General features: G+C 65.2%; 93 protein-coding genes, 1 tRNA gene, 1 other RNA gene, 1 pseudogene and 1 riboswitch (2 of these 97 running past the window's edge). Of the genes and pseudogenes, 35 read left to right on the top strand and 61 right to left on the bottom strand.

Annotated elements, in window-relative coordinates:
* From HG718_RS03680 to HG718_RS03655, 6 genes are all read left to right on the top strand, one after another.
* A protein-coding gene (locus HG718_RS03680; protein ID WP_160588592.1) for an alpha/beta fold hydrolase crosses the window boundary here: on the top strand, positions 1-649 show its 3' portion. It extends 347 nt beyond the left edge of the window; only the last 649 of its 996 coding nucleotides appear in the window; the start codon falls outside the window, past its left edge; it ends in the stop codon at positions 647-649.
* 42 nt (positions 650-691) lie between these two features.
* The gene (locus HG718_RS03675; RefSeq protein WP_027841308.1) at positions 692-1,120 is read left to right on the top strand and encodes a YybH family protein; all 429 of its coding nucleotides are present in this window, start codon (positions 692-694) and stop codon (positions 1,118-1,120) included.
* A gap of 91 nt (positions 1,121-1,211) precedes the next feature.
* Entirely contained in the window at positions 1,212-1,583 is a 372-nt protein-coding gene (locus tag HG718_RS03670) for a hypothetical protein (protein ID WP_027841307.1), read from the top strand.
* Positions 1,584-1,877: 294 nt separating this feature from the next.
* A complete protein-coding gene (locus HG718_RS15630; protein ID WP_244617780.1) occupies positions 1,878-3,215 on the top strand; it encodes a glycosyltransferase family 4 protein in 1,338 nt (445 codons plus the stop codon).
* Positions 3,187-3,903: a class I SAM-dependent methyltransferase gene (locus tag HG718_RS03660; RefSeq protein ID WP_027841306.1), complete on the top strand. Its 717-nt coding sequence runs from the start codon at positions 3,187-3,189 to the stop codon at positions 3,901-3,903. The genes HG718_RS15630 and HG718_RS03660 overlap by 29 nt, the downstream gene beginning before the upstream one ends.
* A gap of 17 nt (positions 3,904-3,920) precedes the next feature.
* Positions 3,921-5,054 (top strand): prenyltransferase/squalene oxidase repeat-containing protein, encoded by a 1,134-nt coding sequence (locus tag HG718_RS03655; protein WP_188658391.1) that lies wholly within the window; start codon positions 3,921-3,923, stop codon positions 5,052-5,054.
* Here HG718_RS03655 and HG718_RS03650 read toward each other — a convergent pair.
* Complete coding sequence (locus HG718_RS03650) at positions 5,007-5,624, bottom strand: class I SAM-dependent methyltransferase (RefSeq protein WP_160588593.1); 618 nt, start codon at positions 5,622-5,624, stop codon at positions 5,007-5,009. The two genes, HG718_RS03655 and HG718_RS03650, sit on opposite strands and share 48 nt — an antisense overlap.
* Before the next feature lie 74 nt (positions 5,625-5,698).
* On the opposite strand from HG718_RS03650, the gene HG718_RS03645 reads away from it, so the two are divergent.
* Positions 5,699-6,214, top strand: a complete 516-nt coding sequence (locus HG718_RS03645; RefSeq protein ID WP_160588594.1) for a protein phosphatase CheZ — start codon at positions 5,699-5,701, stop codon at positions 6,212-6,214.
* Here the strand turns inward: HG718_RS03645 and HG718_RS03640 are convergent.
* Positions 6,211-7,197 (bottom strand): threonine ammonia-lyase, encoded by a 987-nt coding sequence (locus tag HG718_RS03640; protein WP_244624777.1) that lies wholly within the window; start codon positions 7,195-7,197, stop codon positions 6,211-6,213. The two genes, HG718_RS03645 and HG718_RS03640, sit on opposite strands and share 4 nt — an antisense overlap.
* Before the next feature lie 85 nt (positions 7,198-7,282).
* On the opposite strand from HG718_RS03640, the gene thpD reads away from it, so the two are divergent.
* Positions 7,283-8,224, top strand: coding sequence for an ectoine hydroxylase (thpD, locus tag HG718_RS03635; RefSeq protein WP_192928138.1), 942 nt, complete (start codon positions 7,283-7,285; stop codon positions 8,222-8,224).
* A gap of 68 nt (positions 8,225-8,292) precedes the next feature.
* Here the strand turns inward: thpD and metH are convergent.
* The 6 genes and pseudogenes from metH to HG718_RS03600 form a co-directional block, all read right to left on the bottom strand.
* A pseudogene (gene metH / locus HG718_RS03630) lies at positions 8,293-12,041 on the bottom strand (methionine synthase).
* Between the two features lie 136 nt (positions 12,042-12,177).
* Entirely contained in the window at positions 12,178-12,741 is a 564-nt protein-coding gene (locus tag HG718_RS03620) for a cob(I)yrinic acid a,c-diamide adenosyltransferase (RefSeq protein WP_160588598.1), read from the bottom strand.
* Positions 12,742-12,753: 12 nt separating this feature from the next.
* The gene (locus HG718_RS03615) at positions 12,754-13,554 is read right to left on the bottom strand and encodes an ABC transporter ATP-binding protein (protein WP_160588599.1); all 801 of its coding nucleotides are present in this window, start codon (positions 13,552-13,554) and stop codon (positions 12,754-12,756) included.
* Positions 13,551-14,537 (bottom strand): FecCD family ABC transporter permease, encoded by a 987-nt coding sequence (locus tag HG718_RS03610; RefSeq protein WP_160588600.1) that lies wholly within the window; start codon positions 14,535-14,537, stop codon positions 13,551-13,553. Before HG718_RS03610 ends, HG718_RS03615 begins: the two co-directional genes overlap by 4 nt.
* On the bottom strand, positions 14,534-15,346 hold the full coding sequence (locus HG718_RS03605; RefSeq protein WP_160588601.1) for an ABC transporter substrate-binding protein: 813 nt from the start codon (positions 15,344-15,346) through the stop codon (positions 14,534-14,536). The genes HG718_RS03610 and HG718_RS03605 overlap by 4 nt, the downstream gene beginning before the upstream one ends.
* Positions 15,347-15,371: 25 nt before the next feature.
* The gene (locus HG718_RS03600; RefSeq protein WP_160588602.1) at positions 15,372-17,423 is read right to left on the bottom strand and encodes a TonB-dependent receptor; all 2,052 of its coding nucleotides are present in this window, start codon (positions 17,421-17,423) and stop codon (positions 15,372-15,374) included.
* 171 nt (positions 17,424-17,594) lie between these two features.
* Positions 17,595-17,819: riboswitch (cobalamin riboswitch) on the bottom strand.
* Between the two features lie 240 nt (positions 17,820-18,059).
* Here HG718_RS03600 and HG718_RS03595 point away from each other — a divergent pair.
* Both HG718_RS03595 and HG718_RS03590 read left to right on the top strand, forming a co-directional pair.
* Complete coding sequence (locus tag HG718_RS03595) at positions 18,060-19,355, top strand: cytochrome P450 (RefSeq protein WP_160588603.1); 1,296 nt, start codon at positions 18,060-18,062, stop codon at positions 19,353-19,355.
* A gap of 86 nt (positions 19,356-19,441) precedes the next feature.
* The gene (locus tag HG718_RS03590; RefSeq protein ID WP_160588604.1) at positions 19,442-21,511 is read left to right on the top strand and encodes an NADPH-dependent 2,4-dienoyl-CoA reductase; all 2,070 of its coding nucleotides are present in this window, start codon (positions 19,442-19,444) and stop codon (positions 21,509-21,511) included.
* Between the two features lie 7 nt (positions 21,512-21,518).
* Here HG718_RS03590 and HG718_RS03585 read toward each other — a convergent pair whose 3' ends face one another.
* Entirely contained in the window at positions 21,519-22,589 is a 1,071-nt protein-coding gene (locus HG718_RS03585; protein ID WP_160588605.1) for a universal stress protein, read from the bottom strand.
* Positions 22,586-24,361: a cation:proton antiporter gene (locus tag HG718_RS03580; protein ID WP_160588606.1), complete on the bottom strand. Its 1,776-nt coding sequence runs from the start codon at positions 24,359-24,361 to the stop codon at positions 22,586-22,588. The genes HG718_RS03585 and HG718_RS03580 overlap by 4 nt, the downstream gene beginning before the upstream one ends.
* Before the next feature lie 409 nt (positions 24,362-24,770).
* Between HG718_RS03580 and HG718_RS03575 the strand changes: the two genes are divergently transcribed.
* Together HG718_RS03575 and HG718_RS03570 are read left to right on the top strand one after the other, a co-directional pair.
* Positions 24,771-26,144, top strand: a complete 1,374-nt coding sequence (locus tag HG718_RS03575; RefSeq protein WP_160588607.1) for a vWA domain-containing protein — start codon at positions 24,771-24,773, stop codon at positions 26,142-26,144.
* A gap of 96 nt (positions 26,145-26,240) precedes the next feature.
* A complete protein-coding gene (locus HG718_RS03570) occupies positions 26,241-29,762 on the top strand; it encodes a hypothetical protein (protein ID WP_160588608.1) in 3,522 nt (1,173 codons plus the stop codon).
* A 9-nt stretch (positions 29,763-29,771) separates the two neighbouring features.
* Here the strand turns inward: HG718_RS03570 and HG718_RS03565 are convergent, their stop codons facing one another.
* Entirely contained in the window at positions 29,772-31,232 is a 1,461-nt protein-coding gene (locus tag HG718_RS03565) for an eS6 family ribosomal protein (protein WP_160588609.1), read from the bottom strand.
* Between the two features lie 249 nt (positions 31,233-31,481).
* Between HG718_RS03565 and HG718_RS03560 the strand changes: the two genes are divergently transcribed.
* The 3 genes from HG718_RS03560 (at position 31,482) to HG718_RS03550 (ending at position 33,988) form a co-directional block, all read left to right on the top strand.
* Entirely contained in the window at positions 31,482-32,042 is a 561-nt protein-coding gene (locus tag HG718_RS03560) for a TMEM165/GDT1 family protein (RefSeq protein ID WP_027841292.1), read from the top strand.
* Between the two features lie 358 nt (positions 32,043-32,400).
* Positions 32,401-32,961, top strand: coding sequence for a methanogen output domain 1-containing protein (locus HG718_RS03555; protein WP_188658389.1), 561 nt, complete (start codon positions 32,401-32,403; stop codon positions 32,959-32,961).
* Positions 32,962-32,968: 7 nt separating this feature from the next.
* Positions 32,969-33,988: a GGDEF domain-containing protein gene (locus HG718_RS03550; RefSeq protein WP_160588610.1), complete on the top strand. Its 1,020-nt coding sequence runs from the start codon at positions 32,969-32,971 to the stop codon at positions 33,986-33,988.
* A gap of 227 nt (positions 33,989-34,215) precedes the next feature.
* Here HG718_RS03550 and HG718_RS03545 read toward each other — a convergent pair.
* A tRNA-Lys gene (locus HG718_RS03545) sits at positions 34,216-34,291 on the bottom strand.
* Between the two features lie 360 nt (positions 34,292-34,651).
* On the opposite strand from HG718_RS03545, the gene HG718_RS03540 reads away from it, so the two are divergent.
* On the top strand, positions 34,652-34,930 hold the full coding sequence (locus HG718_RS03540; RefSeq protein WP_160588611.1) for a DUF7218 family protein: 279 nt from the start codon (positions 34,652-34,654) through the stop codon (positions 34,928-34,930).
* A 33-nt stretch (positions 34,931-34,963) separates the two neighbouring features.
* Positions 34,964-35,365: a DUF2177 family protein gene (locus tag HG718_RS03535; protein ID WP_160588612.1), complete on the top strand. Its 402-nt coding sequence runs from the start codon at positions 34,964-34,966 to the stop codon at positions 35,363-35,365.
* A gap of 5 nt (positions 35,366-35,370) precedes the next feature.
* Here the strand turns inward: HG718_RS03535 and rodA are convergent, their stop codons facing one another.
* The 11 genes from rodA to HG718_RS03480 all read right to left on the bottom strand — a co-directional run bounded on the left by rodA (position 35,371) and on the right by HG718_RS03480 (position 48,039).
* A complete protein-coding gene (gene rodA, locus HG718_RS03530; protein ID WP_036264736.1) occupies positions 35,371-36,519 on the bottom strand; it encodes a rod shape-determining protein RodA in 1,149 nt (382 codons plus the stop codon).
* Positions 36,519-38,441: a penicillin-binding protein 2 gene (gene mrdA / locus HG718_RS03525; RefSeq protein WP_160588613.1), complete on the bottom strand. Its 1,923-nt coding sequence runs from the start codon at positions 38,439-38,441 to the stop codon at positions 36,519-36,521. Before mrdA ends, rodA begins: the two co-directional genes overlap by 1 nt.
* 15 nt (positions 38,442-38,456) lie before the next feature.
* Positions 38,457-38,966, bottom strand: a complete 510-nt coding sequence (gene mreD, locus HG718_RS03520; protein ID WP_160588614.1) for a rod shape-determining protein MreD — start codon at positions 38,964-38,966, stop codon at positions 38,457-38,459.
* Between the two features lie 3 nt (positions 38,967-38,969).
* Positions 38,970-39,986, bottom strand: a complete 1,017-nt coding sequence (gene mreC, locus HG718_RS03515; RefSeq protein ID WP_160588615.1) for a rod shape-determining protein MreC — start codon at positions 39,984-39,986, stop codon at positions 38,970-38,972.
* 250 nt (positions 39,987-40,236) lie between these two features.
* Complete coding sequence (locus tag HG718_RS03510; protein ID WP_425300180.1) at positions 40,237-41,256, bottom strand: rod shape-determining protein; 1,020 nt, start codon at positions 41,254-41,256, stop codon at positions 40,237-40,239.
* Positions 41,257-41,384: 128 nt separating this feature from the next.
* Positions 41,385-42,971 (bottom strand): 2-isopropylmalate synthase, encoded by a 1,587-nt coding sequence (locus tag HG718_RS03505; protein WP_027841284.1) that lies wholly within the window; start codon positions 42,969-42,971, stop codon positions 41,385-41,387.
* Between the two features lie 538 nt (positions 42,972-43,509).
* Positions 43,510-44,508 (bottom strand): LysR family transcriptional regulator, encoded by a 999-nt coding sequence (locus HG718_RS03500; protein ID WP_160588616.1) that lies wholly within the window; start codon positions 44,506-44,508, stop codon positions 43,510-43,512.
* A 122-nt stretch (positions 44,509-44,630) separates the two neighbouring features.
* Positions 44,631-45,131 (bottom strand): GNAT family N-acetyltransferase, encoded by a 501-nt coding sequence (locus HG718_RS03495; RefSeq protein WP_160588617.1) that lies wholly within the window; start codon positions 45,129-45,131, stop codon positions 44,631-44,633.
* Between the two features lie 11 nt (positions 45,132-45,142).
* On the bottom strand, positions 45,143-45,802 hold the full coding sequence (locus tag HG718_RS03490; RefSeq protein WP_205345706.1) for an O-methyltransferase: 660 nt from the start codon (positions 45,800-45,802) through the stop codon (positions 45,143-45,145).
* A gap of 42 nt (positions 45,803-45,844) precedes the next feature.
* A complete protein-coding gene (purT, locus tag HG718_RS03485) occupies positions 45,845-47,041 on the bottom strand; it encodes a formate-dependent phosphoribosylglycinamide formyltransferase (protein ID WP_160588618.1) in 1,197 nt (398 codons plus the stop codon).
* Positions 47,042-47,064: 23 nt separating this feature from the next.
* Positions 47,065-48,039, bottom strand: a complete 975-nt coding sequence (locus HG718_RS03480; protein ID WP_160588619.1) for an oxidoreductase — start codon at positions 48,037-48,039, stop codon at positions 47,065-47,067.
* 102 nt (positions 48,040-48,141) lie between these two features.
* On the opposite strand from HG718_RS03480, the gene HG718_RS03475 reads away from it, so the two are divergent.
* Together HG718_RS03475 and HG718_RS03470 are read left to right on the top strand one after the other, a co-directional pair.
* Positions 48,142-48,924, top strand: coding sequence for an esterase/lipase family protein (locus tag HG718_RS03475; protein ID WP_244617782.1), 783 nt, complete (start codon positions 48,142-48,144; stop codon positions 48,922-48,924).
* A gap of 4 nt (positions 48,925-48,928) precedes the next feature.
* Entirely contained in the window at positions 48,929-50,209 is a 1,281-nt protein-coding gene (locus HG718_RS03470; RefSeq protein ID WP_160588620.1) for a TCR/Tet family MFS transporter, read from the top strand.
* A 379-nt stretch (positions 50,210-50,588) separates the two neighbouring features.
* On the opposite strand, the gene HG718_RS03465 is transcribed toward HG718_RS03470, so the two are convergent.
* Positions 50,589-51,188, bottom strand: coding sequence for a cation efflux transmembrane domain-containing protein (locus tag HG718_RS03465; RefSeq protein WP_373868280.1), 600 nt, complete (start codon positions 51,186-51,188; stop codon positions 50,589-50,591).
* Positions 51,189-51,349: 161 nt separating this feature from the next.
* Between HG718_RS03465 and HG718_RS03460 the strand changes: the two genes are divergently transcribed.
* Positions 51,350-51,802, top strand: coding sequence for a MerR family transcriptional regulator (locus HG718_RS03460; protein ID WP_160588622.1), 453 nt, complete (start codon positions 51,350-51,352; stop codon positions 51,800-51,802).
* Here HG718_RS03460 and HG718_RS03455 read toward each other — a convergent pair.
* From HG718_RS03455 to miaA, 5 genes are all read right to left on the bottom strand, one after another.
* The gene (locus tag HG718_RS03455) at positions 51,786-52,499 is read right to left on the bottom strand and encodes an aspartate/glutamate racemase family protein (protein ID WP_160588623.1); all 714 of its coding nucleotides are present in this window, start codon (positions 52,497-52,499) and stop codon (positions 51,786-51,788) included. The two genes, HG718_RS03460 and HG718_RS03455, sit on opposite strands and share 17 nt — an antisense overlap.
* A gap of 51 nt (positions 52,500-52,550) precedes the next feature.
* Positions 52,551-53,585, bottom strand: a complete 1,035-nt coding sequence (gene ilvC, locus HG718_RS03450; RefSeq protein ID WP_373868327.1) for a ketol-acid reductoisomerase — start codon at positions 53,583-53,585, stop codon at positions 52,551-52,553.
* A 60-nt stretch (positions 53,586-53,645) separates the two neighbouring features.
* The gene (gene ilvN / locus HG718_RS03445; RefSeq protein ID WP_160588625.1) at positions 53,646-54,158 is read right to left on the bottom strand and encodes an acetolactate synthase small subunit; all 513 of its coding nucleotides are present in this window, start codon (positions 54,156-54,158) and stop codon (positions 53,646-53,648) included.
* A 98-nt stretch (positions 54,159-54,256) separates the two neighbouring features.
* Positions 54,257-56,020 carry an acetolactate synthase 3 large subunit gene (locus HG718_RS03440; protein ID WP_160588626.1) on the bottom strand — a complete coding sequence of 588 codons (1,764 nt, stop codon included), beginning with the start codon at positions 56,018-56,020 and terminating at the stop codon, positions 54,257-54,259.
* Positions 56,021-56,169: 149 nt separating this feature from the next.
* On the bottom strand, positions 56,170-57,105 hold the full coding sequence (gene miaA / locus HG718_RS03435) for a tRNA (adenosine(37)-N6)-dimethylallyltransferase MiaA (RefSeq protein WP_160588627.1): 936 nt from the start codon (positions 57,103-57,105) through the stop codon (positions 56,170-56,172).
* 24 nt (positions 57,106-57,129) lie between these two features.
* On the opposite strand from miaA, the gene serB reads away from it, so the two are divergent.
* The gene (gene serB / locus HG718_RS03430; protein ID WP_160588628.1) at positions 57,130-58,026 is read left to right on the top strand and encodes a phosphoserine phosphatase SerB; all 897 of its coding nucleotides are present in this window, start codon (positions 57,130-57,132) and stop codon (positions 58,024-58,026) included.
* A gap of 78 nt (positions 58,027-58,104) precedes the next feature.
* Here serB and HG718_RS03425 read toward each other — a convergent pair whose 3' ends face one another.
* From HG718_RS03425 to hflK, 4 genes are all read right to left on the bottom strand, one after another.
* Positions 58,105-59,547, bottom strand: a complete 1,443-nt coding sequence (locus HG718_RS03425) for a DegQ family serine endoprotease (RefSeq protein ID WP_036264910.1) — start codon at positions 59,545-59,547, stop codon at positions 58,105-58,107.
* A 359-nt stretch (positions 59,548-59,906) separates the two neighbouring features.
* Positions 59,907-60,092: a DUF2065 domain-containing protein gene (locus HG718_RS03420; RefSeq protein ID WP_160588629.1), complete on the bottom strand. Its 186-nt coding sequence runs from the start codon at positions 60,090-60,092 to the stop codon at positions 59,907-59,909.
* Between the two features lie 35 nt (positions 60,093-60,127).
* On the bottom strand, positions 60,128-61,216 hold the full coding sequence (hflC, locus tag HG718_RS03415; RefSeq protein WP_160588630.1) for a protease modulator HflC: 1,089 nt from the start codon (positions 61,214-61,216) through the stop codon (positions 60,128-60,130).
* Complete coding sequence (hflK, locus tag HG718_RS03410) at positions 61,216-62,367, bottom strand: FtsH protease activity modulator HflK (protein WP_027841949.1); 1,152 nt, start codon at positions 62,365-62,367, stop codon at positions 61,216-61,218. Before hflK ends, hflC begins: the two co-directional genes overlap by 1 nt.
* 275 nt (positions 62,368-62,642) lie before the next feature.
* Here hflK and HG718_RS03405 point away from each other — a divergent pair, with 275 nt between their 5' ends.
* Positions 62,643-63,803, top strand: a complete 1,161-nt coding sequence (locus HG718_RS03405) for an Mrp/NBP35 family ATP-binding protein (protein WP_160588631.1) — start codon at positions 62,643-62,645, stop codon at positions 63,801-63,803.
* A gap of 95 nt (positions 63,804-63,898) precedes the next feature.
* Here the strand turns inward: HG718_RS03405 and HG718_RS03400 are convergent, their stop codons facing one another.
* The 6 genes from HG718_RS03400 to HG718_RS03375 all read right to left on the bottom strand — a co-directional run bounded on the left by HG718_RS03400 (position 63,899) and on the right by HG718_RS03375 (position 69,509).
* Positions 63,899-64,126: a hypothetical protein gene (locus HG718_RS03400; RefSeq protein ID WP_160588632.1), complete on the bottom strand. Its 228-nt coding sequence runs from the start codon at positions 64,124-64,126 to the stop codon at positions 63,899-63,901.
* Positions 64,127-64,373: 247 nt separating this feature from the next.
* A complete protein-coding gene (locus HG718_RS03395; RefSeq protein WP_027841946.1) occupies positions 64,374-64,724 on the bottom strand; it encodes a hypothetical protein in 351 nt (116 codons plus the stop codon).
* Between the two features lie 179 nt (positions 64,725-64,903).
* A complete protein-coding gene (locus HG718_RS03390; RefSeq protein WP_027841945.1) occupies positions 64,904-65,821 on the bottom strand; it encodes an SMP-30/gluconolactonase/LRE family protein in 918 nt (305 codons plus the stop codon).
* A gap of 33 nt (positions 65,822-65,854) precedes the next feature.
* Positions 65,855-66,367 carry a dihydrofolate reductase gene (locus HG718_RS03385; protein ID WP_160588633.1) on the bottom strand — a complete coding sequence of 171 codons (513 nt, stop codon included), beginning with the start codon at positions 66,365-66,367 and terminating at the stop codon, positions 65,855-65,857.
* 12 nt (positions 66,368-66,379) lie between these two features.
* Positions 66,380-67,174, bottom strand: a complete 795-nt coding sequence (locus HG718_RS03380) for a thymidylate synthase (protein ID WP_160588634.1) — start codon at positions 67,172-67,174, stop codon at positions 66,380-66,382.
* Between the two features lie 76 nt (positions 67,175-67,250).
* Positions 67,251-69,509 carry a right-handed parallel beta-helix repeat-containing protein gene (locus HG718_RS03375; protein ID WP_160588635.1) on the bottom strand — a complete coding sequence of 753 codons (2,259 nt, stop codon included), beginning with the start codon at positions 69,507-69,509 and terminating at the stop codon, positions 67,251-67,253.
* 212 nt (positions 69,510-69,721) lie between these two features.
* Between HG718_RS03375 and HG718_RS03370 the strand changes: the two genes are divergently transcribed.
* The 5 genes from HG718_RS03370 (at position 69,722) to HG718_RS03350 (ending at position 73,889) form a co-directional block, all read left to right on the top strand.
* The gene (locus tag HG718_RS03370; RefSeq protein ID WP_027841940.1) at positions 69,722-70,891 is read left to right on the top strand and encodes a dipeptidase; all 1,170 of its coding nucleotides are present in this window, start codon (positions 69,722-69,724) and stop codon (positions 70,889-70,891) included.
* 63 nt (positions 70,892-70,954) lie between these two features.
* Positions 70,955-71,342, top strand: a transfer-messenger RNA (tmRNA) gene (gene ssrA, locus HG718_RS03365).
* 159 nt (positions 71,343-71,501) lie between these two features.
* Positions 71,502-72,026 carry an SspB family protein gene (locus tag HG718_RS03360; RefSeq protein WP_160588636.1) on the top strand — a complete coding sequence of 175 codons (525 nt, stop codon included), beginning with the start codon at positions 71,502-71,504 and terminating at the stop codon, positions 72,024-72,026.
* A gap of 170 nt (positions 72,027-72,196) precedes the next feature.
* Entirely contained in the window at positions 72,197-73,588 is a 1,392-nt protein-coding gene (fumC, locus tag HG718_RS03355) for a class II fumarate hydratase (RefSeq protein WP_027841938.1), read from the top strand.
* 43 nt (positions 73,589-73,631) lie between these two features.
* A complete protein-coding gene (locus tag HG718_RS03350; protein WP_160588637.1) occupies positions 73,632-73,889 on the top strand; it encodes a ribbon-helix-helix domain-containing protein in 258 nt (85 codons plus the stop codon).
* 15 nt (positions 73,890-73,904) lie between these two features.
* On the opposite strand, the gene HG718_RS03345 is transcribed toward HG718_RS03350, so the two are convergent.
* Positions 73,905-77,441, bottom strand: coding sequence for an AsmA family protein (locus HG718_RS03345; RefSeq protein ID WP_160588638.1), 3,537 nt, complete (start codon positions 77,439-77,441; stop codon positions 73,905-73,907).
* Between the two features lie 174 nt (positions 77,442-77,615).
* On the opposite strand from HG718_RS03345, the gene HG718_RS03340 reads away from it, so the two are divergent.
* On the top strand, positions 77,616-77,888 hold the full coding sequence (locus tag HG718_RS03340) for a DUF4169 family protein (protein WP_160588639.1): 273 nt from the start codon (positions 77,616-77,618) through the stop codon (positions 77,886-77,888).
* A 19-nt stretch (positions 77,889-77,907) separates the two neighbouring features.
* On the opposite strand, the gene HG718_RS03335 is transcribed toward HG718_RS03340, so the two are convergent.
* Positions 77,908-79,317: an FAD-binding oxidoreductase gene (locus tag HG718_RS03335; RefSeq protein WP_160588640.1), complete on the bottom strand. Its 1,410-nt coding sequence runs from the start codon at positions 79,315-79,317 to the stop codon at positions 77,908-77,910.
* 123 nt (positions 79,318-79,440) lie between these two features.
* Here HG718_RS03335 and HG718_RS03330 point away from each other — a divergent pair, with 123 nt between their 5' ends.
* On the top strand, positions 79,441-79,944 hold the full coding sequence (locus HG718_RS03330; protein WP_160588641.1) for a thioesterase family protein: 504 nt from the start codon (positions 79,441-79,443) through the stop codon (positions 79,942-79,944).
* Positions 79,941-80,477, top strand: a complete 537-nt coding sequence (locus HG718_RS03325) for a pentapeptide repeat-containing protein (RefSeq protein WP_160588642.1) — start codon at positions 79,941-79,943, stop codon at positions 80,475-80,477. Before HG718_RS03330 ends, HG718_RS03325 begins: the two co-directional genes overlap by 4 nt.
* 30 nt (positions 80,478-80,507) lie before the next feature.
* On the opposite strand, the gene HG718_RS03320 is transcribed toward HG718_RS03325, so the two are convergent.
* Positions 80,508-80,879 (bottom strand): hypothetical protein, encoded by a 372-nt coding sequence (locus HG718_RS03320; RefSeq protein ID WP_160588643.1) that lies wholly within the window; start codon positions 80,877-80,879, stop codon positions 80,508-80,510.
* 164 nt (positions 80,880-81,043) lie between these two features.
* Here HG718_RS03320 and HG718_RS03315 point away from each other — a divergent pair, with 164 nt between their 5' ends.
* The 4 genes from HG718_RS03315 (at position 81,044) to HG718_RS03300 (ending at position 88,419) form a co-directional block, all read left to right on the top strand.
* Positions 81,044-82,669, top strand: coding sequence for a chloride channel protein (locus HG718_RS03315; protein WP_160588644.1), 1,626 nt, complete (start codon positions 81,044-81,046; stop codon positions 82,667-82,669).
* A 647-nt stretch (positions 82,670-83,316) separates the two neighbouring features.
* Positions 83,317-85,650: an ATP-dependent helicase gene (locus HG718_RS03310; RefSeq protein ID WP_188658387.1), complete on the top strand. Its 2,334-nt coding sequence runs from the start codon at positions 83,317-83,319 to the stop codon at positions 85,648-85,650.
* Positions 85,647-86,531 carry a 50S ribosomal protein L11 methyltransferase gene (locus HG718_RS03305; RefSeq protein WP_160588662.1) on the top strand — a complete coding sequence of 295 codons (885 nt, stop codon included), beginning with the start codon at positions 85,647-85,649 and terminating at the stop codon, positions 86,529-86,531. The genes HG718_RS03310 and HG718_RS03305 overlap by 4 nt, the downstream gene beginning before the upstream one ends.
* 40 nt (positions 86,532-86,571) lie before the next feature.
* Entirely contained in the window at positions 86,572-88,419 is a 1,848-nt protein-coding gene (locus HG718_RS03300) for an aminopeptidase P family protein (protein ID WP_160588663.1), read from the top strand.
* A gap of 481 nt (positions 88,420-88,900) precedes the next feature.
* Here HG718_RS03300 and ligA read toward each other — a convergent pair whose 3' ends face one another.
* From ligA to lpxC, 4 genes are all read right to left on the bottom strand, one after another.
* The gene (ligA, locus tag HG718_RS03295; protein WP_160588664.1) at positions 88,901-91,030 is read right to left on the bottom strand and encodes an NAD-dependent DNA ligase LigA; all 2,130 of its coding nucleotides are present in this window, start codon (positions 91,028-91,030) and stop codon (positions 88,901-88,903) included.
* Entirely contained in the window at positions 91,027-92,706 is a 1,680-nt protein-coding gene (gene recN, locus HG718_RS03290; RefSeq protein ID WP_160588665.1) for a DNA repair protein RecN, read from the bottom strand. The genes ligA and recN overlap by 4 nt, the downstream gene beginning before the upstream one ends.
* Positions 92,707-92,718: 12 nt before the next feature.
* Entirely contained in the window at positions 92,719-93,549 is an 831-nt protein-coding gene (locus tag HG718_RS03285; protein WP_160588666.1) for an outer membrane protein assembly factor BamD, read from the bottom strand.
* A gap of 164 nt (positions 93,550-93,713) precedes the next feature.
* Positions 93,714-94,691, bottom strand: coding sequence for a UDP-3-O-acyl-N-acetylglucosamine deacetylase (gene lpxC / locus HG718_RS03280; RefSeq protein WP_027842749.1), 978 nt, complete (start codon positions 94,689-94,691; stop codon positions 93,714-93,716).
* Positions 94,692-95,207: 516 nt separating this feature from the next.
* On the opposite strand from lpxC, the gene HG718_RS03275 reads away from it, so the two are divergent.
* Positions 95,208-96,992 carry a methyl-accepting chemotaxis protein gene (locus tag HG718_RS03275; RefSeq protein WP_160588667.1) on the top strand — a complete coding sequence of 595 codons (1,785 nt, stop codon included), beginning with the start codon at positions 95,208-95,210 and terminating at the stop codon, positions 96,990-96,992.
* 201 nt (positions 96,993-97,193) lie between these two features.
* On the opposite strand, the gene ftsZ is transcribed toward HG718_RS03275, so the two are convergent.
* The 15 genes from ftsZ to rsmH form a co-directional block, all read right to left on the bottom strand.
* Complete coding sequence (ftsZ, locus tag HG718_RS03270; RefSeq protein ID WP_160588668.1) at positions 97,194-98,852, bottom strand: cell division protein FtsZ; 1,659 nt, start codon at positions 98,850-98,852, stop codon at positions 97,194-97,196.
* 180 nt (positions 98,853-99,032) lie between these two features.
* Positions 99,033-100,400 carry a cell division protein FtsA gene (gene ftsA / locus HG718_RS03265; RefSeq protein WP_160588669.1) on the bottom strand — a complete coding sequence of 456 codons (1,368 nt, stop codon included), beginning with the start codon at positions 100,398-100,400 and terminating at the stop codon, positions 99,033-99,035.
* Positions 100,397-101,383, bottom strand: coding sequence for a cell division protein FtsQ/DivIB (locus tag HG718_RS03260; RefSeq protein ID WP_160588670.1), 987 nt, complete (start codon positions 101,381-101,383; stop codon positions 100,397-100,399). Before HG718_RS03260 ends, ftsA begins: the two co-directional genes overlap by 4 nt.
* Positions 101,371-102,291, bottom strand: coding sequence for a D-alanine--D-alanine ligase (locus tag HG718_RS03255; protein WP_160588671.1), 921 nt, complete (start codon positions 102,289-102,291; stop codon positions 101,371-101,373). The genes HG718_RS03260 and HG718_RS03255 overlap by 13 nt, the downstream gene beginning before the upstream one ends.
* A complete protein-coding gene (gene murB / locus HG718_RS03250) occupies positions 102,288-103,235 on the bottom strand; it encodes a UDP-N-acetylmuramate dehydrogenase (RefSeq protein ID WP_160588672.1) in 948 nt (315 codons plus the stop codon). The genes HG718_RS03255 and murB overlap by 4 nt, the downstream gene beginning before the upstream one ends.
* Positions 103,235-104,590: a UDP-N-acetylmuramate--L-alanine ligase gene (gene murC, locus HG718_RS03245; protein ID WP_244617787.1), complete on the bottom strand. Its 1,356-nt coding sequence runs from the start codon at positions 104,588-104,590 to the stop codon at positions 103,235-103,237. Before murC ends, murB begins: the two co-directional genes overlap by 1 nt.
* Positions 104,591-104,651: 61 nt before the next feature.
* On the bottom strand, positions 104,652-105,761 hold the full coding sequence (gene murG / locus HG718_RS03240) for an undecaprenyldiphospho-muramoylpentapeptide beta-N-acetylglucosaminyltransferase (RefSeq protein ID WP_160588674.1): 1,110 nt from the start codon (positions 105,759-105,761) through the stop codon (positions 104,652-104,654).
* Positions 105,758-106,939, bottom strand: coding sequence for a putative lipid II flippase FtsW (gene ftsW, locus HG718_RS03235; RefSeq protein ID WP_160588675.1), 1,182 nt, complete (start codon positions 106,937-106,939; stop codon positions 105,758-105,760). Before ftsW ends, murG begins: the two co-directional genes overlap by 4 nt.
* Positions 106,936-108,396: a UDP-N-acetylmuramoyl-L-alanine--D-glutamate ligase gene (murD, locus tag HG718_RS03230; protein WP_160588676.1), complete on the bottom strand. Its 1,461-nt coding sequence runs from the start codon at positions 108,394-108,396 to the stop codon at positions 106,936-106,938. Before murD ends, ftsW begins: the two co-directional genes overlap by 4 nt.
* Positions 108,397-108,412: 16 nt before the next feature.
* Positions 108,413-109,501: a phospho-N-acetylmuramoyl-pentapeptide-transferase gene (gene mraY, locus HG718_RS03225; RefSeq protein WP_160588677.1), complete on the bottom strand. Its 1,089-nt coding sequence runs from the start codon at positions 109,499-109,501 to the stop codon at positions 108,413-108,415.
* Complete coding sequence (locus HG718_RS03220; protein ID WP_160588678.1) at positions 109,501-110,952, bottom strand: UDP-N-acetylmuramoylalanyl-D-glutamyl-2,6-diaminopimelate--D-alanyl-D-alanine ligase; 1,452 nt, start codon at positions 110,950-110,952, stop codon at positions 109,501-109,503. Before HG718_RS03220 ends, mraY begins: the two co-directional genes overlap by 1 nt.
* A 4-nt stretch (positions 110,953-110,956) precedes the next feature.
* Entirely contained in the window at positions 110,957-112,423 is a 1,467-nt protein-coding gene (locus HG718_RS03215; RefSeq protein ID WP_160588679.1) for a UDP-N-acetylmuramoyl-L-alanyl-D-glutamate--2,6-diaminopimelate ligase, read from the bottom strand.
* Positions 112,424-112,427: 4 nt separating this feature from the next.
* Positions 112,428-114,293: a peptidoglycan D,D-transpeptidase FtsI family protein gene (locus HG718_RS03210; protein ID WP_160588680.1), complete on the bottom strand. Its 1,866-nt coding sequence runs from the start codon at positions 114,291-114,293 to the stop codon at positions 112,428-112,430.
* Between the two features lie 9 nt (positions 114,294-114,302).
* The gene (gene ftsL, locus HG718_RS03205) at positions 114,303-114,668 is read right to left on the bottom strand and encodes a cell division protein FtsL (protein WP_160588681.1); all 366 of its coding nucleotides are present in this window, start codon (positions 114,666-114,668) and stop codon (positions 114,303-114,305) included.
* On the bottom strand, positions 114,665-115,343 hold the 3' portion of the coding sequence (gene rsmH, locus HG718_RS03200; protein WP_244617786.1) for a 16S rRNA (cytosine(1402)-N(4))-methyltransferase RsmH. 404 nt of this gene lie beyond the right edge of the window; 679 of the gene's 1,083 nt are visible here — the last part of the coding sequence; its start codon lies off the right edge, out of view — the gene reads right to left on this strand; the stop codon is at positions 114,665-114,667. The genes ftsL and rsmH overlap by 4 nt, the downstream gene beginning before the upstream one ends.

The raw sequence follows: 115,343 nt of genomic DNA, 5'->3' as shown, positions 1-115,343 counted from the left end.
CTGGCAGATGCCCCTGCGCCACCCGGACCGCGTGGCGGGCGTCATCGGCGTCAACACGCCCTTCATCCCGCGCGGGCCCATCGAGCCCATCACCGCCATGCGCGAGGCCTATGGCGATGACATGTATATCGTCTATTTCCAGCAGCCCGGCGTGGCCGATGAGCTGTTCGGGAAGGACATCCCGAAATCCCTGCGCTTCTGGTATCGCAAGAGCGCCGTGACGCTGGAGGATTTCGACAAGGCCGCGCCTGACGCGGCAAAGAACCTTGCCCTTACCAAGCTCTTCGAGGTGCCGGAGAGCGAATGGGGCGGCGACGCGCTGCTGACCCCTGAGGAAGCGGCCTATTATGAGGCCGCCTTTGCCCGCACGGGGTTCACCGGTGGCCTCAACTGGTACCGCAATTTCACCCGCAACTGGCAGCGCTCCGAAAACCTGCCGGACCGCGTGGACGTGCCCTGCCTTATGATTTCCGCCGCCAATGACGTGGTGCTGCGCCCGGAGCTGACCGACGGCATGGAGCAGTTCTGTCCCGACCTTGAAAAACACGTCATTGCCGATTGCGGTCACTGGACGCAGGCTGAAAAGCCGGATGAACTCAACGCCCTCATCACTGACTGGCTCACCCGCCGCTTCAGCACCGGCAGCTGAGCCCGCAATGAGGACACACGCCCCCGACCGGGAGACACAAAGATGAGCCAGCACGCCGCCCTGCTGTTCGCCAACGAAGCCTTCTACAGGGCATTCGCGGACAAGGACATGCGCGCCATGGCCAATGTCTGGGCCCATGACGACACGGTCCGCTGCCTGCATCCCGGCTGGGCGCCACTTGTGGGCGTAGAGGAGGTGCTGGGATCCTTCCAGGCGATCTTCGACGGCCCCGCCCCGCCCGCCATTACACCCGCCGCCGCCGAGGTGGCGATCCACGGCGCGGGACCGGACGGCGACGGCGCTGTCGGAATTGTGACTTGCTACGAACGCATCGGCGGCGATTTCCTGCTGGCGACCAACATCTTCCGCCGTGAGAAAGACGGCGGCTGGCGGCTGGTGCACCACCAGGCCGGCCCGGCCAATGATCCGCCGGCGGAAGAAGACGATGACGGCCCCGACACCATCAACTGAGCCGTCGGGCAACTGAGCCGTCGGGCAACTGAGCCGTCGGGCAACTGACCGGTAAGCAAGGCGCCGGGCAATCAAATGGGGGAACGGACCAATGATGGAAGATATCGCCCGCGAGGGCCCGCTGCTGCAGGCCTGGGTCTACTGGATGATGGTGCTCAACACCGCGTCCATCCTGTTCGTGTTTCACCGGGTGGAGGCCCGCTGGGTGCTGGCGGCCTGGTTGGTCAACATCGTTTTCATGTCGTTCCTCTACGAGACCTACGGCTACACCCGCATTCTCGGCCTGTCGCACATCCTCATCTGGACGCCCCTGCTCGCCTATCTGTGGCATCGGCGCGGCCATTTCTCCGCCGGCACCTGGACCGGCCGCTACTTCATCGTCCTCGGCGCAACGATCCTGGTGTCGCTGATTTTCGATTATGTGGATCTCGTCCGCTATTTCCTGGGCGACCAGGCAGCCTGACGCCCTGAAGTCAGCCAGGTTTGGGGCCGGGTTTGGAGCAGGTTTCAAGGCCGGACGCAGCGCCACGGCTGCTTCCTGACCGTTTTGTAAGCTGACTTGGCGTCTGCCCCCCACATCGGTATGATCCCGCCGCAACATGCCGGATATTCGCCTTGGCCATTCACGCCAAAGCAGCGTTGATCCCTTGGCATGTTTTCTTTTTTCGTGGGTTTTCCCGCCAGATATTTGTAAGCGGCGCCTGCCCGTTCCCTTTGGAAGGCACCGGCGACGCGCCGCCGTGAGGAGTAAGGCCATATGAGCCAGGCGCTGACGCGCGCTGAGATGCCCGAGTTCGAGCCGCGCGACCCTGTCGACCAGCGCGCCCGCCCCGGCATCGACCGCCCCCTTCGCATGCTGATGCCGAGCTACCGCTCGAACCCCACCACCGGCGGTCAGGGCGTCTATATGCGCCTGATCACGAAGGCGCTGGCGGATCGCGGCCACGAGATCGACGTCATCTCCGGCCAGCCCTACCCGGTGCTGGACCCGCGCTGCCGCCTCATCAAGATGCCGTCGCTCGACCTCTATGCCGATCCGCACCCGATCAAGGCGCTGTGGTCCGGCAAGATCCGCGACGGGCTGGATGTGAAGGAATGGTGGCTGCACAATTCCGGCGGCTTCCCGGAGCCCTACACCTTCGGCGAGCGCATGGCGCGCTGGGCCCGCACCCGCGTCAACGACTACGACATCGTGCACGACAACCAGACCCTGTGCTGGGGCCTTTTGAAGATGCGCGACATGGGCATGCCGGTGCTGGGCACGATCCATCACCCCATCACCCGTGACCGGCGCATCGACATCAAGCACGCGCCCAACCCGTTCTACGCCTTCTTGAAGTGGCGCTGGTATTCCTTCCTCAACATGCAGATCAAGGTCGCCCGCGAGCTGGAAGACCTGATCGTGGTATCCAAGTCCACCCTGCATGACGTGTCGAAGGATTTCGGCCTCGACCCGAACAGGCTGCAGCTCTGCTATCACGGCATCGACACCGAGCAATGGCGTCCCATGCCGGAGATCGAGCGCAAGCCGAACCGCCTTATCGCCTGTGCCAGCGCTGACGTGCCCCTGAAGGGCCTGATCTATCTGATCCGCGCCTACGATCAGCTGCTGCCGAAATACCCGGACCTTGAACTCGTCGTCATCGGCTCCCTGCGCGAAGGCAACACCTCGCGCGAGCTTGAGCGCCGCGGCATCAAGGACAAGGTGAAATTCGTCTCCGGCGGCCTCACCGACGAAGACATCACCCGCATGTATGCGGAAGCAACCATCGCCATCTCGCCATCAGTCTATGAAGGCTTCGGCTTCCCGTGCGGTGAGGCCATGGCCTGCGGCGCCCCGGTGATCTCCACCGATGGCGGCTCGCTTCCGGAAGTCGCCGGCGATGCCGCCATGGTGGTACCCAATTCCAACCCGGAGGCGCTGGCCAAGGCCATCTCCACCCTTCTCGATGACAAGGACCTGCGGGACCGCGTCGGCGCTGCCGGCCGCGACCGCATCCTGCGCGAGTTCCAGTGGAGCCGCACCGCCGAGAACCTCGAAAAGATCTATCTGGAGACCATCAACAGTGCGCACGGTCGACTTCGCCAGGCTTAACCTTCAGGAAGGCGACCGCGTTCTGGACCTTGGCTGCGGCGAAGGACGGCACATGCATGCCGTCTATTTCGCCAAGGAAAAGATCCAGGCCGTCGGCGTCGACCTGCTGTTCCAGGATGTGCAGAAGGCCCGCCAGGGCTTCCTCGATTTCCCGGACCTTGATCCCTCCAGCACCCGCTCCTTCGGCTTTTCCGTCGGCGACGCGCTGAAGCTGCCCTTCGCCGACAACACCTTCGACAAGGTGATCTGTTCCGAAGTGCTGGAGCACATCCCTGATTATCTGGGCGCGGTGAAAGAGATCAACCGCGTGCTCAAGCCCGGCGGATTTTTCGGTGTGTCCGTGCCGCGCTACTGGCCGGAGCGCATCTGCTGGGCGCTGTCGGAGGACTACCACAACACCCCCGGCGGCCATGTACGCATCTTCCGCGAAAGCCAGCTGCGCGGTGCCGTCGAGGCGCAAGGCCTGAACTTCCTCAAGCGCCACTGGGCGCACGGCCTGCACTCCCCCTATTGGTGGATCCGCTGCGCCGTCGGCGTACGCGACGACGATAACTGGGCGGTGAAGCTCTACCATTCGTTCCTCGCCTGGGACATCGTCAAGCGTCCACTCCTCACCCGCCTGCTTGAAAAGATCGCCGATCCGCTGATGGGCAAGAGCGTGGTGATGTATTTCCACAAATCCGCCTGACCGCCCGGAGTGACCACTTGAGTACCCTGCACCTCACCAAAGGCTCGCGTATCCCCGAAGGCTATTTCGACGGCGCCGTGCGCCGCATTCTCAGCCTGCAGCGGGATGACGGCTCGATCCCCTGGTTCGACGGCGGCGTCTTCGACCCGTGGAACCATGTAGAAGCAGCCATGGGTCTGGACGTGCTGGGCTACCGCGAAGAAGCCGTGAAGGCCTATCGCCACCTCATCGACACCCAGCTTGAAGACGGCTCCTGGTGGATGCAGATGGGCTCTGCCGTTCCCATGGACGAGGAAGAGCAGCGCTATACCGGCGGCGACGAGGAAGCCGGCACCTATGAGCGCGATACAAATTGCGCCGCCTATATCGCCACCGGCCTTTGGCACCACTACCTGCTGACGGAAGACCGCGGCTTTCTGGAAGAGTTCTGGCCGACGCTGGAGCGCGCCTTCCACTTCATCGTCGATCACCAGACCGAGCATGGCGACATCCGCTGGGCCGCCCGCGACACCGACACGCCGGACGACGCGCTGATCACCGCCTCCTGCTCGATCCACAAGAGCTTCGAGCACGCAGCCCACATCGCCGCCACCCTGGGCCATGACGATCATGCCCGCCTGTGGGTCGCCTCCCGCGAGGCCCTGGGCGATGCCCTGCGCACCAAACCCCACCGCTTCGACCGCACCTGGGACCCGAAGGATCATTTCTCCATGGAATGGTACTACCCGGTCCTCGGCGGTGTGCTGACGGGTGATGCCGCCCGCGCCAAGATCGCCTCCCGCTGGGACGAGTTCGTGCAGGACGGCGTCGGTTGCCGCTGCGTGGTGCATGAGCCGTGGATCACCGTCGCTGAATCCGCCGAGCTGTGCATGGCCCTGCTCTCCATGGGTGACCGCAAGCGCGCCGAACAGATGCTCGCCTGGCAGCACCAGCAGCGCGACGACGAAGGCGCCTACTGGATGGGCCTGCAGACGGAAGTGAACCAGCCCTGGCCCGCCGAGAAGCCGGCCTGGACCGCCGGGGCCGTGATCCTCGCAGCCGATGCCATCACCCAGACGACAGCTGCCTGCAACGCGCTGGTGGATCACACCCTGCCGGAAGTGTCAGGCGTCGAGACGCTCAAGCAGCGCCAGCGTCTCAACAAGCGCTAGCCCTTTGAACAGCCCCGAGGCGAGCGCCAGCTCATAGACCTCATAAGGCGGCCGCCCGCCTGTTTCCGGGTCCGGATGAACATCGTGGATCGCCAGGATGCCGCCCGGCGCGACCTTGGGCGCATAGAGGCGGTAATCCGCAAGCGCCGCATCCAGCGTATGCCCGCCATCGATGAACACCATGCCCAGCGGCTGCTGCCACACATGCGCAAAATGCCGGGCCGACGTTGCGACCGGGATCACCACGTCCTCAAGGCCCGCATCCCGCATCGTCTTGCGGAAATGCGGCAGCGTATCAATCCCGCCATGGCCGTCCGCCAGGTCCGGGTCATGGAACATCTGCCCGGGCTGGTTCTCCTCCGATCCGCGATGATGATCCACCGCCAGAACCTGCCCGCCGCCTTCGCGTGCACCGAGGCCAAGGTAAACGGTGGACTTGCCGCAATAGCTGCCGATTTCCAGCACCGGCCCGAGCGCGGCGGATTTCCGCGCACTTTCATACAGCGCCTCGCCTTCGGCCTGCGCCAGAAAACCCTTAACGGCGCTTATGTCCAAAGGTAAATCAACCATGGCTGTCTCAATTATTTGGAAACTTCGCTTCGGCACACTGGCCCTTGAACTTGGGAAACAACAGGACGTTCGTGATGCCGCAGAGCAAGAACAGCGCTGAGGAAAAACTCGCAAAAATCCGCGCTCACCTCGAGGCGATGAGTAATAGCATCGCCACGACGCGCAAGGAAATCGCTTCGCTGTCAGATCCCGCAACGACGGGTGCACGCGTTGAAGAAGCCACCGGCGAGCTCGACGCCATCGTCGCCGCCACCGAGGGCGCAACGTCCGCCATTCTGGAAGCCGCTGAAACCATGGATGGTGTCGCCACCCGCGTGGCAGCACTTGACGATGGCAGCCCTGCCGCCATGGCCGAAGCTGAAATCATCGGTGAACTGACAGCCGAGATCTTTACCGCCTGCTCGTTCCAGGACATCACCGGCCAGCGCATAAGCAAGGTTGTTGCCGTCCTGAAGGAACTGGAGCGCGCCACCGGCGACCTGCTGGGCGAATATGAGGGCGACACCCGCCCCGACGCCCACCTGCTCAATGGCCCCGCCAAGGAAGGCGAAGGTATCGACCAGGCTGCCGTGGACGCCCTGTTCGGCTAATCCGCCGACACGATCTCCGAAAATAGACCGGGGTCTGCATTGCCGCCGCTCAGTACGGCGACGGTGCAGGCCCCTTTCGTTTCAAGGCGCCCTGCCAGCAGCGCCGCAAGCGCAATGGCCCCGCCCGGCTCAAGCACGAGTTTGAGCTCGGTGAAGGCAAAGCGCATTGCCGCCCTCACCTCCTCGTCCCCCACAGCCATGCCGCCTGCCACCAGCCGGTGATTGATGACAAAGGTGAGCTCGCCCGGCGTCTCCACAAGCAGCGCGTCACAGATGGATGATGCGCCGGGCACGGATTTCTCCCGCTGGCCGGACCGCAGCGACCGCGTGGTGTCGTCGAACCCTTCAGGCTCGGCGATATAGATGCGCGCGGCCGGGTGCAGATGTTTCATCGCCGTTGCCACACCCGCTGTCAGCCCGCCGCCGCCACAGGGCACCACCACCTGGTCCGGTGTCTCGCCCAGCTCTGTGAGTTGCTGCACGATCTCAAGCCCCACCGTGCCCTGACCCGCGATGACATGCGGGTGATCGAAGGGTGGAACAACCGCCCGCCCTTCCCTGTTAGCGATGGCACAGGCGATGTCCTCCCGGCTTTCGGTGGCACGGTCATACCCTACCACCTCGGCCCCGAAGCGCCGCGTCCTGTCCCGCTTGAGGGCGGGCGCGTCATGCGGCATCACGATGGTGGTAGGCACACCGAACCGCTGCGCCGCCATCGCCACGCCCTGAGCGTGGTTGCCGCTCGACCAGGCTACCACGCCACGGGAGCGCACATCGTCGTCAAGGCAGGCAAGGGCCCAGAAAGCCCCACGGAACTTGAAGGCACCGATATGCTGAAGGCTCTCACATTTGAGAAAGACGCGCCCGCCAAGCCGCGCATCAAGCACCGCATTGCGCACCAGCGGCGTCCGCACCGCGTTGCCCGCCAATCCCCGCGCAGCGGCCTCCACATCCGCGAATTGCACATCCGTTGCCTGGGCCACTTCCGGGCCTCCCCTTCCTGACTGCCCCTGATAGCCCGGCTCTGGAATTCCAGACACCATGCCGGCCAACTGAGAGAGGAACGATATGTCGATCATCCGCGATGCGTACCCGTCCCGGCAAGGCACGACCGCCGAAACTCTCCCGCGCCAGGACGCAATCGCCTACGCCCCCTGGCACGCGCACGCCCCGCTGACCCGTGAACAGCACGCAGCTTTTGAGCGCGATGGCTTTCTGGTGCTGCGTAACCTTTTCGATGCCGAGGAAGTGGCAGCCCTCAAGACCGAGATGGCCAGCCTGCTCAATGATCCGTCGGGCCTGGAAGACGAAACCGTGGTGCGCGAACCGAAGCAAGACCTCGTGCGGTCGATCTTCCGTATTCATGCACAAAACGCACTGTTCCATCGTCTGGCTGCCGATGGCCGCATCTCGCGCATCATCCGGCATCTCCTGGACGATGATGTCTATGTCTATCAGTCACGCCTCAACTACAAGCCGGGCTTCGGCGGACAGGAATTCTACTGGCACTCTGACTTCGAAACCTGGCACACCGAGGACGGCCTGCCGCGCATGCGCACGATTTCCGCCTCGATCCTGCTGACCGACAACACACCCCTCAATGGCCCGCTGATGCTGATCCCCGGATCACACAGGAATTTCATTCAGTGCCGCGGCGAAACACCGGAGAACAATTACCGCACCTCCTTGCGCAAGCAGGAGATCGGCGTACCGGATCAGCACACGCTGACCCGGCTGGCCGACGAGGCAGGCATCGTGCCCGCGACAGGCAAGGCCGGCACCGTGGTACTGTTCGACTGCAACACCCTGCATGGCTCCAATGGCAACATCACGCCGGACCCGCGCTCCAATGCCTTCTTCGTCTACAACGCGATGTCGAACCAGGTCACCGAGCCGTTTGCAGCCACCTCCCCCCGCCCGCACTTTCTCGCCGAGCGCGGGAGTGTTACTGCCGTGACGCCGGTGGAGGGTCGCATTACCCGCCACCGGGCCATGCCCAAGGCAGCCTGATCCCGACAACAAAAAGGGGCGCCCGGCCGGACGCCCCTTTTCAGGTCTTCAGGCTTGATCCGTAACCCTCAGCCCTGCGGCTCATAGGCAAGGTTGGGCAGCAGCCAGCGTTCGATCTCGCGCAGCTCCATGCCCTTGCGCCGGGCATAGTCTTCCACCTGATCCTTGTGGATGCGGCCGACACCGAAATAGGCCGAGTCCGGATGGGAGAAATAGAAGCCCGATACCGATGCCGCCGGGAACATGGCGAAGCTCGAGGTCAGTTCCAGCCCTGTATTCTTCTCCGCGTCCAAGAGATCAAACAGGATGCGCTTTTCCGTATGGTCCGGGCACGCCGGATAGCCGGGCGCCGGGCGGATGCCGCGATAGTTCTCTGAAATCAGGTCCTCATTATCGAGCTGCTCGTCCGGCTCATAGCCCCAGAATTCCTTGCGCACGCGCTCATGCATGCGCTCGGCGAAGGCCTCTGCCAGCCGGTCGCCCAGCGCCTTGACCATGATCGACGAATAATCGTCATGCTCGGCCTCAAACGCCTTGGCCCGCTTTTCCACTTCATCCCCCGCCGTCACAGCGAAGCCGCCGAAATAATCAGCAAGCCCCGTGTCCTTCGGTGCGATGAAATCAGCGAGCGCGAAATTGGCGCGGTCCCGGCCCTTGCGCTCCATCTGCTGGCGCAGGGTATGAATGGTATTCAGCACGCGCGCCCGCCCGTCATCTGCATAAAGCTCGATGTCGTCACCCACCGCATTGGCCGGCCAGAACCCGACGACCGCGCGCGGCTTGAACCAGCCTTCACCCACGATCCGCTGCAGCATGGACTGCGCATCGTTGAACAGGCTTGTTGCCGTCTCGCCCACAACGTCATCATCCAGGATCTGCGGATACCGACCCGCAAGGTCCCAGGTGCGGAAGAACGGCGTCCAGTCGATGCGGCTCACCAGCTCGCCGAGATCATAATCCTCAAACACGCGGGTGCCGGTGAAGGACGGCTTCGGCGGCTCATAGCCGTCCCAGGTGATCGGCGCCTTGTTGGCACGCGCTTTTGCAATCGGGAATGCCTCGGTCTGCGACCGGCTGGCCGCATGCTTCTCCCGCATCTGCGTATAGTCGTCGGCGATCTCCTTGGCATAGGCCTCCTTCGCCGTCTCCGACAGAAGGTTGGACGCAACGCCGACAGCGCGGCTGGCATCGGTGACATAAATCACCGGGTGCTGATAATTCGGCGCGATCTTCACCGCCGTATGCACCTTGGAGGTTGTCGCCCCGCCGATCAGCAGCGGAATGTCGAATTCCTGCCGCTTCATTTCAGCGGCCACGTAGCACATCTCATCCAGCGACGGGGTGATCAGGCCCGACAGGCCGATGATGTCCACCTGATGCTTCTTGGCTTCCTCGAGGATTGTCTCCGCCGGCACCATCACGCCGAGATCGACCACCTCGTAATTGTTACATTGCAGCACCACGCCGACGATATTTTTGCCGATGTCATGCACATCGCCCTTCACCGTCGCCATCAGGATCTTGCCCTTGGCCTGGCTCTCGCCCGAGCCTTCCTTTTCCGCTTCGATGAACGGAATGAGATGGGCCACCGCCTTCTTCATCACGCGGGCGGACTTCACCACCTGCGGCAAAAACATCTTGCCCGCACCGAACAGGTCACCCACCACGTTCATGCCGTCCATCAACGGCCCTTCGATCACGTGCAGCGGCCGCTCGGCCTCGAGCCGGGCTTCCTCGGTGTCTTCCACCACATAATCGGCAATGCCGTTCACCAGCGCGTGCGTCAGCCGCTCCTGCACGGAGCCTTCACGCCAGCTCAGGTCCTTGACCTTCGCAGCCGCGCCGCCGCCTTTGTATTTGTCAGCGACTTCCAGCAGCCGGTCCGTCGCGTCCTCGCGGCGGTTGAGGATCACGTCCTCAACGAGCTCCCGCAGCTCCGCGGGAATTTCGTCATAGACGATGAGCGACGCCGGATTGACGATGCCCATATCCATACCCGCTGGAATGGCGTGATAGAGGAACACCGCGTGCATTGCCTCGCGCACCGCATTGTTGCCGCGGAACGAGAATGACACGTTGGACAGACCGCCGGACACATGACAGTGCGGCAGCTCTTCGCGGATGCGTTTTGTCGCCTCGAAAAACTCAACCGCGTAATTGTTGTGCTCCTCGATGCCCGTCGCCACCGCGAATATATTGGGGTCAAAGATGATGTCTTCCGGCGGGAACTTCACCTCGTTGACCAGAATGTCGTAGGAGCGCTTGCAGATCTCGAACTTGCGGTCCGCCACATCCGCCTGGCCGTCTTCGTCAAACGCCATGACCACGGCAGCCGCGCCATAGCGGCGGATCTTCTTCGCCGCCGCCACGAAAGGCTCCTTGCCTTCCTTCAGCGAGATCGAATTGACGATCGCCTTGCCCTGCACACATTTGAGACCGGCCTCGATCACCGACCATTTGGACGAGTCGATCATCACCGGCACCTTGGCGATGTCAGGCTCAGACGCGACGAGGTTCAGAAAGCGCACCATGGCAGCTTCCGAATCCAGCATCGCCTCGTCCATGTTGACGTCGATGACCTGCGCCCCGCCCTCGACCTGATCCCGGGCCACGTCGAGGGCTGTGTCGTAGTCGCCTTCGATGATCAGCCGCTTGAACTTGGCCGAGCCGGTGACATTCGTCCGTTCACCGATATTGATGAAGGACCCGCCGCTGGCGGCACTTGCCTCGGTACTCATTCAGCCGCAGCCTTTCCGAAATTTGCCGACGCCGTGAAGGGCTCAAGCCCCGACAGGCGGATACGTTTTTCAAGCGACGGGATTTTGCGCGGCGTCTTGCCCTCAACAGCGCGCGCAATGGCACTGATATGGTCCGGTGTGGTGCCGCAGCAGCCGCCGACGATATTAAACAGCCCGTCATCCGCCCACGCGGCCAGTGCCTTCGCCATCTGTTCAGGCGTTTCGTCATATTCGCCGAACTCATTCGGCAGGCCCGCATTTGGGTAGACGCTCACCGGCACATCGGCCACGCGGGACAGCTCCGACACGAAAGGCCGCATCAGATCAGCGCCCAGCGCGCAATTGAGCCCCACGCTCATCGGCCGCGAATGCCGCACCGAATACCAGAAGGCTTCCGTCGTCTGGCCCGACAGGGTGCGGCCGGACCGGTCGGTGATCGTGCCGGAAATCATCACCGGCACGTCAACGCCAAGCTCTTCAAGCACTTCATCAATGGCGAACAGCGCCGCCTTGGCATTGAGCGTATCGAAGATGGTCTCCACCAGCAGCACATCCGTCCCCCCTTCGATCAACCCCTTGGCCGCTTCTGCATAGGCCGTGCGAAGTTCATCGAAAGTGACGTTGCGCGCCCCAGGATCATTCACATCCGGCGACAGGGAAGCGGTGCGGTTGGTAGGGCCAATTGCACCCGCCACGAAGCGCGGCCGCTCCGGCGTCGCGATGGCATCGCACGCCTCACGCGCCAGCCGGGCGGCTTCCACGTTCATCTCATAGGCCAGATGCTCCATCGCATAATCAGCCTGCGCGATGGTGGTGGAGGAAAACGTGTTGGTCTCGGCGAAGTCCGCCCCGGCCTCCAGATAGGCCGTGTGGATGTCGCGGATCGCATCCGGCTGCGTCAGCACCAACAGGTCGTTGTTGCCCTGCAGCGGCTGCTGCCAGTCCTTGAAACGCTCCCCGCGATAATCTTCCTCGGTGAATTTGTGCTTCTGGATCATGGTGCCCATGGCCCCGTCGAGCACAAGAATTCGGGAGGCAAGCGCCGTATTAAGCGCCTTCAACCGGTCATCGCGAGTCATCACAGCCAGGGTCCTTTGGCCCGAAACCGCCGGAATTCTGCGAAAAACCAATTTTCCCGCAACCCGGCAAGGCCACAGGACATAAAGCTTTCTTTATATCAATTCAAGGCACGGCCGGGTGAGCCGTCTTAGCCCGTCAGGTGTCCGCCCCTCCCGGCACCCACAACACGTCGCCGCGCCCGCCGTCATTGGCGTCCCGCGCCATGACGAACAACAGGTCGCTGACCCGGTTGAGATACTGGCCGATCAGCGGGTTGATCTCGGCTTCCGCCGCCAGCGCCCACACATCGCGTTCCGCACGCCGGGCAATGGTGCGCGCCACATGCAGATGCGCGGCGGCCACCGTGCCGCCCGGCAGCACGAAGGACGACAGCGGCTGAAGCCGCCCGTTCACCTCCGCCACGGCCTGCTCCAGCGCCTCGATGTGGCGCGCGGTCATGCGCAGGGACTGCTCAGTCTTGGCGCTGTCCGGCACGGTAATGTCCGCCCCCAGATCAAACAGGTCGTTCTGGATGCGCTGCAGCAGCCCGGCCACCCCCGCAGCACCCATGGCCGCCGCCAGCCCGACTGCTGCATTCAGTTCATCAACACTGCCCTGCGCCACAATCCGCGCATCCGCCTTGGAGACGCGCGTGCCGTCAGCCAGGCTCGTCTGCCCATCGTCGCCTGTCCGCGTGGTGATAGAGGTCAGCCGGACCATGTCATCATCCTTTCAGGAACCATCTTGCGCGGATGTTCCGCCGTCGAACCGCGCCAGCAACTGGCCGTCGATCCGCGCAACAGAGCATGGCGCGCCATAGGCACGCGCCAGCACACCGGCTTCGAGAATAGCGCGCGGGCGCCCCTGGGCAATCACCCGCCCCTGCGCCAGCACGATCACCCGGTCACAAAACCTGTCCGCCAGCGCCAGATCATGCAGCGCCACCAGCACTGCCGCACCGCGCGCCGCCTCACTGGCCAGGATGCGCATCACATCCACCGCATGCGGCGGATCGAGATCAGCTACCGGCTCATCGGCGATCACCACGTCATGCCGCCCGGCCAGAAGCCGCGCCAGCATGGCGCGGGCGAACTCACCGCCCGACAGCGTGTCCACGGGCCGGTTGGCGAACGGCTCAAGATGACAGGCTGAAAGGGCTGAGATGACTTCCGGGGCGCGCCGTGCGGTCTCGCTGCCCTGCCACCAGGGCAGATGCGGCAGGCGGCCGAGCGCTGCAACCTGTGTAACGGACAGGGCCCATTCAGCACGCGGCCGCTGCGGCAGATAGCCAAGCCGCTGCGCCCGCACCCGCGGCGGCAGGGTCTCGACACGTGCGCCGGACAGCACCACCTGCCCCGCATCCGCCGCCTGCACGCCGGCAAGACACCGCAACAGAGTGGACTTGCCCGCACCATTGGCCCCAAGCACGCCGACGACCTCGCCGCCGAACGCCGTCAGCCCCGCCCCGTCCAGCACCGAACAGCCGCCATAGGCAAGCGATAGACCACGCGCTGCAATGCTGCCGCCGCTCATGCGCCGCCCCCATGGATCCGTGCCCGCATCACCAGCCACAGGAAGACGGGCGCGCCGAGCAGCGAAGTCAGCACGCCAAGCTGCAGCCGCGTCCCGTCAAAACCCACCCGCAGCACAATGTCCGCGACCAGCACCAGAAAGGCACCGCCGATCATCGACGGCAGCAGCAGCGCCCCCGGCCGCGCGCCGACGAGAGGCCGCAGCGCGTGCGGCACCACCAGCCCCACAAAGGCCAGCGCGCCGACAACGGCACCAACGGCACCCGTACCCACGGCCACACCGACAATTGCCAGAAGGCGCACCAGCGCGGGCCGCATGCCCAGCGTCTCTGCCGTGTCATCCCCCAGGGCCAGCGCATCAAGCCCCCGGCCCAGCGGCAGCAACAGCAGCACACTGACCAGCGCAAACGGCGCGACCAGCCACACATCCTGCCGGGTTGCAGCGTCCAGCGTCCCCATGATCCAGGTCAGCGCTTCAGCCACGGCGAAGGGGCTGGGCGCCAGCGACAGGGCCAGCCAGGTCAGCGCCCCCACAAGCGCACTGACGGCAAGCCCTGCAAGAATGAGCGTCGCGGGCGGCGGCCGCCGTCCGGCAAGCCCCATCAACACCAGCATGGCCAGCGCCGCCCCGCCAAGGCCGGCCACCGGCATGGCCAGCGGCGCCATGCCCGCAAGCCCGAAATAAAGCGCACCAACACCGCCCAGCGCCCCGGCACCCGAAATGCCTAGCAGGCCCGGATCAGCCAGCGGGTTGCGCAGCAGCCCCTGCAGCACCGCCCCGCCAAGCCCCAGCACACCGCCCGCCGCAATCGCCAGCAATGTGCGCGGCGCCCGCAATTCGAACAGGATGAGATCCGCCGCCTGCGGATCAAGTGCCGTTCCGGACCCAATCAACAGCCCCGCCGGTCCAGCGACAAGGGACGCCGCGCAGGCCGCCAGCAGCAGCACCGCAAGAAACAGGGACACCAGCACCGACCGGGTCATCGTGCTTGCCCTTCCGGCGCGGCAAGCGATGCCGCCAGCCGTGCCGTTTCCACCGTGCCGCAGATCAGCGCGGACGGCGGCACGGATTTGATACGTGTTCCGTGGACCAGTGCCGGATGGCTGAACAGATGCTGCGAGCGTGAGGGCGCCGAGGCTTCACCCCGCGCCACGAGCACCAGGTCCGGCGGCGAAGCCACGACCCGCTCAAGCGACAGATAGGCCTGCCCGCCAAAGGCCGGTGCCATTGCCGCATTGGCAAGGCCCGCATGGCGCAGCACGTCGCCGCCCAGCATGCCCTCCCCATGCACCAGCAGCCCGGTCGCCAGCAGCAGGGCGTCGGTTCCGGATGGCGCTGCGGGCGCGCCCAGCACAGCGTCAAATTCCGCCGCCAGCGCCTGGGCGCGGGTTTCAGCCCCCACCGCACGGCCCATCGCCAGATAGGCGGCGGGCACGTCAGCAAGGCTGGCTGGCTCCGGCACCCGCAGCACCGCAACGCCTAGCCGCTCAAGCTGGGCCACCAGCCGCCCATGGCCGAAGCCACCGGCAACGACCAGATCAGGCTGACGCAGCAGGATCGGCTCCAACGCCGCAGGCACGGCCTCAACGCTTTCCGCCGCCCGCCAATGGACGGACAGCGTCCGGTCGGTCGCCAGCGACGACACCGCCACAAGACGTTCCCCAAGGTCCAGCGCCAGCACGATCTGGTCCGTACACAAATTGATCGAGACGATCCGCTCCGGCGCACTGCCGGACGCACCTGCAGCCGGGGCGGCATGCACCACCCCGGCCGCCAGCAGGACACCCGTCACGAGTGCCCTGAGCCTATGGCCGCGCCTAGAACGCAACCGATGCTTCCACATAGGCAGCCCGCCCCGGCAGCGGGAACGCGCCATAGCGGTTGGCATTGGTGTCGGACGCCGCGGCACTGGTGAAATAGTCTTCATCCAGCGCATTCCGGATTTCGCCCTTGAGCGCCACATTGCCGATGGTCCAGCCCAACGCCACGTCGAGCAGGTCATAGGACGGGATCTCCGGGAAAATACCTTCCTGATCATTGATCATCCGCTGATCGCCGACATAGCGCCAGTTGAGCGAAGCCCACACATCATCCCCCGTCCAGTTGAGGCCGACGCCGCCGGTCCATTCCGGCACCACCGGCACCTCGTTGCCGTCAAACGGCCCCTTGGTGAACTCAGCTTCGGTGTAGGTGACGCGCGGTGCAAGCTCAAACCCCCAGCCCAGCGGCGCGCGGGCCTCGGCCTCCACGCCACGGCGGCGGGTGTCATCAAGATTGGTGTTGAACCCGAACGTGCCGATCGTATCCGGCGTGAACGCGATCTGGTCCTTCACATTGATCTGGAACGCCGAGACGCGGGCATCGACCGGCCCCACGGAGAACTCCGTACCCACTTCGACATCCCAGGAGGTCTGGGTGTCGAGATCGAAACTGATCGGCTGGAAGGTGATCGGGTCAAGGCGCGTGCCCACCCGCTCGTCGATGGTCGGCACCCGCACCGCATGGCCGCCGCGGACAAACACTTCCACATCGTCGGTCACGTCATAGGCAAGGCCAAGATTGCCCGCCCAGTTGGTTTCCTTGTCGCGCACCCGCGCGGCGGTATTCTGCGGTGAGTCCAGTTTGATCTCGGTACGGATCACCCGCACGCCCGCGTCCAGCGTCAGGCGGTCCGTAAGACCCAGATCACCCTGGCCGTAGAGGGCCATGGACGACTGCCAGCCATCGAAGTCATTGCCGCCGGGGAAGCCGACGAAGCGCTGTTCCACCTCGCCCTGGGAGTAGGACAGGTCAATGCCGGTGATCGCGTTGAACGCCATGCCGCCCAGCGTGCCCGAATAGGTGACGCGCGGTGTGAGGGTGGCGGTGCTGACAGAGCGGTCGTCAAGCTGGAACTGGAAGTCGCTTGAGGTGACGCTGCGACGGTAGCCCGCATCGACCGACAGCTTGAGACTGTCACTGAGCTGGCTTTCGACACCGGCCTCGAGGCGCGCGCCGCGCTCTTCGGCCCCGTCTTCCGGCGTCTGCGCGCCGCGCGGATTGGTGCGCACAAGGTCAAGGCCGGTGGATGTATCCACCAGCCGGTTGCCCGGCAGGCCCGTTTCCTCGGTGTTGTAGGTCGCGCTCAGGCGATAATCCGTCGCACCCCGGTCAATGCTCACGACGGCCGAATAGACCTGCCGCGTCAGCTCATTGTTGTGGCGGTAGCCATCGCTCTCGGTCACATCCGCAGACAGCGCCACATGGGCAGGCTTGCCGCCCCACTGGAACAGGCCCTGCGTGCGGCGGAAGCCGAAGCTGCCGCCGGTGGCGGACAGCGTCACGCCTTCTTCCTTGTCGCCGCCCTGGGTCACGATATTGATCGCCCCGCCGACGCCGCCCTCACCATAGAGCACCGATGCCGCCGAACCGCGCAGCACCTCGATACGCTGGATGGACGCGCGCGGCACCAGCGAGAACTGGACGCCCGACAGGTCGAGATCATTGATCTTGCGGCCATCCACAAGCACCAGCACGTTCTGTCCGGCCTGTTCACCGAAGCCGCGGATGTCCACGGTCGCGGATTCATTGCCGTTGCCGAACAAGTCGCGGATGTGGAGCCCCGCTTCGGTTGCCAGGATCTCCGGAATGGTCAGCCCGGGATGGCGGTCGATGGCTTCCCGCTCCACCACCGTGACGGAGGAGGACGATAGGCCGGCGCTCAAGCGGCTGGCGGAGGTGATGATCGGCGGCAGCTCGAAAGCGGAAGCCAGATCAATCTCGCCCCCCTGCCCGGCCCCGTCCTGGGCGAATGCGGGCGCAGCGATAGCGACGCCCATAAATGCAGATACAAGTGCCGTCCCGGCACGCAGTTTGGTGATGAGCCCCATGAGCCCCAATCCCCTCTTCTCAAGACCCGGCAGGCCTGAAGCCACGCCGGATGGCCCGAGGAAGGAGAAGTGTCGGAAAACACATCGTCCGCCTGCCCGGGCGCCACGTTTCAGTTAAAACGCAAACGCCAGGCGGAACTCCGCAAGACCCGCGCCCACCGCGCGCCGTCTTAGGCGATGCTCGCACCGGCAGGTCTCCTGGCTTGCGGGTCAAAGCGCCATGTGAAGACCGCCTTCCCGGCTGCCGGATATCTCCGGACGGATGCCAGTGGCGTTGTGGCCTTCGCGCTCACCGCTCACAGTTGCGGGGGCAGCTGCGGACTGGGCCTCGCAGGAGGCCGCACCGCATTCCCTTTTCATCGCTGTCTCCAGCGAACCGGTGGTCGCCCCGCTTTTAGCCGTGCCCTCCCCGCGCGCGCAAGCCATGGCGCGCCGGCGATCCTTAAAAGCGGCTTTTCAGCAACGGGCCGCATGCGCCTCGTCTGCAAGTCGCGGATGACGCTGCGTCACCCGCTAAACCACTGGCAGACAACCCGCTTTTCGCCCACGTTTGGCGGCGAAAGCTGTTGAAACAGGGCCATATCCCGGCCATCATCGAAAAAACTGCACACAGCGTCCATTTTTCGGGAGGACCCCATGATCGACCCCAACATCCCCCAGGAGATCGCCCAGACGATCGTCGACCCCTATGCCTATCAGGACGGGGACCGGGTGGATCAGGCCTTCGCCACCCTGCGCCGCGACATTCCGCTGGGCGTGGCGCAGCCCAAGGGCTTCGAGCCGTTCTGGGTCGTCACCAAGCACAAGGACATCCTCCATATCGAGCGCAACAACGAGCTGTTCCACAATGGCGACAAGGCAACGACGCTGGTGGATGTGAACACCGACGCCGCCGTACGCGAGATGATGGGCGGCTCGCCCCACCTCGTGCGCTCGCTGGTGCAGATGGACAATCCCGACCACAAGAACTACCGCGGCATCACCGCCGACCAGTTCATGCCGCAGGAACTGAAGGCGCTGGAAACCCGCGTCCGCGCCATCGCCAAGTCCTTCGTCGATCACATGGAAGAGCTGGGCCGCAAGAATGACGGCCAGTGCGACTTCGCCAAGGACGTGGCCTTCCTCTACCCGCTCCATGTGGTGATGGAACTGCTTGGCGTTCCGCAGGCGGATGAACCCAAGATGCTGAAGCTCACCCAGGAGCTGTTCGGCGCCGCCGACCCGGAACTGAACCGCACCGGCGAGGAACGCGGCGACCCCAAAAAGGCGCTCGAAGCCCTGTCCGGCACCGTCGCCGAATTCATCGAGTACTTCACCACGATCACCGAAGACCGCCGCGCCACCCCACGCAAGGACATCGCCAGCGTCATAGCCAATGGCAAGATCGACGGCGAGCCGCTCGGCGTGCTGGAAGCCATGAGCTACTACATCATCGTCGCCACCGCCGGCCACGACACCACATCGGCCACCACCGCCGGCACCATGTGGGAGCTGGCCAAGTCGCCGGAGAAATTCGCCCGCGCCAAGGCCGAGCCCAAGCTCGTCCCGCTGATCGTCGAGGAATCCATCCGCTGGACGACGCCGGTGAAGCACTTCATGCGCTCAGCCACCCAGGACACCGAAGTCGGCGGCCAGGAGATCAAGAAGGGCGACTGGATGATGCTCTGCTACCCCTCCGGCAACCGCGACGAGGACGTGTTCGACGACCCGTTCGATTTCAAGGTGGACCGCCAGCCCAACCGCCACATCGCCTTCGGCCACGGCGCCCACATCTGCCTTGGCCAGCACCTGGCGCGGATGGAAATGCGCGCCCTGTGGGAAGAGTTGCTGCCGCGCCTCGAGCACGTGGAACTCAATGGCGACCCGCAGCGCATGGTGGCCAACTTCGTGTGCGGGCCTAAATCCGTACCCATCAAGTTCAAGATGGCCTAAAACGTAGATCAGCGACGCGCAAAAAGCGGGGCGGCGGCACATAACAAGAAGCGCCGCCCCTTTGTGACTTTCAGGGAGGTTATTGAATGTCCGCTCACGCCACGGATCCGTCTGCCACAAAGCCGGGCGACACGCTCTACCCCACCCTGTTCTCACCGCTTGATCTCGGCCACACGCGCATCAAGAACCGCGCCCTGATGGGCTCCATGCATACGGGCCTCGAGGAAGCCGAAGGCGGCTTTGAGCGCATGGCCGCTTACTATGCCGAGCGCGCCCGCGGCGGCGTCGGCATGATCATCACCGGCGGCATCTCCCCCAATCTCGAAGGCGGCCTCGGCGCCAAGCTCTCGACCTCCGAAGAAGCTGCCCAGCACCGCCTCATCACCGATGCCGTGCATGAGGCCGACCCGGACGTGAAGATCTGCATGCAGATCCTCCACTCAGGCCCACTCGCACCGCATGAAGGCTGCGTCGCCCCCTCTCCCGTCCGCTCCCGCATCGCCCGCTTCATGCCCAACGAGCTGGACGCCGACGGCATCGAAAAACAGCTCAACGACTTTGCCAATTGCGCCGCCAAGGCCAAGGAAGCCGGCTATGACGGCGTCGAGATCATCGGCTCCGCCGGCTATCTGCTGTCGACTTTCCTGGTCGAAAAGACCAATCAGCGCACGGATGAGTATGGCGGCTCCTACGAAAACCGCATGCGCTTTCCGCTCGAAGTCGTGCGCCGCGTCCGCGCCGCCGTGGGGCCGGACTTCATCGTAATCTTCCGCATCGCTGCCATGGACATGCTGCAGGGCGGCATGTCCTGGGACGAGATCGTGATGCTCGCCAAGCGGCTGGAGGCCGAAGGTGTGAACATCATCTCCACCCACTTCACCTGGCATGAAAGCGCCGTGCCGACGATCGCCACCATGGTGCCCCGCCGCGCCTTCTCGTCAGTGACGGGCCGCCTGCGCAAGGAAGTGTCGGTGCCCTGCATCACATCGAACCGCATCAACATGCCGGACGTGGCCGAGCAGGTGCTGCTGGATGGTGATGCCGACATCGTGTCCATGGCCCGCCCCATGCTGGCGGACCCGGATTTCGTCAACAAGGCGCGTGACGGCCGCGCGGACGAGATCAACACCTGCATCGGCTGCAACCAGGCCTGCCTCGACCACACCTTCGGCGGCAATCAGGAAGTCTCCTGCCTGGTCAATCCACGCGCCTGCCACGAAACCAAGCTCGCCTACCTGCCGGCGAAGGAGAAAAAGAAGATCGCCATCATCGGCGCCGGCCCCGCGGGCCTGGCCTACGCGGACGTTGCCGCCCAGCGCGGCCACGACGTCACGCTCTATGACGCGGCGTCCGAGATCGGCGGCCAGTTCAACCTGGCAAAGAAAATTCCGGGCAAGGAGGAGTTCTACGAGACCCTCCGCTATTTCAATCGGATGATCGAGAAGCACGGCATCGACCTGCGGCTCAACACCCGTGTCTCCGCAGGTATGCTGCAGAATGAGGGTTTCGACGAGGTCATCGTCGCCACCGGCATCAAGCCGCGCACCCCGGAGATCGAGGGCATCACCCACCCCAAGGCCGTGAGCTATATCGACGTCATCACCGGCGCCAAGCCCGTCGGCAAGACGGTCGCCATCATGGGCGCGGGCGGCATCGGCTTCGACGTGGCAGAGCTCATCACCCACAGGGGCAAATCCGCCGCGCTCGACATCGATATCTTCGCCAAGGAATGGGGCATTGATTTCAAGAACCACCCGCGCGGCGGCGTCACCGGCGTTGAACCGCAGGTGGAGGCCGCTGACCGCACGGTCTATCTCATGCAGCGCAAGACAACCGGCGTCGGCAAGGGCCTGGGCAAGACCACCGGCTGGACCCACCGCCTCGCCCTGCACCGCCGCGGCGTGATGATGATGAACGGTGTCGACTATCTGCGCATCGACGATGACGGCCTGCACATCCTCGTCGGCAACGAGCCCAAGACGCTTGACGTGGAGACGGTCATCATCTGCGCCGGCCAGGAACCCCTCCGCGACCTCTATGACGAGCTGACAGAGGCAGGCCTCAACGCCACCCTTGTCGGTGGTGCCTTTGAAGCCATGGAGCTCGACGCCAAGCGCGCCATCAACCAGGCCTGCTACCTGGCAGCCGCGGTCTAGGCGTCACCTAGCCACGCACCGGACTGCGGAAGCCCGGCGGCTTCACGGCCAGCACGGCCCCGTCGACGGCGGTCAGGATGTCCTCCGCCGTGTTGCCGATGATGACACCGGGAATGCCGGACCGCCCCACCGTCCCCATCACCAGGGCCAGCGGATGCACCCGGTTGGCCTCCTCGGCAATCGCGTCTTCCGGCTGCCCCTGAAGCAGGCGCGTGGTGATGGAGGGCTTTGTCCCCTGCACCCTCCCCAGCATGTCACGCGCCACACCGGCCAGATCATCCAGCCCCGCATGGTGCCGGTTCTCCGCGTCCTTCACATAATGCCTCAGCTGTGCCGGGGTAATGCCGGGCGAGGCCCGCTGCAGCAGCCCCTCCGCCGGTGCCTGCCACACATGCACGATCACCAGCCCTGCCCCATGCGCGAGCGCTATGCGCAGCGCTGACACCATGATCTCCCGGTTGAGCGCATCCTGCGCGCGCACCTCATCCGCATCATCTTCCGGTGTCTGAAACGCATCGAAATCAACCGCCGCCATAACCACCGGCGTCCTCTCAGGCGCTTGAGCAGCCCCCTGACCTGTCGGCTTCCGCAGGATCCACACCGGACACGGACATTTCCGCAACAGATGCAGGTCCGTGCTGCCGAACACCTGCGCATGCAGCGCTGACGTGTGCGACATCGGCTTCACCACAAGCTCGATGTCCCACGCCGCCGCATGGCGAATGACGTCGACAAAGATCTTGCCGGTCACAACCTCAAGCTTGCCGGACACGCTCAGGCCCGCCCGCTTGATGATGGCCTGCACATGCGCCAGCCGCTCCTGCCGCCGCAGCTCGTCCAGCGTCTCCTGCGACGCCCCGCCAATGATGCGGATCAGATCCTCCCCCGGCTCGCGCTCCACCACCGACAAGACCGACACGACAGGATCCGCCCCTTGCGCCCGCGCTGCCTCCGCAAGGCTCGCCACGTGGCGCAAGGCGTCAACATCCTGCGGCCCCCCGGTGCACACGGCCAGCATCCGTGAGAACATCAGTCCGGGCCGGTTGCCGGATACGGCATTTGGTGAATGCGTGGTCATGCTGACTTCTCCTTGGCTTGCGACGGCACGTCGCTGGGCGTGACGTCAGGCAGTGACATTTGCTCCAGCGGATCCTGCGGGTTGATCCGCAGCGGCCGTGCGGCCCCCAGTATAAGATCGGTCGCCTCCTCAGCGGCGTCCTGAAATGGTTCCAACACCAGCGAGACACCGGCGTCTTCCAGCGCCGGGCGCATCGCCGGCTGATGGCACACCGCCGCAATCCGCCCGTCATACCCTGCCCCGCGCAACGCAGCAGCCAGCGCCAGCCGCGGATCATCCTGGGTCAGCGAGGCCGAGTGATCCGGCATGGTGGCCACCGCATATGTCAGGCTTCCCAGCGGCAGATGCGCCACATATTCCGGGTCCGTCGCATCACCATAAACGACGTTGAGCCCGGCCTTGCGCCAGGCGGCCGCCGCCACAGGGTCAAAATCCACCCCGAGCACATGCGCGCCCCGGTTCATCAGCCGCTGCATGATCGCGCCGCCATAGCGCCCCACCCCGAAGACGATCACGTCCGGCGCTTTGCTCCCCACATCAACAGCGCTCAAGTCTTCGGGCATCCCGTGCCCCTTGTCGATCAGCGCCAACAGCGGTGCCATCCGCTCATACAGCCAGTGGGAATAGGTAATCATGTAGGTGGAGGCCGCGATGGTGATGAGCCCGACAAGCGTCACAAGCCCCATGCCTTGCCCGGTCACGTGCCCGAGCGACAGCCCCATCGCCATGAAGATCAGCGAGAACTCGGAAATCTGCGCCACCGTCAATCCGGCGAGAAATCCCGTCCGGGCGCGGTAGCCCATGGCGCGCATGATGATCAGCACGATGAGCGGGTTGCCGATGAGTACGAACAGCGAGAACACAATCGCCGCGCCCACACTGTCCCCGAGGATGGCAAGGTCCAGCGCGGCCCCCAGCGAGATGAAGAAGAACAGCAGCAGGAAGTCCCGCAGCGCCGCCAGCCGCGCCGCAATCGCCTCGCGGAACGGCGTCGACGCCAGCGACACCCCGGCAAGCAACCCGCCCAGCTCCTTGCCGAACCCCAGATAGTGCCCCACCGCCGCCAGAAGCGCCGCCCAGCCGATGGCAAAGGCAATCAGCAACTCAGGCGCCGCCGCCATTCGCGTCACCAGCGGCGTTGCCACAAAGCGGATGAACAGCCCCACCAGCCCGACCAGCGCCGCCCCATAGACAAACACCATCATCACATCGAGAAGACCGCCCTCCCCGTCGGCCGCCCCCGCCCCCTGGCCGATCGCCGACAGCACAATCATCGCAGCGACCACCACAAGGTCCTGCACGATCAGGAATCCCAGCGCGATGCGCCCATGCAGCGAGTCAATCTCGCGCTTGTCCGACAGCAGCTTGACGATGATGATCGTCGACGAGAACGTGAGCGCAATGCCCACATAAACGGACGTCACCCAGTCAAACCCAAGCGCCAGCGCGATCAGGAATCCGAAGGCAGAGGTAAACGCCACCTGCCCCAGCCCGGTCACCAGCGCCACCGGCCCCAGCGTCCGCACAAGCTTCAGGTCGAGCTTCAGCCCCACCAGAAACAGCAGCACCGCAATGCCCAGTTCGGCCAAGAGGTCGATATGCGCGTCCGACCGGGCAATGCCCAGCACCGACGGTCCCGCCAGCACGCCAACGGCAATGAAGCTGACGATCAGCGGCTGGCGCAGCAACAGCCCCGCAAAGCCGACAGCTGCGGCCAGCACAAGCAGCGCGGAAATTTCATAGAAGACGTATCCGGAAACAATGTCTGCCATAGCCCTACGCCGTGGCCAGGGTCACCGCCTGCCACGCACCGAATATGGACGGCCTATTGCTCCCCCGAGCAATCGCGGCTGATACCTGCCGCAGACCCAACACATCGTCCGAATGAACTCGGCCAGAGGATACAATGGCGACCGTCTGTTCGTCATCGTATTTCAGCGGGCCCGCATGGCAATCAAACCGGAAGCGGCATGCCGGAAGACCACTTTTTCGCCCATCGACCCGCTAATTCGCCGTATCGGCATTTCATCATCACTATTGATGATGAAACCCTGAATTATTGGCGGTACTCCTGATTTAGCGATTGCTCGCCCGGGACCTCGACGGGGTCTGCATCCATTGCCGGTGCACCACCCCGCCGTTAGGGTTTTGCCGGGTGCACGCCATTTTGGGGAGAGAATGATGCGTTTTCGCGCCGCCATCTCGGCATTTCTGGTTTCCGCCGGTCTGACAGCCGCTGCCCTGCCCGCAGCTGCCGCGACCAATGTTGTGTATATTCTCGATGCGTCGAACTCCATGTGGGGCCAGATCGACGGAACGGCGAAGATTGAGACGGCTCGGGAGGTCATGGGAGATCTCCTGGCCAATGTGGCGGAGGGCACGACGGTGGGCCTTCTCGCCTATGGCCACCGCTCCGAAGGCGCCTGCGACGACATCGAGGTCCTGTCGGGCCTTGGTGCTGAAACGCCGGAGGCGCTTCTTGCCAAGCTCAACGAGCTGAAGCCCAAGGGCAAGACGCCCATCGCCGGTGCGCTGCAGGCCGCCGCAGGCGTGTTTCCCACCAATGACGCCAACAACAACGTCATCCTCATCTCCGACGGCATCGAGACCTGCAGCGGCGACCCGTGTGCCGTTGCTGCCGACCTTGCCAAGGGCGGTGTGGACACCAAGGTGCATGCCGTCGGCTTCGACGTGGATGATGCCGCCCGCGAGCAGCTTGAGTGTATCGCGGAAAAGGGCAACGGCTCCTACTACAATGCCGGCAATGCGGATGAGCTGAAGGTGGCCCTGGCCGAGGTGAAGGAAGTGGTGGAAGCCGCCCCCGAGCCCGCCCCGGAACCGGAGCCCGAGCCTGAACCCGCTGAACCCACCCTGGCGCAGTTCTTTTTCGATGGCTTCGACAGCGAGCTGAGCGAAGACTGGGTCGTCAACAACCCGAACCCCGACGCCTTCATCGTCGAGGACGGCAATCTGCTAATGATCAACAGCACCATTGCCGGGTTCAACAGCGACACACCGCAGAACCTCATTGTCCTGAAGCGCGACCTGCCCAAGGGTGACTGGGATGCCCACTTCACCTTCACCGGCGAGTTCAAGACCGGCAAGGACAACGTCACCTTCGGCCTCTTCAAGGATAGCGCCAACTATCTTGCCGGCCGCTTCTGGAGCAATGCCGGATGCTGCGGCTGCAGCCATGCCGGCGTCGGCATCTACAAGAACTCCGGCGGCACGATCACCAAGTTCGAGCGCCCCGTCATCGGCAATGCCATTGGCTGCGGTGCCGGCATGTCGGCGGAACGCCTGACAAGTGAGCTGACGGAGAATGAGACCCGCCCAATCCGCCTGTCCCTGCACAAGCGCGGCCGCAGCTACCATGTGAGCTTCGACCGGGGTGAGGTCGCAGAAGACGGCACGAAGATCGTCGTCGAGACCGACCCGCTCACTTCCCTGCGCGCGCCGGGCGAGATCGCCTTCCTGATCGGCAAGTGGAAGCAGGCCGACGGCGAAGTGCTGATCAATATCGACTCCGTCGAAATCGTGTCCGTGTCCGAATAGGACGCTTCCGGCACGCAACGCGACATCGCGGCGGAAGTCCTCACCGGGGCTTCCGCCGTTTTGCTTTCAAGGCACTGCCAACAGGGGATCAGGGTCATGGGCCGACACGCCATGAAGGGCACAGCCGTCGCCGCCACACTCATGCTCATAGTCATGGGCACCGGCATGGGCATGAGCATGGGTATCGGCACCCATACACAGGCCAGGGCGCAGGAGCTTCCGGACCTCGACCTGCCGGAGCTTGTGCTGCCCGAATTCGAGCCCGTTCTGCCCGAACCGCTTCCCCTGCCCGAGCCGATAGAGATGGAGCCGATGCCGGTGGACCCGGCCCCGGGTGAGACCGCCGACACCACGCCCCGCCCGAGCGACATCTACAGCGCGGAAAAGCGCAAGGTCTCTGACATCGAGACCCAGTCCTATTCAGACCTGGACGGTGCAAAGGCCCAGGCCCGTGACCTCAAGACCGAGCTTGCCTCCCGCCGCGAAGTTGAACAGGCCAGCGCAGAAAGCTACCAGCGCCGCGCCGATGGCTGGAACGAATTGGCCGATGGCAGCGAGGCGGACGCTGACAAGAACCGTCAGCGCGCCGACGACATTCTGGCGGGCATCAATGCAAGCCTCACGGACGAGGAGAAGGCCGAGCTGCGCCGTCAGGCAGAATTCTGGCGTGACCTGGCCGCAGGCGACGACAAACGCGCGCAGGAACGCCGCGCCGAGGCATCCAAGCAACTCAAGGAAGGGGAAGTCTTCCGTGACCGCATGGCATTGCTGGATGACCTGATCGCCCGCCTCGACAAGGTGCTGGCCCGCGAACCAGAGGAAGACAAGCTGGCCGATGCAGGCGGCGGCGATAAGGCCGGGACGGATACCCCCGCTGAAGAACCCGTCCGCGCTGACTATGAAATGGGCCTCGGCCAGAGCTTGGGCATCTGGCGGCCTGATGACGCACCGGACGAGGTGATGGTCGTCGTCCAGAAAACACCGGACACGGACAGCCGCGCCCTGGAGCTGCACACAGCCGACCGGGTATGGCAGGGCCTCTATCACGACCTTGGCGGCAGCGGTGACCGGGCAACAGAGCCCCGCCTCACCTTCAGCTACATTCCCAAGGCCGAGGAGATGAACCCCGAGATCCCCGACGCCGCGCGCAAGGCGGTGGAAGGAGACCTCGTATGGCGCATCGAAGCCTTTGAAAGCGGCAGTGCCGCCAACCCGGCCCTCGCCTTCAACTTCTTCCGCGGGCGGGTGCGCTGGAAGGATGACGCACCGCAGGAGGCGCGGGTGGATGGCGACGGCCCGCCCAAGCGCTTCGAGGCGCGCCAGGACACGGTGCTCGCCACCCGCCTTGCCGCCCCCACCCTGCTGTTCGTGCGGCTTGCCAACAAGCGCCACGACCCGTCCCTGCGCAGCCTCGAGGCAATCACCCGGGGCATGCCTCTGATCATCAACGTGGTGACAAGCGGGTCGTCCGCCAAGGAGATCGGGTCGAGCCTTGCGGTTGATGTCACATCTGAATCCGGCGGCAGCACGAAGCTCACCCTCACCCGGCAGCGGGTGACGCCGGACAATCGCGTCATCTATGGCCATAGCGGCGTCATCACCATTGGCGGTGACGCACCGGAGCGGGAATACGCCCCCTTCGCCGCCCCGCCGCGCCGCATCTACGGGTGGATCGTCTCAGCCCTCGGCGTCGGCGAGGTCGAGCCCGGCCCCCGCCTCAGCGTGCTACCGGACAATGGCGACGAGGTGGAGTTCCGCTATGGCGATGCGTCCCAGCGGTTTCCCGTCTATGCCACATGGGTGCAGCGGGCAGTTGCTCAGTATGAAGAGCAGATGACCACCATGGCCGCCACCTATGGCGGTGTGCTGGCCTCAAGCCAGCCCGAGGCCATCAAGGCCGAAGCACGCGATCGCCTGCGCATGCTGGCCAACTACCAGCGCCTGAGCCAATCCGAGCACCTGACCGACCTGCACCGGATGGCGATCGCCGAGGCCTATCTCGGCCGCCCCAATGGCCGCCGGCTGCTGGCTTTCAGCAAAACCAAACTTGAAGAGATCCACACCACCGTGCGCCGTGGCGAGGCGGCCTTCGGCGAGCCCGATGTGATTTCATCCGCCACCTGGATGGCGATCTGCGGGACCATGAGCTCCAAGAGCTACGCCCTCTCCCTGCAGGCACCGGAGATACGCGGCCGCGCCGCCACCAGCGAGGAAATTGGTGACGCCATCCAACGCGAAGCCCTGGCGGCCCTCGGCCATACAGGCATCAATGCGGTGAAGGCGCTGGACGAGGACGGGCTCGACTGGGTGCACACGCTGGAGCGCCAGTGCCTGGACCGGGTGCTGGTCCGCGTCAGCCGCAATCTGCTGAACCGTGCCCTGAAGGATTACGGAACGTCGCTCGCCTTCGGTCTCTATGAAGGCATCGCCATGGCGTCCGGCGCCGACGACATCGCCATCGCCTTCTTCGAGACCGACATTCACGGCAACAAGGTGCCGCAATATTCCCTGCCCTGGTGGGTGTCCACCCTGTCGGTGGCGGTCGAATGGGCCGGTGCGCTGGACGAGGTGGTGACCCTCGGCCGCAAGAACGTGGACGCAGACATCTGGCGCGCAGCCGCCCGCAACGTGGCTGATGACGTCTCCTGGTCAGACGCGCTCATCGACAAGACCATGAAGCAGGTGACGCGCTACTTCCCCACCACACCGGCCATCGGCAACGACGTTCGCACCATCATCCGCCGCGCCGACGGTGCCGTGGAGGAACTGCCGGAACTGGCCGAGGACGCGCTGGACGCCCTGCCCGCAAGCCTGACCCCCGCCCAGAAGAAACAGACGGTCACCGACCTCATTCCCCTCGAAGAGGTGGACGAGGTAATGCCCGCCGCCGCAAAGCCGCGCTACACCGACCAGGTGCGCGAGGCCGGCGACCCGCTGGGCTCAGCGCTCGGCACCGGCCTGCACAATCCCGGCACAAGGGCATATGAGATCAACCCGCAGACGGGCGTCGCCAACTGGTATGGCAATGACGCCAAGCCGTTGGGCAATCTGGGAGCGGATTTCTGCCAGATCGGCAATGAGCATGCCTGCGAGGGCCTCTCCGCCGCCTACATGATCTTCCAAGAGGAAAAGCTGATCCTCAACGAAGGCGCCATGCATGGGGAGATGCTGCGGGCCTTCGTCCAGCGCAAGGTGGGCCAGGGCTTTGACGCCGCCACGGCGACCCGCGCTTTCATCGATGCGGGCTTCGGCCATTTCACCGGCTACCGCGCCCGCGACATCGCCTACTACCTGCGCAGCCGCGGCTATGAGGTTCATGCCTTCAACCCTGCGCGGCGGGGCCGCTATTCCCTCGCCATGCTGCAGAGCGCCATCCAGAAGGGCTACAAGCTGCGGGTCGGCATCCGCAAGCCGGGCCAGATCGCCGGCGGCCATGCCGTGGTGGTGCAGTCCATCGTCGAGGACAGGTTCGGCCGCATCAAGGACGTGGTGTTCTTCTGCCCCACCCAGGGCGGCCTTCTGAAGATGAAGGCGTCGAACTTCGAACGCTGGATGATCCAGAACATGGATTACGACGTGGTCTACGCCATGCGCCGGGTGAACCCGCCGGTGAACTGACAGCGCCCCCTATGGCCAGGCGGTCTCCGCCGCGCCGAGCGCCACGAGTTCCCCGCCGCCACCATCGCGGAAGCTCAGCGCGTCACTCGCATGGGGATCGAAGATGCGGTTCACACTCATCGCGGTGGGATCATAGGCCACATACATGCCCCACAGCGCCCCATCGAGCGCCAGCGCCCCGTCCGCATCATAGGACGCACGCAGCAGCAGCCAGCGCGGCGGTGACCAGCTTGCGATCAGCTCGTTGGAGATGGCCGGTGGCAGGGACTTGTTCATCGAGCACGGCTCCTTGTGCGTTCCCCGTGCCACCACGCGGCGCCCATCGAAATAGGCGTCGGTGAAGACATAGGAGCACGGGCCGTCCTTCTCGGTGAAATCGATGGTCAGCCGGCGCGCCTGCCCGCTTGCCTTCACCGCGTTGAATGCCACCGGGTCCAGACGTTCCGAGGTCGGCAGGTTCTTGCCGGTCATCTCGTCTTCAAGCGTTTTCAGCTCACGCTCCAGCGCCACCTTGCGCGCGTCCCCGTCAGGCACGATCTGCCGCTCGCCCTTGTATTCCCACGGCTCATCCAGGCGGCGGAAACGTTCCTGGCGGATGATCTCCGCCGTCTCCGGGTGCTCCCAGACAAATTCCTTGGCGCTGCCAAGCTCGTCCAGTTCCTCACGCACCCGCGTCATGTCCGCTTCGATCATCGCAGGCGAGCGGCGCACCCGCCCGTCATCCGCGCTGCCACCGGTGATCTTCATGCGGAACTTCTCGTTCTCCCACAGCCCGAAGATCGACGCGATGCGGTCGCGGATTTCACGCGCGGTAAAGGCCCGCGGCACAGCGCTCTCGTCGGGGGCCGCCATCAGCGTCGGCGCCCCCGTCTCCGCGTCCCGCACAACTTCGGTCTTGCCCGGCAGGGAGAACTCGTAAGCATCATCCCCATCGCTCTCCCGCAACGCCTGCAACACCAGTTCGGCGGTCTGCGGCGACCAGTCGATGCGCACCATGTCACCATCTTCCAGCGCGATTTCATGCCCGGTCTCAAGCCCGCCGGCAGCCTTGAGCTGCTCCACGGCGGCAGCGGCCGCAAGCACCGCATCACGCGAGGCATCCTCGCCCATATGCGACTTCACCATCTCGACGAGCGGATCGCCGGTCACCTTGGTTAGTTCTGAAATGATGTCGAACGTGGTCTCGTCGCCCGGGGTCAGTTTCATCAGCCGCGCCACCTCGGCCACGGGCTTGCTGAGATCAACCGGCTTGCCGCCCCATGACCCCACCTGCGCCCGCTTGAAGGCATTCATCGCCTTGTCGAAAATCGCCTGCTTCTCGGGAGAGGCCGCCTTGCGGGCGGCCTTGAGCGTATCGCCCGACGCGTCATAGACCTGCCCCGCCAGCCCCGCGAGATGCGCGGGCACCCGTTCCGCGCGCGCCGGCAGCGCAGCTAGTGCCACACCCAGCCCCACCGCGAGAACGGTCACTGCGCAAAAGCCCAAGGGCCGCATGACATGGCGACCCCGATGCCGTGCAGACGGCTTGTTCCGATGGGTAACGCGCATTCTCCTGCCCTCCCCGGCATGGCCTTGCAGCTTCATGTCCCACACGACGATCCTACACCAGAAGAAGCCACAGCGCGTCCCCCATGCAGCAATGGCCTATCTGCCGCGCAGGCACCCTGCTAAGCCTGTGCGCAGGTATCCCGAGCCAAGAGCAAGAAGAAACAACGCCCCATGGAAGCCTTCCTCAGCGCCACGGCCCTCGTCGCCATCGCCGAAATCGGCGACAAGACCCAGCTTCTGGCGCTGCTGCTGGCCGCCCGCTTCCGCGCGCCGCTCACCATCATCGCAGGCATCCTCGCAGCCACCCTCGCCAACCACGCCGCGGCCGCCTGGGCCGGCAGCACGGTCGCCATGCTGGTGGATGCGCAATGGTTTACCTATGCGGTGGCCGCGGGCTTTTTCGCCATGGCGCTGTGGGTGCTGATCCCGGACAAGCCGGACGCCCCTGCCCGCCTCGACCGCTATGGCGGCCCCTTCATGGCGACGCTCGTGCTGTTCTTCCTCGCCGAGATCGGCGACAAGACCCAGATCGCCACCATTGCCCTCGCCGCCCAGCATCAGGATGTGCTGCTGGTCACCCTCGGCACGACGCTCGGCATGCTGCTGGCGAATGTCCCGGCGGTCCTGCTCGGCCACAAGGCCGTCGACCACCTGCCGCTGACCGCCATCCGCATCGCCAGCGCCCTCCTCTTCGCCGCAACCGGCGCATGGATGCTCTGGCGCATGGCATGAGACGCAGGCGCGGTACTCGAATCCGCTCGTAGCAGGCCAGAAAATTTCGCAAAAAATAGTCCGTATCGCCCGCGATTTACTCTTTGCACAGCCAAGCCCTGCTACCGACCACACGCGAAAACTGCAGAGTTCTCCTCTTTTTCGGGCCAGGAAGCGCTCGAACCTATTCGACTTGGCCCGCGATCCCTTTCCAAGAGGTCACCGCAGGTAGTTCGATGTGGAAATTGTCCATTAATACCTGACTGCCAGACTCTGGATACTTGAAGACCTGACTGGACTTGACCCGCTACTGGCGGAAGTGCCGGTGCGCCCAGCCTGTCCCTGAAGAGACGTCGCAGACATCTGGAAGGAGACAAAGATGGCATTACAAACAGTCAACGTCGCGCGCATGGGCGATGAATTACCCGACGCTGCACCAATCGGCCTGTCCAAGGAAAACTTCCTTGTTCAGCTCCTGACCAACTGGAGCCAGACCCTGGAAGATGTGGCCGGGCTTGAAGAAGCTTCCGGCATGATCAGCGTCGTTGGCGGCATGATCGGACTGCAGATCAATCAGGAATACCGGCAACATTTCGGGCGCGATCTTATGGATCGTGAACTTGTCGCCCAGGTTCTCGTGGACCTCAAACGCCGCATAGATGGCGGCTTCTCCATCGAGCGCATCACCGACGAAGCCATCGTGCTCGTCAATTCAAAATGCCCCTTCGGTTCATCCGTCAACGGACGAACCTCGCTGTGCATGATGACATCCAACGTCTTCGGCAAGATTGCCGCAGAAAATCTGGGCTATGCCCGAATTGAACTCGCTGAAACCATTGCTTCAGGTGACGGCAGGTGCCGGGTAATTGTTCACCTGCGCCCGTCAGACTCCGCGTCTGAAATCGACGGCCGCGAGTATTTCAGCGAACAGCCACTCTAGGGACACCATGGTCGCGCTGGCGATTAAATCAGTCCTCAATGGCATAGCCGACCCGACATTCATTGTGGATCTCTCGGGAGCGGTCTTGTGCCACAACAAAGCAGCCCGCGAATGGCTCGACGCTTTCGCCGAGACACGCCTGGCCGACACAGCCGGCCCGGTGCCGCAGGACACTCTGCTCCAGGAGCTGCTTCCCACCAGCAAAGACAAGATCAACCGGCTGCTGAAAACCTGCGCCACAGTCAGCGGATTGATCCCGACATCCATTGTCCTGCCGGGCAATGACAACACCAGGTGCCGCTTCGTTATCCATGGCAATCTCATGCGTCTGGATGAAAACGCGCCTCCCGGGCACATAATGCTGCGCCTGTTCCGTGATCAGGGCGTCTCCTCCCATCGCTTTGCCGAACTCAACGAAACCCTGAAGCGCAAGAACATCGCCCTGCAGGAAGAGCGGCATCTGGCACGGGTCGACGAGCTCACGGGCCTGCTCAACCGCCGCACCCTGTTTGAAGAATTCGACCGCGAGTTCGAGCGCGCCCGGCGTTATCAGCGCCCCCTCGCCTTCATGTTGCTCGATCTGGATTACTTCAAGAAAATCAATGACAGCTACGGCCATCCGGGCGGTGACAGGGTGTTGAAGGATCTGTCCGCCATCATTCGCCGCTCCACTCGCAAATGCGATTTTGCCGGCCGTATAGGCGGGGAGGAATTCGCCGTCCTTCTTCCCGAAACCGATCTCAACCAGTCAATCGTTGTCGCCACCCGCATTTGCAAGGCGGTGTCGGCCCATGCCAGCAGATACAGAAATCAGGAAATCCGCACCACGGTCAGCATCGGCGTTACCGAGTCCCGGGGCCATAAATCGCTGGACGCCATCTATGAGAGCGCCGACCGGGCGCTCTATACCGCCAAGGCCGACGGCCGTGCCCGTGTCGTCAGTGCAGTAGAGTCGCTGCAGCGAACCGTCTCCCTCAGCGCGTCCTATCCCGAGGTAAAGTTCCTGTCTGTTGCCTCCGGCGACTGAGCCAGACCGGTCCGGGCCGCGGCACCTGTCCCGGCATTCTGCGCGGTCCATGCCACCCGTGCCCACGCCCCATTACAGTGGGAGAGCTGTGCGCACGCCCGCGCCGGTGGCCATCTTGACCCTTGTGGCCCATCGGCCTTGCGGAGATTGGTGACACGCGACAATCCTGTTCCGGTGCACGGCAGGAACCACGCACATTCAGCATCATCACGAATTCGGGAAGGGAATGGTGGGCGCACAAGGACTCGAACCTTGGACCCGCTGATTAAGAGTCAGCTGCTCTACCAACTGAGCTATGCGCCCATCCGGGCAGGGAAAATCGGCGGCCGGACAAAGTGATTTGTCGTTGGAAGAAAGCCACCGCCTGCGCGAGTGAGGGCGCGTAATAGCAAACAGGTCCGGGGAGGGCAAGCACCAAAACCGCTTTTGCGGCCCGCACCATGTGCCGGTTTCGGGGCCGTGGCGCGCCGGACCGGGTTTCAGAGCCCTGACGGCGCATTTCCTGCAGATTCAGGCGGCTTTCAGACCTCTTCCGGCGGCTTGGCGCCTGGACGCTGGTGGCAGCAGCGGGGCTGTGCGGGAACTGTCGGCATGCCCGGATGTTGGCCTTTCAGACACCACCGGCATCGATCCCCTCCCCCAACCCGCAGGAAAGGCACCAGCATGGCCGCCGAAAACAAATCCAGTGACCACGGTCCGTCCGTAAAGGATGACGAGGTCTATGAAAGCCTGCGCGAGGACGGGGCGAGCAAGGAGAAGGCTGCCCGCATCGCCAACGCCCAGGCGGACCCGTCCCGGTCTCCCTCGAAGAAAGGCGGCAGCAATCCGCCCTACGAGGAATGGACCAAGGACGAGCTGTATGACCGCGCGCAGGAGATCGGCATCGAGGGCCGTTCTTCGATGACCAAGGACGACCTGATCGACGCCCTGCGCTCCCACTGACCGGCCGGAAGGCCATTTTGCCCGAGGCCCGTCATGACCCAGCACCTGCCCGCCTATATCGCCACCCTCGTGGTGTTTCTCGCCCTTGATTATGTGTGGCTGGGCCACGTGGCACGGGACTTCTACGCCCGCGAGATGGGCGACCTGATGCACGAGCGGCCCAACTTCGCGATCGCCGCCCTGTTTTACGCAATCTATGCCGCGGGCATCGTGCTGTTCGCGGTCAATCCAGCGCTCGCGCAGGACAACTGGCAGACAGCAGCCCTGCTCGGCGCAGCGCTCGGCTTCCTTGCCTATGGCACTTATGACGTGACCAACCTTGCCACCATCAAGGGCTGGCCGTGGCGCATGGCTGCGGTCGACATGGCATGGGGCAGCGCGCTGACGGCGCTGAGCGCCACGTCTGCGTTCTGGATCATCAAATTGATCAGGTAAGCGGCCTAGAGAATGCCGCCGCCGCGCGGCAGCTCTTCCTGGCGATGCACATAGATGCTCATCATCAGGCCGAAGCCGGCCATGATCACCAGCATGGCCGAGCCGCCGTAAGAGACGAGCGGCAGCGGCACGCCGACAACCGGAATGAGCCCCATCACCATCGCCGCGTTGATGAACACATAGAGGAAGAAATTGACCGCCAGCGCCGCCACCAGCAGGCGGCCGAACTGGTGCCGCACGCCCACCGCCACGCTGAAGGCAAAGCCGAGCACGGCGAGATAGAGCCCCATCAGCGCAAGGCCGCCCATTAGGCCCATTTCCTCCGACAGCATCACGAAAATGAAGTCGGTCTGCTTTTCCGGCAGGAAGTTGAGGTGGCTTTGGGTGCCTTCCATGAAGCCCTTGCCCCACACCCCGCCGGAGCCAAGCGCGATCTTGGCCTGGGTGGTGTGATAGCCCGCGCCCAGCGGGTCGCGCGACGGATCAAGGAAGGTGAACACACGCTCCCGCTGATAGGGCAGCAGGAAATATTGCCACCCGACCGGGATGGCAATCAGCGCCGCCACGCCCGCGCCGATGACATAGCGCCATGAGAGCCCGGCCATGAAAATGATCGCAATGCCCACCACGGTCAGCAGCAGCGACGTACCCAGATCCGGCTGCCGCAGCACCAGCAGCACCGGCAGGCCGATCATCGCCAGGGCAGGCAGCAGATAGAGCGGATGCGACACCCGGTCATGCTCAAGCATGTGGTAGTAGCGCGCCAGCGCCAGCGCCAGGGTGATCTTCATGAGCTCGGACGGCTGCAGCTGAATGACGCCGAGATTGATCCAGCGCGTGGCGCCCATGCCGGTGGTGCCCGCCACTTCCACGCCGATGAGCAGCAGCAGGGCAAAGCCATAGGCCGGATAGGCAAGCTGCATCCACACCCGGGGGTCGATGACGGCAAACACCATCAGCAGCACCATGCCCATGGCGAAACGCACCATCTGGCGCGACGCCCACGGATCGAAATTGCCGTCGGCGGCCGAATAGAGCATGGCAAAGCCGACCGAGGCGATGGCCGTCAGCAGCAGGACAAAGCCCCAATTGATCTCGTAGAGCTTGTCGCCGAGGCTCAGGCGGCCCGAGCGGGAAATTGCTTCGAGAACCATCAGCCACCTCCCCCGCTGCGCCTGCCGGTGAGCGCTGCCCGCCGCGACAGGCCGTTGCCGCCGCCGGGCACCTGCTCATAGGCGGCCATGTTCATCGGGTCGCGGGTCAGCACGCGGGTCATCACGTCCTTGGCGACCGGGGCCGCCGCCGCGCTGCCGCCGCCGCCATGATCAACGATCACGGAAATCGCGTAGCGCGGATTTTCTACCGGCCCGTAGCCGACAAACAGGGCGTGGTCGCGGAACTTCCACGGCAGCTCGTCATTCTTCAAAACGCCGCGGGCGCGCTCCTCGCGCGAGATGCGGCGCACAAGCGCTGTGCCGGTCTTGCCTGCCATGGCGGCATTTTCCAGCGGCAGGCGGGAACGGAAGGCCGTGCCGCCCGGCACGTTCACCACTTCGTTCATGCCCCGCTGGATGATGGAGATATGCGCCGGCGGAATGCCCATGGGCACCGCCTGCGGCATCTCGCGCAATTGTCCGCCCACGGAGCGGACCAGCCACGGCCGCACCGCCGTGCCGCCATTGGCGATGCGCGCGGCCATGGTGGCAAGCTGCAGGGGCGTCGTCAGCACATAGCCCTGGCCGATCGAGGCATTGAGCGTCTCACCCTGCTGCCAGGGCACACCGGTGGTGGCGCGCTTCCACCCGGCGGAGGGGATGTTACCCGCCTTCTCACCGGCCATGTCCACCGCCAGCTGGTCACCCAGACCAAAGCGGCGCGCCATCTTCTCGATCTTGTCGATGCCCAGCCGCTTGCCGATCTCGTAGAAATAGACGTTGCAGGAGTGCTTGATGGCATCGACCATATCCATGGGCCCGTGCCCGCCGCGCTTCCAGCAGTGGAAGTCATGGCTGCCCAGGCTCACCTTGCCGCTGCAGAAGATTGTGCGGTTGGGGGCGATCACCCCCGCATCAAGCGCTGCCAGTGCCACCACCATCTTGAAGGTGGAGCCCGGCGGGTACTGCCCGGCCAGCGTCTTGTTGACCAGCGGGTTGAGCTCGTTGTTGGTGAGCCCCTCCCACTCCGCCTGGCTGAGACCGATATTGAACAGATTGGGGTCAAAGCCAGGTGCGGACACGATGCTGACGAGTTCGCCCGTCACCACATCCATCACAACGATCGACGCGCTTTCGCCGCGTACCCGCTCGGTGGCGTAGCGCTGGATATCCATGTCCAGCGTCAGCACCACTTCATCGCCCGGCGTGCCGGGATTCTTGGCCAGTTCGCGGATCACCCGGCCATAGGCGTTCACCTCGACACGGCTGTTGCCCGCCTGGCCGCGCAATTCCTTTTCCAGCATCCGCTCAACGCCGGAGCGCCCGACACGGAAGCCGGGAAGCTGCAGCAGCGGGTCATCCTCGCCTTCAAAGTCGCGATCCGTCACCGCCGCCACGTAGCCGACTACATGGGCCAAGTCTTCCCCATACGGATAATGCCGCGTATCGCCCACTTCCGGTGTCAGCCCCGGCAGGTCCGGCGTATGGATGTTGATCTCGGCAAAGGTCTCCCACTCGAGGTTCTCCGCCACCGTCAGCGGGACAAAACCGCGCTTCTGGCGCACCTCCCGCAGCACGCGCTTGCGGGTGCGCTCGGAGATATCGATGATCTCGGAGAGTTTCTCGAGCGTTGCTTCCACATCGTCGGTCTGTTCGGGGATCAGCACCACACGGAAATTCTGACGGTTGCTCGCCAGCTTCTCCCCGAAGCGGTCCACGATTTCGCCGCGCAGGGGCGGCAGCAGCCTGACATTGACGCGGTTTTCCTCGGCCAGGATTTCGTATTCCTGGCTTTCGATCACCTGCAGGTAATACATGCGCCCCGCCAGCACCGTGAACAGCGCCAGCTGGCCGCCGCCGATCACCGCCGCCCGGCGGGTGAACAGCTTCTGTTTTTCCTCATCGCGATTATCAAGCGCCATGGCTCCGCCCTCCCCCTAGGCCGCCGGTGCCAGCACCGTCAGGCGCTGGTTGATCCGGGAGAGGATGAAAGACATGGGCGGATAGACGGCGATGGTGATCAGTGCCTGCCAGATGAGCGGCATCGGGTTCACCACAACGCCGTAATGAACCGACGCCCCGAACCAGGCAATCGCCGCCGCAAGGCCGCAGACCGCCATGAAGCCGACCCACAGGGTGGAGAAGCTGCGGCCCACAAGGAACAGGCGCTGGGAATGGGTGAGGCCGAAGCCGGCCAGCAGTACCACCGTGTAGAGCCCAAGCGGCCCGCCCGACAGCACGTCCTGCAACAGGCCGATGCCGAACACCGCCCAGGGCGGGAAGAATTCGGGCCGGTGCACCGCGAAGAAATAGGCCACCGCCAGCGTGAAGATGGGGGCCGTGGTGCCGCCCGTGCCGATGCCGACCGGGATCAGCCCCAGCAGCACGCAGACCAGCGACAGCCCGACGGGCACCGCGATCCAGAATGCTTGCGACAGGTCCCGCATGGCTCAGAGATCGCTTTCCCCGGCCGTTTCACGCGGCGTCTCACGCGCGGTGTCACGTGAAGTCTCGGGCGCCGCACGCGCGCTGTCCGTGCCGGATGCAGCACCGGGCTGCCCGGCCCGCTCGACGATCTGGTCAGCGGCCGCAGGTGCGGACGCCCCCGGCAGTTCCGGCGTGGCGGCATCTTCCGGCGCTGTTTCCTCGCCGGCGGCAGCTTCGTCCGTATCGGCGGTCACAAGGTCCGGGAAGTCATAATTCAGCACACGCACGGTGCTGGTGCGGTCGAACTCGGAATAGGTCTGAAGACGCGGGCTGCCGTCGCTGGCAAGCACCACCATGCCCACCGGCAGGTCCGGCGGCATCAGCCCGCCATGGCCGGAGGTGACAATGCGGTCGCCCGGCTTGAGGCGCGCTTCCGGCGCCAGGAACTGGATCTTGGGAAAGCGGCTGTTGTCGCCCACCGCGATGGCGCGATAGCCCTCGGGCTCCACCCGCACGGGGATGCGGCTGTTGAGGTCGGTCAGAAGCAGCACGCGCGACGCCGTGGCCCCGGCACTTACGACGCGGCCGATCAGCCCCTGGTCGTCCACCACTGCTTGCCCCGCTTCGGCGCCTTCCGAGGCCGGAACATTGACGATGAAGGCATGAACGAATGGGCCGCCGCTGTCGCCGATGATCTTGCCGGTCGCATACTGGATTGCCGGATCAACCGTCACGTCCAGCAGCGCTTCGAAACGCGCCACCCGGCGCTCGAGTGCCAGAGCCTTTTCGCGCCATTCACGCAGCGCTTCGTTCTCGGCACGCAGCCGCGCGTTCTCCTCGAAGACGTAGGCGTATTCGTCTGTTGATGCGATGAAATTGCGTACCGCTGCGACAGGCCGCGAGGCCAGTTCGAGCAGGGGCGCGGAAAGGTCGGTCATCACCTGGCGCGTGCGGTCCACCAGATAGCTTTCCGCGCGGCCGACAAGCAGCACGGAGGCAATGGTGAGCGTCAGCACCAGCGACAGCCGGTACGACGACACCCGGAACGGTAACTTGACCCTGTTGGTCGGTTCCCTCACTGCACACGCCCTCTTGGCAGGCCGGAAATGGCCGTGCCCGCCGAATTGCCGGTCTGAAAGCGCCCCCACGCCCCGGTCAGACCGTCAGCAAACGGCTAGAAGCTAATTGCTTGAGATAACAGCATTATTAACGCCATCCCTCAAGCACACCCAATCACTTCAGGCCGCCTGCAATTCCGTGTCAGCGGTCCCCTCGCCGCGTTCGATTGACCTAGTAAACCGACGACAGCACGTGGCGCATGGTGCGGATATGCTCCAGCGCCATGCCGGTGCCCATGGCCACGCAGGACAGGGGCTCATCGGCGATGGACACAGGCAGGCCCGTTTCCTCGCGCAGCACCTGATCCAGATTGGCCAGCAGCGCGCCGCCACCCGTGAGCACGATGCCCTTGTCGACGATGTCGGCGGCCAGCTCCGGCGGCGTGGCTTCCAGCGCCACCTTGACGGCTTCGACGATGGCACCAACCGGCTCGGCCAGGCTTTCGGCGATCTGCCGCTGCGAAATGGTGATTTCCTTGGGCACGCCGTTCATCAGGTCACGGCCCTTGATCTCGATGGTCATGCCCGCGCCGTCATCCGGAATGGCAGCCGAGCCGACTTCCTTCTTGATGCGTTCCGCAGAGCTTTCACCCACCAGCAGATTATGGTGACGACGGATATAGCCGATGATGGCTTCATCCATCTTGTCGCCGCCCACGCGCACGGAGCGCGAATAGACGATGCCGCCCAGCGACAGGACGGCCACCTCGGTGGTGCCGCCGCCGATATCAACGACCATCGAGCCTGTCGGCTCGGTCACCGGCAGGCCGGCACCAATGGCCGCGGCCATCGGCTCTTCAATCAGATAGACCCGGCGCGCACCTGCGGACAGCGCGGATTCCTGGATCGCCCGGCGCTCCACCGCCGTCGAGCCCGACGGCACGCAGACGATGATCTGCGGATTGGCGAAGGAACGGCGATTGTGCACCTTGCGGATGAAGTGCTTGATCATCTCCTCGGCGATCTCGAAATCCGCGATGACGCCATCGCGCATCGGGCGGATCGCCTCGATATTGCCGGGCGTGCGGCCCAGCATCATCTTGGCTTCATCACCGACGGCCAGAACCTGGTTCTTGCCCCCCTTGTTGATGATCGCCACGACGGACGGCTCGTTGAGCACGATGCCCCGCCCCTTCACATAGACCAGCGTATTAGCGGTCCCGAGGTCGATGGCCATATCGGCCGAGAGCATCCCCAGCAAGCCTCCAAGCATTCTTCTTCGCAGTCCTTTGTTTTGGGGCCCGCCGGATGGCGCACCTGGATGGAATCAGTAACGGCGGTGCCTTTTTGTGCACCGCCGTTAACTCTGTTGCACGCCCTTTATGGCGCGACCATGGCTTCAGGCGCCGTTTTCAGGCGCTTGGTCTGCAGGCGGTTCAGCGCGCTGACATAGGCCCGCGCGCTGGCCACCAGCGTATCCGTATCCGCGCCGCGGCCGGTGACGGTCTTGCCGTCTTCTTCCAGCCGCACCGACACTTCCGCCTGCGCATCCGTGCCGCCGGTCACCGCATGCACCTGGTAGAGCTGCAGATGCGCCTGATACGGCACCAGCGCCTTGATGGCATTGAAGATCGCATCCACCGGCCCGTCGCCCGTTGCCTTGGTGGAGCGGACATCGCCCTCCACATCCAGGGTCAGGGCAGCTTCCTGCGGGCCTTCCGTGCCGGCAACAACCGACAGGGACACGACCTTGATGTTGTCATTGCCGGCGGCGACTTCGTCGTCCACCAGCGCCACGATGTCTTCATCGAAGACATGCTTCTTCTTGTCAGCCAGATCCTTGAAGCGCTTGAAGGCATCCTGCAGCTGGTTGTCGCCCAGCTCGTAGCCCAGCGACTGCAGCTTGTCCTTGAAGGCGTGGCGGCCCGACAGCTTGCCCAACACCAGCGACGACTTGGAGATGCCGACGCTTTCCGGCGTCATAATCTCGTAGGTCTCGGTGTTCTTCAGCATGCCGTCCTGGTGAATGCCGCTCTCATGGGCAAAGGCATTCTGGCCGACAATGGCCTTGTTGTACTGCACCGGGAACGAGGTGACGCTCGACACCACCTTGGAGGCGCGGGCAATCATCTGCGAGTTGATGCCGGTGTCATAAGGCATGACGTCTGCGCGGGTGCGCAGCGCCATGACGATTTCCTCGAGCGCCGCATTGCCCGCGCGTTCGCCCAGGCCGTTGATGGTGCATTCCACCTGCCGCGCGCCTGCGCCCACACCTGCCAGCGAATTGGCAACCGCGAGACCCAGATCATTGTGGCAATGCGTGGAAAAGATCGCCTTGTCGGCGTTCGGCACCCTGGTCCGCAGCATCGTGAAGATGTCCGCATATTCCGTCGGCACCGTGTAGCCCACCGTGTCCGGAATATTGATGGTGGTAGCGCCCGCCTTAATGGCCGCTTCCACGCAGCGGCACAGGAAATCCCGGTCCGTGCGGGTAGCGTCCTCAGCGGACCATTCCACATTGTCCACCAGGTTTCGCGCCAGCGTCACGCTGGCAACGATCGCGTCCAGCACCTGCTCCGGTTCCATCTGCAGCTTGTGCTTCATATGCACGGGGCTGGTGGAGATGAAGGTGTGGATCCGGCCGCGCTCGGCATGGCGCAACGCCTCGCCTGCCCGCTCGATGTCCTTGGCGCCGGCGCGCGACAACCCGCACACCACGCTGTCCTTCACCCGGCGGGCAATCTCGGACACCGCTTCAAAGTCGCCATTCGATGCGATCGGAAAACCGGCCTCGATCACATCGACGCCCATGGCCTCGAGGATCTCCGCCACCTGGATCTTTTCATCCAGGTTCATGGAGGCGCCCGGCGACTGTTCGCCGTCACGCAATGTCGTATCGAAAATCAGAACGCGGTCGGCGCTGTCAGCTGCCTGTTTGCCGCGTCGGGAAGTGCTATCGGGAATCATGTTGTTACGTCCTTCTCGGATGCCAAAGCATGTGAGGGGGTCTCTCCCACACGGTTCGAAGTCGTCTTCGTCCCCTGAATGCCCGCCCTTCCGCGAAATGCTTGTACCGAAGGACTGCCAGCGCTCAGGGGCTGGTAAGGAGAAGGCGCGTGCCGAGAAGTAGCGGACATGCGGAAACGCCGCCCAGGGAAACACCCGAGACGGTGGCGGTGATGCCGGAGATGTCAGCGCGAGCGATGCTCATGACGCGTCAATCCGTTCCTTCAGTCTGCCAAGCTTCGCGAAAATCCACGAAAGCCAATACCACTTGTGAAGCTAGGACTTGGCTGGTTAACGAAAGGTAACCGGTCATGGGTGAAACACCCAATTTCCGTCCGGTTTCCATCAAGCCGGCCCGTGCCTGCCGCTATCAAGCGTTCAGTACGCGAGACACGCTTTTAGGGCATTCCGCGCCGTGCGCGCAACCGCCTCGCGTGCCTTATCTCTATGGTTTTGACGGCTTTTCAAGCCTGAATGGCGGATTTCACCGCCTTTTGCGCTATTCCGCCGCGGTGACCGCCGCCTGGTCGTCATTCGCACCGGCGCCTGCAGGCTCTCCCGCAACCGCGCCCTCGCCCATCAGCGCTGACCGGGCTTCCTTGGCGCAGGCGACCACAAAGTCCATGGCATCACGCACCCGGCCCACATGGGCGGTGTCATTATGGGTGACCAGCCACAATTCCAGCGCGCCTACGTCTTCCGGCTCGCCGACGCGTACCAGCATGGGGTCCCGGTCGCCGACAATGCAGGGCAAGGCCGCAAGACCGAGGCCCTGGCGCGCAGCCTCTGCCCGCACGCCCACAGCATTGGAGCGGATGACTACGCTCGCCCCCTGCTCCGCCCGGCTCATCCACCAGACCGGGCCCAGCGGGCTTTCGGAGACGGCAAAGCCGATCACCTGATGGCCTTCCAGCCGCCCCGGCTCCCGAGGCACGCCGCGCACGGCCGTATAGGCCCGGCTGGCATAAAGCCCATAAGCCATGTCGCCGATCTTGCGGACGATCACATTGCCCTGGGTCGGCCGGGCGAAACGGATCGCCACGTCGATGTCCTTCATCGAGCCGCCCGGCGCACCGGCGGAGGGCGCAGGCCCCGTGAGGCTCGGCTCGGCCACGATTTCCAGATGCAGCTCAGGATGCTCGTCGCGGAAGCCCGGCAGCCGCGGCGCCAGCATGGCCGAGGCCACCGCCTCGCCCGCCATCACCCGCACCACCGCGTCGGCTTCATTTTCATCGGCCACGAAATCCCGCGTCAGCGCGGACAGGCGCTGATCCACCGGCGCCAGCTGCGCCAGCAGCCGCTCGCCCCGGGGCGTCAGCCGGTAGCCGGAGCGTGACCGGTCAAACAGGCGCGCGCCCAGCGAGTCTTCGAGCGACGCCACCCGGCGCAGCACGGTGGTGGTATTGACCTTGAGAACCGACGACGCCGCCGACAGGCTGCCTGCCTCGGCAACAGCGAGGAAGAAACGCAGATCGTCCCAGTTAAGTCCTGCAGACATGGCACACTCCCGCAAATCCTTCATGCAGGTTATGCAAGTAAAATATCAGAACCTACTCATAAATGCGACAATCAATCTGCAAAAACGCAAACTTCAACCGATTTAACTGACAATACAGTCAGTTAAGCCGTATCGATGCAGAATTTGAGGAAGCGCTGGCCATCATATGTGACCTCCCCCGCAGCCCGTGCCCCGAAGCGGCGGAGCGCCGCAAGCCGCGTGCGCGACGGCGGCAGCAGGGCCGTGACATAGGAAATGCGGGCATCCGACCGAGCGAACTCCAACGCCGCCCGCGCTATAGACGGGCCAAGGCCAAAACAGTCAGCCCGCAGCACCAGGCCGAAATCCCACTCCCCGTCCTCAAGCTGGAAGCCGCCCCAGCCCACATAGCGGTCATGGTCGAGAATGGCCCAATGGCCCAGCCCGTCCCGCTGCCAGCAGGCTTCCTTGGCGGCGATGAAGCTGTCCACCGTTGCCCGGTCCCACGGCTCGGTCATCAGGGGCAGATGCACGGCAACGCGCGGGTCAGCCATATGGGCGAGGATATCGTCCGGGGCCACGGCGGTGAGGCGCACAAAGCTGATGCGGGGGCGTCCCCGCCGGGCACTGGTCTCGTCTGACATGGGCAACGGACCTAGCGCACGCGGACCACGGCAAGGCCGTCATGGCCCTTCTGGCCGATCTGCTGGGCAACCACGGCCTCACAGCGCGGATCGGCAGCCGCCATGCGGTTGAATTCATCCGCACCCCGCGCATCCGGGTCATCCCCCGGCACCAGCACATTGCCGCCGCGCACCACATTGTCAGCGAGGATCAGGCCGCCAGGGCGAACGAGCTTGAGTGCCCACTCGAAATAGCCTGGATAGTTCCGCTTGTCCGCGTCCAGAAACGCCATGTCGAACGGCTCGGTCTCGTCACGGGCAAGATCCGGCAGCGTGTCGAGGGCTGCACCGACACGGATATCCACCTGCGACGCGAGCCCGGCGCGGGCAATGTTGCCGCGCGCCACCTCCGCATAGGCGGGATCATATTCAAGCGAAATGAGCTTGCCGTCTTCCGGCAGCGCCCGCGCCATCCAGATCGCGCTGTAGCCCGCAAGCGTGCCGAATTCGAGAATGCGCCGGGCGCCGATCAGCTTGGCGAACAGGTTGAGCAGCTTGCCCTGATTGGGCGCAACCGCAATGTTCGGCATGCCCGCCGCGCGCGCTGTTTCGTGCACGGCCGCAAGCGCCTCATCCTCCGGTGCGAACAGCCCGTCCAAATAGCGGTCAACGAGAGTGAAGATGTCGGGCATCAGGCTGATCCTTGTTGAGGGCGGCCAGCCCACCCCGCCCGCTCAGACTTTGACGGGCGTGATGGCCGACGCTGCTTGCTTCGCGCGCTCCCGCGCTGTCTCGATATCCTTGGCGGGCACCACCGCAACCCCCATGCGCCGCCGCACAAAGGCTTCCGGCTTGCCGAACAGGCGCACCTGCGCGTCGGGCACCCGCAGCGCTGCATCGAGCCCGTCAAAGGCAATGCCCCTGGCAGCCATGCCACCATAAATCACGGCACTCGCAGCAGGCTGGGTCAGCGCTGTTGTCACCGGCAGGCCGAGAATGGCGCGCGCATGCAGCGCAAACTCGCTCTGCCGCTGGGAGCCAAGCGTCACGAGGCCCGTATCATGGGGCCTGGGGCTCACTTCCGAGAACCACACATCATCGCCCTTCACGAACATTTCAACGCCGAAGATGCCGCGTCCCCCGAGCCGCGACGTGACTTTGAAAGCAATCTGCTGCGCCCGCGCCAGCGCCTTTTCCGACATCGGCTGCGGCTGCCAGCTTTCGACATAGTCCCCATGCTCCTGACGGTGGCCGATGGGCGCGCAGAAGGAGGTTGCGATATCGCCGCGCTCATCCACCGACCGCACGGTGAGGAGCGTGATCTCATAGTCGAATTCAACGCGGCCCTCGATGATCACCCGCGCCTCTTCAACGCGGCCGGACTGCAGCGCGTACGCCCAGGCATCAGCCACATCCTCCGCCTTCTGAACAAAGCTCTGGCCCTTGCCGGACGACGACATGACGGGCTTCACAAACACCGGAAAGCCGATTGTCTCAGCCGCCCTGGCAAGCTCCCGCTCGCTGGTGGCAAAGGCGTAAGGCGAGGTCGGCAGGCCCAGCTCTTCAGCCGCCAGCCGGCGAATGCCTTCGCGGTTCATGGTCAGCTGCGCAGCTTCCGCCGTGGGGATGACTTCCGCCAGCCCCTCCCGCTCGATTGCCACGAGTTCCTGAGTGGCAATCGCCTCGATCTCCGGCACGATCATGTGCGGCTGTTCGGCCACCACCAGCCGGCGGATGGCGTCACCATCCGTCATGTCGATGACATGCGACCGGTGCGCCACCTGCATGGCCGGGGCATCCGCATAGCGGTCCACGGCGATCACCTCGGCCCCGAAGCGCTGCAGCTCGATGACCACTTCCTTGCCCAGCTCGCCCGAGCCCAACAGCATGATACGGGTGGCGGAGGGGGTAAGCGGCGTGCCGATGCGCATGGGGGCCTCATGGGAGAAGATCGTCAGGCGGGAACGCGTTCTCCTACCATTTCTTCCGACTTCGTCCAAAGCGCTGATGCGGTGGCAGGGTCCTGCGCATGGGGGATCACGCCGCGATGGGTCTTGCTCATGGTTTCAAGATCCGTCGGCTCCGCCCGCTGGCAGTCCTCGCAGTAAAAACCGCCCTGCCCCTCAAGCTCGGGCGCCGTGGCACACCAGGTGGCTGTTGCCGCCCCTTGCTCAGGCGTCTTGAAGCCGTCGCGCACATTGCCGTTTTCATCCACCCAGCCGAGGGTCTTGAACTCCTCGGGGTCCATGTCCCGCTGCAGGCCGGTCATGATGCCACCCGGATGCACAGAGAACGCGCGGATGCCCTTGCCCTGGTAACGCTTGTCCACTTCCAGCGCGAACAGGGCATTAGCCGTCTTGGCACGGCCATAGGCGATCCACTTGTGATAGTCCGACGCCTCGAAATTCGGGTCATCCAGATCCACATCGCTGATCCGGTGGCCGGTGGAGGACAACGCCACCACCCGCGCCCCGCCGTTAGCGCCTGCCTTCTCCAGCGCCGGCAGCAAATGCGCGAACAGCACGAAATGCCCCAGATGGTTGGTGCCGAACTGGCTCTCAAAGCCCTGCGCCGTGGTCCGGTGCGGCGTCGCCATGATGCCCGCATTGTTGATGAGCAGATGCAGCGGCTCGCCCGTGGCAACGAACGCATCGGCAAAGCGCCGCACGCTGTCGAGGTCCCCGAGATCCATCTCCGCGGCTTCCACCTTCTGATTGCCTGTGGAGGCCTTGATATCCTCCACCACACCCGCCAGCTTGTCCGGGCTGCGGCCCGGCAGCACCACCTTCGCCCCCGCCTTGGCCAGCGCCCGCGCCGTCTCGACGCCGAGGCCCGAGGACGCGCCGGTGACGATCACCGTTTTGCCCGACAGGTCGATCCCCTCGACCACTTCAAGCGCCGTCGTGCCATGTCCAAAATCACGCGCCATTTCCGCCTCTCCCTGTTACTGTGGGGCCGGACCTAGCGTCCGGCCGCCCCTTTATATGACTTGCGGTCATTTAAGCACGCCTTCAGCCAATTGCAACACGCCATGGCCACCGCCCGCCCGACCGGCACTCAGCTCATCAAACGGACCCATCCCGTGCAACGCATTCCCGCCCTTCCCAAGACCATGCGCCTGAGAGACGTGCTCGGCGAGGGCCGGGCGCTGTTCGAACTCGGCACCCTGCCCGCCTCCCTGCCCGCGCTTCTGGCCCTGAGCCCGCGCGGCGACGGCCAGCCCGTGCTGACCCTGCCGGGGCTGATGGCAACCGATGGCTCCATGGCGATCCTGCGGCGTTATCTGCGTGAGCTGGGCTATTCGGTGCATCCGTGGAACCTCGGCCGCAATCTCGGCCCCAACGCAGAGCTGCGCGCGGGCATGATGCGCCGCCTTGAAGAAATTGAAGGCCGGGTCGGCCGCCGCGTCTCCATCGTCGGCTGGTCATTGGGCGGCATCTATGCCCGCGAACTTGCCCGACGCAATCCGCGTCTCGTGCGCCAGGTCATCACGCTGGCCAGCCCGTTTGCCGCCGGCATGCGGATGGATTCCCGCTACGTGGACGAAGCGCTGGCCGAGCGCCTGCGCACCCCGCCGCCGGTACCCTGCACGGCGATCTATACCCGCCATGACGGTGTCGTCCCCTGGCAGACCTGCCGCGAGGATGCCCATCCGCATACGGAAAATATCGAGGTGCCCGCCACCCATATCGGCATCGGCGTCAACGCCCTGGCGCTTTACGCCATTGCCGACCGGCTGGCGCAGCCCGAGGGTGGCTGGAAGCCCTTCGAGAAGACCGGCGTGAAGGCGCTGCTCTACCGCGAGCGCGGATAGGCGGATGACCGAGAACGTGACGGCCGGCGGCGCGCAGACAAGCAGCCCGACGGCGAAGAAAGCCCTGCCCTTCCTCCTCATCACCATCCTGATTGACGCGATCGGCCTGGGCATCATCGTGCCCGTGCTGCCAAGCCTGATCACCGAGGTAACGGAGCTGAGCCTGTCGGACGGCGCCCTGTGGGGCGGCGCGCTGATCTTCATCTATGCGCTGATGAATTTCCTCTTCGCCCCCGTCCTCGGCAACCTGTCCGATCGCTTCGGCAGGCGCCCGGTCCTGATCACCGGCCTCACGGTGCTGGGGCTCGATTATCTCGTCATGGCGCTCGCACCCAATATCTGGTGGCTGCTCATCGGCCGCACGATGTCGGGCATTGCGGCGGCCACCTTCACCACCGCCAATGCCTATATCGCCGATGTGACAGCGCCCGATGACCGCGCCAAATCCTATGGCCTGCTGGGCGCTGCCTGGGGCACCGGCTTCATGCTCGGCCCGGTGCTGGGCGGGCTGGTAGCGGATTTCTCCGACAGTGCGCGCGCGCCCTTCTACCTTGCCTGCGTGCTGGCCTTCGCCAATGCGGCCTATGGCTATCTGCTGCTGCCGGAAAGTCTGCCTTCGGACAAACGCCGCGCCTTTGATCTCAAGCGCGCCAACACCATCGGCGCCGTTAAGATGCTGGCCCGCCACCCGGGCGTGCTCGGCCTGCTGGCTGCCATGATCTGCTATCAGATCGGCCATGACGCCAACCCGGCGATCTGGTCGTTCTACACCATGTACAAATTCGGCTGGGACGCGGGCGACATCGGCTGGTCGCTGGGCTTTGTCGGCATCTGCCTGATCTTCTCGATGGGATGGCTCACCGGTGTCGCCGTGCCGAAGTTGGGTGAACGCCGCGCCATCCTCATCGGCTTCACCTGCGCCGCCATCGGCTTTCTCGGCTACGCCATCGCCTGGGAAAGCTGGATGATGTATGCGGCAACCATCTTCTTCGCCATGGTCGGCATCGGCTCCTCCGCCCTGCGCTCGGTGATGTCCAAGCAGGTGTCGGAGACGGAACAGGGCGAAATGCAAGGCGCGATCACCAGCGTCATGGGCCTCACCGCCATCATCACGCCCCTGGTCATGACCGGCCTGTTCTCCACCTTCACCGGCCCCGACGCCCCGCTGCATCTGCCCGGCGCCCCCTACCTCCTGGCAACCCTGGCCATGATCATCAGTATCCTCCTGGTCCTGACTTTCATCGGCAAACTGGCCGTAGCCCCGAGAGCACCGGGCCAGGAGTAAAAGGCCACTCCCGGCACGTCCCCCCTCTCCGCCTCCCTCCGGCTCGACCGGAGGGCCCACTCTCCTCCCCACTTGCCGCAGAGCAAGAAGCTAGTCCCCCACAAGAACCACTCCCTCCGTGCCCCACCACCAAGGCAAGTAGGCCCCGGATCAAGTCGGGGGCTACGGAAAGAGGGGCACCCAAACGCCCCCTCGCCGGCATCAGAGGCAGCTCCCAGCACCTCGCCCTCTCCGCATCCCTCCGGCTCGACCGGAGGGCCCATTCTCAGTCCCATTTGCCGCAGCGCTGAGAGCTGGAACCGAGCAAAACCCGCAAGCTCCATCCCCAATCACCAAGGCGAGTGGGGCCCGGATCAAGTCCGGGGCTACGGGATGAAAACTATGCAGGCACAGCCTCCGTCCGCAGCTCCGCCCGCGCCTGCCGCAGGATCGACCACGCCGACGAGGTGAACAGCCACCCCATCAGCGCCGCCACCGCAAGGTCCGGCCACGGCGTGCCCGTGACGGCCACAAGCCCCGCCGCGCCGATCACTGCCGCATTGCCGATGGCATCGTTGCGGCTGCACAGCCACACGGAACGCACATTGGCGTCCCCGTCGCGGAACCGCATCAGAATGAGCGCGCTCACCACATTGGCCAGCAGCGCCAGCGCCGCAATGGACCCCATGATCTCCGCACTCGGATCATTCAGCACGAGGACGCGATAGGCGGTGAAGCCCAGCACCCCCGCCCCCATGGCGAATAGCGACAGGGCCTTCACCAATGCCGCGCGTGCCCGCCACTGCACCGCCATGCCGATCACCATGAGCGACATGGCATAGGTCGCGGTATCGCCCGCAAAATCCAGCGCATCCGCCTTGAGCGCCATGGACTGCCCGGCAAACCCCGCGCTCCCTTCGACGAAGAACATCACACCGTTGATGGCGATGACGATCCACAGAGCCCGCTTATAGGCCGCGCTCGCCCCATCGAATTTCACATCGTTTCCACAGCATCCACTCATCATGTCACCTTTACTGGGCCTGCCGCTTACCGCGCGGCGGGCCTTGGAATTGCTCAAGTGACACCCAAGATAGGAGCTACAGCGACTGTAGCTTCAAGGGCTAAAATGCCGCGACGTGAGAAAAGGCGGGAAAATCCATGTTCACCATCGGCAAGCTGGCAAAACAGAGCGGCGTGAAGGTGCAGACCGTGCGCTACTACGAGCAGATCGGCCTGATGCCGCCTGCGGAGCGGTCAGCGGGCAACCAGCGGCTTTACACCGATGCCCATGCGGAGCGCCTTGGCTTCATCCGCCATGCCCGCGAGCTCGGCTTCCCGCTCGAGGCCATCCGCACCCTGCTTGATCTCTCGGACAGCCCGGACAAGTCCTGCGCCGAGGCCGACGAAATCGCCCGCGCCCGCCTGGCGGAAGTGGAAAGCCGCATTGCCCGGCTCGAAGCCCTGAAAACCGAACTCACCCGCATGATCGCCCAATGCGCGCACGGCACCGCGGCCGACTGCCGGGTGATCGAAGTGCTGGCCGCCACCGACCACACCTTCTGCGCCAGCGACGACCACCAGCAAGACGCAGCGCCTAGGCTTGCGCCCTGAGGGCGGCAACCGCCGCGGCCAAACCACTTGCCGGGCTCGTCAGCACCGGGACGGTGACATCGGACACCTGGTCCAATGCCTCGGCCATGGAAGCCTGGGCGAGGACGATGACATTGGCGCCGGCGCGCTGGGCAAGGCGGATATTGTCGGCCACCAGCGCGTTGGCACGGGCCGTGTCCCCGGCTTCAAGCGCGTCCCACGCGCCGTCCACCAGGACCGGTGCCACATCTGCTCTGTCCGCTATGGCCGCGACTTCCTGCTCAATCAGTTCGCAGGTCGGCGCAAGGGTGCATTTGATGGTTGCCAGCACGGCAATGGAGCGGCCGGTCTGCGCGGCCAGTGCCGCCATCGGGCGGTCCACCCGCAGCACGGGTTTGGCGGCCCGGCGTGCGGCTTCATCAGCAGCGGGGCCAAGCGTTGAGCAGGTGCAGAGCACCCCGTCCGACGAAGCAGTGGCTTCATGCAGGATGCGGGCGGCACGCTCGAACGTATCTTCCGGCAGCACGCCTGAAGCGATGGCGCGCCGCAGCAGATCCTCGCGCACCACATGGGACAGCCGGATCCCCGGCAGGTCCGTTCCCCCGTCAGCCTCTTCCCTAGCGGCCTCCTCAGCGGCAAGCCGGGCAAAAAGACGCTCGAAAACGTCAACGTGCCGGGGCGACGTATGCAGCAGTGTCATCACAAGAGCACGGCGCATCACGTCACCTCCGGCACGCAACTGAACTCCACGGGGATGTGGAGTGTCGGACTAGTTCTTTTCCTTGTCCACCAGCTTCGTTTCCGCGATCCACGGCATCATGGCGCGCAGACGCTCGCCCACTTCTTCGATCGGATGTGCGGCATTCATGGCGCGGGTGGCCTTGAAGCTGGTCTGGTCGACCTTGTTTTCCAGCATCCAGTCGCGGGTGAACTTGCCGGTCTGGATGTCGGTCAGCACGCGCTTCATCTCGGCCTTGGTGTCCGGCGTCACGATGCGCGGGCCCGTGACATAGCCGCCATACTCAGCCGTGTTGGACACGGAGTAATTCATCGTCGCGATTCCGCCTTCATACATCATGTCGACGATCAGCTTCACTTCGTGCAGGCACTCGAAATACGCCATCTCCGGCGCATAGCCGGCTTCCGTCAGCGTCTCGAAGCCCGCCTTGATCAGCTCCGACAGACCACCGCACAGAACAGCCTGCTCACCGAACAGGTCGGTCTCGCACTCTTCCTTGAAGGTGGTCTCGATGATGCCCGCACGGCCGCCGCCGATGGCAGACGCGTAGGACAGGCCGACTTCCTGCGCATTGCCGGTCGCATCCTGGTGAACGGCGATCAGGCACGGCACGCCGGCGCCGCGCTGATATTCACCGCGCACCGTGTGGCCCGGGCCCTTCGGTGCGACCATCAGTACGTCGATGTCGGCACGCGGCTGCAGCAGGTTGAAGTGCACGTTGAGGCCGTGCGCGAACATCAGGGCTGCGCCCTTTTTCATGTTCGGCTCAAGATGCTCGCGGTAGATGTCGCCCTGCAGCTCATCCGGCGTCACCATCATCATCACGTCGGCCCACTTGGCGGCCTCGGGAACGCTCATCACCGGCAGGCCTTCACCTTCGGCCTTCTTGGCCGAGGCAGAGCCTTCGCGCAACGCCACGGCAACGTCCTTCACGCCGCTGTCGCGCAGGTTCAGCGCATGGGCATGACCCTGGGAGCCATAGCCGATGATGGCAACCTTCTTGCCCTTGATCAGATTAACGTCAGCGTCGCGGTCGTAATAAACGCGCATGGGTCTCTTCCTTATCTGCGAACGGTTGTTCTCGGCGGCCCGGATCAGGGGCCCTCAAAGTGTGTGAAGTCGGGGTTACATCTGCTCCGCGCCGCGGGCGATGGCGACAACGCCGGTGCGGCTGACATCCACCAGCCCCAGGGGGCGCATGAGGGTGACAAAGGCGTTGATCTTGTCCGGCGCGCCCGTCACCTCGAACACGAAGGACGAGTGCGTGGTGTCGATCACCCGCGCCCGGAAAGCGTCTGACAGGCGCAGCGCCTCGACGCGCTTTTCGCCCGTGCCGGCGACCTTGACCAGCGCCATCTCGCGCTCGACCGGGTTGGTCTCGACGGTGAGGTCCACCACCTTGTGAACCGGCACCAGCCGGTCAAGCTGCGCCTTGATCTGCTCCACCACCATCGGCGTACCATTGGTGACGACGGTGATGCGCGACATGTGCGCCGCCTCGTCCACCTCGGCCACGGTCAGGCTCTCGATGTTGTAGCCGCGGCCCGAAAAAAGGCCGATGACGCGGGCCAGGACGCCCGCCTCATTATCCACGAGGACGGCGATGGTGTGGCGTTCGATTTCTTCAGGTTTCCGCATGGAACAGCGCTTTTCCTGAGCTTTTTGGTGTTTTCGGATGATGAAATGGCCGGCCCGGCAGCTGCACCGGACCGGCCATCCAAAGACGTGCGGGCGGGTTATACGAGGATTTTGCCCTCATCGGAAATAGCATCCGTGGGGTCTTTCGCCTCATCCGCCAGAATCATGTCGTTATGGGCAGCGCCCGACGGGATCATCGGGAAGCAGTTCTCGACCTTGTCGACCACGCAATCAAAGAGCACCGGCTTGTTGATCGCCATCATCTCCTTGATCTTGTCGTCGAGCTCGCCCGGGTTTTCCGCCCGCATGCCGACCGCACCATAGGCCTCGGCCAGCTTCACAAAGTCAGGCAGCGCTTCCGAATAGGAGTGCGAATAGCGCGCGCCGTGCAGCAGCTGCTGCCACTGGCGGACCATGCCCATATATTCATTGTTGAGGATGAACACCTTCACCGGCAGATCATACTGGATCGCCGTCGACAGCTCCTGGATGCACATCTGGATCGACGCCTCACCGGCAATGTCGATCACCAGCGCATCCGGATGCGCCATCTGCACGCCGATTGCCGCCGGCAGGCCATAGCCCATGGTGCCCAGGCCGCCGGAGGTCATCCAGCGGTTGGGATCATCGAAGTGATAATGCTGGGCCGCCCACATCTGGTGCTGCCCCACTTCGGTGGTGATGTAGGTGTTCGGCCCCTTGGTGAGCTCGTAGAGACGCTGCACCGCGTGCTGCGGCTTGATGATCTCATCCGAGTTCTGGAACGACAGCGACTGCCGCGCCCGCCAGGTGTCGATCTGCTTCCACCACTGTTCCAGCGCGCCCTTGTCCTGCTTGGCGGACTTGGCCTTCCACAGGCGCAGCATGTCTTCCAGCACGTGGGCGACGTCGCCGACGATGGGGACATCAACGTGGACGTTCTTGTTGATCGACGAGGGGTCGATATCGACGTGGATCTTCTTGGCGTTGGGCGCGAACTTGTCGAGCACGCCGGTGACGCGGTCATCGAACCGCGCACCGAGATTGATCATCACGTCGCAATCATGCATCGCCCAGTTGGCCTCGTAGGTGCCGTGCATGCCGAGCATGCCCAGCCACTGCTTGTCGCTGGCCGGATAGGCACCCAGCCCCATCAGCGTGGAGGTGATGGGAAAGCCCGTGGTGCGGACGAATTCGCGCAGCAGCTGACAGGCCTCGGGCCCCGAATTGATGACGCCACCGCCCGTATAGAAGATCGGCTTTTTCGCCGTCGCGATCAGGTCAACCGCTTCCTTGATGCGGTCGATATTGCCCTTCACCTGCGGCCGGTAGGTCGGGTGACCCTGGGTGGACGGACCCTGATAGAGCCCGAGCTGGAACTGGATGTCCTTCGGGATGTCGATGACGACGGGGCCCGGACGGCCATGGGTGGCCACATAGAACGCCTCATGCAGGATGCGCGGCAGATCCTCCACCGACTGGACGAGCCAGTTGTGCTTGGTGCAGGGCCGCGTGATGCCGACCGTGTCGGCCTCCTGGAACGCGTCATTGCCAATGAGATGCGTCGGCACCTGCCCGGTGATGCAGACCAGCGGGATGGAATCCATCAGCGCATCCGTCAGCCCGGTGACCGCATTGGTGGCGCCGGGACCGGAGGTGACCAGGCACACACCCGGCTTGCCGGACGACCGCGCATAGCCTTCAGCCGCGTGCAGGGCGCCCTGCTCATGGCGGACGAGAACGTGCTTGATGGTCTCACGGTCAAACAGCGCGTCATAGATGGGAAGCACGGCGCCGCCCGGATACCCGAACAGCGTGTCTACGCCGTGATCCTCCAGTGCTTTGACAACCATCTCCGCACCGCTGATCTCGCGCGAGGCCATGACCCTTTTCCTTCACCAAAAGCGGGCCCTGCCCTGCCGCACCCGGACGGTACGGCCCGCAAAACCCGCGAAATACTTGAAAAAGTGCCGGGAGAACGCCGTGGTCCGCCCGAAACGAGGCGGGACACTATGCGCGATTGTGCGCCGCGTCAAGCGGAAGCAGAAAGCAATGACAAAATTTCTTTGCGCTTTCTTTTCATTTGTTGCGCAGAAATAGCATTCCACGAAACCATTTGCGTGCGCGCCCAGGTCATCTGCCGCTTGATATAGCGCCTGGTCTGCCCCTTGCCCTGCGCCACGGCCTCTTCCAGCGAAATCTCGCCCCTCAAATGCGCCATCAGCGGCGGTACGCCCACCGCCTTCATCACCGGCACCTCCGGGTCCAGCTCCCGCGCCATCAGCCGCTCGACCTCGGCCAGCGCGCCCTGAGCCATCATCTGGTCGAAGCGGATATTGGCCTGTTCCTTTACCTCGGCCTTGTCCGGCACCAGCACCACCTTGACGAAATCTGCGTCCAGAAGCGGCGTCGCCGGGGCTTCCTGCCACGCGGCCAGCCCCCGCCCCGTCGCTGCCAGCACCTCCAGTGCCCGGGCGATCCGCTGCGGGTCGGACGGGCGGATATTGGCCGCCGTCTGCGGGTCACGATCCGACAGATACGCATGCGCCTGCTCGGGCCCGAACTCCTCCACCAGCACGCGGGCCGCCTCCCGGTTGATGCCGGGGATCTCGGGGATTTCCGTCAGCCCCTCGGACAGTGCCTTGAAGTAAAGACCGGTGCCGCCCACGACGATGGGCAGATGCCCCCGCGCCCAGATGCCCTCGATCTCATGCACCGCAAGCCGCGCCCAATGGGCTGCCGAGCACGGGATGGCTCCGTCCATCGCCCCATAGAGATGATGCGGCACCATCGCTTCCTCCGCTTCCGACGGCCGGGCCGTGAGAATGCGCAGGTCGCGATAGACCTGCATCGAATCCGCATTGACGATCTCGCCGTCCACGCGCCCGGCAAGGTCCAGCGCCAGCGCCGACTTGCCGCTCGCGGTCGGCCCTGCAATAAGCAGCACTCGGTTTTTCCCAGTCGTCATTCTCAGCCTGAAACGGAATTCTTCATGCGGTCGGTGCTGACCCTCATCGCAAATCCTGAAACACGCAAGCTTTCAGCGGAAGACCTTGATGCAGTGCGCCGCGCCGTGCCCGAAGCAGGCGCGCCCGCCTGGCTGCATGAGGATGTGGCCTGCGACCTGCTGGTGGACATCGCCCCGGCGGAGCTGCACGCCATCGAAGCTGCCGCCCGGGCAGCGCTTGACGGCCTGCCCATCGACGTGGTGACCCAGGGCACCGGCCACCGCCGCAAGGCATTGCTGGTGGCGGATATGGATTCGACCGTCATCGAGCAGGAATGCATCGACGAATTGGCAGCCGAAGCCGGCATCGGCGCCCATGTGGCGGAGATCACCGAGCGCGCCATGCGCGGCGAACTGGCCTTTGAGCCAGCCCTGCGCGAGCGGGTGAAGCTGCTGGAAGGCCTGCCGGAAGCCAAGCTTGAACAGGTTTTTGGAACGCGCATCACACTGTCCCCCGGCATCCGCACCGTGACCGACACCATGCGCCTCAACGGCGCCTATTGTGCCCTTGTTTCGGGCGGCTTCACCTTCTTCACGGCCCGCGTGGCGGTGAAGGCAGGCTTTGACATCAACAGGGCGAACACCCTGGAGCTGAAAGATGGCCATTTGACGGGCCAAGTGATCGACCCGATTCTCGGCCGCGCCGCCAAACTCGAAAGCCTTGAGGAATTCGCCGCCGAGAAATCTCTCACGCTTGAAAGCACCATGGCCGTGGGCGACGGGGCCAACGATCTGGCGATGATCGAGGCTGCCGGCATCGGCGTCGCCTATCACGCCAAGCCCGTGGTGGCGCAGGCCGCCCCCGCCCGCATCGACCACACGGACCTCACCACCCTGCTCTACATGCAGGGCTATGCGCGGGATGAATTCGCCGGCGCCTGACCGCACCGGACCCGGAACGCAAAAGCCCCGCACATCGCTGTGCGGGGCTTTTTTGTTCGTGTACGGAAGCTGTGCGGCCTAGCTGCCTTCCACCCGCAGAGCGACGAAGCTCGTCTCGCCGCCGCGGCTGATCTGCAGCAGCACAGACTTCAGGCCTTCGGACTTGGCCCGCGCCACCTGCTCCTCGACCTCTTCCGGATCAGTCACGGCTTTCTGGGCGACCTTGACGATCACGTCACCAGCCCGCACCCGCTTCTCAGCCGCCTGGCTGCCGGGCACGACCGCGACGACGAGCACACCATCCAGGCCGTCTTCCACGTTGTACTGCTCGCGCAGCACGTCGTTGAGCGAGGACAGGGACAGGCCGAGGGTCTCGTTCTCCGCCGGTGCCTTCGGCTCGGCCTTGGCTTCCGCCTGGCCATCGGCCTCCTCGAGACGGCCAAGGGTGACCTGGTAGGTCTTCTCTTCGCCATCACGCAGGACGACCACGTCCACTTCCTTGCCGACAGGCGTATCCGCCACGATGCGGGGCAGATCGCGCATTTTCTCAACCGGCTGATCATCAAACCGGACGATCACGTCACCGGCTTCGATGCCGCTGCCGACCGCCGGGCCGCCATCCTGGATACCGGCAACAAGCGCGCCATTGGTATCCTTGAGGCCAAGGCCTTCAGCGAGGTCTTCCGTCACCGTCTGGATGCGCACACCCAGCCAGCCGCGGCGCGTCTCGCCATATTCCTTGAGCTGCTCGATCACATTGGTGGCCGTGGTGGCCGGAATGGAAAAGCCGATGCCGATGGACCCGCCGGTCGGCGAGATGATGGCGGTGTTAACGCCCATCACTTCACCGGCCATGTTGAACAGCGGACCGCCGGAATTGCCGCGGTTGATCGAGGCATCGGTCTGGATGAAGGCGTCATAGGGACCGGCATTGATGTCGCGATCCCGCGCCGAGACGATACCGGCGGTCACCGTACCGCCGAGGCCGAACGGATTGCCGATCGCCATTACCCAGTCACCCACGCGCAGCGCGTCACTGTCGCCGAAGCGCACGAAGGGCAGCTTGCGGTCGGCCTTCACCTTCAGGAGCGCCAGATCGGTCTTCGGGTCGCGGCCGAGGATTTCAGCGTCCAGCGTCTCCCCGTCCGAGAAGGTCACGGTGACTTCGTCCGCATCTTCCACGACGTGGTTGTTGGTGACGACGAGGCCGTCAGGGTCAATCACGAAGCCCGAGCCCAGCGACTGCACCCGGCGCTGCTGCGGCTGGTTGCCGCCATGACGCTCAAGAAACTCCTCGAAATATTCCTCAAACGGCGAGCCGGGAGGAAATTCCGGCAGCGGCACGGCGTTGCCGCCGGACACGGTCTGCGCCGTGGAAATGTTGACAACGGCCGGCGTCAGCTTCTCCGCCAGGTCGGCGAAGCTTTCCGGCGCGGAGCGCGCCTGTGCCGGCGTCCAGGCAATGGAAGCCACGCCAATGGCAAAGGCAGCACCGACGGCCAGCGTCGCGCTGCGCATCATGCGAAAGGCGGATGGTGAGTTATGGAAGGTCACTTGAGGACGTCTCCTTGGGTGTTGCAAAGGCCCCAGCCTCGAAGTCGAGAACCACACGAAATCCAGAACCAGCGAACCCGCAAGGCCTGCGGATCCAGATGATGGCGGACTGCGCAGGCGGAGGCCGAGCCTCCGCGACACATGCCCGCCCTGCATAGACTGCTGCCGGTTGCAGCCGCGTTAACCAAGAAGGATGCGCCGGACCGGCAGCGGGAAAGGACAAGGCGGCAGACCCCAATAGGCCTACTGCGATTGAGCTTTTATCCGCAGAGATTGTGGACAAAAGGAGGCGTCCGCCGACCCCGCCACATTACGATTTCGTGAGGTTAACCGCGCACGAGCCAGACGATGGCAAGGCCCGTGACCGCGGCCAGCAGCCCGGTCACCCGCAGGCTGGAATCCGGCGTTGCCTCCACCATGCGCAGCATGCGGCGGATGGCACCGGGAAAGGCAGCATAGGCCAGGCCTTCGATGATGAAGACCAGGCCTATGGCAACCACAAGATCAGACATGCTGAACGGTCATTCTCCGAAGCAGGCAACCGGCGCTACTGCGCGCCGGCAGCCCCTTCTTCCAGAGCCGGGGCGATCGGCTGATCGGCCGGCAGGTCGTCAGGCAGGGTTTCGGGAAGCACTTCCGCGCCACCCGTCGGGGCTACCCGCTCAAGCTCCGCACACAGAAGGCTACGCAGGGTCTCGTCCCCTTCAAGCCGGGCAAGCAAGTCTGCGGCCCGCGACGCCGAGCGGCCCACAGGCGCATTGCCCTCGGGGATCGCATTCGGGTCGGTGAAGTAGCGGAAGAACTCGCTGTCCGGCGACAGCACCGCCGTCGTCTCGCCCTGCTGCAGGGCCTGCTCGTAGGACTGCATGGAGCGGTAGAAGGCAAAGAAGCTCGGATCGATGCCGAAGGCCGCAGCGAAGATACGGTTACGGCAGGCATCGCCCTCACCACGGATGATTTCCGCGTTACGGGTGCTTTCGGCCACCGTCACCGTCACTTCACGGTCCGCATTGGCGCGGATGCGCTGGGCGACCTCGTTACCCTGGGCGCGGAACTCGTTGGCTTCACGCTCACGTTCGGTCTGCATGCGGCGGAAAATGGCCTGACTGTTGGCCTCCGGCAGGTCGGCACGGCGGATGCGCACATCCACCACATCGATACCGAACTGCTCGGCTTCCTTGTTCATCTGGTCCTTGATGCGCTCCATCAGGTCCGCACGGTCATCCCGCACCACCGCTTCGAAGCTCTCCTCACCCAGCACGCGCCGCAGGCTCGACTGGAGGATGGTGCCCAGACGCGACCGGGCCACGGCCTCATTGCCGACGGCAATGTAGAACTGCAGCGGGTCGGCGACGCGGAAGCGCGCAAACGCATCCACCACCAGGCGCTTCTGGTCCGACGCGATGACTTCGCTCGGCTGGATGTCGAGATCAAGGATCCGCTTGTCGATGGTGATGACGTTCTGCACGAACGGCACCTTCACATGCAGGCCCGGCTCACGGATCACCTGGCGGGGGTCACCGAACTGCAGCACCAGCGCCTGCTGGGTCTGATGGACGGTGAACAGCGAATTGGCGGCGACGATGCCCAGCAGAACGAGGACAACGGCCAGCGCGATAAGAGATGTGCGGCCCATTAGTTTGCCTCCTGCTGCGTGTTGCGACGGCGCTCGACCTCGGGCAGCGGCAGATAGGGCACGACCCCCGAGCCGCTGTCGCCGTCAACCAGCACCTTGTTCATCTTGCCCAGCACGCGCTCCATGGTTTCCAGATACATGCGCTGGCGCGTCACGTCCGGTGCCTGGGCATATTCGCCATAGATGGACAGGAAGCGGCGCGCCTGACCTTCGGCTTCTTCCACCGTCTGGTCGCGATAGGCCGCAGCCTCCTGCTCGATCCGCTCGGACTCACCACGTGCCTGCGGCAGGACGCGGTTGGCGTAGGATTCAGCCTCGTTGCGTGAGCGCTCGGCGTCCGCGCGGGCGGCCTGCACGTCACGGAAGGCGTCAATCACCGCTGCCGGAGGGTTAGAGTCCTGGATCTGCACCTGGGTAATGCGGATGCCGGCGCCGTATTCATCCAGCAGGTTCTGCATCAGGTCCTGCACGCGGGCCTCCGCCTGCTGGCGGCCTTCGGTCAGCAGCGGCTGGATGTTGGACTGGCCCACCACTTCACGCATGGAGCTTTCGGCCACGGCCTTCACGGTGCCGACCGGGTTCTGGATGTTGAACAGGTAGTCCTGCGCATTGTTGATGACCCAGAACACCGAGAAGTCGATGTCGATGATGTTCTCGTCACCGGTCAGCATCAGGCTTTCTTCCGGCACGTCACGCACCGTGCCCTGGCGCACCGTGCGGGTTTCCTCGCTGGTGCGCATGCCCACATCGACCCGGTTCACGCGGGTGACCTGCGGCGTGTACACCGTCTCGATCGGATAAGGCAGGTGATAGTTGAGGCCGGGATTGGTGGTGTCCTGATAGGCCCCGAAGCGGAGCACGACGCCCTGCTCGTCCGGCTGGACGCGGTAGAAGCCTGACACCAGCCAGATGGCAATGAGAACGGCGATGCCGACGAGGATGCCGCGGAAGCCGAGGCCCCCGCCCTGGCCGCCGCCACCGGGGAACGACTGGCGGAAGCGCTCCTGGCCACGGCGCAGGATCTCTTCCAGGTCAGGCCCCTGGCCGCCGCCCGGGCCGCCGCTGCCATTGCCGCGACCGCCACCGGTCCCGCCGCCTGAAGGCCCCTGCCCCCATGGTCCGCCACCACCGCTCTTGTCGTCCCAGGGCATATAGTATTCCTCATCCGTTGAAGCGCGATGATACGCCGGGACCTCATGCCCCGGTGACCATTGCGCCGCATTGACTGGCGTCACCTGCGCAACCACCTATCGCGCAGCATATGATCTGTACCGGCTTATATGATAGGCAAACCGCCCGCTGCAACGCGAACCGGCACAAAATCGCACCGCTAATCCCTTTGTTCACAAGGGAAAACACCCCGCGCAGTGTCGATTGCGGTGCCGATAGAGCCGCCCAGAGACACCGACCAGGAGAGCAAAGCGCCATGACCAGCCGCCCCGGACCAGACAGGGACACCATTCTCGCGACGCTCAACAGCATCTCGCTGCCGGACGGCCGCGGCCTCGTGGATGCGCGCCTGGTGCAGGGCCTGGTGATCCGGGACGGCAATGTGGGCTTTGCGCTGGAGATCGCCCCCGCCGATGCGGACAGCATGGAAAAGGTGCGCAGCGCCGCCGCCGACGCGGTAAAGGCGCTGGCGGGCGTCACCTCCGTCACCGCCGTCCTCACCGCGCATAATGACACCCCCGGCAGTACGCCGGCCCGTCCCGCGCAGGGTACCCCCACAGCGCAAAATGCCGGACACAGCCATGGCGGCGGCCAGCAGCCGGGCCGCAACGGCCCCCTCACCATCCCCGGCGTCGGCGCCATCATCGCCGTGGCCAGCGGCAAGGGCGGCGTGGGCAAATCCACCCTCGCGGTCAATCTCGCCCTCGGCCTCAGCGCGCTGGGCCTCAAGGTTGGCCTGCTGGATGCAGATGTTTACGGACCATCCGTGCCGCGGATGCTGGGGCTCAACCGCAAGCCGGACGCCAGCGAGAACAAGAAGCTCATTCCGCTGGAAGCCTATGGCATCAAGGCCATGTCCATCGGCCTCATCGTGGACGAGGACACGCCGATGATCTGGCGCGGGCCCATGGTGCAATCCGCCATCTCGCAGATGCTGGTGGATGTGGAATGGGCGCCGCTGGACGTGCTGGTGGTCGACATGCCGCCGGGCACGGGCGATGCCCAGCTGACCCTGGCCCAGCGCGTGCCGATGACCGGCGCCGTCATCGTCTCGACGCCGCAGGAGATTGCGCTTATCGACGCGCGCAAGGCCGTCGCCATGTTCGAGAAGACCCACGTGCCGATCCTCGGCGTGGTGGAGAACATGGCCTGGCTTGAAATGCCCGACGGCAGCCGCAACCACATCTTCGGTGAAGGCGGCGCGCGCCAGACGGCTGAAAAGCTGAACGTGCCCTTCCTCGGCGAAGTGCCGCTGATCACCGGCATCCGCGAAGGCGGTGATGACGGCAAACCCGTCACCGGGACAGCACCCGACAGCGCCACCGCCACAATCTTCAGGGACATTGCGGCAGCCCTGATGGCGTCACTTGAAGGGTCCGACCAGAAGCCCGCCCCGCGCATCACCATCTCGGACTAGGCCCGCAGGCATCCAATTAATCTGTATACAAATGAAAACGGCCGGTACGGGGTTTGGGTCCCGCACCGGCCGTTTCCTGTTCCACCGGCCTTGGGTCAGGCCAGCGAATCCGACCCGCCGTCAACGGCCTTGCCGCTGCGGGGATTGCGGTCGCCCGGCACATCGTCATAGCGGTCACCGGCCACCTCGAACGCGTCGAGCGTCACGGTGGCAGCCTGGGCGTCCTGTTGGCTCGGGCTGTTGCGGCCCGGCACGTCATCACCGGCGAGAGCCGGAACGCTGAGGGCAATCAGGGTGGCGGGAACGATAAGAAGCGTCTTCATCTCAAATACCTCCAAGGGTCTTGTTGTTGGTTTCCCCTGCCGCGTGTTTACGCCCCTGGAAGATGCCCCCGTCACCGGGCTGTCGCACATCAAGCTCAAACGCATTCATGTGAAGGTTCCGTGACCATTCCGTGACGGATGATTTTCCATCCCTGCACCGGCCCCGCGCACGAAAAAACCGGAGGTCCCGTGCGGAACCTCCGGCTGTGATGTCAGTCGAAGCTGTGTCGAAACCGGGTCGGACGCTTTAGCGGCCAGCCTTCAGCGTCGCGGTTTCGGTGGAGCCGTCCGGCGCCGTCATTTCCCAGCTGTCGCCCACGGCGCGCTCGGTGGCGGCCACGCAGTACGGCCCGCTCTCGGCGGTGGCGGCGGAGGAGAAGCAGGCCTCCTCTTCACCCTTCAGCTCCCAGGTGCCGTCGACGGTCGCGTCACCGGCTACCTGCTGGTAGGAGCCATCCTCATTGATCAGCACCGCCCGGGTCGAGCCGTCGGCGGCGGTCACCTCGACGGTGTTCTCGTAGAACGGGGCCATCGGGTCAGCCAGGGCGGCAGTCGTCATCAGGCCGAGGGCGGCCACGGAAGCAAGCAGAAGTCGCATGAAAGTCCTCCCAATTGGATTGCGTCTATTGTTGTGCACCCCACGCGCGGGGTTTGGTTAACGCGGGCCAAACAGTGCCACAGCCTCGGCCATGCGCAAGCCCAATTTGCAGAACGTCCGGAAATGCAAAAGGGCCGGCACCCCGCCCGGGGTACCGGCCCTGCAAAGCCGCAAATGGCTTACTTGTTGAGGAAGTTGAGCGGCAGGCCCGCGACCGGCCACTCGCACTTCACCAGCTTGCCGGTGCCCGACAGGGTGATGTAAGCGGTTTTCAGGTCAGGCCCGCCGAAGCAGATATTGGTGACCAGCAGATCCGGGAACGGGGTGTGCTTCACCGTCTGCCCGTCCGGCGACACGGACGTGATGCCGCCATTGAAGATGGTGGCGACGCAGATATTGCCCTCGGCATCCACTGCCAGGCTGTCGAAATATTGCAGGTCCGGCACGCTCACCAGCAGGTTGGCCGGGATCGGCAGGTCCGGTGCCTTGGCGACGCCCGGGCTTTCAATGTCGAGATACCAGACGCGGCCGGACACGGTGTCCGCGAAATAGACCCGGTCCTCGTCCGGCGACAGGCCGACGCCGTTGGGCGTGTTGAGCGGGAAGGCCTGCTGGGTGATCGACGAGCCGTCCGGCTTGGCATAGTAGAGCGCCCCGCGATCCGTCACCCGGTCGTAGCTCTTACCAAGATCGGTGAACCAGAACCCGCCCTGCTTGTCGAACACGATGTCGTTCGGCCCGTTGAGCGGCACGCCGTCACATTCCGTGTAAAGAACATCGACCTTGCCGGTCTCAAGGTCCACACGCTCGATGCGGCCGCCGGAATAATCATCGGGCTTGTCGCCGGGGATCAGCAGCCCGTCGCGCTCATGCCAGGCAAAGCCGCCATTGTTGCAGACATAGACCGCGCCGTCCGGCCCGATGGCAGCGCCATTCGGCCCGCCGCCCAGCTCTGCGATGACGGACACTTCGCCCTCCGGCGACACGCGGCTCAGCGTGCCGCGGGCGATCTCCACGAGGATGACCGATCCGTCATCCATCGCGATGGGGCCTTCGGGAAAGCGCAGGCCGGAGGCCACCTCGGTAAAGTCGGTCATGAAATTCTCCCTGGGTTCTGATTATCTAAGTGGTCAGATGCTTTTTGGCGGCGGGCCCTTCCGGTCCAGCCGCAGAATTGTGTAGGCGCAGTTGTCGCCCTCCCCGGCCTCGTGGCGCTCAGCGGATACCTGCGTCCATGCGTCCTCGTCGAAATCAGGAAAGGCCGTATCGCCGTCCGCATCCATGTGGACGCGGGTGAAATGCAGAATGTGCGCATACGCCATGGCCTGGGCATAGACCTGCGCGCCGCCGACGATGCAGGCCTCTTCCGCCCCTTCGCCCGCCGCCGCGGCCAGCGCGTCTTCCAGCGAATGCACCAGCACCACGCCATCGGGCACCGGCGCCTCACTGCGGCTGAGCACGATGTTGGTGCGGCCCGGCAGGGGCTTGCCGAAGGAATTGAAGGTGGTGCGCCCGGCGATGATGGGCTTGCCCATGGTCGTCGCCCGGAAATGCTTCATGTCGCCCTTCAGGCGCCACGGCAACCCGTTATCCGCGCCGATGATGCCGTTCTCGGCCACGGCGACCACCATGGAAATACGCATGACGCAGGACCCTCAGACCGCGACCGGCGCGGAGATGTGCGGGTGCGCCTGATAGCCCTCGAGGCTGAAATCCTCATAGGTAAAATCGAACAGCGACCGCACCTCCGGGTTCAGCACCATGCGCGGCAGCGGATAGGGCTCACGCTCAAGCTGGGTGCGCGCCTGCTCCAGATGGTTGGAGTACAGATGCGCGTCGCCGAAGGTGTGCACGAAGTCGCCCGGCTCAAGCCCCGCCACCTGCGCGATCATCAGCGTCAGCAGCGCATAGGACGCGATGTTGAACGGCACGCCGAGGAAGATGTCCGCCGAGCGCTGGTAGAGCTGGCAGGAAAGCTTGCCGTCGGCCACGTAGAACTGGAACAGGCAGTGGCACGGGGCCAGCGCCATCTTGTCGAGGTCCGCCGGGTTCCACGCCGACACGATCAGCCGCCGCGAATCCGGGTTGGTCCTGATCTCGTTCACCAGCCATTTGAGCTGATCGACCGTGCCGCCCTCCGGCATGTCCCAGGAGCGCCACTGCTTGCCGTAGACGGGGCCGAGATTGCCGTTCTCATCCGCCCATTCATCCCAGATGCTGACGCCGTTCGCCTTGAGATAACGGGTGTTGGTATCGCCCGCGATGAACCACAGAAGCTCGTGGATGATGGATTTGAGATGCAGCTTCTTGGTGGTGACAAGGGGGAAGCCCTGCCCCAGATCAAACCGCATCTGATGGCCGAAAACCGAGACCGTGCCCGTGCCGGTCCGGTCATCCTTGCGCACGCCCTCGCGGAGAACGCGGCTCATAAGCTCGTGATATTGCTGCATGGGCCAGAGGTTAACGCGAGTCTGGCGGGGGCGGAAGCCGATTCCAGCCGCCCCCGAAGACTCTGGTTCCACCCTGCTACGGGCAGCTCGTCCCGTTGGTAAAGCCGATGGACCCCACCTGGCCGCCGATATCCGAGCAGAAGGCCGTGGTCGGTGCGGAATTGTCCACATTGCCCGAGCCGGAGACGGCATTGCCTGCCCCATCGAACCGGATGGTGTTGGTCGGCGTGCCGGCGAGGACGGACATGTTCACCGTCACCTGGTTGCCCACGGTCATCTCCAGGCCGTTATTGCCATTGGCGGAGATGGTGGTGCCGGTGACCGTCAGCACGTTGCCGTCCGAGATATCGACGCCCTCTTCACCACCCGTCGAGGTGATGGCGGTGTTGGTGAGGGTGATGGTGTTGTTGTCATCCGCGTCCAGCCCCTCGAGCACCGCCGTCACGGACCCGCCGGTGACGGAGAGAGTGTTCCGGTCAGACAGGAGGTAGCCGCGGCCGCCCAGGCCCGTAGCCGTGCTGTTGGTGACAGTGATCGAGTTGCCGTCCCGCACCTCGATAAAGTCCTCATTTGCACTGCTGACCGTGACATCGGAGACGTTCACGGTGTTGTCGTCGAAGCCGAACAGCACATCGAACCCGATACCCGAGAAGCTTGTTCCGGCAATGGTGATGCCATTGCGGTTGTCGAAGGCCACCGCGTCGCCGCAGATGGAGCTGACAGTGACACCCGACAGCACGAGTGTGTTGTCGTCATCAATGCGCACACCGTCATTGCACATATTGGAGATGGTGGAGTTGCTGATGGTGATCTGGTTGCTGTCATTGGCAAACAGGCCGAACAGGCCGGTGTCGAACACGCTGTTGGCCACCGTCACCTGGTTGGCATTGTTGATCGCCAGCGACGGGCCGAACGGGGTGAACCCGACCGACACATTGCGCAGGGTCAGCGTGTTGCCATCCATGGCATTGATGCCCGCACCGCCGACATTCCGGATGCTGACATCATCCAGCACCACAAAGGCCGACGACCCGATCGACACGCCGTCATTGAAGGCGTTGAGCGGTATGCCGGTTACATCAAGGCCCGCCACATGGGTGCGGTCGACGAGGTTGAGGGTCGGTGCGTCGGCGAGATTGCGCAAGGTGGGGCGCGCGCCCGGCGCCGTCAGCGTGGTGACCGCGCCGCTGGTGCGCCCGCGCACCTCGACACTGCCGCCGCCGCCGACCACTGTCTGGTTGGCCTGCAAGGTCTGCGGGCCGAACAGCGTGCCCGCCGAACCGTCCACGACGATCAGCGTGTTGCCGCCATTGGCGGCCGCCGGAGCCGTGATGCCGGTTGTGGCATCCGCATAGGCCACCCGGTCGAGCGCGACGCCGGTAGCAGCGTCTTCCACCAGTTCCCGGCCGCTGGGCTCGGTCACGATATCCGTGTCGCGCTCCAGCCCGTCGGTCATCCGCCGCCACTGAACACTGCGCGGCCGGCCGACCTCCGCCCCGCCGGAGACGACGGTGAACGGCAGCCTGAACCGCACGCCGGCTTCCACATTGCCGCCGCGCACTTCATCGGACCGCCACTCCCCTTCAAGCGACAGGCGCGAGCCGGGCATCACCGGGATGATGTCATCCACCCGGAACTCGATCCGCGCCTTGGGGCCGGAGATATTGTCCGGCGCCTCATCCGCATCGAAATGGAAGCCGCCCGCATAGATGCGCAGCGCCTGGGTGGCCGGGTCCGCCCCAAGCCATTCAAGCGGTACCAAGGTGCCGATTTCGCCGTCGACCCCCGACAGCGGCACTTCGGACGCGCCCTCGATATAGATCTGGCTGCCTTCGATCCGCGCCTGCGTTGTGCCCGGCGACCGCTTGGGATCGGTCAGCGCCCAATAGCCGTTGATGCGCACATCGAACTGCTCGGACAGGGCCTCCACGCCGCCGGAGGCCGCCCAGAACGTGTTTTTCTCGGAACTATGGCGATGATCCCCGCCGGCCCACACGCCGAGATTCCAGCCTGACGGCAACATGTGGCGGAAACCCACGGCGGCGTTGATCTCGGAGACCTGATCCTCGAACAGCTTGCCCCGCACATCGGTGAACACCAGGCTCTCATCGGACTGCATCAGCGGCAGAAACAGCGCCGCCTCGCCACGCTCGGACCCCGACCCGCCCAGATAGCCGCCAAGCTCCGCCCAGCCGCTCCAGGCGCTGTCGCCACCCGTCGAGGCGGTGCCGGAGGCCGCCGCCTGGCCGGGCGCAAGGACCAGGGTGCCCAGCGCAACGCCAAGCGCCAGACGTCCGAGCAAATGCACGAACCGGCGAACAGAACGGTCGATCATGTGGTGCCCCCGCACACAGATTGCAGGCGGCGGCACCCCCAAGTGTCCGCTTCGGCCCGCGTTAATCATCTGTTTACCATTGCAGTTTGGCACGCAGGCGACAGCGCGCCAATAGGCGGGCAGGATTCAAGGTAAATCCGGTGCGTGCCCGTCACCTTTCAGTGCTATAGGGGCCGCAAAGACGGATAGCCCAGCAACAAGGGGGGACACTCATGTTCAAATGGACCGCGATCATCATCGGCGCACTGGCCGTCATCTATTACGGCCTGGCCTGGTTCATCGTGCCCGGCGCGCTGGAGCGGCCGACCAACCGGGTGCTGGAGCACGCGCCCTATCAGGTGAGCGATACGGCCATGAAGCTGCATGAGCGGCTCACCATCGCCGACCTGCACTCCGACACCCTGCTGTGGAGCCGCGATGTGCTGGACCGCGCGGACCGCGGCCATGTGGATGTGCCGCGCCTTGTGGAAGGCAATGTGGCGCTGCAGGTGTTCTCGGTCGTCACCAAGGTGCCGGACGGCCAGAACTATGAAGAGAACTCAGCCGACAGCGACCAGATTACCCTGGCCGCCATGGCGCAGGCCTGGCCGGTGTCCACCTGGGGCAGCCTGCTGGAGCGCGCGCTCTACCAGGCCGACAAGCTGGCGACCGCCGCCGAGCGCAAGCCGGATGCCCTCAAACTGATCCGCACCCGCGCGGACCTCGACGCCCTTCTCGCCGCCCGCGCCGGCAATCCCGGCCTCGTCGGCGGCCTGCTGGCCACCGAGGGCTCCCACCCGCTTGAAGGCGACATCGCCAATGTGGAGGTACTCTATGAGGCGGGCTACCGCATGTTCGGCCTGCACCATTTCTTCGACAATGATCTCGGCGGCTCCCTGCACGGTCTCACCGGCGAAGGCCTCAACGCTTATGGCCGCGAGGTGGTGAAGGCCGCCGAAGCCCGCAAGATCATCATTGATGTGGCCCACTCCTCCCCCAACGCGGTGGCGGACGTGCTCGACATGGCCACCCGGCCGGTCGTGGTTTCGCATACCGGCGTGCGCGGTGCCTGCGACAGCGTGCGCAACCTCTCGGACGGGCTGATGCAGCGCATCGCGTCCCAGGGCGGCCTCATCGGCATCGGCTACTGGGAAGGGGCTGTCTGCGACATCTCCCCCGCGGGTATCGCCCGCAGCATCGTCTACGCAGTCAATCTCGTGGGCGAGGATCATGTGGCCCTCGGCTCTGACTATGACGGGGCTACCCAGGTGGCCTTCGATACGTCCGAGCTGGCGGTGCTGACCGATGAACTGCTGAAGGCGGGCCTGCCGGAAGAAACCATCGCCAAGGTGATGGGCGGCAACCTGATCCGCTTCCTGCGGGCCAACCTGCCCGCCGATTGAGCGGGAGGCGGTGTGGGGCTCCATGCACCAAAGGCGCGGGTTTGAAGGGGTTTTGGTGCCGAACACCTTTAATCAACCCTCATATGGGCCTATATAGGGTGTGTCAGGTCGCACCTGACTATGGCGATAAACGGTCTGCGCAATAAACCTATCGGACCCGGGGGCAGTACCCGGCGCCTCCACCACAAACCCGCCGGTATCCCGGCAGCCCATTGGGCACAAGCTGCGACGGCGGGTTTCTGTGGGGGCGAACTAGGATCGACGAGGGCGTAAAGGCAGTTCTTTCGCTCGGCATGGTTCCGCCGTTATCGGGCCATATTGATAGTTGCCAACGACAACTATGCGGAAGCACGTCTCGCTGCGTAACGCAGCGCGATCGCTTCAATTCAAGCCTTAACGGTTCGCACCGTTGAGCGGGGTTCGAGGGCACCTGGCAACAGAAGCCCTCACTTCCATATTCAAGCATGCAGACTGGTGCGGCGGGTTGTTCGGGATGGGGTAACCATCCACATCGCCATGCTTTGAATTCCCAGCTATTTTCAGCGATAAGGATCGCTGGTCAGATCACCCTGGACCGACCTCCCCGGACCAACGATCAAGGAGAGCCCCCTTGCCGACTGATTCCATCCAGTACGACATTCTCGCCCGAGAGGCGCTACGCCAGGTGGTGCATGACGTTCTGGAACAGGCTCAGCGCGAGGGCCTGCCCGGCGAGCACCATTTCTTCATCACCTTTGCCACCCAGGCACCCGGCGTGGTGATGAGCGACGAGCTGCGGTCGGACTTCCCGGACGAAATGACCATCGTGCTCCAGCACCAGTACTGGGACCTGGAAGTGAGCCGCGACCGCTTTGCGGTGAAGCTGGCGTTCGGCGGCGTGCCGCGCGAGCTGGTGGTTCCCTTCAAGGCGGTGACCGGCTTCTTCGACCCCAGCGTCCAGTTCGGCCTGCAATTCGCCCCCTCTCCCCAGGAAGGCACCGGCACACCGGCCCCCGCGCCTGCACCGGCGGAGGAAACTGCAGGCGACACTATGCCGCCCGTGCCCGGCCCCGCCGAGATCGACACCTCCGACGAAGCCGGCGACGGCGAGACCCAGGGCGAGGTCGTGAGCCTCGACGCCTTCCGCAAGAAGTAGGCTACCTCCCTCCCCCGCATATCAGCCCCTGTGCGCCGACTGCCCCCCTTGCCACCCTGCCGCCCTGCACTGGCGGGGGGTCTGGTCGGGGGGCGAGTGGCATGAAGCCGTGCTGCGTGCTAAACCGCTGGCCGTTTCAACCACCTCAAGCCAGACGGGAAGCCCCCACCATGACGAGTACGCGCACCGAAACCGACAGCTTTGGCCCGCTGGAGGTCCCCTCCGACAAATATTGGGGCGCCCAGACCCAGCGCTCGCTCGGCAACTTCAAGATCGGCACGGAAACCATGCCCAAGCCGCTGGTGCGCGCGCTGGGTGTCGTCAAGCGGTCGGCCGCGCTGGCCAATATCGCACTCGACAACATCGAGCCGAAGCTGGGCGAGGCCATTGCGGCGGCGGCGCTGGAAGTGGCCGAAGGCAAGCTCGACGACAATTTCCCGCTCGTCGTCTGGCAGACGGGCTCCGGCACCCAGTCCAACATGAACGCCAATGAGGTGATCGCCAACCGCGCCATCGAGATGCTGGGCGGCACCATCGGCTCCAAGGAGCCGGTGCACCCGAACGACCATGTGAACCGCTCCCAGTCGTCCAACGACACCTTCCCCACCGCCATGCACATTGCCGCCGGTGAGGAAGCGGTGCATAGCCTGGTGCCCGCCCTGCAGAAGCTGCGCAACGCACTGAATGACAAGGCAAAGGAATGGGCCGACATCATCAAGATCGGCCGCACCCACACCCAGGACGCCACGCCGCTGACGCTAGGCCAGGAATTCTCCGGCTATGTCGCTGCCGTTGAAAACGGCATCCGCCGCATCGAGCAGTCCCTGCCCGCCATCTACCAGCTGGCCCAGGGCGGCACGGCGGTCGGCACCGGCCTCAATGCCAAGCCGGGCTTTGCGGAAAAATTCGCCGAGGAAGTGGCGACCCTGACCAAGCTGCCGTTTGAGACCGCCCCCAACAAGTTCGAGGCCCTGGGCACCCATGACGCCATGGTGGAACTGTCCGGCGCGCTCAACACGGTGGCCGTGAGCCTGTTCAAGATCGCCAACGACATCCGTTTCCTGGGCTCAGGCCCGCGCTCGGGTCTCGGCGAACTGGCACTGCCGGAAAACGAGCCCGGCTCTTCCATCATGCCCGGCAAGGTGAACCCGACCCAGTGCGAGGCGCTGACCATGGTGTGCACCCAGGTGATGGGCAACCACACCACCACCACGATCGCCGGCAGCCAGGGCCATTTCGAGCTCAACGTCTACAAGCCCGTGATCGGCTACTCGGTGCTGCAGTCGATCCGCCTGCTCGCGGATGCGTCCGTCAGCTTCACCGACAATTGCGTCGTTGGCATCGAGCCGCGCCGCGACAACATCGCCGATCTGATGAGCCGCTCGCTGATGCTGGTGACCGCACTTGCCCCGAAGATCGGCTATGACAACGCTACCAAGGTTGCCAAGACAGCCCACAAGAACGGCACCACCCTCAAGGAAGAAGCCGTGGGCCTGGGTTTTGTCACCGAGGAAGAGTTCGACGAGGTGGTGCGGCCGGAAAAGATGATCAACCCGGCATAAGGGACCAGCCTAAGGCACCCGCCCGGAACGGAAAGAGACGCACATGCCCGCGGAGATCAAACGATCTGTGACCCTGTCCGGCCACCGGACATCCATCACGCTGGAACCGGAGTTCTGGTCCGCCCTCAAGGAGATCGCCTGCACCCGCAAGATCTCCGTCAACGAGCTTGTGCGCCGCATTGATGAAGGCCGCGTGGGGGACGATGCCCCGCGTGGCCTCTCAAGCGAGGTAAGGGTGCATATCCTCGACCACTTCAAGACCCGCGCCGCCTGCGACACGGATTTGACCGACGGTGAGTGAGATCAGGCGGAGGCGTCAGGGTGTGGAAACAGCGGCCTTCCCGTCCGACGGCTGATCCAGCAGTACACGGACGGATGCGGGGTCTGCGCCCAACTCCTCGATTTCCTTTTCTAGCAGCCGGCGGCCTGCGAAGGCTTCAAGGGCCGACGTGTTCGTCACCCGCTCCGGTGCGGTGAAATCCCCCGCCACCACGATCTCGACCGGCGGTGCGCCTTCCGGCTGCGGCGGCGTCAAACGGGCTTCCACGTCGAGCGCCATGCGGCCGATATCGGCGAAGGCCGCTGACCGGCCCGTGCCCGCCGTAAGCTCCAGCGCGATATCCGGCGCGCGCACGACACCGGACGTGACGGCGAGATTGCCCTTGATCGTCTTGAAGGAGGTGGCGCCGGAGCTGAGCGTGGCATCCGCCAGCGGCGCGAAATCGGCCACATCATCAAGCTGCACAAGCCCGTCACCGAGGGCGGCAAGGTCCACGCCCGTAAGCGCGCCATCCACCACCTCGAAACTGCCCTCACCCTTGATGGACGAGACGAGCGCCAGGGCGCTGAGCCCATTGCCGGTGATCTTGAAATCGACATTGGCAAGGCCGGTACCCGCCTCACCCAGGCCTAGCGCCCGCACGAAATCTCCTGCGGCAAGCCCCGTGCCTGCGACACTCATGTCGAGGCTGACACCATCCCCCGCCGTGACGGACCCCGAGGACCGGACCTCACCGTCAAAGGCGATGGCCCGCATCTGCGGCAGGGTCAGCACCCCGTCCTTGAGGGTCATGGTGCCGTCAAGCTCGCTGGCCCGCAGGTCACCCGCACCCACATTTTCGCCGGTGACGGTAATGTCGAGATCAGCCGCCGTCATCCAGCCGACGGGCAGCAGGCCTGTGCTCCAGCGGCTCTCCGTTTCCAGGGGCGCGTCCGTTGCGTCACTGTCATTTCCCTCCGCCGCCGGGGTGACGTGGTGCCCGCCCAGCAGCGCGAACAGCATCGGCAGATCCGTCTGCCGCGAGGCCAGCGTCACCGTGCCCCGGGGACGCACGGCGCCGCCTTCAATCAGATGAGCGGGCGTCACGCTTGCGTCGATGGTCATGTCGAGACGCCCGTCACTGCCGGTCATCGCCAGCGACATGCCGGTGGTGCTGTAGGCTTCCCCGTCAAACCGCACACCGCCCATGAAGGTGACCGTATCGATATCGCGCAGGCGGTAGCCCGCAGCCGCCGCGACGGCTGCCGGGTCATCACTGCCTGCCTGGACATCAAGCGCGTAGATGGCGGGCTTTGCCACCAGATCCACGGTGCCCGCAGCGCTGCCCATCAGCGCGTCGGTCGCCACTTCCACCGCGACGACGGAAGGTGCCCCGCGCACGCCCTCGATGGCGGCGGTCATGATGTGCGGCCCCTTGGCCTCACCGGCTTCCTGCGCCTTGGCGGCAGCCGCATCCTGCAAATCATCACCCGCGACACCGGCAATGGCCGTCACCGTGCTGATGAGATCCTGCCAGTGATCGGATTCAAGGGTGGACGAAACCTCATAGGCTGCATCCGCGTTGCCGTTCGGCCCGGCGGCATAAAGCGCTTCCGTCACCACGCGGACAGCGCCCACCCGGCCGAGCACCGACAGAGCCATGGTCTGCTCGGGGCCGACCACCGCCCGGTCCGGCACAGCTTCCGCGGGCCACGAGGCACGGGCGCTGAGCGACAGGGACTGAACGCGCTCCAGCGCCGCCTGCGGCAGCGGCAGCACGCCCGCCAGCGCCGATGCGTCAGGGGCCGTCAGCGTGGCCTGATAGTCACCGACCCCGCCGGAGGATTGGCCGGACAGGGTGCCGCTGGCACCGTCCGCGCTGCGGAACAGGATTTCCGGGATGGTGACATGGGTGCCGCGTGCTTCCGCGATCAGGGAAACATTCTCCACGTGCACGTCATCCACGTCGAGGGCCGCCACCTTGAGGGCCACGCGCCCGTCAAAGCCCAGGTCGATCGCTTGCCCCGGCACGATGTCACCGGCTACCGGCAGATGCTCGAGCGGCAGCGCCAGCTTTTGAGCTTTCAGCGTGATGTCCACATCCGGCCGGGCATCGAAGCTCGAGGCCACCTGGCCGGAAATGCGACCGCCATCAATGGACAGGTCCAGCTTGTCGAGACCGATACGCTTGGGGGTCAGGAAGACACCGCTTTCAAGATCAAGCGCTTCGAGCGGCATGCGGCTCAGCACCTGGGGCACATCCGCCTCGGTCATCCATGCAATCAGCGTGCGCGGCGTGCCGCCCTTCAGTGTCATGTCGCCGGAGAAGTAAGGCCCCTCCCCGCCCATGGAGAGCGCACCAGTGGCCGAGCCCGCCACATCTCCCGGCAGCGTGACGGACAGGGAGGACAGCGAAATGGTCTCGCCGCCCGCTTCGCCCTCCACCGCCACGTCGCGCAGCTTGCCGCTGGGCAGGCGGATTTCGTCAGCCGCAAGGGAATAGGTACCGGCGGGCAGACCGGCGATGATGTCCTCGGCCGCGCGCACCAGCGCGTCGGTCGTCAGCGGCAGGCCTGCGGTCTCGAAGCCCGTGAAGTCGATGCGGTTGATGGCCGCCGTTGCTGCGAGGGTGACGCTGGCGTCGGCCCGGGCATCAAGCGTGCCGGTGAGCTTGACGGCACCGGCGCCCGCTTCGATGTCGCGCAGGCTGATGCCGGCGGGCGACGCGATGACACCGGCGGTAAGCGCCACCGGCTGGCCTGCCGTCATGGCCCCAAGGGCGGGCGACAGATCGGTCGTCGCCCCGGCCTTGACCGCGCCGTCAAAGCGCACATCCGCGCCACGCCCGGTGACGATGCCGGAGAAGGTGGCCTCGGCCTGGCTGAAACTGACGGACAGATTGGCCTGCGATGCCTTGTCGGGCGCAACCTCGCCGAGGGTCGCCACGAACTCGCCGGCCTCCCCTGCCAGCACAGCCTTGCCGCGTGCCTTGTAAGGCCCGCTGAGGCCCGAGGCGGCGACGAGGGCTTCAACCTGCGCCAGCTCGAAATCCGACCCGATACCAAGATTGCGGAACCCGATGCGCCCGCCTGTGACCTCGATCTCATCAACCGAGATGGGGGGCAGCGCGTCGATGACCGCGGACCCTGCCGGAGCGGCTGCGGCCGATGACACATCGCCTTCGCCTGCATCTGCTGCTGACGAGGCGGGCTGGAACTGCCAGTTGCTGCGCCCGTCCGGCGTCACTTCAAGCAGCAGGTCGGGCTCATGCATCGTCAGACGGCTGATGATCAAATCACCCCGGAACAGGGACCCGACGGACAGCTCGGCGCGCATGCCTTCGACCTTCAGCATCGCGTCGCGCGAGCCGCTATCCGCGTTAGCGATGGTCATACGGCCCAGGGTCAGCGTCGGCGATGGCAGCAGGGCGATGCCCACATCACCGGAAATGGTGACGTCGCGGCCGGTCACGGCCTCCGCCTGCGCCTCGATCAGCCCGGCATAACGGCTCCAGTCCAGGAAGCCGGGCACGATGAGCACAGCGGCCACCAGCAGCGCCAGCGCCAAGCCCGCATAGGACCAAATCGACCGCAAGCCTCGTCTCCCTTTCCGTCTATCCGCAACTGTGCCGGACGGCTGCCACCAGGGCGGTTCACCCTTATGGGCCCGTCAGGTTACGCTAAGTTGATGCAGCGCCGGTTAACCTCATCTTCTGGCAGATTTCCGCCAGTTCGGCCAATCCTTGCAGCCATATGGGAAACACACACCATGTCCCAAGAGGAAAGTAACGGCCCGACACTCATCAACCTGTCGGACGCCCGCCGCGCCCGGGCCGCAAAACCGGGCAAGGCTGCCAAGCCGCGGCATGTGCGCAAGCAGGAAGAACGCGCCGAAAAAGCGCAGAAAGCTGCGGCAAATCGTGTGCGGACCGGCCGCAGCAAGGCTCAGAAGGCGCAGGACCGGCAGGAAATCACCCGCCTGCGCAGTCACGTGGACGGGGCCCGCCGCGACACACCCGGCACACCCTCCAAAGACGATTGACCCCCGAACCAGAGGCCGCTCAGCCCGCAGGCGGCAGCATCTTGCCCGGATTCATGATGTCGTGCGGGTCCAGCGCCTGCTTGACCGCCCGCATGGCGCCAAGCGCGTCTCCGTGCTCACGGGCCAGATAATGCTGCTTGCCGAGACCGATGCCGTGCTCGCCGGTGCAGGTGCCGCCCGCATCAAGGGCGCGGGTGACCAGCCGGTCATGCGCGGCCATCGCTTCGGCCATGTTGGCGTCGTCCTCCGGGTCCACCAGCAGGATGAGGTGGAAATTGCCGTCCCCCACATGCCCCACAAGCGGCGCGGTGAGGGAGGTGGCGGCAATGTCGGCGCGGGTGGCGGCGATCACATCGGCCAGCCGCGAGACCGGCACGCAGACATCCGTCGTGAAGCCCTTCTTGCCCGGCTCGAGCGCCAGCGCGGCGTAATAGGCATTGTGCCGGGCCTCCCACAGGCGGCTGCGGTCTTCCGGCCGGGTGCTCCAGGCAAAGCCGCTTCCGCCATTCGCCTCAGCCAGCGCCGCCACGCGGTCCGACTGCTCGGCCACACCGGCCGCGGTGCCGTGGAATTCCAGGAACAGCATCGGCTGCTCGGGCAGCGACAGGCCCGAATAGGCATTGCAGGCACGCACCATCACATCATCCAGCAGCTCGATCCGCGCCACCGGAATGCCGCTCTGGATCGTCTCGATGACGGTCGCCACCGCCTGGTCCACGCCGGCAAAGGAGCAGGTGGCCGCCCCGATCTCCTCCGGGATGCCGTGCAGCCGCAAGGTGACCTCGGTGACAACGCCCAGCGTGCCTTCCGCCCCGATGAGCAAATGGGTGAGGTCATAGCCGGCGGCTGACTTGCGTGCCCGGCCGCCCGTATGCGCCACCGTGCCATCCGCCAGCACGACCGTCAGCCCAAGGACGTTTTCACGGATCGTGCCGTAGCGCACGGCGTTGGTGCCGCTCGCCCGGGTGGACACCATGCCACCAATGCTTGCATCCGCGCCCGGGTCAACCGGCATGAAGAGCCCCGTATCCCGCAACTGGGCATTGAGCTGCTTGCGGGTGATGCCCGCTTCCACCGTGCAGTCGAGATCTTCGGGTGACACGCGCTTGAGCGCGGTCATGCGCGACATGTCGATGGCGATGCCGCCATGGATGGCCGCCACATGCCCCTCAAGCGAGGTGCCCGCACCGAACGGAATGACCGGGACGCGATGGGCAGCGCAGGTCCGCACGATGCGTGCCACTTCTTCGGTGGACTGCGGAAACACCACCGCGTCGGGCGGCGCGGTCTCGTGCCAGCTTTCATCATGGCCATGCTGTTCGCGCATCGCAGGCGCCGTGGACAGGCGCTCACCGAAATGTGGTGTCAGTGCCGCGATCACCTCCCCCACAGGGGAAGCGGGCGCTGACAGTAGATTGCTCTTGCTCATGCCCATTGGAGGCCCTCTGTCCGTTCCCCGCACACCAGAGGCGTTGGGGGTGGATTGACGCCGCGCACTATGATCCCATCTTGCGCTGTGGACATAAAGAAGAAGCTCGAGGACAAGGCTCCCATGGCAGGCACCTACCCCGCCCCGCTCATTGCCCCGCCCATGCAGTTGATTGAGGACTGGATCGACTATAACGGCCACATGAACATGGCCTTCTACAATGTCGTGTTCGACAAGTCAGTGGACGCGCTGTTTCTCGAGCTTGGCATCGGCGAGGATTACGTGACCACGGAAAAGGCCTCGGTCTTCACCGCCGAAATCCACGTCACCTACGCGCAGGAGCTGGCCCTGGGCGACCCCATCCGCGTGACCTGCCAGTTGCTGGACTATGATGCCAAGCGCATCCATCTCTTCATGGAGATGTACCACGCGGAAAAAGGCTATCTCGCCGCCACCATGGAGCAGATCGGCATTCATGTGAGCATGGAAACCCGCCGATCGGCCCCCTTCCCCGACCGCCTGATGACCGAGCTTGAAGCGCTCAGGACATCCCACGCAGCCCTCCCGGTGCCGCCGCAGGTCGGCCGCGTCATCGGCATCCCCAGGAAAGCACACGCCACCGCATGATCCGGTTTTTCAGCCTGTCCGTCCTCACTGTCAGCCTGCCTGTCCTTGCCGGGCTGGCCGCGCTTGCGCTCATGCCCGCCCAGGCCCAGCAGATCGGCGCCGACTGCCAGAGCCCGGCCCTGCCGGGGGTGGACTGGCACCGCTGCTACCTGGACGACAAACCGCTGCCGGGCGTGGACCTGACCGGCGCCCGCCTGCGCGAGACGCGGCTGATCCGCGCCAATCTGTCGGCTGCCGTGCTGGACGAGGTGGATGCCCGCCGCGCCAAGTTCATGCGCGCTTTGGCGCCCAGGGCCCGCTTCCATGACGCCGACCTGCGGGAAGCGGATTTCACCCGCGCCAATCTCGAAGGGGCGGACCTCACCGGCGCGGACCTGCGCCGCACCCGCTTCTTCAAGGCCAATCTGCGCCGGGCCAACCTGACCGGCGCGCGCCTTGGCAACACGGACATTCTCGACGCCGACCTGACAGGTGCCACCTGGACCAATGGCACCTATGTGTGCGGGCCGGGCTCCATCGGCCAGTGCAAATAGACCCAACGCCCGGCACCGCTCCCCGCCCGGTCAGCGCGGCTTGATGTCCCGCCGGATGGCCGCAGCCCCCGGCGCGTCGATGTCCATCGTCCGCGCCAGCTGCTCTGCCTGCTTCCTGAGCGCCCTGTGGGGAATGGCGTCGAGCGCACGCCCATAGGCCTGAAAATTGTCCGACAGGGCATCCATCTGGCCCTTGAGGTCAGCCATGGTGCGCTGGAAACGGTCAACTTCGGCGCGCTGCACCGCCATCTCGCTCACGACACGCTCCATCTTGGCCGCAACATCCGGGCCCAGCCCCATGCTGCCGTCCTGCGGCGTCGCCCCGGGGATCGCCCCCTGATCATCGTGCCGCCCGGCTGATACCCCCAGCCCCTGCGGCACGAACGCGATCACATCACCCATACTGTCTCCGATACTGATGTAAGGTCTCAGATGTGTTGTAGGGCGCGCCCGGTAAGGCTTTCTTTGGTGGATTTGCGCCATTTTACCCAAAGTCCGATCCTTTCCGGTAACCTTGCCGAAAGCTTTCACCCTGCCCGTAACCGCCTCTGGTTTCCCGCCCGCCCATGTCTCTCAGCTTCGCCGACAGCCGCACCTCCCTTGAATCAGCTCTGCGGCGCGCCACCACGTCGCCCGTGCCCCGGGTGTGGCTGGCGGCGGTGCTGGTGGGCATCGCCGCGGGCTATGCGGCGCTGGGCTTTCGCCTCGCCATCGGCGGTGTGCAGTTCCTGTGGATCGGCGACGCGGAGGAGAACCTGTTCCGCCTGCTGCAGGAAACGCCGGCCTGGATCATCATCGCCGGGCCGACGCTTGCCGGCCTCGTTGTCGGCCTGTGGCTTACCTACATCCACCCCACCCAGCGGCCGGAGGCGATTGCCGATGTGATCGAAGCCCGCGCCATCGGTGCCGGGCGGCTGCCGATCTGGCGTGGCCTCAGCGCCGCGGTTATCTCCGCCATCTCCCTAGGCGGCGGGGCCAGCACCGGCCGCGAAGGCCCGGCCGTGCATCTGGGCGCAGCGCTCGGTTCCTTCCTCGCCCAGCGCTTCGGCTTCACCCCCACCCATATGCGCACCCTGCTGGCGGCGGGCGCAGCCTCGGCTGTGGCCGCTTCCTTCAACGCCCCTATCGCCGGAGCCCTGTTCGCCCTGGAAGTGGTGCTGGGCCATTACGCGCTGCGCGCATCCGGCCCCATCGTCATTGCCAGCGTCATCGGCGCCCTCATCGTGCGCTTTCATATGGGAGCGTCCCCCGCCTTCGTGCTGCCGGACTACATGATCACCAGCCTTGCGGACTTTCCCGCCTTTGCCGCGCTGGGGGTGATCTCGGCGCTGGTCGCCATCGGCTTCATGCAGACGGCGATGAAGACCGATGACCTCGCCCGCCGCATCACCATGCCGCTCTGGCTGCGGCCGGTTGTCGGCGGGCTGGGGCTGGGGCTGATCGGCCTGTGGTTCCCCGAGGTGCTGGGGGTGGGCTATGCGGCCACCGATGCGGCCCTGCAGGGGGAATTCGGCCTGACGCTGCTCGTCTCCCTCGTCATTGCCAAGATCATCGCCGCGTCGCTCACCATCGCCAGCCGCTTCGGCGGCGGGGTGTTCTCGCCGTCGCTCTATCTGGGCGCCATGGCGGGCGGCGCCTTCGGCCTCATCCTCAGCTACACGGTGCCGGACATCGCCTTCTCGTCCCACGCGGTCTATGCGCTGGTGGGCATGGGGGCCGTCGCAGGTGCCGTGCTGGGCGCACCGCTTTCCACCCTGCTGATCGCGTTCGAACTGACCGGCGGCTACGAGATGACCATCGCCTTGATGGTGTCGATCTCCATCGCCACCGCCCTGACCCAGGGCCTGTTGGGCAAGAGCTTCTTCCAGTGGCAGCTGGAGCGCCGCGGCCTCAACCTCTATGGTGGCCCGCGCTGGCAGATCCTGCAGACGGTGCTGGTGCAGGACTTCATGCGCCGGGTGACCGAAGACCCCAACACCCCGCTGCAGACCCTCGACGAGGACGACGAGCGCCTGTTCACCGGCGACAGCCTGGAGAAGACCCTGGCGCTGTTCGAGTCATCCCAGCACGAGACCCTGCCCGTGGTGCAGCCCTCTGAACAGCTGGAAATCGTCGGCACCGTCCATCATACCGACGCCCTGCGCGCCTATAACGAGGCACTGGTGGAAGCGTCGCGGGAGGAGCACAGCTGAGCCTGCTGCCGGGTGGCGTGGTGGCGGGTCTGTGCGGCTGGTGTGATGAGCCCCGTCCACCCCCTCACCCTCCCACCGCTCACGCGGCGGGCCCCTCCCTCTCCCGCAAGGGGAGAGGGAATGAAAGCTCCGCCCCCCTCGACCGCTTTCCCTCCGGCTTGACCGGAGGGTCTGTCTGAGGCGGCGGGCACTGTTCTTCTGTGAGGCAGGTGGTCAGGCATATGACCGTCGCATCCGCCATGCGTCCGCCAACCTCCCATGGGCCCTCCGGTCAAGCCGGAGGGAAAGCGGATTTGTATGCGGCCCCAGGAAAAGTCACCTCTCCCCTGGAGGGAGAGGTCGGTGCGCAGCACCGGGTGAGGGGGACAGCGCTTGCGGGCCTGTGCGGCTGGTGTGCTGGACACCGCCCACCCCCTCACCCTCCCACCGCTCACGCAGCGGGCCCCTCCCTCTCCCGCAAGGGGAGAGGGGGATGAAAGCTCGGCCCCCTCCACCGCTGTCGCTCCGGCTTGACCGGAGGGTCTGTCTGAGGTGGCGGGCACGGGTCGCCTCTGAGGCACGCCCCGCGCCCCGCTTCAAATTGACCCTCAAATCCCGCAGCCTTTCCCATGGCGTGCGTGCATGTTCATGCTAAGTTCCCGATTCTGATGAGCGATCCATTCGACCTTGGCGACATTCCTGAAGAGGAAGCAGCGCGCGGGCCCTCTATTTCCGAACGGGCGGCGGCGGGCGTGGCTGCGCCTGCGCCTTACCTTGAAAATCTGAATGATCCCCAGCGCGAAGCCGTGGAGGCGCTTGATGGCCCCGTGCTCGTGCTGGCGGGCGCCGGCACAGGCAAGACGCGGGTGCTGACCACGCGGCTCGCGCATCTGCTCAACACCCGCCGCGCCTGGCCGAGCCAGGTTTTGGCTGTGACCTTCACCAACAAGGCCGCCCGCGAGATGAAGCAGCGCATCGGCGCGCTGATCGGCGGCACGGTGGAGGGCATGCAGTGGCTCGGCACCTTCCACGCGCTGGGCGCAAAGATATTGCGCCGCCATGCGGAACTGGCCGGGCTGCGCTCGGACTTCACCATTCTGGACACGGATGACCAGATCCGGCTGATGAAGCAGGTGATCCAGGCCGCTGACATCGATGAAAAGCGCTGGCCCGCCCGCCAGCTGGCAAGCCTCATCGACGGCTGGAAGAACAAGGCGCTTGGCCCTGACCAGGTGCCCAAGGGTGAGGGCTTTGCCTTCGCCAACGGCAAGGGCGCGGAACTCTACGCCGCCTATCAGGAGCGGCTGAAGACGTTGAACGCGGTCGATTTCGGCGACCTCTTGGTGGAAAACCTGCGCATCTTCCAGGAGCACCCGGAGGTGCTGGAGGATTTCCAGAACCGCTTCAAATACATCCTGGTGGACGAATACCAGGACACCAATGTGGCGCAATATCTGTGGCTGCGGCTGCTGGCGCGCGGACACAAGAACATCTGCTGCGTGGGCGACGACGACCAGTCGATCTATGGCTGGCGCGGCGCCGAGGTGGACAACATCCTGAAATTCGAAACGGATTTCCCCGGCGCCAAGGTCATCCGCCTTGAACAGAACTACCGGTCGACGCCGCATATTTTGCAGGCCGCGTCCGGCCTCATCACCGCCAATCAGGGCCGCCTCGGCAAGACCCTGTGGACGCAGATGAATGAGGGCGAGAAGGTTACCGTCAAGGGCGTGTGGGACGGCGAGGAAGAAGCGCGCGCCATCGGCGAGGACATCGAGCAGTTCCAGCGCAAGGACCACAGCCTGAGCGAGATCGCCATCCTCGTGCGCGCCTCTTTCCAGATGCGCGAATTCGAAGACCGCTTCATCAATCTCGGCCTGCCCTATCGCGTCATCGGCGGCCCCCGCTTCTATGAGCGCATGGAGATCCGCGACGCCAACGCCTATTTCCGCCTCGTCGCGCAGCCGGATGATGACCTGGCGTTTGAGCGCATCATCAACAAGCCCAAGCGCGGGCTGGGCAATGTGGCGGTGCAGACCCTGCACCAGGCCGCCCGCGCGCAGGGCACCAGCATGTGGCGCGCCGCCCGGGCGCTGATCGACTCAGAGGAGCTGAAGCCCCAGGCCCGCCGCGCGCTGACCACATTTGTTGAAAGCGTCGAGCGCTGGCGCAAGCTGCTGCCCGCGCTGCCGCATACGGAGCTGGCCGAGCAGATCCTCGATGAATCCGGCTACACGGAGATGTGGCAGAACGACAAGACCGCCGAAGCGCCGGGCCGTCTCGACAACCTCAAGGAGCTTGTCCGCTCCATGGAGCAGTTCGAGAACATGGCCGGCTATCTCGAGCATGTGTCGCTGGTGATGGACAAGGATGATCAGGAGACGGACGACAAGATCAACCTGATGACCCTGCACGCGGCCAAGGGGCTGGAATTCGACACCGTGTTCCTGCCCGGCTGGGAGGAAGGGCTGTTTCCGCACCAGCGGGCGCTCGATGAAAGCGGGCTGGCGGGTTTGGAAGAAGAGCGCCGCCTTGCCTATGTGGGCATCACCCGCGCCAAGAAGCGCGCCAAGATTTCCTTCGCCGCCAACCGCCGCATCCACAATCTGTGGCAGAACTCCCTGCCCTCGCGCTTCATCGACGAATTGCCGGAAGCCAATGTGGAAGTCGAGCAGCAGGGCGACACCTATTCCTACGGACCCTCGCGCTTTGATGAAGGCGGCTTTGCCGGCAGCGACTATGACAGCCCCGGCTGGCGCCGTGCCCGCGCCAATGCGGGCAGCACGTCAACGCCGCCGCGCCGCGCGCCGATGATCGACGCCCAGGCCACCCTGATCGCCACCTCCGCCCCGGACGCGGAGGGCTTTGCGCGGGGTGAGCGCGTGTTCCATCAGAAATTCGGCTATGGCCGCATCGAATCCATCGAAGGCACCAAGCTGACCGTGGCGTTCGAAAAGGCCGGCACCAAGAAAGTCATCTCAAGTTTCGTGGAACGGACATGACCACCGACCCCAATCTCTGGCAGGCGGTGTTCCGCGTGCCCCAGGCCGATGCCGACAGCGCCACGGACTGGCTGACCGAAACCCACCCGGACGTGCTCTCGGTCTCAGCCTTCGAGGAAATCGGCGGCGACTATGCCCTGACCGTGCTGTTCGGCGATGAGCCGAGCCGCGAGTCGATCGACGCGGTGCTGGCCGAAGCGCTGGACGACGTGCCCGGCTACAGCCTTGAGCGGCTGCGCAACGAGGACTGGGTGAAGCGCGGGCTTGCGGATCTGAAACCCGTGCGCGCCGGCCGCTTCCACATCCATGGCAGCCACGACGCCCCCGCCCCCGGCGGCACCCACTCACTGCTGATCGAGGCGGGCGAAGCCTTTGGCACCGGCCAGCACCCGACCACGACGGGCTGCCTGCTGGCGCTGGATGACCTCTTGAAGCGCGGGTTCGACGGCCCGGTCTTTGATCTCGGCTGCGGCACCGGCATTCTCTCCATCGCCTATGCGCGCGCCACCCGCCTGCCGGTGATCGGTGGCGACATTGATGCGCCGTCAGTGGACTTCGCCAACGCCGCCGCCCGCGCCAACGGTGTCGGGCCGCTGGTGGACGCGGTGGAGGCCACGGGCTTCCAGCACAATGCGATCCGTGAGCAGGCCCCCTTCGGCCTCGTCATGGCCAATGTGCTGGCGGGCCCGCTGATCAGCCTCGCCCCCGACATGCGCCGGTTCACCCGCGGCGGCGGGCCGGGCTTCGGCAGCCATGTGATCCTGTCGGGCCTGCTGCGCCACCAGTCCCGCGCCGTGGAGGCCACCTATCGCGGCCAGGGTTTCTGCGTCGTTCAGCGCTACCCCATCGGCGAATGGATGACCCTGCTGCTGGGACGCTGACCGGCTTGGCGATCCCGCCCATTGCGCCTAAATAGGGTGCATGGACAAAGCACTCGGTTTTCAGATCTTCTCCGACAATCCGGACCCCACCGTGGGCGCCCCGCGCGTGGCCAGGCTGCGCGCGGAAATGGCGCGCCGGGGGCTGGACGGCTTCATCATTCCCCGTGCCGATGAGCATCAGGGCGAATATGTGCCGCCGCATGCCGAGCGCCTGAAATGGCTGACAGGCTTCGGCGGGTCAGCGGGCATGGCCATCGTCTTGAAGGACAAGGCCGCGATCTTCATCGACGGGCGCTACACCCTGCAGGTGCGCGACCAGGTGGACATGGCGATCTTCGAGCCGCAGCATTTGGTGGACGAACCGGCGACCCGCTGGATCGAGGAAAACCTGGTGCATGGCGCGCGGCTGGGGTTCGACCCATGGCTGCACACGGCAGCCGCCGCCGCCCGCCTGCGCAAGGCCTGCGAGCGGGCGGGCGCGGAGCTTGTTCCCTGCACGGATAATCTTGTCGACGCGATCTGGGACGACCAGCCGCAACAGCCCTTCGGCGCCGTTGTGCCGCACCCGCTGGATCATGCGGGCGAAGACCACGAGGCGAAGCTCGCCCGCGTGTCGGACACGCTGGAGCATGACGACGTGCATGCCGCCATCCTCACCCAGCCGGATTCGATTGCCTGGCTGTTCAACATCCGCGGCAGTGATGTGAGCCACACGCCCCTGCCGCTGTCATTCGCGATCCTGCACGAGGACGGCCACGCGGATCTGTTCATCGACGACCGCAAGATCACAGCCGAAACCCGCGCCCATCTCGGCAACAAGGTGACCCTGCACGCCCCCGGCCGCCTGAAGGAAGCGCTGGAGGAACTAGGTGCGGCCAAAAAAGAAGTGCGGCTGGATATTGCCAGTGCCGCGGAATGGATCCATGAGCGCCTGAAGGACGCAGGCGCCGTCATCCGTGCAGGCGATGACCCCTGCGTGCTGCCCAAGGCGCGCAAGAACGACGCTGAACTCGCGGGCATGCGCGCAGCCCATATCCGCGACGGCGCGGCCGTGACGCGCTTTCTGGCCTGGCTCGACCGTGAAGGCCCCAAGGGCGGTGTCACCGAAATCTCGGCCGCTCGCGCACTGGAAGGCTTCCGCGCCGACACCGGCGCGCTCAAGGATCTGTCCTTCGACACGATCTCAGGCGCAGGGCCCAACGGCGCCATCGTGCATTACCGCGTCACCGAAGCCACCGACCGGCCGCTCAATCCGGGCGACATCTACCTGGTGGATTCAGGTGCGCAATATCTTGATGGCACCACGGACATCACCCGCACCGTGGCGATCGGCGAACCGGCCACCACGCCGGACATAGCCGATGTGCGCGACCGCTTCACCCGCGTGCTCAAGGGCCATATCTCGCTGGCCATGGCGCGCTTCCCCAAGGGCACGTCCGGCTCGCAGCTCGACGTGCTGGCGCGCAATGCCCTGTGGCAGGCAGGGCTTGATTTCGATCACGGCACCGGCCATGGGGTCGGCAGCTATCTGTCTGTCCATGAAGGCCCGCAGCGCATCTCCAAACTGCCGCATAACGTGCCGCTCGACCCGGGCATGGTGGTTTCCAACGAGCCCGGTTTCTACAAGACCGGCGCCTATGGCATCCGCATCGAGAACCTGGTGGCGGTGACGCAACCCGACGAGATCGACGGCGGCGAACGGCCGATGCAGGGCTTCGAGACGCTGACCCTGGCGCCGATTGACCGCATGCTGATCATTCCCGACCTGCTGTCGACCGAGGAACGCGCCTGGCTCAACGCCTACCACGCCCGCGTCCGCGACACCCTGATGCCCCTGCTGCCGCCGGAGGATCAGGCGTGGCTGGAGCAGGCCACGAAGGCTGTTTAGGCAGAACCCATTCTGAGGGGTTGCCTAGCTAAGCATCCCGCCGCAGCCCCGGGCTCGACCCGGGGCCTACTCGCCCACCCCCCAGCCCGCAGCAGACGCGAGTGGACCCCGGATCAAGTCCGGGGATACGGGGAATTGGGTGTCCTGCTCCGCGCTCAGAGTGCACCCGATCCTCCCATGGGTCCTCCGGTCAAGCCGGAGGAAGAGCGGGAGGGGTAGCGGAAAAAAGCCCACACTCCGTCACCCCGGACTTGATCCGGGGTCCAGGGGCAGCACGGGTGCCTTAAGAAACTGCCTGCCACCCCCTTCCCCCACGTCCCGCATCCCTCCGGCTTGACCGGAGGGCCCACTCGCTTCGGCTGTTGGGAACGGAGCGTGCGGCGGGTGCATGGCCACAGCCACGCGCACGTCGACAAGGGGTCATGAGCGTAGACCCTCCGGTCAAGCCGGAGGGATACGGTGAGGGGGACAGGCCATTGCGTCAGGAGTTTGCCATTTCGACCCAGGTGTCCTCGTCGATGACCTCGACGCCCAGGGACTCGGCTTTCTTGAGCTTGGACCCGGCACCGGGGCCAGCGATCAGCAAATCGGTCTTCGATGACACGGAGCCGGCCACCTTGGCGCCCATGGCTTCGGCGCGGGCCTTGGCTTCGGCGCGGGTCATCTTTTCAAGCGTGCCTGTAAACACAAGCGTCTTGCCGGCAACCGGTGAGCCTGATGTGTCTGCCTGTTCCACGGTCTGCGGCGTGACGAAGGACATGAGGTCGTCCACCACCTCGCGATTATGCGGTTCACGGAAGAACTCGACCACCGCGTCCGCCACCACACTGCCGATGCCGTCAATCGCCACCAGTTCCTGATAGGCGGTGCTGTCAGCCCCCTCGCCCGCCGCTTCCATGGCGGTGCGGAACGCCTCGAAGCTGCCATAGCTGCGGGCCAGCAGCCGTCCGGTCGTCTCGCCCACATGACGGATGCCGAGCCCGAAGATCAGGCGGCCGAGATCCGGCTGGCGGCGGTCCTCAATGGCATCAAGCAGATTAGACACAGACGTCTCGCCCCAGCCGTCCTTCTGCTTCAGCTCGTCCGCATGCGCGCTGATGCGGTAGATGTCCGCCGGGCTCTTGAGCCAGCCGAACGCGTGGAAGGCTTCGACCTGTTTGGCGCCGAGCCCGTCAATATCCAGCGCCGTGCGGCCGACGAAGTGTTTCAGCCGCCGGACAAGCTGTGCTTCACAAATGAGACCGCCCGTGCAGCGGCGCACGGCGTCAGCCTTGCCGGTCTTCTCATTGACGTCGCGCACCGCATGGCTGCCGCAGACAGGGCATGTCTCGAGCGGTTCGAACGCCTTTTCGCTGCCGGTGCGCTTGTCGTCCAGCACTCGCACCACCTGAGGGATGACGTCGCCCGCGCGCTGCACCACCACCATGTCGCCGATGCGGATGTCCTTGCGGGCGATCTCGTCTTCATTGTGCAGGGTGGCGTTGGAGACAACGACGCCGCCCACGGTCACCGGCTCCAGCTTGGCAACGGGGGTGAGCGCGCCGGTGCGGCCCACCTGGATCTCGATGTCGTTGAGGCGGGTGATCGCTTGCTCGGCAGGGAATTTATGCGCCGTGGCCCAGCGCGGGCTGCGCGACACGAAGCCGAGACGCTGCTGCCAGTCCAGCCGGTCCACCTTGTAGACCACGCCGTCAATGTCATAGCCGAGATCGGCCCGCTGCTCCTCGATGGCGTGATAATGCGCGATCATCTCGTTGATGCTCGCGCAGCGCTTCATCAGCGGATTGATCTTGAAACCGAATGTGCCCAACCGCGCGACCGCGTCCATCTGTGTGGCGGCCCCAAGTTCGGACACCTCGCCCCACGCATAGGCGAAGAATTGCAGCGGCCGTTTGGCGGTGATGGACGGGTCAAGCTGGCGCAGGCTGCCTGCTGCCGCATTCCGCGGATTGGCAAACGGGTCCTTGCCCGCCTCTTCCTGCTGCGCGTTGAGGGCCGAGAAGGCGGCGTGGCTCATATAGATCTCGCCGCGCACCTCGAAGATGTCGGGCAGAGCCTTGCCCTTCAGTCTGTGCGGCACGTCCTTGATGGTGCGCACATTGGCGGTGACGTTCTCGCCCTCCTGCCCGTCGCCACGGGTGGCGGCCATGACGAGCTCACCCTTTTCGTAGCGCAGGGAACAGGACAGGCCATCGATCTTGGGTTCCGCCGTGAACGCCAGCTCTTCCTCGGATTTGAGATTGAGGAAGCGGCTGATGCGCAGACCGAACTCACGCACATCCTCATCGTCAAACGCGTTGGACAGCGACAGCATGGGGACCGCATGCTTCACCTTGTCGAACTTTTCAGACGGCGCAGACCCGACGCGGCCGGAGGGTGAATCGTCCCGGATCAATTTCGGGAAGCGTGCCTCGATCTGGGTATTCCGCTTGCGGAGCTTGTCATAGGCGGCATCGGATATGACCGGCTTGTCCTCGCCGTGATAGGCCGTGTCATGCCGGGCGATTTCTGCGGCCAGACGTTCAAGCTCGGCGGCTGCCTGATCCTCGGTGAGGTCCCACACATCTACGGATGAGACATCTTCCGGCGCGGGTTTCTTCTTGCCGCTCATGACCCGGCCCCGATTAGCTGATCCGCGGCAGCGCGCGCCGCATCGGTGACGGTGGCACCCGCCAGCATGCGGGCGATTTCCTCGCGCCGTGCGTCGCTTTCAAGCGGCGTCACATGGGTGGCGGGCAGATCGCTCTTCGCCTTGCCCTTCACGCGCTTTTCGATCTTGAGGTGATTGTCGGCGCGGGCGGCCACCTGCGGGCTGTGGGTCACCACCAGCACCTGCACCGCCTGGGCAAGCTTTGCCAGCCGTTCCCCCACGGCCTGCGCGACGGCCCCGCCGACGCCCGCATCCACCTCGTCGAAGATCAGCACCGGGGCACCGCCACGGGCGGCCAGCGACACCTTGAGCGCCAGCATGAAGCGGGCAAGCTCACCGCCCGACGCGATCTTGGCAAGCGGCGCAAAAGGCGCGCCGGGATTGGTGGCGACTTCAAAGCGCACCCGGTCAAGCCCGTCCGGGCCGCCATCCGCATCCGCCACGATGTCGATCTCGGTGTGGAAGCGCGCCTTATCGAGCTTGAGCGGCGGCAGTTCCTTCGCCACCGCCTTGTCGAGCTTGCGGGCGGCTGTGGCCCGCGCGTCCGACAGCTTGCGGGCGCGGGCGAGATAGGCCTCATGCGCCTGTACGGCAGCCGCTGTCAGCTCCTTGAGACGGCCCTCGCCGCCTTCAATGTCCTCTAGCCGCGCCGCCAGACGCTCGGTGACCTGAGGAAGATCATCCACCGTGCAGCTGTGCTTGCGCGCTGCCGCCCGCAGGGCGAAGAGACGGCCTTCCACCTGCTCAAGCCGGTCCGCGTCGAATTCAAGGCCGTCCAGCACGGCAGCCACCTGCGCGCGCGCCTCCCCGGCTTCGACGACGGCACGGTCGAGCGCGGAAACAGCCGCATCAAGCCGGCCTGCCGCCGCATCCTGACGGGCTTCGAGCCTGCCCAACGCAGCGGCCAGCCGCGCCTCCACCCCGCCATCATCCTCAAGGGTGGCCAGGGCGTCGGTGAGGTCCGCGGAAATCTTTTCAGCGCTCATCATCAGCGTGCGCTCGCCTGCCAGCGCGTCTTCCTCACCCGGTTCCGGTGCCAGCTCGCGCAATTCGCCGACGGCGACGCGGAGATAGTCCGCATCCGCCCGGGCGCGCTCGATCTCTTCCGTCTCAGTCGCAAGCTCTGCCTGCGCGGCCTTCCAGGCGCCGTGCAGATCTGTGAGGGCGCGCACATCCTTTTCAAGGCCGCCAAAGGCATCGAGCAGGCCGCGATGGGTGGCGGCATCAAGCAGGCCGTGGGTGTCGTGCTGGCCATGGACCTCGACCAGCATGTCGCCGATCTGCCGCAACAGCGCGACCGACACCGGCTGGTCGTTGACGAAAGCGCGCGTGCGTCCATCCGCCGACTGCACCCGGCGCAGGATGAGTTCGCCTTCCTCCTCGATACCGGACTCTTCCAGCAGCGCCTTGAGCGCGCGGTTGGACGGTGTTTCGAAGATCGCGGTGGCGGTGCCCTTCTCCGCCCCGCTGCGCACAAGGCCCGCGTCTGCGCGCGCACCCGTGGCAAGGCCGAGACTGTCGAGAAGGATGGACTTACCTGCGCCGGTCTCGCCGGTGAGTGCGCTCAGGCCTTCGTCCAGAGCAAGGTCAAGCGCCTCGATGAGGACGATGTCGCGAATGGAAAGGGCCGTCAGCATGCCCGCGACTGCCTAAAAGACGCTCTGCCAGGCCCGGCTGATCCACGAGCCTTCGTCTTCGAAGGGCTGCAGGCCGTCATTGGCCAGCAGCGCATAGGAATATTCGTACCACTCCGAGCCCGGATAATTGTAGCCGAGCACGGCCGCGGCGGTCTGCGCCTCATGCTGCACGCCGAGCGCCATATAGGCCTCGGACAGGCGATGCAGGGCTTCAGCCGTATGCGTTGTTGTCTGGTAACGGGTGATCACCGTGCGGAAGCGGTTGATCGCCGCCACATACTGACCGCGATTGAGATACCAGCGGCCGATATGCATTTCCTTGCCGGCCAGGTGGTCATAGGTGAGGTCCACCTTGAGCCGCGCGTCACGCGCATATTCGCTGTCCGGGAAGCGGCGCACCACTTCTTCAAGCGCCCGCAGCGCGCGCTCGGTGGTGCGCTGGTCGCGCGCCACGTCGGTGATCTGCTCATAGAAGGACAGGGCCACCAGGTAATAGGCATAGCCCACATCCGGATTGCCCGGATGCAGGGCGATGAAGCGCTGGGCGCCGATGATGGCGCTGTCATATTCATTGACCTGATACTGGCAGAAGGCACCCATCAGGATCGCCCGGCGGGCCCACACCGAATAGGGATGCTGGCGCTCCACCTCGTCGAACAGCGGCACGGCGGCGCGGTAATTGCCGTCTTCCAGCTCGTTGACGGCGTTGTTGTAGAGCTCCTCGACAGGGGTCTCGACATATTCCAGCTCGTCCGCGTCATCGCCGGAACAGGCAGCAAGCACCAGCGCGGCGGCAAGGGCGGCGCTGCGGACAAGAGCGGCGGGAAACTGGAAATGAAGCATGGTCGAACCGGATTTGTGATGACGCCGGACGAGTCATCCCGCCCTCAGCGTCAGGACCCGCACAATAGCCGCTTCCGCCCATGCGCGGCAATGCGTGTGGACGCACCGCAGGGCATCAAACTGCCGTCAGAGGCAGGAGATTGGGAAATCGGATGGGGGGTTTATCAGGCAGGGGCCGCAACAGCCTGGCCGACCGGTGCGGAGGCGCCGGAAACCGCCCCGCCCGTCACCGCCGGCAGCGCCGTGGCCGGTGCCTCGGTGGTGATCTCGAAGGCATCGGGCTCCGCCAGCAGTGCCTGCACGAGCTGATAGTTGAAGGCATGGCCCGAGCGGACACCGCGATAGCGACCGATCACCGGCGCGCCGAGCACGAAGAGGTCGCCGATCGCGTCCAGCATCTTGTGGCGCACGAACTCGTCGTCATGGCGCAGGCCTTCCTCGTTGAGGATGGCGTCGTCCTGGATGGCGACGGAATTTTCAAGCGAGGAGCCGCGCGCCAGGCCGAGGCTGCGCAGGAATTCCACGTCCTTCACGAAACCGAAGGTGCGGGCATCAGCGATGTCGCTCTTGAAGGCGCCCGCCGCCAGCTCGACTTCCAGCTCCTGCTGGCCGATCACCGGGGTATCGAAATCAATGGAGAAGAAGAAGGACTGGCCGTCGAACGGCTCAAGCGACGCCACCTTCTGGCCGTCCACCACTTCCACCTTGCGCAGAATGCGCAGATAGCGGCGCGGGGCGGCCTGCTGCTCGATGCCGGCACACTCGATCAGGCGCACGAAGGGCGCGGACGAGCCGTCCATGACAGGCGCCTCACCGGCATCCACGTCGATGATGAGATTGTCGATGCCGCAACCCGCCAGCGCTGCCATCACATGTTCGATGGTGGAGACCGTGGCCTTGCCCTTGAAGGCGCCATCGGCGCTGATGGTGGTGCCGAGCTGCGTGTCGATCACGCTGCCGGCGACGGCGGGAATGTCCGCACCCCCGCCCTCTGCGGGCGACAGGTCGGTGCGGCGGAAAACGATACCGGTATTGGGAGCGGCGGGACGGAAGGTCATCGTGACCATGGCGCCGGTATGAACACCGACCCCGGTACAGCTGATGGCGGTCTTCAGGGTCTGCTGCGGTTTACTCTTGGCCATGTTTGCCCTGAGGGCCTTTCCATTCTGAACAGTCACGTCTCGGTCCCCCTTCATGGCGCCGCCCCCGCGTTGCGGGACGGAAGGCGCCTGCCCCCGGTTGATGCGCGCTCTGCGTGTGTGCAGAGCCCTGCCCGGCCGGACAATCGCCCCTCTTCCCCAAGAAGGCCGCGTCCGGCGTGCCTGCGTTCCCGGCTGGTTAACAGCCCCTTCCCGGGGCTGTCAGCCGCCCGCCGATACCCCAATATCGGCGGAAAAGCTGGAATTGCGGCACATGCGTGCAATCGCGCATGAACTTTCTACCAATGTGGCCGTCCAGCAACAAGTCACAGGGTGTTTCGCTGTGTTACACCGCAAGCCATTGTTTCTAAAAGCCTTTTGAGACGATCCCCAAGCTGTGAAACAGCGGTTAAGATTCCAATCACTATGAGACGATTACGGGTATATTTCGAATTCAACTAAACTTTAGGTTTTATCGGGCAAAACTTCTGCACGTCTCAGGACCAAGAGGTCGTTGCCATGATTACGTTCTTTCGAAACATGTCGCTTCTGATGAAGATGTCGGCATTCACCGCCCTGGGGGGCATTGTTCTCGGCGGCATTGTGCTGTTTGCCAATCTGCAGATCCGCACCATCGGTGTGGAGATCGCCGCGATCACCCAGCAGGACATTCCCCTGACCAACATGGTGACCAAGGTCACCGTGCATCAGCTCGAACAGGCCGTTGCCGTCGAACAGGCGCTTGCCGCCGGCTATGCAGCCGATACCGGTCATGCCGACGCCAAGGCGCTGACCAAGGCGATCACCCACTTCGAAGAAATCTCCCCGAAGATCAACAAGGAGATCATCGAAGCGGAAAAGATCGCCAATGCGGCAGCGGACACCGCCCACTCGGCGGAAGCCAAGGCGGAATTCGCAAAGGTCTACAAGAGCCTGAAGCAGATCGAAGCCGAGCATAAGAGCTTCGAAAAGCACGCCCGTGAACTTTTCACTGCCCTCAAGGCCGGTGCGCTGTATGAGGCAGACGACCTCGCCAAGGTCATCCACGCCGAGGAAGAAAAGCTTGAGCACGAGGTCGAAGCCCTCATCAACGAGCTGAACGGCTTCACCCAGGCATCCGCCAACCTGGCCCTCGCCCATGAGAAGCAGGCTGAACGCATTATCATGGTGGCCGGCGTTGCCGGTGTCCTGGCGATGATGGCAGTCGGCTTCGTCATCACCCGCCTGACAGCAGGCCCTCTCGGCGACATGCTGAAGAAGGTGGAGACCATGGCCTCGGGCGACACGAATGTGGAATTCGATGCCAGCACCAGGGATGAAGTCGGCGTCCTTGCCAAGGCGATGGAAGAGTTCCGCCTGCAGATGATCGAGCGTGAAAAACTGGCCGAGCGCCAGAAGCAGATGGAACGCGAGATGCAGATGGAAGAGAAGACCCGCGAGGCCGTGCTCAGCATGACCGAGACCATCCGCTCCAGCCTGTCGGAAGCGGTGAACGGCCTGCGCCGCAACGCGGAGACGATGACCGTCGCCGTGGACGGCATGGACCAGATCAGCTCCACCGTCATGGACGAGAACGCGACGGTTGCCGCCGCCGCGGAGGAAGCCACCGTCAATGTGCAGTCCGTCTCCTCGGCGACCGAGGAAATGGTGGCCGCCATCCGCGAAGTGGCCGAGCAATCCGCTCAGTCTTCCAACGTGGCGGACCAGGCCAAGGCGCTGACCGACGACGCCCAGCAGCAGATTTCCGGCCTCTATGAGGCGGCCCAGGAAATCGGCCAGGTGGTGGCGATGATCACCGACATCGCCGACCAGACCAACCTGCTGGCGCTCAACGCCACCATCGAGGCCGCACGCGCCGGGGAAGCCGGCAAGGGCTTCGCCGTCGTGGCCTCGGAGGTGAAGTCACTGGCATCGCAGACCGCCAAGGCCACCGACCAGATCGGCGGTCAGGTCGGATCGATCCAGAACGCCACCGGCAGTGTTGTCGAGATGATCGAGAACATCGCCCGGACCATCGGCGAAGTGAGCCAGGCCGCCGGTGCCATTGCCTCCGCGGTGGAAGAACAGGGTGCGACCACCCAGGAAATCTCCCGCAATATCCACGAGGCGGCCACCGGTACCCAGAGCGTGACCGAGTCGATCCACAAGGTCTCCGACTCGATCAACGAAAGCCGCGCCCGCGCCAACGATGTGCGAGTGGAGAAGGACGCCGTGTCCTCGGCGATCGGCTCCCTGGAAACCCAGCTCGGCAGCACGCTGGATTCGATCCGCGAGCAGTTTTCCCAGAAGGCCGCTGCGGCCTGACGGGAGCAGCCGCCCCCTCGGGACGTCCCTGCCGGGACACGAAACGAGAAAAGCCCTGCCGGTTCTCCGGCAGGGCTTCCTTTTTCAGGGCTTCGCGGAAACACCCCTCCAGCCCCGCCGCAACGGACCTTGCAGGACTGTGCGCCGGGGGACACCCCCCTGCCCGGCCAAAACCGGACAGGGCGGGTTCGGTGTAACCGGCTAGTTGGCCTGGCGGCGCAGGAAGGCCGGGATTTCCAGCTGCTCTTCCTCGACCGGATCCGGCGTCAGGTCACGCGCGGGTGCGGCGGCCGTCTGCTGGGTGGAAATGGCCTGGCGCGGGGCTTCCGGCGCCGGACGCTGACCGCCTGACACGGGACGCTGACCCATGCGCGGCTCCACGCGGCCCTGGGCAGCCGGACGGGCCGGCTGGCGCAGCGGCGTGGCACCGGCAGCTTCCGCATCCTCGTCGCGCGCACGGGCACCGCCCGTGATGCGCTCGAAGAAGCTCGGGGCCTTCTTGCGCGGCTTGGCCTGCATGCGCTTGGCTTCCGGGGCGATATAGGCAGCGCCCTGCTCGCGGGAAACGACGGCACCGCGGGTGGCGGCAACCGGTGCTTCCGGCTCGGCGACGGGCTCGCTGGCCACGGTCTCTTCCTCGGCGGCAGCCTGCTGCGGCTTGTGGATGATGACCTCGGCTTCGTATTCGGACGGGTCGATATCGTCACCCAGCGGCGGCAGCGGGTCCGACGCCGGAGCAGCGGCAGCGGTATCCGCGGCGGTGACAGCGGTTTCCGGCTGAGCCGAGACGGACGCAGAGGCCGCAGGCGCGGCTTCGGCGGACTGGCCCTTCAGGCGAAAGCCGCGCACGGGCTCGGAGGCACGCGGGGCCTGCGGCACCGGCTGCTGTGCTTCTTCGCAATCGATGCCGGTGGCCACGACGGACACGCGCATGGAACCGTCCAGCGCCGTATCGAAGGTGGAGCCGACGATGATGTTGGCGTCCGGGTCCACTTCCTCGCGGATGCGGTTGGCGGCTTCGTCTACCTCGTACAGCGTCATGTCCATGCCGCCGGTGATGTTGATGAGCACGCCGCGCGCACCCTTCATCGACACTTCGTCCAGCAGCGGGTTGGAGATGGCGGCTTCGGCGGCCTCGATGGCGCGGGTCTCGCCCGTCGCCTCGCCGGTGCCCATCATCGCCTTGCCCATCTCGTTCATGACCGTGCGCACGTCGGCAAAGTCGAGATTGATCAGGCCCGGGCGCACCATCAGGTCGGTGATGCCGGCGACGCCGGAATGCAGCACCTCGTCAGCCATGCTGAAGGCGTCAGCGAAGGTCGTCTTTTCGTTGGCGACGCGGAACAGGTTCTGGTTCGGGATCACGATCAGCGTATCGACGTAGCGCTGAAGCTCCTCAATGCCCTCTTCCGCGATGCGCAGACGGCGGCTGCCTTCGAACTGGAACGGCTTGGTGACCACGCCGACGGTGAGGATGCCCATTTCGCGGGCCGCGCGGGCGATCACCGGGGCGCCGCCAGTGCCGGTGCCGCCGCCCATGCCGGCGGTGATGAAGGCCATGTGGCAGCCGGTCAGGTGCTGGGTGATTTCATCCAGCGCTTCCTCGGCCGCAGCTTCGCCCACCTGCGGGCGGGAGCCTGCGCCAAGACCCTGGGTAATGGCGGTGCCCATCTGGATGCGGCGGTCGGCCAGCGACTGCGCAAGCGCCTGGGCATCGGTATTGGCGACGACAAAGTCCACGCCCTCAAGGCCGGACTCGATCATGTTGTTCACACCGTTGCCGCCGGCGCCACCGACGCCGAACACGGTGATACGGGGTTTCAGTTCGGTCTGCTCAGGTACCGAAAGATTAATCGTCATTGGAGGGCCTCCATTGGATGCGCTTGTGCGCTTTGTTTCCGCTCGGCCTCGCTGTTGATGTGTCGCCTTTTCTGGCTCCACTTATTCGCAACCGGTCTAGTGCCGGTTTTTACGCGATTCGTAGTCTTTGTTCTTGTCTATGTTCAAATGTTCCGCCTGCCGATGGAATTTTTGAACGTGTCAGAAGTTCTCCTTCAGCCACCTCCCGATCTTGGAAAAGCGGCCTGATGTTCCGGTAGCCATATCCGGATCGTCTTCGAGGATCTGCGGCGTCGCCAGTTCTGCCTGGTGTCCGCGCGCATACAGCAGAAGACCCGCACAGGCCGAGAACGCCGGCCCGCCGGTGGCTTCTGCAAGTCCCGTCACCCGCAGGGGACGGCCGAGCCGCACCTGCTTGTCGAGCACCCGCGCAGCAATGTCGCGCAGGCCGGTGAGCTGGCTGGCGCCGCCGGTCAACACCACGCGGCGGCCCACCATGCTGCCGATGCCGGATGCCATCAGCCGGTCGCGCACGAGCTCTAGCGTCTCTTCCACGCGCGGCTGGATGATGCCGGTCAGCATCGACTTGGGAATGTGGTTGGCAGCGTCCCCTGCCTCCTCGCCCACCTGCGGCACGTCGATCATCTCGCGCTCATCGGAGGGGCTGGCAAGGGCGGAGCCGTAAAGCGTCTTCATGCGTTCCGCATGCGCCAGCGGCGTGGACAGGCCGCGGGCAATGTCGTTGGTCACGTGCTGGCCGCCGATGGGCAGCACGTCCACATGCAGGAGGCTGCCTTCGACAAAAGCCGAAATGGATGTGGTGCCGCCGCCCATGTCGATGCAGACGACGCCGAGATCGATCTCGTCTTCAACAAGGGCTGCAAGGCCGCTGGCATAAGGCGCGCACACGACACCGATAGGCACCAGGTGGCAGCGCTCGACGCAGACTAGGAGATTACGCAGCGGACCGGGGGCCGCGGAGACCACATGCATGTCCACGCCCAGCCGGTCGCCGAACATGCCGATGGGGTCCGCGATGCGCGGGCTGCCGTCGATGGTGTAGCCGACGGGAATGGCGTGCAGCACGGCCTGGTCGTCGGTGACGCAATGGGTCTGTCCGTGTTTCAGCACGCGCGACAGGTCATCGCTGGAAACTTCCTGGCCGCCGATGGCGACACGCACCGAAAGACGGTGGCTGCGCGGCCCGCCTGCGGAGGCCGTGATCAGCACTTCGCGGACCGTCATGCCCGCCATGCGCTCGGCCTGATCGACCGCCGCACGGATGGCCTCTTCGGCAAGGTCCATGTCGATGATCGCGCCGGCACGCACGCCGCGCGACACCTTCTGGCCGATGCCGATGACCCGCACGGGACCGGCCACGGCCCCTTCAGGCGCTGCGTCCACGCGGGCGATGAAACAGGTGATCTTGGAGCTGCCGATGTCGAGCGCTGCGACGATGCCGCCCCGCCCCGCATTGCGGCCGGAGCCGCGCGCCGCGCCGCGGCCACGCCCCTTGCCGGCATGTGATGCCGTATCCCGCGCCTGTGTGGGCAGCGAAATCACGTTCATGCGTCGCGCCCCCCCTTACCAGATCGCGCGGTGAATGCGGCGCGCCTCTGCGCCGCTGACTCCGAATCAATGAGTATAGTGATTCGTCCGGGTACGCGCAGGTCTACCGCGCGGATATTTCGCGAAAGGACGCCATTTTTTGCGTCCATGCGCACAAGTTTGCGAAGTGAGTCAGAAATGCCACGCGCCGGCAGACGCACTTCGATGCCGTTCTGCAGCTTGAGGTTCCAGCGCCGGTCTGACACACGCACCGCCGCCTGCACCCGCGCTGCGAGCGCCGGACGGTCCATCAGTTCGGACATCAGCATCGCCGCCTTGCGGTGCGCCCCGTGGCCCACCACAAGCGGCAGATGCGCAAAGCGCGACAGGTCGTTGTCGGTGATCAGCGAACCGTTGCGGTCGATCAGCGACAGGCGGCCGCCGCGCTGCCACACCGCATAGGGTTCGCGCTCCACCAGATGCACATGCACCGTGTCCGGCAGATGCCGCGAGACGGTGGCGCTTTCCACCCACTCAAGGCGCTCAAGCCGCGCGCGTGCGGCGGCAAGGTCGAGATCGAAAATATACTGACCGCGCGTGACACCGAGGGCCGCCAGCACTTCCTGCGGCGCGGTGCGGTTGCGGCCTTCGACGGTCACCTCATCCACCCGGAGGCCGATGGCAGCGACCGCCGACTTGCTTTCAGCAACAATGGCGGCACCAAGCGCTGCCACATGGCCGCCTGCGAACAGGCCGAAGACAAGCGCCCCGACCACGAGACCGCCGGCCAGGGTTGCGAAGATACGCCCGCCGCTTACCAGCGCCCGCAGCCGCGCCAGGCCGCCCTCAGGCGCCTGGTTGCGCTTGCCGAAGCGGGCCTGCTTCTGGCGCGGCGACTTGAAGCTGCCGCGCTCGCGCGGCGTCGGCTGGGTGCGCCGGGCGCGGCTTGCGCTCGCCCGTGCCTTGGGAGACTTGCGGGCATTGGTCTTCGTTACCGCCGGCATGACGCATCCTCCACCATCCACGCCACCAGCTCGGGGAAGCTCATGCCCCCATGGGCCGCAATTTCCGGCACCAGGGAGGTGGGCGTCATGCCCGGCTGGGTGTTGACCTCAAGGAACACGGGCTCGCCGCGCGCCTCGTCAAAGATAAAGTCGGAGCGCGACACGCCCCGGCAGCCAAGCCCGCGATGGGCCAGCAATGACAATTCCTGAATGCGCCCCTTCAAGGTGTCATCAATGGGCGCGGGCAAGAGATGCTCCGAGCCGCCATCGGCATATTTGGCCTCATAGTCATAAAACGCCGTGCGCGGACGGATCTCGATCACCTCCCACGCCTTGTCGTCGATGACGGCACAGGTAAATTCGCGGCCCGTCACAAACGCTTCCACCATCACCTCGTCGCCCAGATCCCATTTGGGGTCGGACAATTCAGACGGCGGACGATTATCACCCTCGCGCACGATGAAGACACCAATCGATGAGCCCTGGTCCAGGGGCTTGATGACGTAAGGCACATCCATGGCATGGCTGCCCGCAGCCTCCGTGCGGCTCATCACCCTGCCCTCAGCGACGGGCATGCCCTGGTTGGCCAGAAGGTGCTTGGCGCGCTGCTTGTCGATGGCAAGCGCCGAGGCCAGAACGCCCGAATGGGTGTAGGGCAATTCCAGCACTTCCAGCACGCCCTGCACGCAGCCATCCTCGCCCCAGGGGCCGTGCAGCGCGTTGAACACGACATCGGGCTTCAGCTCGGCCAGCACCTGCGCCACGTCGTGCCCGGCATCCACGTCGGTCACGCGATAGCCCGCCTCGCGCAGAGCTGCCGAACAGCCGCGTCCCGAGGAAAGCGAGACCTCGCGCTCCGCTGACCAGCCTCCCATCAGCACGGCCACATGTGTGTCTGCCCGGCTCATGCCGCCTGCCCTTCCGCATCAGCCGCCGTGCGGCCGATGCGCTTGATTTCCCATTCAAGCTCGATGCCGCTCGCCTCTTTCACCCGCGCGCGCACATCCTCGCCCAGACCTTCAAGGTCGGCAGCCGTGGCGTCGCCCGTGTTGATGAGGAAATTGCAGTGCTGCTCGGAGACCTGCGCCCCGCCGCGTTTAAGCCCGCGCCCGCCGGCGGCGTCGATCAGCTTCCATGCCTTCGGGCCGTCCGGGTTGGTGCCGCCCGGGTTCTTGAAGGTGGAACCGCCGGTGCGGCTGCGGATCGGCTGGCTGCCTTCGCGCGACGAGGTGATCTCGTCCATCCGCGCGGCGATCTCGGCTTTGTCGCCCTTCGCGACCTCGAACAGGGCCGAGGTGAAGATAAGGTCCGGCGAGACATCCGAGTGGCGGTAGGAATAGCCGAAATCGGCATTCGACAGCGTCACCTTCTCACCGGCGCGAGTGACGGCCTCAGCCTCGACCAGCACATCCTTTGTCTCACGCCCATAGGCGCCCGCATTCATCCGCAATGCACCCCCAAGCGCGCCGGGAATGCCGCGATAGAATTCAAGGCCTGTCAGGCCCGCGTCCAGCGCGGCCTTGGCGAGCGCGATGTCAGGCACCGCGCAACCGGCGCGCAGGCGCGTGTCGCCTTCGCGTTCAATAAAGGTAAAGCCGGAGCCGAGCCGGATCACCACGCCCTCGATGCCGCCATCGCGCACCAGAAGGTTGGAGCCGACACCGACCACCGTCAGCGGTACATCAGCGGGGCAGCCCGCAAGGAAGACGGCAAGATCATCCGCATCCGCCGGCATGTAGAGCACGTCTGCGGCGCCGCCGACGCGGAACCAGGTGAGCGGGGCCAGCGGTGCGTTCTCCTTGTAGGAGCCGCGCACCTGCGGCAGGCGGGAAATGAGGGACGCAGATGCCATCAGCCCTGCCCCCCGGCGCTCTCAAGCTGCTGCGGCAGCGCATTGGCCCACTGGGTGATGTTGCCCGCACCAAGGAAGACGACCATGTCGCCCTCCTTCGCCTCGGCGGCCACCAGCGTCGGCAAATCCTCCGGCCCGCCAAGCTGCATGGCGCTCTTGTGGCCGTGGTCGATCAGCCCCTGGGTCAGCGTGGCGGAGGAATAGCCTTCGATGGGCTGTTCGCCTGCGGCATAGACATCGGCGACGACGACCATGTCCGCATCGTTGAAGCAGGTGCAGAATTCCTCGAACAGATCCCGCAGGCGCGTATAGCGGTGCGGCTGAACGACGGCGATGATGCGCCCCTTGGCAGCCGAGCGCGCCGCTGCGAGAACAGCGGAAATCTCGACCGGGTGGTGGCCGTAATCATCATAGATGGCGACACCGTTCCAGGTGCCCGTCAGCGTGAAGCGGCGCTTGACGCCGCCGAAGCGCGACAGGCCCTCGACGATCTTGTCATCCGGCACGCCCATCTCCCGCGCCACGGTGATGGCGGCGGCAGAGTTGAGCACATTGTGCTTGCCGGGCATCGGCAGCGCGAGATTCTCGATGCGGCGGCCCTCGCCCTTCACCCGGTCCGACAGCTCGACAGAAAAGACCGACCGGCCATCGACGAAATCAAGATCGACCACGCGCACATCTGCCTGTGGGCTCATGCCATAGGTGACGACCCGCCGGTCGCGCACGCGGCCCAGCAGCGACTGCACCTCCGGATGGTCGATGCACAGAACCGCAAAGCCATAAAACGGCACCTTCTCGACGAAGGAGCGGAACGCGTCGCGCAGCGTGTCGAAGTCGCCGTAATGATCCAGATGCTCCGGGTCGATATTGGTGACCACGGCAACGGTGGCCGGCAGCTTGATGAAGGTGCCGTCGGATTCATCCGCTTCCACCACCATCCACTCGCCCTGCCCCAGATAGGCATTGGTGCCGTGGGCATTGATGATGCCGCCATTGATGACCGTCGGGTCATAGCCTGCCGCATCCAGCAGCGAGGACACGAGCGAGGTGGTCGTCGTCTTGCCGTGGGTGCCGGCAATGGCGACGCAGCTCTTGAGGCGCATCAGTTCCGCCAGCATGTCCGCCCGGCGCACCACAGGCAGCTTGGCCTCGCGCGCAGCCACGACTTCCGGATTGTCGTCCTTCACGGCGGAGGAGATGACGAGGCAGGCCGCGCCTTCAAGGTTTTCCGCCCGCTGGCCGATGAACACATGAATGCCGAGGTCGCGCAGGCGCTTGACGTTGGCATTGTCGGCAAGGTCCGAGCCCTGCACCTGATAGCCAAGATTGTGCATCACCTCGGCGATGCCGCTCATGCCGATGCCGCCGATGCCGGCGAAATGGACGATACCGAAATTGCGTGCGAGATCGCTCACGTCACATACTCCCTGAGGCGAGCGCCTCGACAAGGTCCGCCAGCCGCTGGGCGGCATCCGGGCGGGCAACAGATTTGGCGCATTGGGCAGCCGAAACCAGCTGGTCCGGCGCCGTCATGAGTTTGGAAAGCTGCGTGGCCACCCGCTCCGGTGTGAAGTCCTTCTGCGGCATCAGCCACGCCCCATGGGCATCGCTCAAAACCTGCGCATTGGCAAGCTGGTCCTGATCGATCGCATGCGGCAGCGGCACCAGGAAGGACGGCCGCCCGATTACCGCAAGCTCGGTGACCGTGGACGCCCCGGAGCGCGCCACGACAAGCTGCGCTGACGCGAGCCGCGCATGCATGTCCTCGAAGAAGGCCGCGACCTCGCAGTCAACGTCAGCGGTCTGATAGGCCCCGCGCACCCGGTCGACATCCTCCGGCCGCGCCTGCTGCACGACCTTGAGACGTGCGCGCAGGTCAGCCGCCAGCCGCGCGACGGCGGCAGGCACGATATCGCTCATCACGCGAGCCCCCTGGCTGCCGCCAAAGACAAGCAGCGTGAAGGGCGCACCCTCCCCGCTCGGGGCATAGGGTGTGTCAGCCACGGAAATGATCTGGTCGCGCACCGGATTGCCGGTGAGCGTCAGCTTGGCGGCGTCCTTGTCTGACAGATATTTCGGAGTGTCGAAGGTGGAGGCGATGGCGGTGACACGCGGGCCCATCAGCCGGTTGACCCGGCCCAGCACCGCGTTCTGCTCATGCACCGCTGACGGGATGCCCAGCATGGTGGCGGCAAAAAGCGGCGGCAGCGTCGGATACCCGCCGAACCCGATGACCGCGCGCGCATCAAGCCGGCGCAGGATCTTCCGCGACATCATCACGCCGCGCAGGATCGGCACGATAGCCCGGGCCATGCCCAGCACGCCGCCGCCTGACGGCGTGGCGGAGGGCACGGAGAACACATCAATGTCCGGAAAACGCTGCCGGACGCCCGCCACCCGGTCATCAGTGATGACGGCGATGGCGTGGCCGCGGCGGGTGAGTTCCTGCCCCAGCGCCTGGCCGGGGAATAGATGCCCGCCGGTGCCGCCCGCGGCGATGACGATGGGACCCTTACGTGTGGTCATGCGGCGCCTCCGGCGAAAGAAGGCTGGCGCATGCCGGACATGATGCGCGAGGTGAGCGCAGCCTGCCCCGTTACCCGGCGGCGGGTGAGTGCCAGCAGCATGCCCATGGAGATGGCCAGCGCCAGCAGCGACGAGCCGCCATAGGAAATGAATGGCAGCGTCATGCCCTTGGCAGGAAGCAGGTTGAGATTGACGCCCAGATTGATGATCGACTGGATGCCGAACAGGACGGCAAGGCCGCAGGCCGCAAGCTGCACGAACCGGTCCTGCTCGCCCATGACGCGGGCGAAGGCGCGCAGCACGACGAAGCCGAACACCGCCAGCACGAGCAGGCACACAATCGCGCCGAACTCTTCCGCCGTCACGGCGTAGATATAGTCCGTATGCGCATCCGGCAGCACGCGCTTGATGGTGCCCTCGCCCGGCCCCATGCCGAGGAAGCCGCCGCGCGAGAAAGCATCCAGCGCCGTGTCCACCTGGTAGGTGTCACCGGAGGACGGATCCAGGAAGCGGTCGATGCGGCTGGCCACATGCGGCATCAGCACATAGGCGCAATAGGCCCCGGCCATGGCGAGACCCGCCAGCAGGGTGATCCAGATCCAGGGAATGCCCGCCAGGAAAAACAGCGCGCCCCAGGCCCCGGTGACCAGCAGCGCCTGACCAAAATCAGGCTGCAGCACGAGGATCGCCACCGTCAGCACCCAGAGCCCTGCGGCAATCGTATTGCCCGGAATGCCGGACGCCTTGTTGCCGCCCTCGGCAAACATCCACGCGCAGACGACAACGAACCCCGCTTTGGCGAATTCCGACGGCTGGATCGACAAGGGGCCGACGAACAGCCAGCGCGTGGCACCCTTGATCTCGGGCCCGGCGAACAGCGTCGCCACCATCAGCACCAGCGCCCCTGCGAACATCAGGCACGCCAGCCGCCGCACACCGCGCGGGCTGAGAAGCGACACGCCGAACATGATGGCCAGCGCCGGCACCAGATAGATGAGATGGCGATAGAAGAAGTGAAACGGCTCAAGCCCGATGCGCGTGGCGACAGCCGGGCTCGCGGCAAGGGACATGACCGCGCCCATGCCGAGCAGCAGCACGAGCGCTGCCAGCGTCCAGCGGTCCACCGTCCACCACCACTGCCCCACCGGGCTCCGGTCCGTGCGCGCCAGGCGGATCATGCGGCGGCACCTCCCCCTGCTTTTGCACCTGCGGGCTTGCCGTCGAGCACCGCCCGCACAGCGGTACGGAACGCGTCACCGCGCTTTTCAAAATCAGGGAACTGGTCAAACGACGCACAGGCCGGTGACAGCAGCACGACGGCGCCGTCCTGCCCGGCCGCATCATGGGCGGCAGCGGCCACGGCTTCTTCCAGCGTGCCGGAGAGCGTGTGGCGCACGCGGCCCTCAAGGGTCGCGGCGAAGTCCTGCGCGGCCTGGCCAATGAGATAGGCCTTCTCGATCTTCGGGAAATACTCGGTCAGCGTCTCGATGCCGCCTGCCTTGGGTACACCGCCTGCGATCCAGAAGATGCGGTCATAGGTGGCAAGGGCGCGGGCCGCCGCATCCGCATTGGTGGCCTTGCTGTCATTGATGAAACGCACACCGCCCTTGTCTGCCGGGTACTCGCCCACCTGCTCCATGCGGTGCGCGAGACCGGGGAAGCGGGTCAGCCCTTCGGCGATCTTGGCGGTGTCGTAGCCGAGCACGCGCACGGCCGCGAAGGCGGCGGCGGCGTTCTCCCAATTGTGCGCGCCCTGAAGGGTGGGAATGTCCGTGAGGTCGGCGGCCTCTTCCACCCGCGAGGAGCGCGAGTGATAGATCTTGCCGCCCAGCACATAGACCCCGCGGCCCAGCGCCTTGCGCGCCGAGACGGGAATGACCTTTGGCCCGCCCTCGGATGACCCGGCGGCTGCCTGATCGCCGCAGCGGGCGGTGCACAGCTTGGCAACGGGCTCGCTGTCGACGCCGAACACCGCATAGCCTCGCCCCGTCTGGTTGGCGAAGATGCGGTCCTTGACGGCAACGTAATTCTCGAAGCTGCCATGGCGATCCAGATGATCCGGCGTGATGTTGAGCAGCACGGAGACATCCGGGCGGAAGGAGGTTGTGAGATCAAGCTGGTAGGACGAAACCTCGATGACATAGACCGTGCCGTCCTGCGGCGGATCAAGATCAAGCACCGCGCGGCCGATATTGCCGCCCACCTGCGCATTGCCCCCGGCGTGACGCACCAGATGGCCGATCAGCGCCGTGGTGGTGGACTTGCCGTTGGTGCCGGTGATGGCGATCAGCTTCACCTTCTTGTCGGTGGCGTCAATCGCACGCTGGAACAGCTCCATATCACCGATGACGGGCTTGCCCGCTGCCCGGGCCGCCTCCACCAAGGGGTGAGGCTTAGGGTGCGTCAGCGGCACGCCGGGGCTCAGCACCAGCGCTTCGACCGTTGACCAATCGATCTGGTAGAGGTCTTCCAGATGAACGCCCGCTTTGTCGGCTTCCTCGCGACGCGCCTCCCCGTCATCCCAGCCCAGCACGGTGGCGCCGCCCGCTTCGAGCGCGCGCGCAACACCAAGGCCCGTCCGGCCAAGGCCGAACATGGCTATGCGCTTTCCGTCAAAACCGGGGACCGGGATCATGGGTGGGAACGCCTTTCTAGCGTAGCTTGAGAGTGGATAGCCCGATCATGGCGAGGATGATCGCCACGATCCAAAAGCGGATGACGATGGTCGGCTCCTGCCAACCAAGCTGTTCGAAATGGTGGTGGATGGGCGCCATCTTGAAGACGCGCTTGCCCGTAAGCTTGAACGACGCCACCTGCACGATGACCGACAGCGCCTCGACCACGAAGAGGCCGCCGATGATCACCAGCACGAGTTCGTGCTTGGTGGCGACCGCCATGGCGCCGATGGCCCCACCCAGCGACAGGGAACCCGTGTCACCCATGAACACCATGGCCGGCGGGGCGTTGAACCACAGGAAGCCGAGGCCCGCGCCGATGATGGCGCCGCAGATGATGGCCAGTTCGCCCGTGCCCTGGACGAAATGGATCTGCAGATAATCCGAGAACACCGCGTTGCCGATGAGATAGGCAATGAGGCCGAAGCTGGCGGCAGCGATCATCACCGGCACGATGGCGAGGCCGTCGAGCCCGTCCGTCAGGTTGACGGCGTTCGACGCCCCGACGATCACCAGCCCGCCGAACACGATGTAGAAAAAGCCGAGCTGCACCAGCACGTCCTTGAAGAACGGCACGGCGACATTGCCGGTCAGCTCTTCGGTCGACAGCATCATCACCGCCCAGACGGCAATGAAGGCGATGACGAACTCGATGGCAAGCCGCACCCGGCCCGGCACGCCCGCATGGCTGGAGCGTGTGACCTTGCGGTAGTCATCGGCAAAGCCGACGAGGCCGAAGCCCGCGGTGACGCCGAGCACCACCCACACATAGCCATTGGTGAGATCCGCCCACAGCAGGGTGGCAACAATGATCGACAGCAGGATCAGCCCGCCGCCCATGGTTGGCGTGCCGGCCTTGGCGACGATGTGGCTCTGCGGGCCGTCCTCGCGGATCGGCTGGCCTTCCTTCTGTTTTTTCTTCAGCCAACGGATGAAAGCCGGGCCCATCAGAAACGCGACCAGCAGCGCCGTCATCGTGGCGCCGCCGGTGCGGAAGGTGATGTAGCGGAACACGTTGAGGAAGGTGAACTGGTCCGCCAGCTCGACAAAAAGAAGATGCAGCATCAGACCAGCTCCTCATCAGTCGTCCGGCGCGGCGGCGCGGCCGGGCCGAGCGCCTTCAGCGCCTCCAGCACCCGGGCCATGCGGCTGCCGAACGAGCCCTTGATCATCACGACGTCGCCCGCTTCCACCTCGTCGGCCACGCGGGGGGCGAGGTCTGCGGAATTGTCCGCATACGCCCCGTGCTGGTCGGTCGGCAGGGCATCCCACAGATGTTCCATCAGCGGCCCGCAGGCAAAAACGAGATCAACGTCATTCTCGGCAATCGGCTCCGCGAGACCCGCATGGGCGGCCTTGGCCTGGGTGCCGAGTTCCAGCATGTCGCCCACCACTGCGATGCGGCGGCCGCGCGGGCCCGGCGGCGTATTGCCGAGCGCCTGCAGGGTGGCGCGCATGGAGGTGGGATTGGCGTTGTAGCTTTCATCGATGATGAGAAAGCGCCCGTGCGGCAGGCGCACTTCAAGACGGCTGCCGCGCCCGGCGGGCGGCTCGAGCTCGCCCAGCGCAAGGCCCGCCAGCGCGAGATCCGCGCCCAGGCTCTTCACGCAAGCGAGGATCGCCAGCGAGTTCATCACGATGTGTTCGCCGGGCACGCCCAGCTTGTAGGTGATGTCCATGCCGCAGATGGTGGCGGTGACATAGGACGCGTCCGGCTTGAGGCTCATCCGCTGCACGCGGGCATCGGCCATGTCGTCCCGGCCGAAGCCGATGACCTGACCGGCGCCGCACGCCCCGGCCCGCGCCTTCAGCCGCTCGAAATGCGGGTTGTCGCGGTTGAGGATCGCCACCCCGCCTGTCTGCAGGCCTTCGAAGATTTCGCCCTTGGCGTCGGCGATCTCCTCAACGGAGCGGAAATTCTCGATATGGACGGCTTCCACCGTGGTGATGATCGCCGCTTCCGGACGCACCATCTTCGACAGCGGCGTGATCTCGTCGGCATGGTTCATGCCGATTTCAAAGATGCCGTATTCCGTGTCCGCCGGCATCCGCGCCAGGGTCAGCGGCACGCCGATATGGTTGTTGTAGGAGGCCGCAGACGCATGGGTGCGGCCCTGCTCTTCCAGGATGTGGCGCAGCGCTTCCTTGGTACCGGTCTTGCCGACGGAGCCTGTAACAGCACAGATGCGCGCGCTGGTGCGGGCGCGGGCGGCGATGCCCAGCTTCTCCAGCGCCTTCAACGTATCCGGCACCATGAGAAGCGGCGCGTCATCCGCAAGACCCTCGACGGCGCGCGAAACCACAGCGCAGGCCGCGCCCTTGCCGAACGCCTGGGCCACATAGTCATGGCCGTCACTGGCATCGCCCTCAAGCGCGAAGAAGATGTCCCCCGCCTCGATGGTGCGGGTATCAATGGAGACGCCATGGGCCTGCCAGGCGGCGTGGCCCCGGGCCTCGGCCTCCATGGCGGCGATGGCGTCTTCAGCCGTCCAGAGCGGTATGGATGTGGTGGTCATGGGATCAGGCACCCTCCCGGGCTTCCGCCAGCGCGTCAGCCACCTGCGCGCGGTCATCAAACGGGCGGACCTCATCCCCCACAATCTGGCCGGTTTCATGGCCCTTGCCGGCCACCAGCAACACGTCGCCCGCGCCGAGGCCCTCGAGCCCCGCGCGGATGGCCTCGGCCCGGTCGCCGATCTCCGCAGCGCCCACGGCCCCGGCCATCACCTCGGCACGGATGGCCGCGGGGTCTTCCGAGCGCGGATTGTCATCGGTCACGATGGCAGCGTCAGCCAGGCGCACGGCGATCTCGCCCATCTGCGGACGCTTGCCCGCGTCCCGGTCGCCGCCGCAGCCGAACACCACGACGAGGCGTCCCTGCGTATGCGGCCGCAGCGCCCGCAGCGCCGTCTCCAAAGCGTCGGGCGTATGGGCATAATCCACATAGGCCGCAGCGCCTGAGGGCGATGTGCCCATCAGTTCAAGCCGCCCGGCAGCCCCTTCAAGCTTCGGCAGCGCTGCCAGCACCTCTGCCGCATCGGCCCCGGCCGCCATGACGAGGCCCGCGGCCACCAGCGCATTGGACGCCTGGAAATCGCCCACCAGCGGCAGGTCGATCATGTGGCGCGCGCCGTCATGCAGCACGGTGAGTGTCTGTCCGTGGGCGGATGGTGTGAGCGCGTCGAGCTTGAGGGTTTCCCCGCCCTCGCCCACCGAAATCACCTTCTGCGCCCGCGCCCAGCACACCGCCGCGATTTCGCGCGACAGGGGCGCGTCAGCATTGAGGACGGCCGTGCCGCCGGGGGGCAGCACTTCGCCGAACAGCCGCATCTTGGCGTAGGCGTAATCCTCGAATGTCGGGTGATAATCCATGTGGTCGCGGGTGATGTTGGTAAAGGCGGCGGCCGTAAGCTCCACCCCGTCAAGCCGGTGCTGGGCGAGGCCGTGGCTCGATGCCTCAAGCGCCACCGCGCGCACCCCCTCGCCCGCCAGATCAGCAAGGGCTGCGTGCAGCGTCACCGGGTCCGGCGTCGTGTGGATGAGCTTGCGCGTCTCCCGCGCCGTCATCACCCCCAGCGTGCCGACAGAGGCCGCGGGCGTGCCCAGCAATTCCCACAACTGCCGGGTGAAGGACGCGACCGATGTCTTGCCGTTGGTGCCGGTGACGGCCACAGCCGTCTGCGGCTGAGCATGATAGAAATTGGCGGCCGCCAGTGCGAAGCGGCGGCGCGGATTGCGGTCGGTAATCAGCGCCACATCCGGATGGTCCGCAGGCGGACGGGTGCCCGGCGCGCACAGGATCGCAGCCGCGCCCTTGTCGCAGGCTGCGGGAATGAACTGCGCGCCATCGGCCTGGGTGCCCGGCAGGGCCGCGAACAGGAAACCCTCGCGCACCTTGCGGCTGTCTTCCGTAAGGCCGGTGATCTCCAGCCCTTCCGCACCTTGCGGAATGGTCACGCGCGCGCCGAGGAGATGTGCCAGATCCATGCGCTTACCTCACCAATCCTGCTTCCATGACGGCCGGTCCCGGCAGTGCCGACGGCACGGGACGGACGCCGAGGATCGGCGCCACGCGGCGGATGATAGCGCCGGTCGTCGGCGCCGCATTCCAGCCGGCTGTAGCAAACCCATATGTCTGTTTGGTGGCTTTCGGTTCGTCCAGCACCACCAGCACCAGATATTCAGGCGCCGACGCAGGGAAGACCGACAAAAACGAGGTTAACAGCCGGTCGCGGCGATACCCGCCGCGGCCCGGCTTTTCAGCGGTGCCGGTCTTGCCGGCCACTTCATAGCCCGGCACGTCAGCCTGCCCGCCCGTGCCCTCATTGACCACCCGGCGCATCAGATCAACCACCGCATTGGCGGTTGAAGGCTTCAGCACCCGCTCGCGCTGCGGCTCGCGGTCACGCAGGGCCAGGAGCGTCGGCGACACGCGGAAGCCGCCATTGGCGATCGCCGCGCCTGCCGCCGCCATCTGCAACGGCGACACCGCAAGACCATGGCCGAAGGAAATGGTCATCGCCTCGACCTCATACCACTGCCCCGGCAGAAGCGGCTTGGCGACTTCAGGCAATTCAAGCTCCGGCCGCGACAGAAGCCCGAGCCGGTGGAGATAGGCGCGATGCTGCTCCACCCCCACATCGAGCACCATCTTGGCGGTGCCGATATTGGAGGAATGCATCACCACTTCCGGCACCGTCAGCCAGCGCTCCTCGGCGTGGTAGTCATTGATGGTGTAGCCCGCAACGCGCAGCGGCTCGCGCGCGTCATAGCGGCTGTCGAGGGTAGCGGCCCCTGAATCAAGCGCCACCGCCGCGGTGAACACCTTGAAGGTGGAACCCATCTCGTAGACGCCGCGCGTCGCCATGTTGAAGCGCGCCGCATCACCGGCATCCATCGGCTGGTTGGGGTCATAATCCGGCAGCGAGACCAGCGAGCGGATCTCGCCGGTATGCACATCCAGCACGATGCCCGCGGCAGCCTTGGCGGAGAAGGTCTCCATCGCCTGCGCCAGTTCCTGCTCCACCGCGTGCTGCACGCGCATGTCGAGAGACAGCATCACCGGCCCGCTCTCAGCCGAGCTGGCGGTCCGGATCATGTCATCAAGCCCGCGCTCGACCCCGGCAATGCCGAGATTGTCCGTATCCACATAGCCCAGCACGTGGGAGGCGGAGCCGCCCTTGGGATAGACGCGCTTGGGCTCGCGCTTGAAGCCGATGCCCGGCAGGCCCAGCGCATGAACGGCTGCCTGCTGGCGCGGCCCGATCTGCCGCTTGAGCCACTGGAAAGCCCGGCCATTGGTGAAGCGGGCGATGAGCTCGTCCCGGTCAAGCTCCGGCAGCACGCTGCGTAGCTTGTCGGCGGTGGCGACCGGTTCGATCACCTTGCGCGCATCGACATAGAGCGACGGCACCATGACATCGGTCGCCAGCACATCGCCATTGCGGTCGGTGATGGCAGCCCGGTGCACGGGACCGGTCTCAGCGACCGCGGCTTTCGGCCCGGCATGGGCGGGTGCCCCGTCAGCCAGCTGCGCGGGTGCGCCTGCGACGGTGAGCTCGAGAACGCGGAACCCGAGAATGACAAAGGCCGCGAGGAAGCAGGCAGCCAGCAGCGCCATGCGGTTGCGGCCGCTTTCAACAGCCTGGGCACGGACACCGGCGAATTCGAGCTCCAGAACGTCGAAGCCCTCATGGGCGTCATCGTCACGCCCGGCGGCGCGCACGGCAGAGCGCCCGGCGGAGCGCCCGACAGAGCGCACAGACGCCTTCGCCACAGCGCCCGATGCCTCCGGCGCATCCAGATCGATGGTGATCCATCCTGTCTTCGATGTGAGCTGCCCGCTGCTGTCCGTCACCGCACCCCCCTATTGAATGCCCGGGCCGGCGATGCCGGGACCGCCAAGCCCCGCATAGCCGCCGAGGGAGGGATCGGCTTCAAGCCCCGGCAGCGACTTGGGCCGCGCGGGGAGGTCCGCCATGGTGACGATCTGCGCCGGGGCAAGCGGCTGCAGCTGCGTGTGCCGCGCCACAAGCTTTTCAAGCCGCTCCGGCTGGTTGAGCAGGCTCCATTCGGCACGCAGTACCTGGATCGCGTCCTGCTCTTCGGCAAGCTCGGCCGTCAGCTTGCGGATGTCATGCTGCTCGGCCTGGGTTTCGTATTTGATGTGATAGAGCGCAAAGGCGAGCGCCAGGGTCACCACAATCGCCACTGAATTGACCACACGCATCATGCTGCACCCCCTTCCGCAACAAGCCCCGCCATCATGCGCGGCAGACCCAGCGCTGCGAGGCCCGCCTCGCTCATATCCACCTCATGCATGGGTGCCGATGTCCGTTCCGCCGCGCGCAGCTTTGCCGACCGCGCCCGCGGGTTACGGCTGATCTCGGCGTCGGTCGGCTCCTGCGCCTTGCGGGACAGGAGGCGGAAGGACGGCTCAGGCCCGGCGACCGCTTCCGGCAGATGCCGGGACGGGTTGGCAACCGCGCCCGAACGGGCTGCGAGAAACCGCTTCACCACCCGGTCTTCGAGCGAGTGGAACGAGACAACTGCCAGCCGCCCACCTTCCACGAGCAGCTTCTCAGCCGCCATGAGGCCGCGGGCCAGCTCACCCAATTCGTCATTCACATAGATGCGCAGCGCCTGGAACACGCGGGTGGCCGGGTGGATGCGCTGCGGCTTGCCGCCGATGGCCTGGGCCACCACGTCAGCAAGGTCCGCCGTGCGGGTGAAGGGCTCATCCTCGCGGCGGCGGACAATCGCCTGCGCCACGCGGCGCGCCTGCCGCTCCTCGCCCAGCACCTTGAAGATCTGCGCAAGGTCCTTCGGCTCATAGGTGTTGACCACGTCCGCCGCGCTCGGCGTATCGCCCGCGCCTGCATCCATGCGCATGTCGAGCGGCCCGTCG

This window comes from Pyruvatibacter mobilis (genome assembly GCF_012848855.1).
Taxonomy (GTDB): domain Bacteria; phylum Pseudomonadota; class Alphaproteobacteria; order CGMCC-115125; family CGMCC-115125; genus Pyruvatibacter; species Pyruvatibacter mobilis.
This window is presented reverse-complemented; position numbering and strand designations above follow the sequence as displayed.

What these genes read in the sequence shown, in the direction of transcription:
- murB (WP_160588672.1), bottom strand. Translation starts at nt 103,235, where the DNA reads ATGGCATCTGCGTCCCTCATTTCCCGCCTGCCGCAGGTGCGCGGCTCC.
- ftsZ (WP_160588668.1), bottom strand. Translation starts at nt 98,852, where the DNA reads ATGACGATTAATCTTTCGGTACCTGAGCAGACCGAACTGAAACCCCGT.
- HG718_RS15630 (WP_244617780.1), top strand. Translation starts at nt 1,878, where the DNA reads ATGAGCCAGGCGCTGACGCGCGCTGAGATGCCCGAGTTCGAGCCGCGC.
- murG (WP_160588674.1), bottom strand. Translation starts at nt 105,761, where the DNA reads ATGACCACACGTAAGGGTCCCATCGTCATCGCCGCGGGCGGCACCGGC.
- HG718_RS03275 (WP_160588667.1), top strand. Translation starts at nt 95,208, where the DNA reads ATGATTACGTTCTTTCGAAACATGTCGCTTCTGATGAAGATGTCGGCA.
- HG718_RS03480 (WP_160588619.1), bottom strand. Translation starts at nt 48,039, where the DNA reads ATGGCGCGTGATTTTGGACATGGCACGACGGCGCTTGAAGTGGTCGAG.
- mreD (WP_160588614.1), bottom strand. Translation starts at nt 38,966, where the DNA reads ATGCGGGACCTGTCGCAAGCATTCTGGATCGCGGTGCCCGTCGGGCTG.
- HG718_RS03285 (WP_160588666.1), bottom strand. Translation starts at nt 93,549, where the DNA reads ATGCTTCATTTCCAGTTTCCCGCCGCTCTTGTCCGCAGCGCCGCCCTT.
- HG718_RS03560 (WP_027841292.1), top strand. Translation starts at nt 31,482, where the DNA reads ATGGAAGCCTTCCTCAGCGCCACGGCCCTCGTCGCCATCGCCGAAATC.
- HG718_RS03310 (WP_188658387.1), top strand. Translation starts at nt 83,317, where the DNA reads ATGAGCGATCCATTCGACCTTGGCGACATTCCTGAAGAGGAAGCAGCG.
- HG718_RS03440 (WP_160588626.1), bottom strand. Translation starts at nt 56,020, where the DNA reads ATGGCCTCGCGCGAGATCAGCGGTGCGGAGATGGTTGTCAAAGCACTG.
- HG718_RS03380 (WP_160588634.1), bottom strand. Translation starts at nt 67,174, where the DNA reads ATGCAGCAATATCACGAGCTTATGAGCCGCGTTCTCCGCGAGGGCGTG.
- mraY (WP_160588677.1), bottom strand. Translation starts at nt 109,501, where the DNA reads ATGCTGCATCTTCTTTTTGTCGAGCTGGCGGACCAGTTCACCTTCCTC.
- purT (WP_160588618.1), bottom strand. Translation starts at nt 47,041, where the DNA reads ATGCGCATCGGCACGCCGCTTACCCCCTCCGCCACCCGTATCATGCTG.
- HG718_RS03675 (WP_027841308.1), top strand. Translation starts at nt 692, where the DNA reads ATGAGCCAGCACGCCGCCCTGCTGTTCGCCAACGAAGCCTTCTACAGG.
- HG718_RS03475 (WP_244617782.1), top strand. Translation starts at nt 48,142, where the DNA reads ATGGCCACCGCCCGCCCGACCGGCACTCAGCTCATCAAACGGACCCAT.
- fumC (WP_027841938.1), top strand. Translation starts at nt 72,197, where the DNA reads ATGACGAGTACGCGCACCGAAACCGACAGCTTTGGCCCGCTGGAGGTC.
- ilvN (WP_160588625.1), bottom strand. Translation starts at nt 54,158, where the DNA reads ATGCGGAAACCTGAAGAAATCGAACGCCACACCATCGCCGTCCTCGTG.
- HG718_RS03390 (WP_027841945.1), bottom strand. Translation starts at nt 65,821, where the DNA reads ATGACCGACTTTACCGAGGTGGCCTCCGGCCTGCGCTTTCCCGAAGGC.
- lpxC (WP_027842749.1), bottom strand. Translation starts at nt 94,691, where the DNA reads ATGGCCAAGAGTAAACCGCAGCAGACCCTGAAGACCGCCATCAGCTGT.
- HG718_RS03420 (WP_160588629.1), bottom strand. Translation starts at nt 60,092, where the DNA reads ATGTCTGATCTTGTGGTTGCCATAGGCCTGGTCTTCATCATCGAAGGC.
- HG718_RS03505 (WP_027841284.1), bottom strand. Translation starts at nt 42,971, where the DNA reads ATGATTCCCGATAGCACTTCCCGACGCGGCAAACAGGCAGCTGACAGC.
- HG718_RS03535 (WP_160588612.1), top strand. Translation starts at nt 34,964, where the DNA reads ATGACCCAGCACCTGCCCGCCTATATCGCCACCCTCGTGGTGTTTCTC.
- HG718_RS03490 (WP_205345706.1), bottom strand. Translation starts at nt 45,802, where the DNA reads ATGCCCGACATCTTCACTCTCGTTGACCGCTATTTGGACGGGCTGTTC.
- HG718_RS03315 (WP_160588644.1), top strand. Translation starts at nt 81,044, where the DNA reads ATGTCTCTCAGCTTCGCCGACAGCCGCACCTCCCTTGAATCAGCTCTG.
- hflK (WP_027841949.1), bottom strand. Translation starts at nt 62,367, where the DNA reads ATGCCCTGGGACGACAAGAGCGGTGGTGGCGGACCATGGGGGCAGGGG.
- HG718_RS03335 (WP_160588640.1), bottom strand. Translation starts at nt 79,317, where the DNA reads ATGAGCAAGAGCAATCTACTGTCAGCGCCCGCTTCCCCTGTGGGGGAG.
- HG718_RS03550 (WP_160588610.1), top strand. Translation starts at nt 32,969, where the DNA reads ATGGTCGCGCTGGCGATTAAATCAGTCCTCAATGGCATAGCCGACCCG.
- HG718_RS03575 (WP_160588607.1), top strand. Translation starts at nt 24,771, where the DNA reads ATGCGTTTTCGCGCCGCCATCTCGGCATTTCTGGTTTCCGCCGGTCTG.
- HG718_RS03340 (WP_160588639.1), top strand. Translation starts at nt 77,616, where the DNA reads ATGTCCCAAGAGGAAAGTAACGGCCCGACACTCATCAACCTGTCGGAC.
- HG718_RS03620 (WP_160588598.1), bottom strand. Translation starts at nt 12,741, where the DNA reads ATGGTCCGGCTGACCTCTATCACCACGCGGACAGGCGACGATGGGCAG.
- HG718_RS03370 (WP_027841940.1), top strand. Translation starts at nt 69,722, where the DNA reads ATGTTCAAATGGACCGCGATCATCATCGGCGCACTGGCCGTCATCTAT.
- recN (WP_160588665.1), bottom strand. Translation starts at nt 92,706, where the DNA reads ATGCTGACGGCCCTTTCCATTCGCGACATCGTCCTCATCGAGGCGCTT.
- miaA (WP_160588627.1), bottom strand. Translation starts at nt 57,105, where the DNA reads ATGACGACTGGGAAAAACCGAGTGCTGCTTATTGCAGGGCCGACCGCG.
- mrdA (WP_160588613.1), bottom strand. Translation starts at nt 38,441, where the DNA reads ATGGCGCTTGATAATCGCGATGAGGAAAAACAGAAGCTGTTCACCCGC.
- HG718_RS03650 (WP_160588593.1), bottom strand. Translation starts at nt 5,624, where the DNA reads ATGGTTGATTTACCTTTGGACATAAGCGCCGTTAAGGGTTTTCTGGCG.
- HG718_RS03555 (WP_188658389.1), top strand. Translation starts at nt 32,401, where the DNA reads ATGGCATTACAAACAGTCAACGTCGCGCGCATGGGCGATGAATTACCC.
- HG718_RS03580 (WP_160588606.1), bottom strand. Translation starts at nt 24,361, where the DNA reads ATGGCAGACATTGTTTCCGGATACGTCTTCTATGAAATTTCCGCGCTG.
- HG718_RS03425 (WP_036264910.1), bottom strand. Translation starts at nt 59,547, where the DNA reads ATGATGCGCAGCGCGACGCTGGCCGTCGGTGCTGCCTTTGCCATTGGC.
- thpD (WP_192928138.1), top strand. Translation starts at nt 7,283, where the DNA reads ATGTCGATCATCCGCGATGCGTACCCGTCCCGGCAAGGCACGACCGCC.
- HG718_RS03460 (WP_160588622.1), top strand. Translation starts at nt 51,350, where the DNA reads ATGTTCACCATCGGCAAGCTGGCAAAACAGAGCGGCGTGAAGGTGCAG.
- HG718_RS03400 (WP_160588632.1), bottom strand. Translation starts at nt 64,126, where the DNA reads ATGAAGACGCTTCTTATCGTTCCCGCCACCCTGATTGCCCTCAGCGTT.
- HG718_RS03645 (WP_160588594.1), top strand. Translation starts at nt 5,699, where the DNA reads ATGCCGCAGAGCAAGAACAGCGCTGAGGAAAAACTCGCAAAAATCCGC.
- HG718_RS03260 (WP_160588670.1), bottom strand. Translation starts at nt 101,383, where the DNA reads ATGCCGGCGGTAACGAAGACCAATGCCCGCAAGTCTCCCAAGGCACGG.
- hflC (WP_160588630.1), bottom strand. Translation starts at nt 61,216, where the DNA reads ATGGGCCGCACATCTCTTATCGCGCTGGCCGTTGTCCTCGTTCTGCTG.
- HG718_RS03540 (WP_160588611.1), top strand. Translation starts at nt 34,652, where the DNA reads ATGGCCGCCGAAAACAAATCCAGTGACCACGGTCCGTCCGTAAAGGAT.
- murC (WP_244617787.1), bottom strand. Translation starts at nt 104,590, where the DNA reads ATGAGCGGCATCGCCGAGGTGATGCACAATCTTGGCTATCAGGTGCAG.
- ftsW (WP_160588675.1), bottom strand. Translation starts at nt 106,939, where the DNA reads ATGATCCGCCTGGCGCGCACGGACCGGAGCCCGGTGGGGCAGTGGTGG.
- HG718_RS03305 (WP_160588662.1), top strand. Translation starts at nt 85,647, where the DNA reads ATGACCACCGACCCCAATCTCTGGCAGGCGGTGTTCCGCGTGCCCCAG.
- HG718_RS03600 (WP_160588602.1), bottom strand. Translation starts at nt 17,423, where the DNA reads ATGGGGCTCATCACCAAACTGCGTGCCGGGACGGCACTTGTATCTGCA.
- ligA (WP_160588664.1), bottom strand. Translation starts at nt 91,030, where the DNA reads ATGAGCGGCAAGAAGAAACCCGCGCCGGAAGATGTCTCATCCGTAGAT.
- HG718_RS03395 (WP_027841946.1), bottom strand. Translation starts at nt 64,724, where the DNA reads ATGCGACTTCTGCTTGCTTCCGTGGCCGCCCTCGGCCTGATGACGACT.
- ftsL (WP_160588681.1), bottom strand. Translation starts at nt 114,668, where the DNA reads ATGATGCGTGTGGTCAATTCAGTGGCGATTGTGGTGACCCTGGCGCTC.
- HG718_RS03375 (WP_160588635.1), bottom strand. Translation starts at nt 69,509, where the DNA reads ATGATCGACCGTTCTGTTCGCCGGTTCGTGCATTTGCTCGGACGTCTG.
- HG718_RS03385 (WP_160588633.1), bottom strand. Translation starts at nt 66,367, where the DNA reads ATGCGTATTTCCATGGTGGTCGCCGTGGCCGAGAACGGCATCATCGGC.
- HG718_RS03595 (WP_160588603.1), top strand. Translation starts at nt 18,060, where the DNA reads ATGATCGACCCCAACATCCCCCAGGAGATCGCCCAGACGATCGTCGAC.
- HG718_RS03670 (WP_027841307.1), top strand. Translation starts at nt 1,212, where the DNA reads ATGATGGAAGATATCGCCCGCGAGGGCCCGCTGCTGCAGGCCTGGGTC.
- serB (WP_160588628.1), top strand. Translation starts at nt 57,130, where the DNA reads ATGCGGTCGGTGCTGACCCTCATCGCAAATCCTGAAACACGCAAGCTT.
- HG718_RS03325 (WP_160588642.1), top strand. Translation starts at nt 79,941, where the DNA reads ATGATCCGGTTTTTCAGCCTGTCCGTCCTCACTGTCAGCCTGCCTGTC.
- HG718_RS03255 (WP_160588671.1), bottom strand. Translation starts at nt 102,291, where the DNA reads ATGAGCCGGGCAGACACACATGTGGCCGTGCTGATGGGAGGCTGGTCA.
- HG718_RS03405 (WP_160588631.1), top strand. Translation starts at nt 62,643, where the DNA reads ATGACCAGCCGCCCCGGACCAGACAGGGACACCATTCTCGCGACGCTC.
- HG718_RS03495 (WP_160588617.1), bottom strand. Translation starts at nt 45,131, where the DNA reads ATGTCAGACGAGACCAGTGCCCGGCGGGGACGCCCCCGCATCAGCTTT.
- HG718_RS03510 (WP_425300180.1), bottom strand. Translation starts at nt 41,256, where the DNA reads ATGCTCTCGGCCGATATGGCCATCGACCTCGGGACCGCTAATACGCTG.
- HG718_RS03470 (WP_160588620.1), top strand. Translation starts at nt 48,929, where the DNA reads ATGACCGAGAACGTGACGGCCGGCGGCGCGCAGACAAGCAGCCCGACG.
- HG718_RS03590 (WP_160588604.1), top strand. Translation starts at nt 19,442, where the DNA reads ATGTCCGCTCACGCCACGGATCCGTCTGCCACAAAGCCGGGCGACACG.
- HG718_RS03455 (WP_160588623.1), bottom strand. Translation starts at nt 52,499, where the DNA reads ATGCGCCGTGCTCTTGTGATGACACTGCTGCATACGTCGCCCCGGCAC.
- murD (WP_160588676.1), bottom strand. Translation starts at nt 108,396, where the DNA reads ATGATCCCGGTCCCCGGTTTTGACGGAAAGCGCATAGCCATGTTCGGC.
- HG718_RS03570 (WP_160588608.1), top strand. Translation starts at nt 26,241, where the DNA reads ATGGGCCGACACGCCATGAAGGGCACAGCCGTCGCCGCCACACTCATG.
- HG718_RS03615 (WP_160588599.1), bottom strand. Translation starts at nt 13,554, where the DNA reads ATGAGCGGCGGCAGCATTGCAGCGCGTGGTCTATCGCTTGCCTATGGC.
- ftsA (WP_160588669.1), bottom strand. Translation starts at nt 100,400, where the DNA reads ATGAACGTGATTTCGCTGCCCACACAGGCGCGGGATACGGCATCACAT.
- HG718_RS03330 (WP_160588641.1), top strand. Translation starts at nt 79,441, where the DNA reads ATGGCAGGCACCTACCCCGCCCCGCTCATTGCCCCGCCCATGCAGTTG.
- HG718_RS03350 (WP_160588637.1), top strand. Translation starts at nt 73,632, where the DNA reads ATGCCCGCGGAGATCAAACGATCTGTGACCCTGTCCGGCCACCGGACA.
- rodA (WP_036264736.1), bottom strand. Translation starts at nt 36,519, where the DNA reads ATGGTTCTCGAAGCAATTTCCCGCTCGGGCCGCCTGAGCCTCGGCGAC.
- HG718_RS03215 (WP_160588679.1), bottom strand. Translation starts at nt 112,423, where the DNA reads ATGGATCTGGCACATCTCCTCGGCGCGCGCGTGACCATTCCGCAAGGT.
- HG718_RS03610 (WP_160588600.1), bottom strand. Translation starts at nt 14,537, where the DNA reads ATGACCCGGTCGGTGCTGGTGTCCCTGTTTCTTGCGGTGCTGCTGCTG.
- HG718_RS03300 (WP_160588663.1), top strand. Translation starts at nt 86,572, where the DNA reads ATGGACAAAGCACTCGGTTTTCAGATCTTCTCCGACAATCCGGACCCC.
- HG718_RS03585 (WP_160588605.1), bottom strand. Translation starts at nt 22,589, where the DNA reads ATGACCACGCATTCACCAAATGCCGTATCCGGCAACCGGCCCGGACTG.
- HG718_RS03320 (WP_160588643.1), bottom strand. Translation starts at nt 80,879, where the DNA reads ATGGGTGATGTGATCGCGTTCGTGCCGCAGGGGCTGGGGGTATCAGCC.
- HG718_RS03220 (WP_160588678.1), bottom strand. Translation starts at nt 110,952, where the DNA reads ATGACCACCACATCCATACCGCTCTGGACGGCTGAAGACGCCATCGCC.
- HG718_RS03500 (WP_160588616.1), bottom strand. Translation starts at nt 44,508, where the DNA reads ATGTCTGCAGGACTTAACTGGGACGATCTGCGTTTCTTCCTCGCTGTT.